Source organism: Rhizobium leguminosarum (genome assembly GCF_004123835.1).
Taxonomy (GTDB): domain Bacteria; phylum Pseudomonadota; class Alphaproteobacteria; order Rhizobiales; family Rhizobiaceae; genus Rhizobium; species Rhizobium leguminosarum_M.
Genome location: NZ_MZMU01000003.1, coordinates 957,509 through 1,067,552, shown reverse-complemented (window position 1 = coordinate 1,067,552; position 110,044 = coordinate 957,509). Strand labels below are relative to the sequence as shown.

At 59.6% G+C, this 110,044-nt stretch carries 117 protein-coding genes and 8 pseudogenes (1 of these 125 only partly in view); 44 read left to right on the top strand and 81 right to left on the bottom strand.

Annotation, left to right across the window (positions count from 1 at the left end):
* From B5P46_RS09055 to B5P46_RS09040, 4 genes are all read right to left on the bottom strand, one after another.
* Positions 1 to 717, bottom strand: partial view of an NAD(P)H-quinone oxidoreductase gene (locus B5P46_RS09055; protein WP_129418374.1) — the 5' portion only. 282 nt of this gene lie to the left of the window's left edge; the window shows 717 of its 999 coding nt (coding positions 1–717); it begins with the start codon at positions 715 to 717; its stop codon lies beyond the left edge, outside the window.
* Positions 718 to 809: 92 nt separating this feature from the next.
* On the bottom strand, positions 810 to 2,687 hold the full coding sequence (locus B5P46_RS09050; RefSeq protein ID WP_129418373.1) for a GGDEF domain-containing protein: 1,878 nt from the start codon (positions 2,685 to 2,687) through the stop codon (positions 810 to 812).
* A 113-nt stretch (positions 2,688 to 2,800) separates the two neighbouring features.
* Entirely contained in the window at positions 2,801 to 3,040 is a 240-nt protein-coding gene (locus B5P46_RS09045) for a ribbon-helix-helix domain-containing protein (RefSeq protein WP_018449468.1), read from the bottom strand.
* A 192-nt stretch (positions 3,041 to 3,232) separates the two neighbouring features.
* Positions 3,233 to 3,787 carry an HdeD family acid-resistance protein gene (locus tag B5P46_RS09040; RefSeq protein WP_129418372.1) on the bottom strand — a complete coding sequence of 185 codons (555 nt, stop codon included), beginning with the start codon at positions 3,785 to 3,787 and terminating at the stop codon, positions 3,233 to 3,235.
* Positions 3,788 to 3,925: 138 nt separating this feature from the next.
* Between B5P46_RS09040 and betI the strand changes: the two genes are divergently transcribed.
* The 3 genes from betI to betA all read left to right on the top strand — a co-directional run bounded on the left by betI (position 3,926) and on the right by betA (position 7,880).
* Entirely contained in the window at positions 3,926 to 4,594 is a 669-nt protein-coding gene (gene betI, locus B5P46_RS09035; protein WP_432431470.1) for a transcriptional regulator BetI, read from the top strand.
* A 1-nt stretch (position 4,595) separates the two neighbouring features.
* Positions 4,596 to 6,059 (top strand): betaine-aldehyde dehydrogenase, encoded by a 1,464-nt coding sequence (gene betB, locus B5P46_RS09030; protein WP_129418371.1) that lies wholly within the window; start codon positions 4,596 to 4,598, stop codon positions 6,057 to 6,059.
* A gap of 171 nt (positions 6,060 to 6,230) precedes the next feature.
* Positions 6,231 to 7,880 carry a choline dehydrogenase gene (betA, locus tag B5P46_RS09025; RefSeq protein WP_129418370.1) on the top strand — a complete coding sequence of 550 codons (1,650 nt, stop codon included), beginning with the start codon at positions 6,231 to 6,233 and terminating at the stop codon, positions 7,878 to 7,880.
* A gap of 214 nt (positions 7,881 to 8,094) precedes the next feature.
* Here betA and B5P46_RS09020 read toward each other — a convergent pair whose 3' ends face one another.
* On the bottom strand, positions 8,095 to 9,192 hold the full coding sequence (locus B5P46_RS09020) for an NADH:flavin oxidoreductase/NADH oxidase (RefSeq protein WP_129418871.1): 1,098 nt from the start codon (positions 9,190 to 9,192) through the stop codon (positions 8,095 to 8,097).
* Between the two features lie 94 nt (positions 9,193 to 9,286).
* A complete protein-coding gene (locus B5P46_RS09015; RefSeq protein WP_129418369.1) occupies positions 9,287 to 10,087 on the bottom strand; it encodes an SDR family NAD(P)-dependent oxidoreductase in 801 nt (266 codons plus the stop codon).
* Positions 10,088 to 10,176: 89 nt separating this feature from the next.
* Between B5P46_RS09015 and B5P46_RS09010 the strand changes: the two genes are divergently transcribed.
* Positions 10,177 to 10,716 (top strand): MarR family winged helix-turn-helix transcriptional regulator, encoded by a 540-nt coding sequence (locus B5P46_RS09010; RefSeq protein WP_129418368.1) that lies wholly within the window; start codon positions 10,177 to 10,179, stop codon positions 10,714 to 10,716.
* Between the two features lie 83 nt (positions 10,717 to 10,799).
* Positions 10,800 to 10,972 (top strand): annotated as a pseudogene (locus tag B5P46_RS34335) (choline dehydrogenase); the annotation flags it as partial.
* On the opposite strand, the gene B5P46_RS09005 reads toward B5P46_RS34335, so the two are convergent.
* From B5P46_RS09005 to B5P46_RS08985, 5 genes are all read right to left on the bottom strand, one after another.
* Positions 10,973 to 11,272: a type II toxin-antitoxin system RelE/ParE family toxin gene (locus B5P46_RS09005; protein ID WP_129418367.1), complete on the bottom strand. Its 300-nt coding sequence runs from the start codon at positions 11,270 to 11,272 to the stop codon at positions 10,973 to 10,975.
* Positions 11,269 to 11,550 carry a YlcI/YnfO family protein gene (locus B5P46_RS09000; RefSeq protein ID WP_129418366.1) on the bottom strand — a complete coding sequence of 94 codons (282 nt, stop codon included), beginning with the start codon at positions 11,548 to 11,550 and terminating at the stop codon, positions 11,269 to 11,271. The genes B5P46_RS09005 and B5P46_RS09000 overlap by 4 nt, the downstream gene beginning before the upstream one ends.
* Before the next feature lie 71 nt (positions 11,551 to 11,621).
* Complete coding sequence (locus B5P46_RS08995) at positions 11,622 to 12,095, bottom strand: DUF6644 family protein (RefSeq protein WP_129418365.1); 474 nt, start codon at positions 12,093 to 12,095, stop codon at positions 11,622 to 11,624.
* 19 nt (positions 12,096 to 12,114) lie between these two features.
* Entirely contained in the window at positions 12,115 to 12,474 is a 360-nt protein-coding gene (locus B5P46_RS08990; RefSeq protein WP_129418870.1) for a DUF6152 family protein, read from the bottom strand.
* 233 nt (positions 12,475 to 12,707) lie between these two features.
* On the bottom strand, positions 12,708 to 13,154 hold the full coding sequence (locus tag B5P46_RS08985) for an RrF2 family transcriptional regulator (RefSeq protein WP_003546399.1): 447 nt from the start codon (positions 13,152 to 13,154) through the stop codon (positions 12,708 to 12,710).
* A 420-nt stretch (positions 13,155 to 13,574) separates the two neighbouring features.
* Between B5P46_RS08985 and B5P46_RS08980 the strand changes: the two genes are divergently transcribed.
* The 6 genes and pseudogenes from B5P46_RS08980 to B5P46_RS08950 all read left to right on the top strand — a co-directional run.
* The gene (locus B5P46_RS08980) at positions 13,575 to 14,333 is read left to right on the top strand and encodes a phosphoadenylyl-sulfate reductase (RefSeq protein ID WP_129418364.1); all 759 of its coding nucleotides are present in this window, start codon (positions 13,575 to 13,577) and stop codon (positions 14,331 to 14,333) included.
* A 114-nt stretch (positions 14,334 to 14,447) separates the two neighbouring features.
* Positions 14,448 to 15,401 (top strand): sulfate adenylyltransferase subunit CysD, encoded by a 954-nt coding sequence (cysD, locus tag B5P46_RS08975; RefSeq protein WP_062942690.1) that lies wholly within the window; start codon positions 14,448 to 14,450, stop codon positions 15,399 to 15,401.
* Between the two features lies 1 nt (position 15,402).
* Positions 15,403 to 16,899, top strand: a complete 1,497-nt coding sequence (gene cysN / locus B5P46_RS08970) for a sulfate adenylyltransferase subunit CysN (protein WP_129418363.1) — start codon at positions 15,403 to 15,405, stop codon at positions 16,897 to 16,899.
* Between the two features lie 295 nt (positions 16,900 to 17,194).
* Positions 17,195 to 17,836: a peroxiredoxin-like family protein gene (locus B5P46_RS08965; RefSeq protein WP_129418362.1), complete on the top strand. Its 642-nt coding sequence runs from the start codon at positions 17,195 to 17,197 to the stop codon at positions 17,834 to 17,836.
* A 185-nt stretch (positions 17,837 to 18,021) separates the two neighbouring features.
* On the top strand, positions 18,022 to 20,316 hold the full coding sequence (locus tag B5P46_RS08955; protein ID WP_129418360.1) for a PBP1A family penicillin-binding protein: 2,295 nt from the start codon (positions 18,022 to 18,024) through the stop codon (positions 20,314 to 20,316).
* Between the two features lie 46 nt (positions 20,317 to 20,362).
* Positions 20,363 to 20,464: pseudogene (locus B5P46_RS08950) on the top strand (quinone oxidoreductase); the annotation flags it as partial.
* Positions 20,465 to 20,478: 14 nt separating this feature from the next.
* On the opposite strand, the gene B5P46_RS08945 reads toward B5P46_RS08950, so the two are convergent.
* From B5P46_RS08945 to B5P46_RS08895, 11 genes and pseudogenes are all read right to left on the bottom strand, one after another.
* Positions 20,479 to 20,925 carry a hypothetical protein gene (locus tag B5P46_RS08945; protein WP_245456126.1) on the bottom strand — a complete coding sequence of 149 codons (447 nt, stop codon included), beginning with the start codon at positions 20,923 to 20,925 and terminating at the stop codon, positions 20,479 to 20,481.
* A 604-nt stretch (positions 20,926 to 21,529) separates the two neighbouring features.
* Positions 21,530 to 22,711, bottom strand: coding sequence for a glycoside hydrolase 5 family protein (locus tag B5P46_RS08940; RefSeq protein WP_129418358.1), 1,182 nt, complete (start codon positions 22,709 to 22,711; stop codon positions 21,530 to 21,532).
* Positions 22,712 to 22,727: 16 nt separating this feature from the next.
* Positions 22,728 to 24,107, bottom strand: coding sequence for a hypothetical protein (locus tag B5P46_RS08935; protein ID WP_129418357.1), 1,380 nt, complete (start codon positions 24,105 to 24,107; stop codon positions 22,728 to 22,730).
* Between the two features lie 2 nt (positions 24,108 to 24,109).
* Positions 24,110 to 25,111: a glycosyltransferase family 2 protein gene (locus B5P46_RS08930; RefSeq protein ID WP_129418356.1), complete on the bottom strand. Its 1,002-nt coding sequence runs from the start codon at positions 25,109 to 25,111 to the stop codon at positions 24,110 to 24,112.
* Positions 25,104 to 25,931 (bottom strand): hypothetical protein, encoded by an 828-nt coding sequence (locus B5P46_RS08925; protein WP_129418355.1) that lies wholly within the window; start codon positions 25,929 to 25,931, stop codon positions 25,104 to 25,106. The genes B5P46_RS08930 and B5P46_RS08925 overlap by 8 nt, the downstream gene beginning before the upstream one ends.
* Positions 25,928 to 26,818, bottom strand: coding sequence for a DUF6492 family protein (locus tag B5P46_RS08920; protein WP_129418354.1), 891 nt, complete (start codon positions 26,816 to 26,818; stop codon positions 25,928 to 25,930). The genes B5P46_RS08925 and B5P46_RS08920 overlap by 4 nt, the downstream gene beginning before the upstream one ends.
* Positions 26,815 to 28,914 (bottom strand): hypothetical protein, encoded by a 2,100-nt coding sequence (locus B5P46_RS08915; RefSeq protein ID WP_129418353.1) that lies wholly within the window; start codon positions 28,912 to 28,914, stop codon positions 26,815 to 26,817. Before B5P46_RS08915 ends, B5P46_RS08920 begins: the two co-directional genes overlap by 4 nt.
* Positions 28,901 to 30,061: a glycosyltransferase family 4 protein gene (locus B5P46_RS08910; RefSeq protein WP_129418352.1), complete on the bottom strand. Its 1,161-nt coding sequence runs from the start codon at positions 30,059 to 30,061 to the stop codon at positions 28,901 to 28,903. Before B5P46_RS08910 ends, B5P46_RS08915 begins: the two co-directional genes overlap by 14 nt.
* A 26-nt stretch (positions 30,062 to 30,087) precedes the next feature.
* Positions 30,088 to 30,861, bottom strand: a complete 774-nt coding sequence (locus B5P46_RS08905) for a glycosyltransferase family 2 protein (protein ID WP_129418351.1) — start codon at positions 30,859 to 30,861, stop codon at positions 30,088 to 30,090.
* 111 nt (positions 30,862 to 30,972) lie between these two features.
* Positions 30,973 to 32,313 carry a polysaccharide biosynthesis/export family protein gene (locus B5P46_RS08900; protein ID WP_245456125.1) on the bottom strand — a complete coding sequence of 447 codons (1,341 nt, stop codon included), beginning with the start codon at positions 32,311 to 32,313 and terminating at the stop codon, positions 30,973 to 30,975.
* Between the two features lie 148 nt (positions 32,314 to 32,461).
* A pseudogene (locus B5P46_RS08895) lies at positions 32,462 to 32,780 on the bottom strand (transposase); the annotation flags it as partial.
* Between the two features lie 201 nt (positions 32,781 to 32,981).
* On the opposite strand from B5P46_RS08895, the gene B5P46_RS08890 reads away from it, so the two are divergent.
* A complete protein-coding gene (locus tag B5P46_RS08890) occupies positions 32,982 to 33,935 on the top strand; it encodes an NmrA/HSCARG family protein (RefSeq protein WP_129418350.1) in 954 nt (317 codons plus the stop codon).
* 1 nt (position 33,936) lies between these two features.
* Here the strand turns inward: B5P46_RS08890 and B5P46_RS08885 are convergent, their stop codons facing one another.
* Positions 33,937 to 34,857 (bottom strand): LysR family transcriptional regulator, encoded by a 921-nt coding sequence (locus B5P46_RS08885; protein ID WP_129418349.1) that lies wholly within the window; start codon positions 34,855 to 34,857, stop codon positions 33,937 to 33,939.
* 92 nt (positions 34,858 to 34,949) lie between these two features.
* A complete protein-coding gene (locus tag B5P46_RS08880; RefSeq protein WP_206735324.1) occupies positions 34,950 to 35,939 on the bottom strand; it encodes a LacI family DNA-binding transcriptional regulator in 990 nt (329 codons plus the stop codon).
* A gap of 598 nt (positions 35,940 to 36,537) precedes the next feature.
* On the opposite strand from B5P46_RS08880, the gene B5P46_RS08875 reads away from it, so the two are divergent.
* Positions 36,538 to 38,043 carry a DegQ family serine endoprotease gene (locus B5P46_RS08875; protein ID WP_129418347.1) on the top strand — a complete coding sequence of 502 codons (1,506 nt, stop codon included), beginning with the start codon at positions 36,538 to 36,540 and terminating at the stop codon, positions 38,041 to 38,043.
* A 140-nt stretch (positions 38,044 to 38,183) separates the two neighbouring features.
* Here B5P46_RS08875 and B5P46_RS08870 read toward each other — a convergent pair whose 3' ends face one another.
* Positions 38,184 to 38,570, bottom strand: coding sequence for a hypothetical protein (locus B5P46_RS08870; protein ID WP_129418346.1), 387 nt, complete (start codon positions 38,568 to 38,570; stop codon positions 38,184 to 38,186).
* A 72-nt stretch (positions 38,571 to 38,642) separates the two neighbouring features.
* Positions 38,643 to 39,047 (bottom strand): hypothetical protein, encoded by a 405-nt coding sequence (locus tag B5P46_RS08865; RefSeq protein WP_129418345.1) that lies wholly within the window; start codon positions 39,045 to 39,047, stop codon positions 38,643 to 38,645.
* 191 nt (positions 39,048 to 39,238) lie between these two features.
* On the opposite strand from B5P46_RS08865, the gene B5P46_RS08860 reads away from it, so the two are divergent.
* The 8 genes from B5P46_RS08860 to B5P46_RS08830 all read left to right on the top strand — a co-directional run bounded on the left by B5P46_RS08860 (position 39,239) and on the right by B5P46_RS08830 (position 42,475).
* The gene (locus B5P46_RS08860) at positions 39,239 to 39,538 is read left to right on the top strand and encodes a hypothetical protein (RefSeq protein ID WP_129418344.1); all 300 of its coding nucleotides are present in this window, start codon (positions 39,239 to 39,241) and stop codon (positions 39,536 to 39,538) included.
* Positions 39,539 to 39,678: 140 nt separating this feature from the next.
* Positions 39,679 to 39,942: a DUF1488 domain-containing protein gene (locus tag B5P46_RS08855; RefSeq protein WP_027664972.1), complete on the top strand. Its 264-nt coding sequence runs from the start codon at positions 39,679 to 39,681 to the stop codon at positions 39,940 to 39,942.
* 70 nt (positions 39,943 to 40,012) lie between these two features.
* Positions 40,013 to 40,375 (top strand): hypothetical protein, encoded by a 363-nt coding sequence (locus tag B5P46_RS08850; protein WP_129418343.1) that lies wholly within the window; start codon positions 40,013 to 40,015, stop codon positions 40,373 to 40,375.
* Positions 40,376 to 40,446: 71 nt separating this feature from the next.
* Positions 40,447 to 40,593 (top strand): hypothetical protein, encoded by a 147-nt coding sequence (locus B5P46_RS34330; protein WP_017959492.1) that lies wholly within the window; start codon positions 40,447 to 40,449, stop codon positions 40,591 to 40,593.
* A gap of 82 nt (positions 40,594 to 40,675) precedes the next feature.
* Positions 40,676 to 41,119, top strand: a complete 444-nt coding sequence (locus tag B5P46_RS08845; RefSeq protein WP_129418342.1) for a pyridoxamine 5'-phosphate oxidase family protein — start codon at positions 40,676 to 40,678, stop codon at positions 41,117 to 41,119.
* A gap of 213 nt (positions 41,120 to 41,332) precedes the next feature.
* The gene (locus B5P46_RS08840; RefSeq protein ID WP_129418341.1) at positions 41,333 to 41,569 is read left to right on the top strand and encodes a hypothetical protein; all 237 of its coding nucleotides are present in this window, start codon (positions 41,333 to 41,335) and stop codon (positions 41,567 to 41,569) included.
* A 120-nt stretch (positions 41,570 to 41,689) separates the two neighbouring features.
* The gene (locus B5P46_RS08835; protein WP_129418340.1) at positions 41,690 to 41,872 is read left to right on the top strand and encodes a DUF3606 domain-containing protein; all 183 of its coding nucleotides are present in this window, start codon (positions 41,690 to 41,692) and stop codon (positions 41,870 to 41,872) included.
* 402 nt (positions 41,873 to 42,274) lie between these two features.
* Positions 42,275 to 42,475: a hypothetical protein gene (locus B5P46_RS08830; RefSeq protein WP_129418339.1), complete on the top strand. Its 201-nt coding sequence runs from the start codon at positions 42,275 to 42,277 to the stop codon at positions 42,473 to 42,475.
* Between the two features lie 418 nt (positions 42,476 to 42,893).
* Here the strand turns inward: B5P46_RS08830 and B5P46_RS34325 are convergent, their stop codons facing one another.
* The 11 genes from B5P46_RS34325 to B5P46_RS08775 all read right to left on the bottom strand — a co-directional run bounded on the left by B5P46_RS34325 (position 42,894) and on the right by B5P46_RS08775 (position 50,728).
* Entirely contained in the window at positions 42,894 to 43,055 is a 162-nt protein-coding gene (locus B5P46_RS34325) for a hypothetical protein (RefSeq protein WP_164986463.1), read from the bottom strand.
* Positions 43,056 to 43,369: 314 nt separating this feature from the next.
* Positions 43,370 to 43,942: an AAA family ATPase gene (locus B5P46_RS08820; RefSeq protein WP_432431469.1), complete on the bottom strand. Its 573-nt coding sequence runs from the start codon at positions 43,940 to 43,942 to the stop codon at positions 43,370 to 43,372.
* 332 nt (positions 43,943 to 44,274) lie between these two features.
* Complete coding sequence (locus tag B5P46_RS08815; protein WP_129418337.1) at positions 44,275 to 45,267, bottom strand: carbon-nitrogen hydrolase family protein; 993 nt, start codon at positions 45,265 to 45,267, stop codon at positions 44,275 to 44,277.
* A gap of 326 nt (positions 45,268 to 45,593) precedes the next feature.
* A complete protein-coding gene (locus B5P46_RS08810) occupies positions 45,594 to 45,779 on the bottom strand; it encodes a hypothetical protein (RefSeq protein ID WP_003546334.1) in 186 nt (61 codons plus the stop codon).
* Between the two features lie 275 nt (positions 45,780 to 46,054).
* Entirely contained in the window at positions 46,055 to 46,483 is a 429-nt protein-coding gene (locus B5P46_RS08805; protein WP_129418336.1) for a DUF1515 domain-containing protein, read from the bottom strand.
* 75 nt (positions 46,484 to 46,558) lie between these two features.
* Complete coding sequence (locus B5P46_RS08800; RefSeq protein ID WP_129418335.1) at positions 46,559 to 48,400, bottom strand: SGNH/GDSL hydrolase family protein; 1,842 nt, start codon at positions 48,398 to 48,400, stop codon at positions 46,559 to 46,561.
* Positions 48,397 to 48,609 (bottom strand): hypothetical protein, encoded by a 213-nt coding sequence (locus tag B5P46_RS08795; protein ID WP_129418334.1) that lies wholly within the window; start codon positions 48,607 to 48,609, stop codon positions 48,397 to 48,399. Before B5P46_RS08795 ends, B5P46_RS08800 begins: the two co-directional genes overlap by 4 nt.
* Before the next feature lie 19 nt (positions 48,610 to 48,628).
* Positions 48,629 to 48,991, bottom strand: coding sequence for a hypothetical protein (locus B5P46_RS08790; RefSeq protein WP_129418333.1), 363 nt, complete (start codon positions 48,989 to 48,991; stop codon positions 48,629 to 48,631).
* A complete protein-coding gene (locus B5P46_RS08785; RefSeq protein WP_129418332.1) occupies positions 48,991 to 49,455 on the bottom strand; it encodes a lysozyme in 465 nt (154 codons plus the stop codon). The genes B5P46_RS08790 and B5P46_RS08785 overlap by 1 nt, the downstream gene beginning before the upstream one ends.
* A complete protein-coding gene (locus tag B5P46_RS08780; RefSeq protein WP_129418331.1) occupies positions 49,430 to 49,684 on the bottom strand; it encodes a hypothetical protein in 255 nt (84 codons plus the stop codon). The genes B5P46_RS08785 and B5P46_RS08780 overlap by 26 nt, the downstream gene beginning before the upstream one ends.
* Before the next feature lie 117 nt (positions 49,685 to 49,801).
* Positions 49,802 to 50,728, bottom strand: coding sequence for a class I SAM-dependent methyltransferase (locus B5P46_RS08775; protein ID WP_129418330.1), 927 nt, complete (start codon positions 50,726 to 50,728; stop codon positions 49,802 to 49,804).
* A 367-nt stretch (positions 50,729 to 51,095) separates the two neighbouring features.
* Here B5P46_RS08775 and B5P46_RS08770 point away from each other — a divergent pair, with 367 nt between their 5' ends.
* On the top strand, positions 51,096 to 52,082 hold the full coding sequence (locus B5P46_RS08770; protein WP_129418329.1) for an acyltransferase family protein: 987 nt from the start codon (positions 51,096 to 51,098) through the stop codon (positions 52,080 to 52,082).
* Between the two features lie 163 nt (positions 52,083 to 52,245).
* Here the strand turns inward: B5P46_RS08770 and B5P46_RS08760 are convergent, their stop codons facing one another.
* The 18 genes from B5P46_RS08760 to B5P46_RS08675 form a co-directional block, all read right to left on the bottom strand.
* The gene (locus tag B5P46_RS08760) at positions 52,246 to 53,601 is read right to left on the bottom strand and encodes a hypothetical protein (RefSeq protein WP_129418328.1); all 1,356 of its coding nucleotides are present in this window, start codon (positions 53,599 to 53,601) and stop codon (positions 52,246 to 52,248) included.
* 271 nt (positions 53,602 to 53,872) lie between these two features.
* Positions 53,873 to 54,631 (bottom strand): hypothetical protein, encoded by a 759-nt coding sequence (locus tag B5P46_RS08755; protein WP_129418327.1) that lies wholly within the window; start codon positions 54,629 to 54,631, stop codon positions 53,873 to 53,875.
* A gap of 233 nt (positions 54,632 to 54,864) precedes the next feature.
* Positions 54,865 to 55,134 (bottom strand): hypothetical protein, encoded by a 270-nt coding sequence (locus B5P46_RS08750; protein WP_129418326.1) that lies wholly within the window; start codon positions 55,132 to 55,134, stop codon positions 54,865 to 54,867.
* Between the two features lie 38 nt (positions 55,135 to 55,172).
* Positions 55,173 to 57,104 (bottom strand): hypothetical protein, encoded by a 1,932-nt coding sequence (locus tag B5P46_RS08745; RefSeq protein WP_129418325.1) that lies wholly within the window; start codon positions 57,102 to 57,104, stop codon positions 55,173 to 55,175.
* A 153-nt stretch (positions 57,105 to 57,257) separates the two neighbouring features.
* On the bottom strand, positions 57,258 to 57,563 hold the full coding sequence (locus B5P46_RS08740; RefSeq protein WP_206735323.1) for a hypothetical protein: 306 nt from the start codon (positions 57,561 to 57,563) through the stop codon (positions 57,258 to 57,260).
* Positions 57,563 to 58,567, bottom strand: a complete 1,005-nt coding sequence (locus tag B5P46_RS08735; RefSeq protein ID WP_129418323.1) for a tail fiber domain-containing protein — start codon at positions 58,565 to 58,567, stop codon at positions 57,563 to 57,565. The genes B5P46_RS08740 and B5P46_RS08735 overlap by 1 nt, the downstream gene beginning before the upstream one ends.
* Positions 58,533 to 58,949 carry a GNAT family N-acetyltransferase gene (locus tag B5P46_RS08730; RefSeq protein WP_129418322.1) on the bottom strand — a complete coding sequence of 139 codons (417 nt, stop codon included), beginning with the start codon at positions 58,947 to 58,949 and terminating at the stop codon, positions 58,533 to 58,535. The genes B5P46_RS08735 and B5P46_RS08730 overlap by 35 nt, the downstream gene beginning before the upstream one ends.
* Entirely contained in the window at positions 58,946 to 60,769 is a 1,824-nt protein-coding gene (locus B5P46_RS08725) for a hypothetical protein (protein WP_129418321.1), read from the bottom strand. The genes B5P46_RS08730 and B5P46_RS08725 overlap by 4 nt, the downstream gene beginning before the upstream one ends.
* Entirely contained in the window at positions 60,766 to 61,473 is a 708-nt protein-coding gene (locus B5P46_RS08720; RefSeq protein WP_129418320.1) for a hypothetical protein, read from the bottom strand. Before B5P46_RS08720 ends, B5P46_RS08725 begins: the two co-directional genes overlap by 4 nt.
* A gap of 213 nt (positions 61,474 to 61,686) precedes the next feature.
* Positions 61,687 to 62,256, bottom strand: a complete 570-nt coding sequence (locus B5P46_RS08715) for a hypothetical protein (protein WP_129418319.1) — start codon at positions 62,254 to 62,256, stop codon at positions 61,687 to 61,689.
* Between the two features lie 68 nt (positions 62,257 to 62,324).
* Positions 62,325 to 63,110, bottom strand: a complete 786-nt coding sequence (locus B5P46_RS08710) for a hypothetical protein (RefSeq protein ID WP_129418318.1) — start codon at positions 63,108 to 63,110, stop codon at positions 62,325 to 62,327.
* Positions 63,111 to 63,132: 22 nt separating this feature from the next.
* Positions 63,133 to 64,107, bottom strand: a complete 975-nt coding sequence (locus B5P46_RS08705) for a phage major capsid protein (protein ID WP_017990701.1) — start codon at positions 64,105 to 64,107, stop codon at positions 63,133 to 63,135.
* 15 nt (positions 64,108 to 64,122) lie between these two features.
* On the bottom strand, positions 64,123 to 65,202 hold the full coding sequence (locus B5P46_RS08700; RefSeq protein WP_129418317.1) for a hypothetical protein: 1,080 nt from the start codon (positions 65,200 to 65,202) through the stop codon (positions 64,123 to 64,125).
* A 32-nt stretch (positions 65,203 to 65,234) separates the two neighbouring features.
* Positions 65,235 to 65,546: a hypothetical protein gene (locus B5P46_RS08695; RefSeq protein WP_129418316.1), complete on the bottom strand. Its 312-nt coding sequence runs from the start codon at positions 65,544 to 65,546 to the stop codon at positions 65,235 to 65,237.
* A gap of 13 nt (positions 65,547 to 65,559) precedes the next feature.
* Positions 65,560 to 67,692, bottom strand: coding sequence for a hypothetical protein (locus B5P46_RS08690; RefSeq protein ID WP_129418315.1), 2,133 nt, complete (start codon positions 67,690 to 67,692; stop codon positions 65,560 to 65,562).
* Positions 67,692 to 69,263: a terminase gene (locus B5P46_RS08685; RefSeq protein WP_129418314.1), complete on the bottom strand. Its 1,572-nt coding sequence runs from the start codon at positions 69,261 to 69,263 to the stop codon at positions 67,692 to 67,694. The genes B5P46_RS08690 and B5P46_RS08685 overlap by 1 nt, the downstream gene beginning before the upstream one ends.
* Complete coding sequence (locus tag B5P46_RS08680) at positions 69,229 to 69,702, bottom strand: terminase small subunit protein (RefSeq protein ID WP_129418313.1); 474 nt, start codon at positions 69,700 to 69,702, stop codon at positions 69,229 to 69,231. The genes B5P46_RS08685 and B5P46_RS08680 overlap by 35 nt, the downstream gene beginning before the upstream one ends.
* A 23-nt stretch (positions 69,703 to 69,725) precedes the next feature.
* Positions 69,726 to 69,962 (bottom strand): spike base protein, RCAP_Rcc01079 family, encoded by a 237-nt coding sequence (locus B5P46_RS08675; protein ID WP_129418312.1) that lies wholly within the window; start codon positions 69,960 to 69,962, stop codon positions 69,726 to 69,728.
* Between the two features lie 96 nt (positions 69,963 to 70,058).
* Here B5P46_RS08675 and B5P46_RS08670 point away from each other — a divergent pair, with 96 nt between their 5' ends.
* The 3 genes from B5P46_RS08670 (at position 70,059) to B5P46_RS08660 (ending at position 72,152) form a co-directional block, all read left to right on the top strand.
* Positions 70,059 to 70,307 (top strand): BrnT family toxin, encoded by a 249-nt coding sequence (locus B5P46_RS08670; RefSeq protein WP_129418311.1) that lies wholly within the window; start codon positions 70,059 to 70,061, stop codon positions 70,305 to 70,307.
* The gene (locus B5P46_RS08665) at positions 70,304 to 70,627 is read left to right on the top strand and encodes a BrnA antitoxin family protein (RefSeq protein WP_129418310.1); all 324 of its coding nucleotides are present in this window, start codon (positions 70,304 to 70,306) and stop codon (positions 70,625 to 70,627) included. Before B5P46_RS08670 ends, B5P46_RS08665 begins: the two co-directional genes overlap by 4 nt.
* A 643-nt stretch (positions 70,628 to 71,270) precedes the next feature.
* Positions 71,271 to 72,152, top strand: a complete 882-nt coding sequence (locus B5P46_RS08660; RefSeq protein ID WP_129418309.1) for a dienelactone hydrolase family protein — start codon at positions 71,271 to 71,273, stop codon at positions 72,150 to 72,152.
* Between the two features lie 90 nt (positions 72,153 to 72,242).
* Here the strand turns inward: B5P46_RS08660 and B5P46_RS08655 are convergent, their stop codons facing one another.
* Both B5P46_RS08655 and B5P46_RS34855 read right to left on the bottom strand, forming a co-directional pair.
* Positions 72,243 to 72,779, bottom strand: a complete 537-nt coding sequence (locus tag B5P46_RS08655) for a hypothetical protein (RefSeq protein ID WP_348639848.1) — start codon at positions 72,777 to 72,779, stop codon at positions 72,243 to 72,245.
* Between the two features lie 184 nt (positions 72,780 to 72,963).
* A complete protein-coding gene (locus B5P46_RS34855; RefSeq protein WP_245456123.1) occupies positions 72,964 to 73,569 on the bottom strand; it encodes a hypothetical protein in 606 nt (201 codons plus the stop codon).
* A gap of 54 nt (positions 73,570 to 73,623) precedes the next feature.
* Here B5P46_RS34855 and B5P46_RS08645 point away from each other — a divergent pair, with 54 nt between their 5' ends.
* Positions 73,624 to 73,929, top strand: a complete 306-nt coding sequence (locus tag B5P46_RS08645; RefSeq protein ID WP_245456122.1) for a type II toxin-antitoxin system HigB family toxin — start codon at positions 73,624 to 73,626, stop codon at positions 73,927 to 73,929.
* A 4-nt stretch (positions 73,930 to 73,933) separates the two neighbouring features.
* A complete protein-coding gene (locus B5P46_RS08640) occupies positions 73,934 to 74,341 on the top strand; it encodes a helix-turn-helix domain-containing protein (RefSeq protein ID WP_129418308.1) in 408 nt (135 codons plus the stop codon).
* Between the two features lie 22 nt (positions 74,342 to 74,363).
* On the opposite strand, the gene B5P46_RS08635 is transcribed toward B5P46_RS08640, so the two are convergent.
* From B5P46_RS08635 to B5P46_RS08625, 3 genes are all read right to left on the bottom strand, one after another.
* The gene (locus B5P46_RS08635; RefSeq protein ID WP_129418307.1) at positions 74,364 to 74,762 is read right to left on the bottom strand and encodes a hypothetical protein; all 399 of its coding nucleotides are present in this window, start codon (positions 74,760 to 74,762) and stop codon (positions 74,364 to 74,366) included.
* Between the two features lie 249 nt (positions 74,763 to 75,011).
* On the bottom strand, positions 75,012 to 75,395 hold the full coding sequence (locus tag B5P46_RS08630) for a nuclear transport factor 2 family protein (RefSeq protein ID WP_129418306.1): 384 nt from the start codon (positions 75,393 to 75,395) through the stop codon (positions 75,012 to 75,014).
* Positions 75,392 to 75,841, bottom strand: a complete 450-nt coding sequence (locus tag B5P46_RS08625) for a VOC family protein (protein ID WP_129418305.1) — start codon at positions 75,839 to 75,841, stop codon at positions 75,392 to 75,394. The genes B5P46_RS08630 and B5P46_RS08625 overlap by 4 nt, the downstream gene beginning before the upstream one ends.
* A 51-nt stretch (positions 75,842 to 75,892) precedes the next feature.
* On the opposite strand from B5P46_RS08625, the gene B5P46_RS08620 reads away from it, so the two are divergent.
* Positions 75,893 to 76,495, top strand: a complete 603-nt coding sequence (locus B5P46_RS08620) for a TetR/AcrR family transcriptional regulator (protein WP_129418304.1) — start codon at positions 75,893 to 75,895, stop codon at positions 76,493 to 76,495.
* A 141-nt stretch (positions 76,496 to 76,636) separates the two neighbouring features.
* On the opposite strand, the gene B5P46_RS08615 is transcribed toward B5P46_RS08620, so the two are convergent.
* From B5P46_RS08615 to B5P46_RS08605, 3 genes are all read right to left on the bottom strand, one after another.
* Positions 76,637 to 76,876: a hypothetical protein gene (locus B5P46_RS08615; RefSeq protein ID WP_129418303.1), complete on the bottom strand. Its 240-nt coding sequence runs from the start codon at positions 76,874 to 76,876 to the stop codon at positions 76,637 to 76,639.
* Positions 76,873 to 77,193: a hypothetical protein gene (locus B5P46_RS08610; protein WP_129418302.1), complete on the bottom strand. Its 321-nt coding sequence runs from the start codon at positions 77,191 to 77,193 to the stop codon at positions 76,873 to 76,875. Before B5P46_RS08610 ends, B5P46_RS08615 begins: the two co-directional genes overlap by 4 nt.
* 75 nt (positions 77,194 to 77,268) lie before the next feature.
* On the bottom strand, positions 77,269 to 77,985 hold the full coding sequence (locus B5P46_RS08605; RefSeq protein ID WP_129418301.1) for an SOS response-associated peptidase: 717 nt from the start codon (positions 77,983 to 77,985) through the stop codon (positions 77,269 to 77,271).
* A 196-nt stretch (positions 77,986 to 78,181) separates the two neighbouring features.
* Between B5P46_RS08605 and B5P46_RS08600 the strand changes: the two genes are divergently transcribed.
* From B5P46_RS08600 to B5P46_RS08580, 5 genes are all read left to right on the top strand, one after another.
* Complete coding sequence (locus B5P46_RS08600; RefSeq protein ID WP_129418300.1) at positions 78,182 to 78,772, top strand: TetR/AcrR family transcriptional regulator; 591 nt, start codon at positions 78,182 to 78,184, stop codon at positions 78,770 to 78,772.
* A gap of 73 nt (positions 78,773 to 78,845) precedes the next feature.
* The gene (locus B5P46_RS08595) at positions 78,846 to 79,463 is read left to right on the top strand and encodes a hypothetical protein (RefSeq protein WP_129418299.1); all 618 of its coding nucleotides are present in this window, start codon (positions 78,846 to 78,848) and stop codon (positions 79,461 to 79,463) included.
* A gap of 237 nt (positions 79,464 to 79,700) precedes the next feature.
* The gene (locus tag B5P46_RS08590) at positions 79,701 to 80,279 is read left to right on the top strand and encodes a DUF308 domain-containing protein (RefSeq protein ID WP_245456121.1); all 579 of its coding nucleotides are present in this window, start codon (positions 79,701 to 79,703) and stop codon (positions 80,277 to 80,279) included.
* A gap of 408 nt (positions 80,280 to 80,687) precedes the next feature.
* Entirely contained in the window at positions 80,688 to 82,610 is a 1,923-nt protein-coding gene (locus B5P46_RS08585) for an adenylate/guanylate cyclase domain-containing protein (protein WP_129418297.1), read from the top strand.
* Between the two features lie 538 nt (positions 82,611 to 83,148).
* Entirely contained in the window at positions 83,149 to 83,346 is a 198-nt protein-coding gene (locus B5P46_RS08580; RefSeq protein ID WP_129418296.1) for a DUF2934 domain-containing protein, read from the top strand.
* 195 nt (positions 83,347 to 83,541) lie between these two features.
* Here B5P46_RS08580 and B5P46_RS08575 read toward each other — a convergent pair whose 3' ends face one another.
* Together B5P46_RS08575 and B5P46_RS08570 are read right to left on the bottom strand one after the other, a co-directional pair.
* On the bottom strand, positions 83,542 to 84,015 hold the full coding sequence (locus B5P46_RS08575; protein ID WP_129418295.1) for an AtaL-like protein: 474 nt from the start codon (positions 84,013 to 84,015) through the stop codon (positions 83,542 to 83,544).
* Between the two features lie 31 nt (positions 84,016 to 84,046).
* Entirely contained in the window at positions 84,047 to 84,916 is an 870-nt protein-coding gene (locus B5P46_RS08570) for an SDR family oxidoreductase (protein ID WP_129418294.1), read from the bottom strand.
* 104 nt (positions 84,917 to 85,020) lie between these two features.
* Here B5P46_RS08570 and B5P46_RS08565 point away from each other — a divergent pair, with 104 nt between their 5' ends.
* Together B5P46_RS08565 and B5P46_RS08560 are read left to right on the top strand one after the other, a co-directional pair.
* Positions 85,021 to 85,911 (top strand): LysR family transcriptional regulator, encoded by an 891-nt coding sequence (locus B5P46_RS08565; RefSeq protein WP_129418293.1) that lies wholly within the window; start codon positions 85,021 to 85,023, stop codon positions 85,909 to 85,911.
* Between the two features lie 251 nt (positions 85,912 to 86,162).
* Complete coding sequence (locus tag B5P46_RS08560) at positions 86,163 to 86,699, top strand: BA14K family protein (RefSeq protein WP_129418292.1); 537 nt, start codon at positions 86,163 to 86,165, stop codon at positions 86,697 to 86,699.
* Between the two features lie 158 nt (positions 86,700 to 86,857).
* Here B5P46_RS08560 and B5P46_RS08555 read toward each other — a convergent pair whose 3' ends face one another.
* Positions 86,858 to 87,604, bottom strand: a complete 747-nt coding sequence (locus B5P46_RS08555; RefSeq protein WP_129418291.1) for a glucose 1-dehydrogenase — start codon at positions 87,602 to 87,604, stop codon at positions 86,858 to 86,860.
* A gap of 106 nt (positions 87,605 to 87,710) precedes the next feature.
* Here B5P46_RS08555 and B5P46_RS08550 point away from each other — a divergent pair, with 106 nt between their 5' ends.
* Complete coding sequence (locus tag B5P46_RS08550; RefSeq protein WP_129418290.1) at positions 87,711 to 88,055, top strand: ArsR/SmtB family transcription factor; 345 nt, start codon at positions 87,711 to 87,713, stop codon at positions 88,053 to 88,055.
* A gap of 196 nt (positions 88,056 to 88,251) precedes the next feature.
* Here B5P46_RS08550 and B5P46_RS08545 read toward each other — a convergent pair whose 3' ends face one another.
* Complete coding sequence (locus B5P46_RS08545; RefSeq protein WP_129418865.1) at positions 88,252 to 90,057, bottom strand: amidohydrolase; 1,806 nt, start codon at positions 90,055 to 90,057, stop codon at positions 88,252 to 88,254.
* A gap of 188 nt (positions 90,058 to 90,245) precedes the next feature.
* On the opposite strand from B5P46_RS08545, the gene B5P46_RS08540 reads away from it, so the two are divergent.
* Positions 90,246 to 91,115, top strand: coding sequence for a LysR family transcriptional regulator (locus B5P46_RS08540; protein WP_129418864.1), 870 nt, complete (start codon positions 90,246 to 90,248; stop codon positions 91,113 to 91,115).
* A 74-nt stretch (positions 91,116 to 91,189) separates the two neighbouring features.
* Here B5P46_RS08540 and B5P46_RS08535 read toward each other — a convergent pair whose 3' ends face one another.
* A complete protein-coding gene (locus B5P46_RS08535) occupies positions 91,190 to 91,420 on the bottom strand; it encodes a hypothetical protein (protein ID WP_129418289.1) in 231 nt (76 codons plus the stop codon).
* 292 nt (positions 91,421 to 91,712) lie between these two features.
* On the opposite strand from B5P46_RS08535, the pseudogene B5P46_RS08530 reads away from it, so the two are divergent.
* Positions 91,713 to 92,583: pseudogene (locus B5P46_RS08530) on the top strand (phosphotransferase enzyme family protein); the annotation flags it as partial.
* A gap of 196 nt (positions 92,584 to 92,779) precedes the next feature.
* Here B5P46_RS08530 and B5P46_RS08525 read toward each other — a convergent pair.
* Together B5P46_RS08525 and B5P46_RS08520 are read right to left on the bottom strand one after the other, a co-directional pair.
* On the bottom strand, positions 92,780 to 94,426 hold the full coding sequence (locus B5P46_RS08525) for an adenylate/guanylate cyclase domain-containing protein (protein ID WP_245456119.1): 1,647 nt from the start codon (positions 94,424 to 94,426) through the stop codon (positions 92,780 to 92,782).
* Between the two features lie 521 nt (positions 94,427 to 94,947).
* The gene (locus B5P46_RS08520) at positions 94,948 to 95,835 is read right to left on the bottom strand and encodes a LysR substrate-binding domain-containing protein (RefSeq protein WP_129418288.1); all 888 of its coding nucleotides are present in this window, start codon (positions 95,833 to 95,835) and stop codon (positions 94,948 to 94,950) included.
* A gap of 117 nt (positions 95,836 to 95,952) precedes the next feature.
* On the opposite strand from B5P46_RS08520, the gene B5P46_RS08515 reads away from it, so the two are divergent.
* The gene (locus tag B5P46_RS08515; RefSeq protein ID WP_129418287.1) at positions 95,953 to 96,657 is read left to right on the top strand and encodes an SDR family oxidoreductase; all 705 of its coding nucleotides are present in this window, start codon (positions 95,953 to 95,955) and stop codon (positions 96,655 to 96,657) included.
* Between the two features lie 90 nt (positions 96,658 to 96,747).
* Positions 96,748 to 97,317 carry a pyridoxamine 5'-phosphate oxidase family protein gene (locus B5P46_RS08510; RefSeq protein WP_129418286.1) on the top strand — a complete coding sequence of 190 codons (570 nt, stop codon included), beginning with the start codon at positions 96,748 to 96,750 and terminating at the stop codon, positions 97,315 to 97,317.
* Between the two features lie 76 nt (positions 97,318 to 97,393).
* On the opposite strand, the gene B5P46_RS08505 is transcribed toward B5P46_RS08510, so the two are convergent.
* Positions 97,394 to 97,651, bottom strand: coding sequence for a GlsB/YeaQ/YmgE family stress response membrane protein (locus tag B5P46_RS08505; RefSeq protein WP_129418285.1), 258 nt, complete (start codon positions 97,649 to 97,651; stop codon positions 97,394 to 97,396).
* Between the two features lie 167 nt (positions 97,652 to 97,818).
* On the bottom strand, positions 97,819 to 98,037 hold the full coding sequence (locus tag B5P46_RS08500; RefSeq protein ID WP_129418863.1) for a hypothetical protein: 219 nt from the start codon (positions 98,035 to 98,037) through the stop codon (positions 97,819 to 97,821).
* Positions 98,038 to 98,686: 649 nt separating this feature from the next.
* On the opposite strand from B5P46_RS08500, the gene B5P46_RS08495 reads away from it, so the two are divergent.
* Entirely contained in the window at positions 98,687 to 99,160 is a 474-nt protein-coding gene (locus tag B5P46_RS08495; RefSeq protein WP_129418284.1) for a hypothetical protein, read from the top strand.
* Between the two features lie 226 nt (positions 99,161 to 99,386).
* On the opposite strand, the pseudogene B5P46_RS08490 reads toward B5P46_RS08495, so the two are convergent.
* Positions 99,387 to 99,649: pseudogene (locus B5P46_RS08490) on the bottom strand (transposase); the annotation flags it as partial.
* Here B5P46_RS08490 and B5P46_RS08485 point away from each other — a divergent pair.
* Positions 99,643 to 100,023, top strand: a complete 381-nt coding sequence (locus B5P46_RS08485) for a pentapeptide repeat-containing protein (RefSeq protein ID WP_129418283.1) — start codon at positions 99,643 to 99,645, stop codon at positions 100,021 to 100,023. The pseudogene B5P46_RS08490 and the gene B5P46_RS08485 overlap by 7 nt on opposite strands.
* A 69-nt stretch (positions 100,024 to 100,092) precedes the next feature.
* Here B5P46_RS08485 and B5P46_RS08480 read toward each other — a convergent pair whose 3' ends face one another.
* Positions 100,093 to 100,443, bottom strand: coding sequence for a YybH family protein (locus tag B5P46_RS08480; protein ID WP_245456118.1), 351 nt, complete (start codon positions 100,441 to 100,443; stop codon positions 100,093 to 100,095).
* A gap of 80 nt (positions 100,444 to 100,523) precedes the next feature.
* On the opposite strand from B5P46_RS08480, the pseudogene B5P46_RS08475 reads away from it, so the two are divergent.
* Positions 100,524 to 100,999 (top strand): annotated as a pseudogene (locus B5P46_RS08475) (transposase); the annotation flags it as partial.
* Between the two features lie 2 nt (positions 101,000 to 101,001).
* Positions 101,002 to 101,118 (top strand): annotated as a pseudogene (locus B5P46_RS34850) (antibiotic biosynthesis monooxygenase); the annotation flags it as partial.
* A gap of 254 nt (positions 101,119 to 101,372) precedes the next feature.
* On the opposite strand, the pseudogene B5P46_RS08465 reads toward B5P46_RS34850, so the two are convergent.
* The 7 genes and pseudogenes from B5P46_RS08465 to B5P46_RS08435 all read right to left on the bottom strand — a co-directional run.
* A pseudogene (locus B5P46_RS08465) lies at positions 101,373 to 101,702 on the bottom strand (TetR/AcrR family transcriptional regulator); the annotation flags it as partial.
* A 131-nt stretch (positions 101,703 to 101,833) separates the two neighbouring features.
* Positions 101,834 to 102,847, bottom strand: a complete 1,014-nt coding sequence (locus B5P46_RS08460) for an alpha/beta hydrolase (protein ID WP_129418281.1) — start codon at positions 102,845 to 102,847, stop codon at positions 101,834 to 101,836.
* A 139-nt stretch (positions 102,848 to 102,986) separates the two neighbouring features.
* On the bottom strand, positions 102,987 to 103,379 hold the full coding sequence (locus B5P46_RS08455) for a hypothetical protein (protein WP_129418280.1): 393 nt from the start codon (positions 103,377 to 103,379) through the stop codon (positions 102,987 to 102,989).
* Positions 103,379 to 104,566, bottom strand: coding sequence for a trypsin-like peptidase domain-containing protein (locus B5P46_RS08450; RefSeq protein WP_129418279.1), 1,188 nt, complete (start codon positions 104,564 to 104,566; stop codon positions 103,379 to 103,381). Before B5P46_RS08450 ends, B5P46_RS08455 begins: the two co-directional genes overlap by 1 nt.
* Positions 104,563 to 106,272: a hypothetical protein gene (locus B5P46_RS08445; protein ID WP_129418278.1), complete on the bottom strand. Its 1,710-nt coding sequence runs from the start codon at positions 106,270 to 106,272 to the stop codon at positions 104,563 to 104,565. The genes B5P46_RS08450 and B5P46_RS08445 overlap by 4 nt, the downstream gene beginning before the upstream one ends.
* A 507-nt stretch (positions 106,273 to 106,779) precedes the next feature.
* Entirely contained in the window at positions 106,780 to 108,615 is a 1,836-nt protein-coding gene (locus B5P46_RS08440) for a cell wall hydrolase (RefSeq protein WP_129418277.1), read from the bottom strand.
* Complete coding sequence (locus B5P46_RS08435; protein ID WP_129418276.1) at positions 108,612 to 109,883, bottom strand: hypothetical protein; 1,272 nt, start codon at positions 109,881 to 109,883, stop codon at positions 108,612 to 108,614. The genes B5P46_RS08440 and B5P46_RS08435 overlap by 4 nt, the downstream gene beginning before the upstream one ends.
* Positions 109,884 to 110,044: the final 161 nt, after the last annotated feature.

Genomic DNA, 110,044 nt, shown 5'->3' with positions numbered 1-110,044 from the left:
CAGGCAGCCGTCCCTGGCCAGCGAGGCGATGTTGCGCTCGAAATAGGAGGCGCCGATCATGTCGAGGATGATATCGACGCCGTCGCCGGTCTCGGCCTTGATGACCTCGGCGAAATCCTCGGCCCTGTAGTTGATCGCGCGTTTGGCGCCGAGCCTCTCGCAGGCCTCGCATTTTTCCTTCGAGCCGGCCGTCGCGTAGACCTCGGCGCCGAAGGCGCGGGCGAGCTGGATCGCCGTCGTGCCGATGCCGCTGGAACCGCCATGGATCAGCACCGTCTCGCCTTCCGTCAGCCCGGCCATCTGGAAGAGATTGGCCCAGACGGTGAAGAAGGTTTCAGGCAAAGCTGCCCCCTTCACCGCATCATAACCTTTGGGAAAGGGCAGGATCTGGCCTGCCGGCAGCAGGCAATATTCGGCATAGGCGCCGCCATTGGCAAGGCCGCAGACCTTGTCGCCGACGGCATGGCCGCTGACGCCGGGGCCGACGGCGACAATTTCGCCTGCAAACTCCAGGCCGAGGATCGGGCTCGCACCCTTGGGCGGGGGATAGCTGCCCTGGCGCTGGGCAATATCGGGCCGGTTGACGCCGATCGCTTCGGCGCGCACCAGAACCTCTCCGTCGCCGGGCACAGGAAGCGAACGCCTGCCGATCGTCATCACCTCCGGCCCGCCGAAGGACGGCAGATCGACGAAACGCATGTCCTGAGGCAATGGCATGACCCGGTTCCTCCCTCATCCGATGCAAACGGAAGATGCACAGGAAATAAATCAGCCCCGCGGGCTTGGGAAGGCTTGATGTGGCAGAGGCGTCAATTCGCCTCGCCCAGCAGGTGGAAGACCAGGCCTTCCTCGCTGTCCTTGGCGGCCGACTTGATGATGGCGATTTCGGCGCTGACGCGGTTGATATCGTCGATAACGAGGCCTTCCGGCAGTTCGATGACGCCGATCGAGCAGCGCATCAGCGGGAACAAAGCTTCCGCACCGGTGCGGTCGTGACCGAGGATGCGGCCGGCGGCGCGGTCCTCGTCGGAATAGAAATCCCGCACATCGTCATGGAAATCGCTCATCAGCCGGTCGAGGATCTCTGTCAGCTCTTCCTTGGTCCAGCCGACGACGCCGATGAAGAAATCGTCGCCGCCGACATGGCCGAGGAAATGGCGCTCGGCGAAGAAATAGCGGCGCATCAGCGCGGCAAACAGCGAGATCGCATGGTCGCCGAGATGGAAGCCATAGGCATCGTTGAAAGGCTTGAAATTGTCGAAGTCGCAATAGCAGAAGTGGCGGAGCTCATCGCCGTCGCGGCCGGACTGACGCATGAAATCGCGGATGGCGCGATTGCCCGGCAGGCCGGTCAGCGGGTTCTGGTCCTGCGCGGTCTTCAGCTGTTTCTCGTTGATGACCTTGATCAGCGAGGCGGCGGAGACGACACCGGCATAGCGCATATTGTCGGTCAGGATCAGGCAGTTGCTGCCTTCCATATTGGCGAAGATCGCCATCAGCTGCTCGGCGTCGCTGTCGAGGCCGACGATCGGCGCCATCTCGACGAAATGCGAAATGCTGCGCTCGTACATCTTGTTCTTTAAGAGATCGCGGCCGAAGGGCTGATAGATATATTCCTTGAGGTGATGTTCGTGGATGATGCCGCGCGGCTCGTCATTGGCATTGAGGACGGGAAAGAAGGCCTGACGCGGATTGCGGCGGAAGAGTTCGAAGACGCTGTCGATGCTGTCGTTCTCGTAGACCGTCGGCAGCATCTCGATCTGCTTGCGGATGAGGATTTCGTCGAGCGACTGGCTGCCCCGCTTGCTCTTGCCGAGCTCCTGCAGATGCGGAAAGGACGGCGCCAGCTCCGATATATGCGTCGTCGGGCGGGAGATGAACCAGCCCTGGACGAGGTCGACGCCATATTCGCGGCAAGCGATGAATTCGGCCTCGGTCTCGATGCCTTCGGCGATGACGCGCGTGCCGAGCACATGGGCAATGTTGACGATGCTCTTCAACAGATGGCGCTTGCGCGGGCTGCGGTCGATCTCGGCGACGAAATGGCGGTCGATCTTGAGATAATCGACGGCATAATCGCAGAGCAGCTTCATCTCGCCGTGACCGACGCCGAAATCGTCGATCGCCAGCTTGAAACCGGCCTTGCGCAGCCTGGAAACGAGGCCGGAAAATTCCGGCACGCTGGTATTGTCGAAACGCTCGGAGAATTCGAAGCAGACGGAAGACGGCGGAATATTCGCCTTCCGCAAATGCTGCAGCAGGCTCTCGACCAGGTGTTCGCCATGCGGGATGAGCCGGACGTCGAGATTGAGGAACAGCGTCGAAGTGGAGAAATTCGACAGCGTCGCGAATTTGGCGAGCGCGCGGCTGGCGACCATCTGTTCGAGCTGTAGCAGCTGGCCAGCCTGGTGAGCCTCGTCGAGGATTTCGACCGGCGTCTCGTAGCCGATGCGCTCCTGGCCGCGCATCAGGGATTCGTAGCCGAAGACCGTGCCGGTGCCGGCCTCGACGATCGGCTGGAAGGCATTCTCGACCACGAGCTTGGCAAGGGTTACGATCTGATCGCTGGCGTAGCGGCGCAGGACATCCGGCGCGACGGTGGCAGCCAAGGACACCCCAGTCTTCACGTGACCGGTCTTCATTGTGGCTGATCTCCACTGTGACTTGTTCTCTTTCGCCAGGAACATGCCGCAGAAGGGTCAATGAACTCTTTCGCCAATGTGAAAGTTTTATGAAACGCGCAAGGGCCTCGCACGCGCTCCGCGTTTATTAAATTTTTCCAATGCAATCAAATGCTTGTTCAGGCGGAGCGACGGCGCTCCGCCTCGTGATCGGCGAACATGTCGGCGACGCATCTGCCGCCGGATGGGGCGCCGTCGTCAAGAATATCGTCCCGGAACTCATTGAGCTTGCGGGTGGTATCCCACAGGCGGAGCGCCTCGCGGACGACCTCACTGCTCGAGGCATAACCGCCATTATCGACGGCGGCGCGGATGCCCGCTGCCTGTTGCGGAGAGATGGAAACGGTGACCATCGGCATGAACTTCCTCCCTTTTCTGATCAGGCAGAACCCTGCCTCTGGGGGACGCATGACCATTTTCAGCATTCTCGGCGATCTCGCCGGTGCCTTGGTGCATTCGCACTCAGACCGTTCGCTTGCGCGGGACCGGCCTGTAACCCCTTAAGTCTAATCCCCTGTCATGTTCTTGTCAAAAAAGAACGGTCAGCAGCATTAGTTTTGACTGCGGATGCCGAGGCCGAAGGCAATCATTGTCGAGCCCTGGACGATGAGATCGGCGGCCAGGAACAGGCCGAGGATCCACAGGCTGTTCACCGGCCAACCGAGCGCGATGACGAAACCCGCAAGAGCGGTGATGACGCCGCTTGCGACGATCCAGCGCCAGCCCTTGACCGGCTTCATGCGCATGCCGACCCAGGTGCGGAAGACGCCGGCGACGACGAGCGCCAGCGACAGAAACAGTGTCAGCGCCGCCGAGGTCAGGATCGGGTTGATGAAGGCGCAGATGCCGGCAAGCACATAGAGCAGGCCGCTCAATATCCAGAACAGCACGTGATCCCAGCCGCGCACCTGGAAGGCATGGACGAGATAGATCACGCCGCCGAACAGCATCAGCATGCCGACATAATAGACCGAGACGACGGTGGCGAGCATCAGATTGCCGAGCGCGATCAGACCGCAGACGAGCAGCAGCACGCCGAGGCCGGCAAACCAGATCCATTTCGACTGCAGCGAAGATGTCGGCGTTCCCTCAAAGACATCGGCCATGACGCACCTCCTGACAGATTCGAATATGTTGCAGCAATTCGGCAGGGAAAGATCTGCGTCCGAGCAAATCGGCAAAGATTTTTATTGATTGATCAGTCAATCAAAAATAACCTGCCGCTGATTTCAAGGAGTGGTTTGTTGCCGAAGGTCGGAATGGAGCCGGTGCGCCGCAAGGCGCTTGTCGATGCGGCGCTGCGGGTGATCGGCGATCACGGCTCGCTTGCCGTCACCATGTCCGACATCGCCCGGCAGGCCGGCGTGTCGCCAGCCCTGGCGCATCATTATTTCGGCAGCAAGGAACAATTGCTGATCGAGACGATCCGCTCGCTTCTCCGACAACTGCGCAGCGATACGGTGGCGGCACTCAATGCCGCCAGGACGCCGCGCGCCCGGCTTTCGGCCGTCATCCGCGTCAGCTTCCACGCCGACCAGTTCGCACCGGAGACGATTGCTGCCTGGCTTGCCTTTTACGCCGAAGCGCAGCGCTCGGAAGAGACCCGCCGCTTCCTGGTGATCTATGCCAGGCGGCTGCGCTCCAATCTGTTGGCCGACCTCAAGGCGCTGCTACCCACTGAGGCCGCAGAACGCATCGCCGAGGGCGCTGCGGCGATGATTGACGGGCTCTATATCAGGCAAAGTCTGAAATCGGCGCCGATCGGCATCGAAGCCTCGATCGCGCTGACCGAGGATTATCTGACGACGCAATTGGGCAAGGCCGAGATTTCAGCCCCCTCATCCGGCCCTGCGGGCCACCTTCTCCCCGAGGGGGAAGGGACGACCATATCGAACCACTCAAGGGACAAATGACATGAAAGCCCAGCCGAAAGCCTCGCACTTCATCGACGGCGAATATGTCGAGGATACCGACGGCACCGTCATCGAGAGCCTCTATCCGGCGACCGGCGAGGTAATCGCCCGGCTGCATGCCGCAACGCCTGCGATCGTCGAAAAGGCGATTGCGGCGGCCAAACGCGCCCAGCCGGAATGGGCGGCGATGAGCCCGATGGCGCGCGGGCGCATCCTGAGACGGGCAGCCGACATCATGCGCGAGAGAAACCGGGCGCTTTCCGAACTTGAAACGCTCGATACCGGCAAGCCGATCCAGGAGACTGTTGTCGCCGACCCGACCTCGGGTGCGGATGCCTTCGAGTTCTTCGGCGGCATTGCGCCGGCCGGGCTCAACGGCTCGCAGATCCCGCTCGGCCAGGATTTTGCCTATACCAAGCGGGTGCCGCTCGGCGTCTGCGTCGGCATCGGCGCCTGGAACTATCCGCAGCAGATCGCCTGCTGGAAAGCTGCGCCGGCGCTTGTCTGCGGCAATGCCATGGTGTTCAAACCGTCCGAGAATACGCCGCTCGGCGCGCTGAAGATCGCCGAGATCCTGCATGAGGCGGGACTGCCGAAGGGGCTCTTCAATGTGATCCAGGGCGACCGCGACACCGGGCCGCTGCTCGTCAACCATCCCGATGTCGCCAAGGTGTCGCTGACCGGCTCGGTGCCGACCGGGCGCAGGGTGGCGGCGGCTGCGGCCGGCAACCTCAAGCACGTGACGATGGAACTCGGCGGCAAGTCGCCGCTCATCGTCTTCGACGATGCCGATCTCGATTCGGCGGTCGGCGGTGCGATGCTCGGCAATTTCTATTCGACCGGCCAGGTCTGCTCGAACGGCACGCGCGTCTTCGTGCAGAAGACGATCAAGGACGAGTTCCTGAAGCGGCTGAAGGTCCGCACCGAGGCGATGCTAATCGGCGATCCGATGGACGAGGCAACGCAGGTGGGGCCGATGGTCTCCTGGGCGCAGCGCGAGAAGGTGATCTCCTACATCGAGAAGGGCAAGGCCGAGGGCGCAACACTGATTGCCGGCGGCGGCATTCCGAACAACGTCTCCGGCGAAGGCTATTACGTGCAGCCGACGGTGTTTGCCGATGTCACCGACGACATGACCATCGCCCGCGAGGAGATCTTTGGCCCTGTGATGTGCGTGCTCGATTTCGACGCCGAGGACGAGGTGATCGCGCGGGCCAATGCCAGCGAGTTCGGCCTTTCCGGCGGTGTCTTCACCGCCGACCTCACCCGCGCCCACCGCGTCGTCGACCGGCTGGAGGCGGGCACGCTGTGGATCAACACCTATAATCTCTGCCCAGTGGAAATCCCCTTCGGCGGCTCGAAACAATCCGGCTTCGGCCGCGAGAATTCGCTGGCCGCGCTGGAGCATTATTCCGAACTGAAGACGGTCTACGTGGGCATGGGGCCGGTGGTGGCGCCTTATTGAGGGCAGCGCAAGCGGCCCCCTCATCCGCCCTCCGGGCACCTTCTCCCCAAGGGTAGAAGGGGAGTCGAGAGGCCGCTGCGAGTCTCTTCTCCCCTTGGGGAGAAGGTGGCGGCAGCCGGATGAGGGGGCGACGCGGCGCGACGGCTGAAGCAAAACGCGAGAGAAAAAACCATGCAAGCAGATTTCGTCATCATCGGCTCGGGCTCCGCCGGCTCCGCCCTCGCCTATCGCTTGTCGGAAGATGGCAAGAACAGCGTCATCGTCATCGAGGCGGGCGGCAGCGATTTTGGGCCGTTCATCCAGATGCCGGCAGCGCTTGCCTGGCCGATGAGCATGAAGCGATATAACTGGGGTTATCTGTCCGAGCCGGAGGCGAACCTCAATAACCGGCGCATCACCGCGCCGCGCGGCAAGGTGATCGGCGGCTCCTCCTCGATCAACGGCATGGTCTATGTGCGCGGTCATGCCGAGGATTTCAACCGCTGGGAGGAGCTCGGCGCCAGCGGCTGGGCCTATGCGGACGTGCTTCCCTATTTCAAGCGGATGGAACATTCGCATGGCGGCGAAGAAGGCTGGCGCGGCACGGACGGACCGCTGCATGTCCAGCGCGGCGGCTTCACCAATCCGCTCTTCCAAGCCTTCGTCGAGGCCGGCAAACAGGCAGGCTTCGAGACGACGGAGGATTATAACGGCAGCAAGCAGGAAGGCTTCGGCCTGATGGAGCAGACCATCTTTTCCGGCCGCCGCTGGTCTGCCGCCAATGCCTATCTGAAACCGGCGCTGAAGCGGGATAATGTCAGCATCGTCTACGGCTTTGCGCAGAAGATCGTGATTGAGGACGGACGGGCGACCGGCGTCGAGATCGAGCGCAACGGCAGAACAGAGGTGGTGAAGGCGAATCGCGAGGTGATTGTCTCGGCCTCCTCGTTCAATTCGCCGAAGCTCTTGATGCTGTCGGGCATCGGTCCCGGCCAACATCTGCAGGACATGGGCATTGCGGTGAAAGCCGACCGGCCGGGCGTCGGCGCCAACCTGCAGGACCATATGGAATTCTACTTCCAGCAGGTCAGCACCAAGCCGGTGTCGCTCTATTCCTGGCTGCCATGGTTCTGGCAGGGGGTGGCGGGCGCCCAATGGCTGCTCTCGCGCGGCGGGCTCGGCGCCTCCAACCAATTCGAGGCCTGCGCCTTCCTGCGCTCGGCACCCGGGCTGAAGCAGCCCGATATCCAGTATCATTTCCTGCCGGTGGCAATCAGTTATGACGGCAAGGCGGCGGCGAAGAGCCACGGCTTCCAGGTTCACGTCGGCTACAACCTGTCGAAATCGCGCGGCAGCGTCAGCTTACGCTCCGCCGATCCCAAGGCCGACCCGGTGCTGCGATTCAACTATATGAGTCATGCCGAGGATTGGGAGAAATTCCGCCACTGCGTGCGCCTCACCCGCGAAATCTTCGGGCAGACGGCTTTCAACGACTATCGCGGGCCGGAGATCCAGCCGGGCGAAGGCGTGCAAAGCGACGACGAGATCGACGCCTTCCTGCGCGAACATCTGGAAAGCGCCTATCATCCTTGCGGCACCTGCCGGATGGGCGCCAAGGACGATCCGATGGCGGTGGTCGATCCGCAAACGCGGGTGATCGGCGTCGATGGCTTGCGCGTCGCCGACAGCTCGATCTTCCCGCACGTCACCTATGGCAACCTGAACGGACCATCGATCATGACCGGCGAGAAGGCGGCCGACCATATTCTCGGCAAACAGCCGCTGGCACGCTCGAACCAGGAGCCATGGGTCAATCCGCGCGCGGCCGTCAGCGATCGATAAGAAGCGAGCCGTCCGACGTTACCTTGTCCGCCCATGACGGACGCGGTGAAAGCCAGCGACCGAGGCGTTCGCCAACAAGATCGCCGTCACGGCCCAAACATCTGACATGAGGCGCGATGTCTGCGATATCGCAACCATGAATCAGCGGGCCGTGGTTCGTTTTTTCAACTCGAAGAGACAAGGGCCCTCAACGCTATTCGAGAGCCCCGATCACTCAGGCAGTGCGGTAGGATGCGAGCCAATGTGCGTAAGGGGCAGGCAATGTCCAGGACGGACGCTCGACACCGAGCTTGCGCGCGGCTTCGTAGGGCCAATGCGGATTGGCGAGCATCGCTTTGCCGATCATAACCAAGTCAACCTGTCCGCTTCGGATGAGTTCATCCGCTTGCTCCGGCTGAGTGATGTTCCAACTTGCGGCACCGGGGAGGCCAGTGGCCTTGCGGACTTGATCGGCGTAAGGCGCGATGAACCCTGGACCCCAGGGAATATTGGCGGCGGGGGTCGAGAAGCCGAGGCTGACGTCGATGAAGTCGAGGCCGGCCACTTTGAATTTTCCGACGAGTTCGATCGCGTCCTGCAGGGTTTCCTCGTCACGACCGTCAAACTCCATGACGCCGAAGCGAGCAGTCAGAGGACGATCCTCGGGCCAGACTTCACGAACGGCCGCCAGCGTCTCCAAGAGGAAGCGTCCGCGGTTATCGGCGCTGCCGCCATATTCGTCGTCGCGCTGGTTTGAATGCGACGAAAAGAAGCTTTGCCCGAGATAGCCATGCGCAAAATGCAGCACGAGCCAGCGGAATCCGATGTCGCGCGCGCGGATCGCCGCAGCGACAAAATCGCCACGGACGCGATCGATGTCGGCCTTCGTCATGGCGCGCGGCACCTTCTTTAGGCCGCCGCCGAACGCGACGGCGGACGGTGCGATGATTTCCCAGCCGCGCGAGTCGCTATCGGCGATATGATCGTCGCCTTCCCAAGGACGGTTTGCGCTGGCCTTCCGGCCGGCGTGGCCGATCTGGATCCCTGCGACCGCGCCCGCCTTTTCGATGCTGGCGACGATCGGCCCAAAGGCCTCGGCCTGGACATCATTCCAAAGACCGGTACAGCCCGGCGTGATACGCCCCTCCGGAGAGACAGCCGTGGCTTCGACGTTGACGAGGCCAGCGCCACCGCGCGCCAAGCTTGTGAGATGGGCGGCGTGCCAGTCGTTCGGAACGCCATCAATCGCGGAATATTGGCACATGGGAGATACCGCGATGCGGTTTCGGAGGATGACGCCCTTCAGCGTGAATTGGTCGAACAAGCTGGGCAATGGAATCTCCTTAAAATGGATATCAATCAACCGCACGGATCTGCCGACGCCGTTGGCGTACGGGTTAATCCGTGCGCTCGATCCTTCGGGGTGTCTAGACGGCGCGGTAACGGGGCGCAGGTTCACCGGTCTGCGTCGCGGCGAACAGTGTGGATCGGGCTTGGTCGAACTTGTCCCACAGACTGGCGTCGGCAACGGATGGCAGCGTGATATCTTCGCCCTTGTCGAAACCGGCCAGGGCGGCGTCGACCAGGTTTTCGGACGTCATGACGGTCGCCTGGTTGAGCGACGCCAGCGGTACGCCCGACAAATCCCAGAGTTCCGTCGCCGTGGCCGCCGGCATGACGAGTTGCAGGCGGACATTGGTCTCGGCCAGCTCCTGCTGCAGGCCCCGGCTGAAGTTCATCACATAGCCCTTGGTGCCGCTGTAGATCGCGCTGATCGGCAGGGCATGAAAGGACAGGACCGAAGCGACGTTGATGATCGCGCCGTGGTTGCGGCTGAGGAATGCAGGCAGAACAGCGTGTGTCAGCCGCGTGAGCGCAGTGACGTTGAGTGCGATCATCGCGGCCGCGTCTTCCTCAGCGGTCTTGGCGACCGGAGCCAAGGTCGAGTTGCCGGCGTTGTTGACGAGGAGCGTGATCGCTGAATTGTCCTTCAGCACCTTTTCGACGCGGGTGAGGTCGGCGTCTTTCGTCAGGTCGGCTTCCACGACCTCGACTTTCGTGCCGTGGGCAGCGCCGAGCTTGTCCGAGAGCGCCTTCAGACGATCGGCCCGCCGGGCGACGAGGATGAGGTCATACCCCTTTTCAGCGAGGCGCGCCGCATAGATGGCGCCGATGCCAGCGGAGGCGCCGGTGACGAGGGCGACGGGCTTGAGCGATGATGCAGACATGTCAAAATCCTATTTGGTTGAGTGCTCAAGTTTATGTACGGTCGCGATGTCGTCTTGTCAATGGATGAGCCCTCAACTATTTTACTGGGATGGGCAAAAAACTTTCGATTGGTGATCCAGGGGAGGAGTTGCGCGCGGGCAGGCTGAGCCCGCCGGAACTCCTAGCCGAACTCGTGTGCACAAACACCGCCCTCCGGCGCGCATCACGGCGGTTGGGGCAGATTTATGATGACGCGGTGGCGCCGACCGGCCTGAAGGCCACCCAGGTCGGACTTCTGACCCAGATCGCAGCGTTGCACGAGGGCAGCCATGGATGGCCAACCTTGCTATTGCTCGCCGAGCGCCTTGCCGTCAGCATTTCCGCTTTGACCCACGCCCTTCGCCCGCTCGTCCGGGACGGACTGGTCGAGCTCATGCCTGACGAACATGATGGCCGGACGAAGCACGCAATGCTGACGACGTCCGGCGAGCAACGCCTGCACCAGGCATTGGCCCTGTGGGCTGATGCCAATCAGCGCGTTGAGGTGGTACTGGGTCCTTCCGCGGCTGCGCTTCGCGCGCTGGCCGATGACGTCGCCTCTCCGGAGTTCCTGGAAGCTTATGAAGCTCGTCGCATGCTGAGAGGCTGACTGTGGGATGGGCGCGGCAGAGGATTCGGGCGATGAATTCGAACAAGCATGTTGAAGCCGCCGTGCCGCGCGAGCCTTCGGGTGGGGCGCGCGTCGCCGACAGCTCGATCTTCCCGCACGTCACCTACGGCAACCTGAACGGACCCTCGATCATGACGGGAGAGAAGGCGGCCGACTATATCCTCCGCAAACAACCGCTGGCGCGCTCGAACCAGAGCCGTGGATCAACCCGCGCTGGGCGGTCAGCGAAGGATAGTCAGTGGTAATCTTCTTCGCGCTGGTGACGGACGGCGAGGACGATGATGCTCGTTTCGTTCATCACTTTGAAAAGAATGACATATCCGGCAGAACCGAATGGTACGACGAGCTCGCGAAGCAAAGGATCATCCGCAGAGGCGCGTCTGGCCATAAGCGGGAAATCCTGAAGTATCATCAGAGCTTTTTGGATGGCGTTGATGGCACGTTCGGCCAAATCCGGATCACGTTCGATCAGAAAATCGGCGAGCCGGTCCAGATCTTCATAGAAGGTCTGGGTGTACTTTAGCTCGAAGGTCATTTCTGCCGTGCGGCTTTGCGGGCCTTCGCCTTTTCAAGCTTTTCGCGCATCAACTCCTGAATGTCGTCCGTTGTGTAAAACACACCGGTGCGCTGCGCTTCCGCCAAGCCAGCCAGACCCCGCGCGATGAACTCCGCTTGGGTCTTTCTATAATCGATCTGGCGGCGAAGAGAGTCCTCCATCAGCGACGACAGGCTCTCGCCTTCTTTCAAAACGCTTTCGGCGGCAGCACGCAATTCAGGATCCACGCGAAGGGACGGGAGCGATGCCGTTTTCATGACTTCCTCATGCGTTGCAATTGCAATGCAATATGATGGATCATCGTGTTATATTCAACTCCCCTCCACTATCAGAGAAATCCGATCCAGCGCCCCGCCATAAGCGCGGCGATCCATGTCACCGCCGACAGAGCCGCAGAAACTCTTATCGCAGGGCGCAGAATGCCGACCGTGGTTGCGGTTCGCCAACCCTGCCCGGTATGCACCGCCAGCACGTTGAGCAATCCAAAGGCGATCAGCCCGAGCTTTGCAAGAAAGGCGGGATTGCCGGCATATTCGACCGCCCGGACGCTGAAGAGGTAGAAGCCGGTGACAATAGCCGCGGCAAGGCCGACGCCTGCGGCGCGGGAGAGAAACGGCGCGACGACTTCAACTGGCACCTTGCGGAAGAAGCCGGCAAGCCTCAGATCAAGCGGCAGGATGGCGCCAACCAAAAGGCCGATCGCCAGGATATGGGCGGCGTTGACGAACATGTAGAGTGTTCCGGAGCGCCGGAGCGCGACCGCAGGTGTCGTTGCCGACAGCCATTCGAGAATGTCGATCACAGCTCAGTTCGCCCAGAGGTCAGTTCGTCTTGATGCGGTCTGGATAGATGTCGTAGCGCTTTTCGCCGATGGTAAGGCGCACCGCCTTCAGCCGCTTCTCTTTTGGATCCTGCGAACGGTTTCCAAGGACCACCACTTGGTCGCCAGGCTTGGCTACACCTTCGACGAAGCCGGAGCGTTCCGTCTGGCGCGGATTACCGAGTTCGACGAGCCAGACGCCGTCATCGGCGGTGGCGACATCGAGCGTCGGATGCGGTCCGCCCATGGCGATCTTCTCGATGGTGCCGCGCAGTTCGATCTGGTCCGCCTCGGCCCACGACCAGCCGTGATGGGCGGCCGCGCCTGTCGCGAGGGACGCCGAGAGTATGGCCGCAGCCACTAGAGCATTTCCGTTTTTCTTCGAACCACGGAAATGCTCTATCTCTTTGTTTTCCCGCAATCCCGGACGCAAGGCCGCTATGCACTTTTGCTGGAATTGCTCTAGCCGCTGTGCTGAAATCATAGACATGATGTCCTCCCTACCCAATTGGACAGGCAGGTGGAGCATGCCGGCTGGAAGAAAAGGGATTTCACCAAATCTTGAAGGAGGCGGGCGGCAACTGAAGCCTGACCTTACGCCAGCAGCCGGGTGACTTCGGCGCTGTGCTTTGGCGCGATGGCATCGGCGATGGTAGTGGAGAACAGCACCTTGCGGGTGGCGTCGGCGACCTTGGCGAAGACGTGGCGGATCTGGCAGTTCTGTTCGCCGTCGCAATCGTCGCACCGGCGGTAGGCGGTGATCGACAGGCACGGAAGCGGCGCGATCGGGCCGTCGATGATGCGTAGGATCTCGCCGAAGGTAATGGTGTGGGCGGGCTTCAGCAGGAGATAACCGCCCTGCTTGCCGCGACGGCTGGCGACGACGCCGTGATGTTTCAGGTCGAGCAGGATCTGTTCGAGGAACTTTTTCGGGATCTTCTGCTGCGCCGCGATATCGGAAATCATCACCGGTTCGTCGGCATCGGCATCAGCCAAGACCGTGAGCGCCCGCAGCGCATATTTCGCCTTTTGCGTAATCATTTTTGACCATCGACACACACAGGCAGTGCGAATCCCCGCACTGCTACGGAAGTACTTTTGCCTCTATGGCACAACCAGCATGAACGGAATTTGAACGCGCCGAAGAAAGCCTTGAGAGACAAGCGTTTTGGCCTTGTTTTTCGCCCTCGGCCAAGCTCTCTTAATCTATGCCAAAACCGCGCCTTCTGCACCATTTTCGGCATCACTTCAGATTTCGGATTGACAGGCTGCGTGTAACTCTACTATTTCTATAGACATTCGAGCTGCCGATGTGGATTTTCATCCGCAGGCGGCTGCTTTTCTGCATCGCGGCAGCTTCGGAGAGATATTTGCTCCTCCGGCCGCAGCTTTCGAAATCCCTTTTTCTGTCCGATCCATGCGTGAACTGCGATACTCCGGTCAACAAAGGACAGGATTCTCATGACTGCTATCAATGCGATTGCGGAAGACGGGCCGATTGCGGAAGCGCAGGCGCTGAACGACAGACTGGCAGGCCTCGACCTTGCCGGACGCCTGTCGCTGGTCTCCGGCCTTGGCGGCCGCGCGGTGTTCACGACGTCCCTCGGCATCGAGGACCAGGTGATCACCGCCGAGATCGGTACGCACCGTCTGCCGATCGATATCGCCACGTTGCAGACCGGCCGGCTGTTTGCCGAGACGCTGTCGCTGATCGAAGAGACCGAAAGCCAGTACGACATCCATATCCATCGCTTCGAGCCCGAGAAGGCCGATATCGACGCCTATGCAGCGCAATACGGCCTCAACGGTTTCTATGAGAGCGTCGAAGCCCGGCATGCCTGTTGCGGCGTGCGCAAGCTGAAGCCGCTTGCGCGTGCCCTCGAAGGTGCTGCGATCTGGATCACCGGCCTGCGTCGCGGCCAATCGGCCAACCGCGCCGAAACGCCTTTTGCCGAATACGACGCCGAACGGCACCTGCTGAAGGTCAATCCGCTCGCCGACTGGGACCTGGAGGCGATCAAGACCTTCGTTTCCGCAAACGGCGTGCCGGTCAATCCGCTGCATCAGCGCGGCTATCCCTCGATCGGCTGCGAGCCCTGCACGCGGGCGATCAAGCCCGGCGAGCCGGAACGCGCCGGCCGCTGGTGGTGGGAGCAGGACGAAACGCGCGAATGCGGCCTGCATGTCGCCGAAGAGGCCGCAGCGATCGCCGCACAGTAAATCACCCCACGGCTTTCCCAATCAGGGCGCGGCGACCGCCGCAGCCTTGGGAAAACCAACATCAAGGAATTGCTTTGCGGGCACCCGCAAACGATCGACAGTCTGGAGTAAAACATGCCCGATAGCCGTCCGGATACGGAACTCAGCAATCCGCAGAGCGCCAAGGCGCCGCTCGACCCGCATCTGAAAGCGCTGGAAAACGAGTCCATCCACATCTTCCGCGAGGTTGCGGCCGAATTCGAGCGTCCGGTCATGCTCTATTCGATTGGCAAGGACTCCTCGGTGCTGCTGCATCTGGCGCGCAAGGCCTTCTATCCCGGCCGCGTGCCCTTCCCGCTCTTGCATGTGAACACCGGCTGGAAATTTTCCGAGATGATCGCCTTCCGCGACGAGACCGCGAAGAAGTACGATCTGGATCTGATCGAACACATCAATCCGCGCGGCAAGGCCGAAAACATCACGCCGTTCACGCATGGATCGGCTGCCTTCACCGACATCATGAAGACCGAGGGGCTGCGCCAGGCGCTCGATGCCGGCCAGTTCGATGCGGCTTTCGGCGGCGCGCGGCGCGATGAGGAAGCAAGCCGCGCCAAGGAGCGGATCTATTCCTTCCGAACGCCCGATCATCGCTGGGATCCACGCAACCAGCGGCCGGAACTCTGGAACGTCTATAACGGCATGATCCGCAAGGGCGAGAGCGTGCGCGCCTTCCCGCTGTCGAACTGGACCGAAGTCGATATCTGGCGCTATATCCAGGCCGAAGACATTCCGCTGGTGCCGCTCTATTACGCCAAGAAGCGGCCGTTCGTGGAGCGCGACGGCATGATGATCCTGGCCGAAGATCCGCGCCTGGAACTGCTGCCCGGTGAAGTCCGCCAGGAAGGCATGATCCGCTTCCGCACCCTCGGCGACTTCCCGCTGACCGGCGCCATCCGCTCACAGGCCACCACCCTCGAAGAGGTGATTGCCGAACTCGAAATTGCAACGGTGTCCGAACGCCAGGGCCGCGCCATCGATCGCGACCAGTCCGGCTCCATGGAAAAGAAGAAGCGTGAAGGATATTTCTGAGATGACCGCAGCCCAAACCGCCGTCTCGGCCGCAACCGTCGTCAGCCTGCCCGCCGCCGAGCCGCTCAAGGCCCTGCGCGATACCAGGCCGCTGCGGCTCATCACCTGCGGCAGCGTCGATGACGGCAAGTCGACCTTGATCGGCCGCCTGCTCTGGGACACCAAGGCGGTCAAGGAAGACCAGGCCGCCACCTTGCAGCGCGATTCCACCGGTAAGCAGAACGACCTCGGCCTGCCCGACTTCGCATTGCTGCTCGACGGCCTGCAGGCCGAGCGCGAACAGGGCATCACCATCGATGTCGCCTATCGCTATTTCTCGACCGACAAGCGCTCCTTCATCGTCGCCGACACGCCCGGCCACGAGCAATATACCCGCAACATGGCGACCGGCGCCTCGACCGCCGATCTCGCCATCCTGCTGGTCGATGCGCGCCTCGGCATTCTCGAGCAGACGCGCCGTCACGCGACGATCGCCTCGCTGCTCGGGATCAAGCAGTTCGTGCTTGCCGTCAACAAGATCGACCTGACGGGCTACGACCGCGCCGGCTTCGACAAGATCAGCCATGACTTCCGCGAATTTGCCCTGTCGCTCGGCGTCAAGCAGATTACAGCCATTCCGATGTCGGCGCTGAAGGGCGAAAACGTCGTCTATTCCGGCCAGGCCGCCATGCCCTGGTACAGCGGCCCGTCGCTGGTGGAGACACTGGAGCTTGCCACAGTGCGCTCGTCGCAGACGGTCGGCTTCCGCCTGTCGGTGCAGCGCGTCTCGCGTCCCGGCGAAAGTTTCCGCGGCTATCAGGGCACGGTTGCCGGCGGCTCGGTCAAGCCGGGTGACAGCGTCATGATCCTGCCGTCGGGTATGGTCGCCAACGTCTCCAAGATCGTCACCTTCGATCTCGTCCGCAATGCGGCCGTTGCCGGTGATGCGATCACCCTGGTGCTCGACCGCCAGGTGGATGTGGCGCGCGGCGACATGATCGTCTCGATCGACGCCCAGCCGCAGGTCGGCCTTGCCTTCGACGCGCAGATCGTCGCTCTGCAGCCGGAGGGCATCGAGCCCGGCAAACGCTACTGGCTGAAGAGCGGCAGCCGCCGCCAGCGTGTCCAGGTGCAGCCGCTCAGCCAGTTGGAGCTGAAGACCGGCACCTGGAACGCCGCGCAGCGGCTCTACATGAACGCCATCGGCAAAGTCCGGCTCGTCTTCGACGAAGCCGCGATCTTCGACCCCTATGAGCAGAACCGGCTTTCCGGCTCCTTCATCCTGATCGATCCGGAGACCAACAACACGGTCGCCGGCGGTATGGTGACCGGCAAGCGCACCGAACTCGGCGGCCTGCACAATGGCGAAGCCCGCGTCATCCTCTCGCTTCCGGCCGATCTGGCCGAACAGATCATGGCGAGCGAACTCTTCGCCAGCCGCAGCCACGAAGCCGAAGTACGGCGCATGACGGCAGCCGAAGCGGCCGACCTCTGGTCGAGCGCTGCAAGCGATATCTGACAAGGGATAAGGGGCCAGCAAGACTGGCCCCTCACCGCAGCCGAATCTGCGGGCTGGCGGATTCCCTGTCGGCCTCTACGGCCACTAAAAAAATCAGTGTTTGCAGAAAACGGACTTTTTCAATTCACGATTCACTGTTTACCGCTTGCCCGTGGGCCAATGTGGGGCCATTCTTAAGATAGGATCCTGGCGATGCGGTAAGGCGAGAGGTCAGGCCTTGCAACGTTCAATCTAGACCTCGAAGCACTTAACGTGGCGCCTTTTCTCGACTGATCCCCGAGCGAGGAGGTTGTCCATGTCCACGCCCTATGTCGACCATCCGCTGCAACCGGGCGACCGGGTCCCGAACGTTGTGTTTGATGCGATCTCGCACGAGGGGAAGATCGCACTTGATGATTTTCGTGGCCGCAGCCCATTGTTGATCGGTTTGTTTCGAGGCCTGCATTGTCCGTTCTGCCGGCGCCATGTCGCGGCCATGGCATATCTCAACCCGATGCTGCGTGAGAAAGGCGTCCAATCCCTGGCGGTGGTAAACACCCCGGTCGAACGCGCACGACTCTATTTCCGTTACCATCCGATACCCGATCTTCTTGCTGCTTCCGACCCGGTACGGGCTTCGCACCAAGCCTTCGGCCTACGCGAGGTCGGGATCGACACGGCCATGGCGATACTGATCGATCTTCCGGGCGAGTTGCCCGAGCCTATGGGCGTGATGGCAATGGACGAATTTCTCAACAACAAGGAAGGATATCAGGTTACGGAAGCCGATCAGCAGATGATGACTGCCGACCACGGGCAGCTTGTCGGTCAGTTCCTCATCGACCGTGACGGCATCGTACGCTGGAGCTTCACTGAAGTTCTGGAGGCTGGGCTCCAGACATTCCAGGCACCGAATTCCCAGGAATTGATGTCGGCAGCTTCCCAAGTCGTTCATTGACAACGAAAGACTCGCTCGACGCCCAGCCCAAAGTCGGCCTCGCCTTCGACGCGCAGACCGTTGCCTTGCAGCCCGAGGGCATGGAGCCCGGAAACTGCTCGGAACCGTTGCGGCCTTTTGCGGTGGAACACTCCGCATCACCCGGCTATAAAGGTCGTTGTGCGTTGGCTTTTTCGCGGTAATCGATGCCCAATTCTCCCGAATCCTCAGGTGAAAGCGTTAGCAACTCGAGTTCGGGTGGCGATCAGACACCAAATTCGCCAGCGCAAGCGGCCGCCTCGGATTCGCCGGGAATCACCCGAGTCGACGACCCGCAGCCGCCCCACGAATCCTTCGGCCAAACCAAGCGGGCCGCCAGGACTCTATTGCGTGCGCTGCGCCAAGATTTGCAGGCGAGTTCTGCTTTGGCAAAGATCAAAACGGCCGCCTTGTTTTGGAGGACGAAGCTGAGGTCGACGCGGCCTGGAGTCGCGTCAGCTACCCACAAGTGGATGACGAGTGCTTTAGTCAAAGCGGGGCGCGGTATTCGCGGTCAGCGTTCAAGGCCGCGTGAAAGGCGACGAAGCGCTCCGTTCATTGCGGGCTGGCTGAAATTCGCTATCGGGTTGGCCTTGCTTGTCTGCCTCATCGCAGGAAGCGTGCTGGTGTGGGCACTGAAAGACGTGCCCTGGAGCGAAATCCGGGATGGAACGTTAAAGCCGGTCGTCGTGCTGGAAACTGCCGACGGCGCGCCATTGGTAAGACAGGGACCTTATCAAGGGCCATATGCTCGATACGACCAGTTTCCGCCCCATCTGATCGATGCCGTCCTTTCGATCGAGGATCGCCGGTTCATGGATCATTTCGGCGTCGACCCCAGGGGCATCGGGAGGGCGCTTCTGCGAAACTTGGAAGCCGGCTCGGTGGTGGAGGGTGGCAGCACGATCACTCAGCAACTCATCAAGCTGCAATACCTCGACAGCGACCGAACCATAAAACGAAAGATGCAGGAAGTCGTCATCGCCTTCTGGCTGGAATGGAAGCTCGGCAAGGCGGAAATCCTGACGCGCTATCTCAATAGCGTCTATCTTGGCGCGGGCGCCACCGGCATGCCTGCCGCCGCGCGCATCTATTTCAACAAGGACATCGGCGCCCTGAACCTGCCGGAGTCGGCGATGCTGGCGGGGTTGCTGCGGGCGCCGAGCCAATGGAATCCGATCGACAATTTCGAAGGCGCCCGGCAGCGCACCTTGGTCGTTCTCGACGCGATGGCAACCAATGGAAAAATCACAGAGCCACAGGCGGCCGAGGCCAAGACGGGCTTTGCCAGGCTGCACCCAACGACGCCCACGCCGCGCTCCGGAAGCTGGTTTGCCGACTGGATTTCACAGCAAGCAAGCGAAATCGCCGGCTCCTCGCCGGGTTCGACGACGGTGCGCACCACGCTGGTGCCGCGGTTGCAGCAGATCGCCGAGAGGGTCGTGAAAAGAGCTCTGGACAGTGAGGGAAAGACAGTCGAAGCATCGCAGGCGGCCTTGGTTGCGATGACGCCCGACGGCGCGGTCGTAGCGATGGTTGGAGGGCGCGACTACAAGGCAAGCCAGTTCAACCGCGCCGTCACTGCGATGCGCCAGCCGGGTTCCACCTTCAAGCTATTCGTCTATTACGCGGCATTGAAGGCTGGGCTCACCTTGTCTGACCGGGTTCTGGACGCGCCAATTGACATCGATGGCTGGTCGCCAGAAAATTCCGGTGGCAATTATCGCGGCTGGGTAACCCTTGCCGAGGCGTTCGCGCGTTCGCTCAATGCCGCCTCAGTGGCGCTTGCCGAAGAGGTAGGGCTGGACAATGTGATTGCCGCAGCGCGTGAACTCGGCATCGATGCGCCACTGGCCAACACGCCGTCTTTGGCGCTTGGCACATCAGAAGTAAATCTGCTTAACCTCACCAGCGCCTATGCGTCCGTCCAACTCGGCAGGGCACCCGTCAGGCCCTGGGGCATCATCGACTTCCAGGCGGCAGGGCAGCCCAAGACGTTTCGAGTTGGCTCACAAGCAAAGCCGAATGTCGATCTTTCGCCCTACCAGTCCGACCTCCTCGGCCTGCTGCAGTTGGTGGTCGAGCGCGGCACTGGACGTGGGGCAGATCCCGGCACGTTTGCGGCCGGTAAAACCGGCACGAGCCAGAACAATCGTGATGCCTGGTTCGTCGGCTTCACGGAAGCGCTCGTCGTCGGTGTCTGGGTCGGCAATGATGATGACGCGCCGATGAAGGGGGTGACGGGCGGCGACCTGCCAGCGCATATCTGGCGAGACTTCATGCGCGAGACGGCGGCCGAACCGACGCTGAACGGAGTGCGATCGACGGAAGCAGTGGTCGATGGCCAAGGCGCACCGCAATCCTGTAATATCACCGCCTGTTCGCGCAGTTACCGCTCATTTCGGCCGTCCGATTGTACTTATCAGCCCTATTCCGGCGGCCGACGGCTTTGTGAAAAGTGATGTGATTCGACAGAGATCGAGCACCGGTCATCCTTGCCTCACGCCCGTTTCGCAGATCGGCGCCGGATATCGTTTGGCCGATGTTGCGAAGGCGCACGAAGAGATGGAATCCGGACGTTCGGCGGGCAGTCTCCTGCTGATACCTTGATTGGTCAAAGTCCGTTATTTCGGCTTACGCAGATGGAGAGATCCAGTCGGAATAGGGACCACACTGGCAAGTCGTTGGCCTACCACCGTACCGATTGTGGCAACCCCGGACGTGTTCCTGGATGCGGGCTCGATTTGCCGGAGAAACAGTCCGCTATTATCCGCGAGAGATCCGATGGTAATCATCGGCTCGTCGTCGACGAAAAGTATCAATCCAATGCCGGATCCAACCTTATCCTCCACCCTGCATGGCAGGGCTCGCAGTACGGTCTCCGCGTTTGTCGAAAACAGGGATTTCACAAGCCCGCCAAGTGCTTCGACCTTATTGACGAACGGCCGCACGACAAGCGTGACCGGTTCTTCTTCAGATAGCGTGAGTTCGACGGAAAACTGAGCCGGCGCAGAACCGGTTGGCAGGCAAGCACTATAAAGCTGAAAAATCGCGGCGCGGGCGAAATTCAAGCGTGTATCATGGGACTCGGCTTCGACGATTGATTGGAGAAAGCGTGAAGAGTTCACTGCCGGAATCCCTCTTTCGAATCGGGATAGCCCGATGATGAGTCAATATACGATACCGCTTCTGGGAGCGAGCCGTCCGCATTATTCATATTGCCAACTGCCGACCTTCGAAAATCTCCAGTTTGTCCCCAATATCCTGGATATATCGCGAATATTTGGCGAAGCTAGAGACCCAGTTTAGATCGCAAGAAAATATGGAAGCATTTAGGTCAATACTCTGGCGTGTTGAGATCGCTATCACTTGTTCGTTCGCGCAACCATCCCGGTTCGCGGGCGCGCTTCCGATCGTCGTGTCACGCGTGTTTTCGTCTTGAAATCGGTTTCCGCCTTCGAGCGATATGCCACATATTGTTGGCAGCCATCAAATCGAATGGCAACACCCGGCCCGATCCATCGCTCAAGACGACTAAAGCGCGTCGCGATCTTTCAGATTCGCTCCTCGCGCTTTAGGTCGTTGTTTTTATGCATGCCGTTGTCGCAAAACCGCTGCACACTTTTGCGCGACATGCTTTAATGCTGGACGGCGGAATGGCTCCGGTGGCCCTGATTATTGAAGCTTGAGGGCGGCGTCGCGCAGAGCCTGCCAAGCAGGGCTCCCATCGTTGTGAATGTCGAATTTGTCGTAATCGTCCTCAGGATAGAGGCCCGAGTCCTGCGTGCTGGTGAGCCGCCAGACCACCCAGCCTCCGCAATCCGAGGTGGCGATCGTGTTCAGCCAAGTTCCATAGGCGTTTGCCTGATCGGCATCGGACCGCGGAATTCCAAACTCCTCCAGGATTACCGGTTTTCCGATATTTCGGCCGATCGCGCAGTATTCGCGAATGCGGGCATCGAAATCGGAATGGCTCATTTTGGCGTAAGATGGGTAGCCATGCCACGTGCCGAAATCGACGCTCGGAATGCTCATATCCGCCAGCTTCTGATCCATGTTCCCATGGCCCGTCGTTACGAGCTGTTTCGGTGCCAGGGATTTGACATAGGCTGACATTTCCGACACCCACTCATGAAGGAGCGGTTTGGGATGGATGTCAGGTTCGTTGGCCAGATCCCAGGCAAATATGGTCGGGTCATCGGAATAGCGCACACCAGTAATCGTGTTGACGCGCGACAGAACATGCCCGACCCATGCCTTGTAATCGCGTCGGGTTCGCGGATCAGCGGCAAAAAATGTGTATTTGTCCGAACTCCCGTACCAGGCGTTCATCTGCTGGGCACCGCCCGTGTAGGCCCAGAAATCGACGAATGCGAGGATCAGCTTAAGCTTGCGCTTCGCCGCTTCCGCGATGAGGTAATCGACCTTTTGCAGGCCGTCAGGTCCGTCGTTGGGAACCATCTTGTTGGTTATCGGATCCCAGCTCATCATATAGATGCCCTTGGTTCCCAGATTGCTGGAATCGGCCGTGCTTTTTGAATTCCAGATCGTCGGCACCCGGCCGTCCAGCGACCCTATAACCGGTTGCAGGAAGGTGCGCACCACATTGGCACCCATTGCCGTGGCATCGTCCAACACGCGGGTGACTTCGCCTGACGAGCCAAATGTCAGATAATGGTTGTTTACGCCGGCCACGCGAAATGGCTTGCCGTCCAGCAGGAAGCCCCCCTCTTTCGTCGTGACGAAAGGTTGCTGTGCAGATGACTGCGCGTCCGCAGATCCGACTTGAGCAGACCAAAAAAGCGCCAGCGCCACAGCGCCGATAGCGAAATTCCGGAAATGGTGAATACGTCTCATGCGAGGAAACTCCCTTTCAAGCCCGTGACGCAATTCCGATTTGGTCTGTCTCGTCGAGGGAATTGCCGTATGTCGAGACACCGGCAGCCGCTGATGGCGCGATGGTGGACTGCGTCGCAGTGTGCCGTGTGGCCCAATACAATGCCGGGCACAGAAGCAGGCCCTCCAGCGAAACAGCAATGACCCAGAAGTTGGCTGTGCCGGCGATCCCGAATTGCGCACCACCGACGGCAGCCGCGATCTCCAGCAGCGCACCGCCGGTCAGAACGAGCGTAGCAAAACCCAGGCGCCGTCGGACACGTTGAACCGCCAGATAATGATACTTCAACGCCATTCCAAAAGCGGCAACGCCAAGAAACTGGAGGCCATTTCCTGCAATCGCGGCATAGGCCGGATTGAATATCCAGAGCATGAAGCGCGACAGGAAGAGGAACGCCAAGGCGGTCGCCGCGCAGACCAGCATCGACAAGCCGAGCGACAGGCGCAGGCGCGAAGGAAATAGCTCCGGCTCCCGCAAAGCGATGGCAAACAACACCGAGGCGAGTGACGCAGGGACTAGAAGCGCGACGTTCAGCACCGTCCAGGCGGCATAGAAGGCGGCGTTGATCTCAGCGGACAGCATCACCGTGACGACGAAGGGCAGCAGCAGCGCCGGCGCCTGAACAGCCATGCTGAGCGTATGATGGCCGAAAACCTGTCCGAGCACCGGGCGGAAGGCGCGGATCTCCGGCCGGTGGAAAACGCGCCTGCCGGCATAAACAAGAAGCCCGGCCACGACGACCAGCGAGACAAGCTGCCCGGTAAACCAGGTGGCGAAGATCGCCAGTCCGCTGGTCGCCCGGCCAAGTGTCAGGCCGAGAGCGATCAGTAGAAGAAGCTTGCTGGCGGCGAAGACGACATTCCGGGCCAGTTGAAGGCCGCTGCGCAGCAGGCCAACCAGGGCTTGGTCGAGCACGAGGGTCACGGCCGTCAGAGCGCAACCAGCGACGAAGAACAGATCGGTCGCGGAGGAACCGACGATCGAGCCAAGCTGCGTCGATGTATAGGTTGCGATAACAAGATAGATCAGCCCCACGACGATGGAGGCGCTGAACGAGGCCAGGAGGGCGCCCGTCAGAAATGGGCCTGCTCTTTTCTGACGGCCTATCTCGCCCATCAGGAAGGGCCCGAGACCGACTTCACCGAGATTCGCGAGGAGATTCATCAACGATATGGCGGCGGCGGCGAGCCCGACAGCTTCGGCCGAGAAGGAGCGCGCCGCGAACCACCAGTAGACGAAGCCGAGAATGGCCGTCATCAACGTTCCAAGCCCCAGCATGCCTGCATTGAGGAGCAAAACCGCCTGATTCATCAGGAGGCTGCGGACCTTGGTCATGACGGCGCTGAGGGTCATCATGCCTATTCCATCGGTTCGAGAGCGCGAGCAGGAACGGAGGTGAACGGTCGCGTAAGGGCAGCGCGGGTCCGGCCGAGAGCGAAGCCGGCCGCAGTGGCCGTCAGGCCGGCGCCCAGCGCGACGGCGCGAAGAAGGCCGCTCGGCTGGCCAAGCAACATATCAGCCAATCCCCGCATAACCCCTTGGGGCAACGTCCTCGTCATATAGGTCTTTTCCGACGCCAGCGCCTCGCCGGTGCCTGCCATCAACGATAGGCTGGCCTTTGAAAGCCCTTCGGCCCAGCATCGATGAAGGAAATATTTCCACGTCGCGCGATCGGCGGGTATGGCGTGATCGCTGCCGCTCGATGGCTCGAAGACGAAACGGCCATGCGGCAAGGCCTTAGTTGCACGGATGCAGAGTTCGGTTTCCTCGCATCCGAGCGGCAAAGCCTTGGCCGTTCGGCCCAAGCCGGAATCGAAGCCGCCCGTATGATCGAAGACGTAGCGGCGGATGCACATGGACGCGCCGATGAGGTTGCGCACCGGCCCCGGATGAAGGCCGCGATAGGTGCAGCCGACGGTCCACAGGAATTCGTCGGGAAACCAGGACGGACGGTCTGTTTCCCACAACGGGCGGATAGCGGAGACGGCGCCCAGAACCGAGGGATCCTCGAGTTGCCGCACCAAGGTCGCCAGCAAGTCTTGATCCGACACGGCGTCGTCGTCGAGAAACAGGATGACCTCGCCGCGGCTGACAGAAATCCCGGTGTTGCGGGCACCGGAGAGGCCGGGCGGATAAATATTCTCGACGATCCGGACGGGGGTTTCGAAGCGCTTGGCGCGCAGACGCAGCGCGAGTGCCGGATTGTGATCGACGATGACGACGATCTCGTCCGCGGCCGGGACCTGGCGCGCCGCCGCCTCGATTGCTTTGTTGAGAATGTCCCAGCGCTTGTCCGAATAGCAGCAGATGACGATTGCCGTCGTGAGCTTGCCGGGCCCGGGGTGCTGGACATTATCCATTTTTCGTCTCCGGAGCGAACTGAAGGGTTATTCCGGTCGGTGCCGGGGACTGGAGCGTGTCGATGGTCATCCAGACCTTGCGGTAGATCGTTCCCCTGTCGCCGTCCCTGTAGAGCCAGGCTTCCAGCCGTGCGGCGGGGCGCGTTTTTGTCGGTACGGAGAATTCGAAGGTTTGGCTGGAGGAAGGCGCCAGTTCGAAGGTTGGCATCTTTCCAATCAGCGTGCCCCCCAGAACAAGGTCAAGACTGTAAAGCGTCTTGGCGTCTTCCGAATTGCGCACGCCGACTGTTACCACATTGTTCGTCCAGTTCCCTTTGGGCACCATCCAAAGCTCGGTGAATTGAAACGGCTTGCGTTCAAGCGCGACCGGGCGCGCCACGAGGACGGAACTCGTCGCCAAGATCATGGAAGCGGCGAAGGTCCCAAAACGGCGGCCGGGCCAAGCCCAAGGAATGGCTGGAACCGGCCTTGCGAGCTGCAGAACGACATTCAGCCACCGAACGGCGATAGTCGTCAGGCCCAGCGCGTATACCCAGCCTCGCGCATCGAGATGCCCGACGACATGCAGCAGAAGCCCACAAAAAATGCAGGCCGCGAAGCTCAGGAACACCGAGAGCGTCCCCCTCGTGACCATATCGCCCTCTATGCGCAGGGTGTCCACCAGCATGCGGCCCGGAAAATACAGTATCAGCGGCGCGCAGAGCACTAGGCGGACCGCCTGCTCCCAGGTCGAAAAGGTTTCGGGCAGCCACGTTACAGCCAACGCAGCGGCAAGAACCCACAGCGGAATGTTTCCCAGAAAGACACGGCGGGCCATCATCGGGGACGAGCTCCTGCATCCGCCCATGCCGTCGCGCCGATGATCTGAGCGGCGCCCGGGTTCACCTTCATGAGCTTCTGGCGGATCACGTTCGGGTCGAAGGATTTCTGGACGAGATGAACGATCTTGCTGTCCAGCCGGCTCAGAGTGAGGCCGAGACGGCTATGGATCTGCGTCAGATAGGCCCCCCCGCGCGCATCGCGCATCGTCGGCGACTGGTGCATCACATCGAGCAGAAAGACGGAATAGAGCGTCCATTCCCCGAACCGTGTCTGGTCTTTTGACGCGCTCAGCCCCTTAAGCAGCTCGACGTAGGGGTTTGAGCCGTATTTCGACGCGATGTAGTCATTCAGCGCGATGAGCCATTCGCGCTTGAAGCAGAAGAAATCGTTGATGAAATCGACGTAGCGAAAAGACCGGGCCGGCTCGACGCCGAGGATCTTTGCAACATTGCGCAACCGTTGCTTCTCGAAACGGTAGTGCAGATCGGGAAGCCTGTGGCTGGAATAATATAGAACCGGTTCGCGCCGGTCGATCAGATCGGTCGTCGCGATGGGCCGCAGCAGCAGTGTATCCGCACCGAGATTACAGAAATGCTCGGTCCGGCAAAATTCGAAGGCGCGCAGCTTGATGATCTGCTGCCGAAACCAGCCGGGAAGTTCCAGTTCACTGGCCGAAAGCCAGTCGTTGTCGCCGGTGACGGCTGCTCCAGGCACGAGATCCTTCGCGTCGAGGAAGGCTCTTAAAGCGGCCGGGTTGTCGGTAACCATGGTCAGGTTTCCCTTGTCGGGGAAATGCTGCTGGTAGGAGCGAAGGGACGCTTCGAGTAAATATTCGATGTCCCGCGAATGGACGCACATGAAAGCGTCGATACGGCTATCGATCATTGTAAATCTCCGTCTGTTCGTCCCAAGGTTTGCACCGGCTCTCCGGTCCGCTTACCAGGGACGGCGGGCTGCCGTGCTTTCGCGAGCCGCCCGACGTCGAAAATGACCATGAAGCCGTTGTCGAAGGTGCGGTCGACATCGGGCTCGGAATTGAACTTGAGCAGCGACGACGACTGGAGGGGGACCGTGTAGTTTCGGTCCTGCGCGCCGCCGTCGAAATAGACGCCGACGCCGGGCAGGCCGGTGGTCATGCGCAGGTCGACCATGACGAAGCCGACGCCCGAGTCGATCAGCAGCTTGCGTTCCATCGGGCCGAGATCGGCTGCGGTGATGGCCATGCCTGTATCCTGCCCACTCTCAAGAGTGGTCGAGACCTGTTGCCGGCCATAAGTAGACAGGAGCAGGCGATTGATCCGGTCGGTTGCGAAATGCTGGTCTCTCCCCAGCCATTCCCTGGTCCACCTTGCGGCGCTGATCCCCATCGGTTCTATCGACGAGGAGTCGGCCGACACTTCATAGCCGGCCGGAACCAGGATACGTGGTCCCTCGGAGCTGATGACGCCAGCAATCAGCACTGTCGTTGCGGCGGCGGCAAGCGCCGTTGCGCGCAGCCAGCCACGCGACGTGCCGTGCCAGAACGCCGCGACGGCCACCGCCACGACAATTGCGACGCCGAGGAAGGATAGCGAGCCGACGCGGTTGCCGATCTCCCACCCACTGCGCGTCAGGCGGAAGATGATACTGACGGGATAGGCCAGCGTCACCAAAACGAGGACGACGAGAAGGCTTGATCGCCATAGGCGCCATCTGGTCGGCGGCCAGAGGATGCTCGCATTCCGGAGCTGCCCATTGAAAACGAGCGAGCGGAGAAAGCCGGTGAGAAGGCCCAGGCAGATCAGCGCGACGCCCGCCATCGTCAGGTAACGTTGCCAAGCAGGCGCCAAGGCTCCCGTGTCCGACACGAAAAGCTTACGCGTCGAGGTCGAACTCGATACGAGTTGCGCTACCTCGTGTATGCCGCCTGCCAGTACGGGAAGGATGTAGCTGCCGGTGGGGTTCCCGACGATCTTCGACCAAGCGACCGGAGCAATCACGGCGATCGAGGCCAGCAGGATCGCCTGCCGCCTCTGCATAGCGGACGCGCCCTGCCTCAGGCATTCCATCACCGCCGCGCCGCACAAAAGGGCCGTGCAAAAATAGGAGGTGAGATGATGAGTAACCGCGAGCGCCACGATCAGGATCATGGTGGCGACGACCGTCAGCCAGCCTGCCGTGTCGCCCCGCTCCATGCGTCGGCTTTCCGAAGCCAAGAGCACCGCCGCAAGCATGGGGATCGCCAGGCTTTCATAGGAATAGTGGACGTCGAACAGCAAAAACGCGGACGAGCCCATGTAGATCAGGCAGGCGATGGAGGCGATCCGTGCCGAATCCGTGATCTTCTCAAAGAGCAGGAATAGCGCGAGCATGAGCATCATCCGCGCCGCCGCCAACACGATGAGGGCTGCCGCGAAGACGGACAGTCCGGACAGGTTGACCAAGGCGGACGTTATGAGCTCTAGGCCGGGATAGAGGGGGCTGACCGGCAAAAGGGGATTGGGTAGGAACAGTCGCCCCGCCTCGAGAATATCGTTCACCGTCGCCCAGTGCAGGAATTCGTCATGGTCTATGAAGGCGACGGGTGCGCGGATGACGCGTACCACGAAGAGGGCTGAGGTCACGATCACTATGAGCGCCAAGCGCTCCAGGCGGCTGGCTCCCGGGTGGATTATTCGCGCCGCCGCGGGGAGAAAGATCGCGGCGATGGCGCAATAGAACGCGGGAACCGCCCAGCCCTCTCCCAGCCGACTGGCATTTGCAGCAAGAGCGGCCACAACAAGGGCGCAGCTGCAGAGGAAGGCAAAGACCGGCGACATCCCCAGCGACGAAGGATCGGCAACGCCCCCGACCGCGCTGTCCTGCCTGCGCAGGCCCAGAAATGCGGCGATCCACAGATCGACGCGTGGAATGGAAACCCTTCCTGCATAGCCATGACGATAAGCTCCGTCCTGGTAGGCCTTCTGCCGGCCCGGAGAAGCCCGCCCCTTAACAACGGTCATCGTGCTTCAAATCTCCAAGCAGTGCTGGACCGGTTCGCAGTTCAGGCTGCGGATGCGAAAGTACGCGTCTGTACACCATCAGCAGCCGGTCCGTGCAATCGTCCCAGTCCGGCAACCTCGTCTCAATTGAGATCGGCCCCGCCTCCATGGCGGCGAGCATTTCACGCGCGGTGAAGTCCGGCGAAGCGTTGAGCGGAATGGAACGCACGAGGCCCTCCTCAGCCAGCTCTCGAAAGCCGGATGTGTCGGTGGTCAGTACGGGAGCCTTGACCGAAAGCGCCTCCATAACCGCCACGGGATGAGCTTCATAATCGCTGAGGAGCACGACAAGAGCGGCCGAAGACAAAAGATCGGCCATTGCGGACCGGTCGGTCGGCGGAATTGCCCCGATCTCGACACGGTTGCCGAGCCCGAGCTCGGCCACCTGCTGACGCAGCTTCGCCTCATAAGGCCCCTCCCCTAGGATCCGAAGGCGCATATCAGGGAATTTTGTTGCCAGCACATTAAATGCAGCAAGCGCGCGATGATGACCTTTATAACGCTCCAGCCTGCCGAGCGAGACAATCAGCGGCCTGTCGTGAGGTGAAGCCGGTCGCCGCCCGGACTTTTCCGGCAGGCGCGCGCCATTGGGGATAACGATGAACCGGTCTCTCGCGATTGCCATATTCCGGCTGAATAGATCCGCTTCGAATCCCGACACGCCAATGAGTTGCGCTGCCCTGGCAGCCAGAGGCGCAAGCATTCTATGTTGGAAGCGCCGGATCGAGGACCGAAATCGCGACGAATGGCCACCGCTGTGAAAGGTGACCACGAAAGGAAGCCCCTTCCGCGATGCGGCGGCCATTCCCAGCGGTGCCAGAAAGGTGTGGTAGCCTTGAACATGCATCAGGTCCCAATCCCCTTCGGCGACCGCCCTGAAGACGCCGGGGGCGAAGCACCAATCCCGCCCACGGGGAAACGTCTTCAGCCTGACAATCTGCACGCCGTCTCGGGTTTCCGCTACCGGAAGAAGGCCGTCGGGATTGCCCGTCAATACCGTCACCGTATGCCCCTTGCGCACGAGCCGGATTGCGACCTCGCTTACATGGGTTTCCGTTCCTCCGGCAAAAGGCAGGTATCTCGCGCTGAGCATCAAAATGCGCATCATGCGGCCTCGCCAATTAAATCCAGACCTCAGGAAATGCCCTGCTCGAGGACTTGGACGCCCGTCGGCGTACTGACGCGTTCTCGGAAGATCGTCTTCAGCACGCGCCAGCCGTCCGGGAGGGCACGCAGATTGCTGACGCCGTAGATACGCTCCGATTCAAAGCTCGCGACTTCCATGATTTTGAGCTTGTTCTTCAGGGCCCGCAAATTGATCAGCGTCTCAATTTCGAAGCCGTCGCAATCGGCACGCAGCAAGGGAACATGCCGTCTCCAAAAGCCCATGTAGCCGTAGCACAGATCGCTAAAGGAGCTGCCATAGAGCATCCGGACCAGGAGGGTCAGGCCCAGATTGCCGAAACGGCGGATGACCGTCATATCGCTGGTGCCGCCACCCTGCATAAAGCGCGAACCCTTGACGAAATCCGCACCGGCAACAAGAGCTGCGACGAACAAGATGATTTCGTAGGGATCCATCGACCCGTCAGCATCAAGCATCACGATCATATCACCAGATGCGGCTTCGAAGCCCGTCCGCAATGCGATGCCTTTGCCCTTCTTAGGCTGAAGTACGATCTTGACATCATCGCGCATGCTTCGCGCTATATCCGGCGTTCCGTCTGTCGATCGCCCATCGACGATGATGATTTCATGCACCCATGTCGGTATGCGGGGCAAAAGCAGCTTGATGTTTTCCGCTTCGTTCAAGGTTGGAATGACGAGTGAGGTCCTTGGCAAATTGAACATCGGACCTTGGACCGGCATCGAGGCATGCGAGGATTCTAAAGCTTCGATTGCAGACATAAGCTCTCCTTGGCGTTTTGGACCGCGTGACAAATCGCAAATCGACGATGCCCCTGAGCTGTTTGGCCGAGAGGAGGATTAAACTCTCCTGGAAGAGTATGTGGCTAAGTCTCAATGTACTTTGATCAGATCACCAGGCTGTAAGACCGTTTCTTCGGTCGCAGGTTCGACGATGACACCATTGGGTCCAGGCCGAACGATTTCAAATTCAACACCGGCGCTATCATTCGACGATACCATCGACTGGAAAATTTCAAGATCGCTCTCGGTCGTCTTCAACGCCGTGGATAGGCCTCTTTCGGCATCCGCTGCCGACTTTTCGATCTCGATCTTGCGTTCGATACGATCGCGCTCAACGTCCTGTTTTGCTGCCGCCAGCCGTTGCTTTGCGCTCTCGACATCGATGACGGCTTGCTGCTTTCGATCTTCCGACTCGGTCAGTTCGCTTTGTGCCCGGGTCAACTCAATGCTGGTGACAAGTTTGTTTTTGGCCAACTTCTCGATACTTGCCAGCCGATCCTGACGGACCCGAATGGTGGCATCATAATTGCCGACGCGTGCCTGACGCAGATCGAGATCGGCCTGAGCATTGGCGACAGATTTTGCGTAAGCACTGCTCTGCGCATCCTTGCTCGTCGTTACCAATTGGCGCTGCCATGTCTCATCATCCAGCAACCGTTGGGCATCGGGATCGGGACCAAGAACAGGTGTGCCAATGCTGGCAATTTGCACGGAATCGCGCTTAGCCTTGAGCACCTCGGTTCGCGACGCAAGCCGCTTCAGATCGGCCAACTCAGCCTTCAACCGCTCGATCTGGCGGGTAATTTCCACACTCTGCCATGGCTCAATACTCTTCGCCGCCATGCCACCCGCTTGCGCAACGGCATGCAGAACAGTCATGCCATCAACATATCGAAACGAGCCAGGATTACGAACCGGGCCGGTAATATAAACAGGCTGGTGCTCAATCTTGACGATAGTCACGAACCCCTTTCTGCCGACCAAACTTTCGTATGAAGGAAGAATTATCGCCTCCACATCCGCCGGAGGAAGCCCTCGAACCGGGAAGCGTCCCAAAAGCGGAAGCGAAATCGTCCCGTCCGCTTCAACGACGTATTCGCCAGTGAGCTCGGGCCGCTGGTAAAAGTTCCAGGGAACCGTGCCCCGTGAGCCCGTCCAGCGATCTTCGACGGAGGCCAAGCTTTCGTAAAATGCGAGATTCAATTTATCGCCTGAGCGAAGAACGTCACGCAACGATTGAGGCTGCCGGGCCGAAATCTCACCAGATGTCACAACCGAGACAGATTCCGTGGGCGTAGGCAACTCTTCCGCTGCTGACGTTACTGGAGCAATTGCCGCAAATACAACGCACAGTATTTTTTGATTTAGGCGAGAACCACTTCTCAACCTATATTTAGGCATAGTTGGGGATATTATCTGCGAAAGCTTCATGCTTTGAATTTCCGCTTTGAAAACGCGCTGAACGCCCCTCAGATCTCTTTAAGGTTAACATAATATTAAGCATGTTCAATAGTACTTAAGAATATTAATACATTCGGCAAGATTCCTAAGAGTCTGAATCGGAAAGAATTCAATAAACTTAATATCTTGCCAAGTGCCGGGTGAGGATACGGATGTGGGCGATGACGATCCAGGCTTCGGTCGTCGCGATTGATTTTTCCTAATCCCTGGCCAATCGCCGACATTCGCCAAGCCATGGGCGCTCCACGACCCAGCGACGGGGCAGCACTTCGAAACCCTTGGCCTATCGGTTCGCTTGACGATCTGCAGGGTGAACTTTGCGCCTTTTGCAATGCACCCCTCAGCTTTGGTCCACCATAGCCGCCATCGGCGAAGATATGTCTGAGCCAAGGCCAGCGTTTGAGAATGGTTTCAAGGACGACACTTGCGCAGTCGCGGATGGCTTTTGGCGCTTCCGGTCATCCCGCCGCGGGTTTCGTCTGATCCGGGATGGCGAACCGATTTGTATCCGCGCTTGGCCGCCATTTATCCATAAAACGGCATTATGTTATGTATTTCAGCTATCTACAGCCATAGACCCTTGTTGAGATAGGGTGCCGCCATTCACTTGGCGCCAATGACAGGGAAGGTAAAGCTCTATGTCTGCACATGAAAAGCCACTTATCGCGATTGCCGGTGCAACGAGCAAACAGGGGCGCAGCGTCGCCGCGGCACTCCTTCAGAGCCAACGTTTCCGGGTGCGTGCTTTAACCCGGAAAAAGGATTCACCTGAAGCTTTAGGTCTGGAGAAACGCGGCGCTGAAATCGTAACCGTTCCTCTCGAACTTGGCCTTCAGAAAGACCTCGTTGCTGCATTCAAGGGCGCCGATGGCGCATTTCTGATGACGCCGCCGATCGCCCCGCCAGAGACAATCGAGGCTCCCCTCGGCCGACAACTGGCGGATGCCGCCGTTGAGGCCGGCGTCGGGCATATTGTTTTCAGCACGCTTGAGAATGTCGGCGAGATCACCAGGGGCACGAAATATGCGCCGCATTTTACCGACAAAGCCCGCGTTGCAGACTATATTCGCAGCCTGCCGATCTCGCATTCCTTCGTCATGCTGGCATTCTTCTACACGAATCTTCTCGAATATTATGTGCCGCGCATGGAGGGCGATACGCTTCTCCTGCCGGTTTATCTTCCTGAAGATTTCCGAGCGCCTTTTGTCGATCCGCTGACGGCGACCGGGCCGGTGGTCCTCGAAATTTTCTCAAACCCCGAGCGTTATAACGGGAAAACGCTACCGATCCTTGGCGACATCATTTCTCCGCGCGAGATGATCGAAACCTTCCAGCGCGTGACCGGGCGCAAGGCCTCGTATCGAAACGCTTTCACCCGGGATGGCCTGCTGCACTATTTTCCAGAATTTGCCGCCAACGAACTTCTCGTTCGAGAGCTTCTGGGGATGGTCGAATATGCTGTCGAATATGGCTATTTCGGCAAGGAGCACGACCTCGAATGGAGCCGTCGTCTGAACCCCGACACGCTCAACTGGGAGCAGTATCTACGGAAGACGGGCTGGCGTGGCGATAAGCTGTCCTTTGGACTCTAAATCATGACGACCGGATTCCCGGCAATTTGGAAACCTCGGCGACAAGAAAGTCGACGAGAAGCCGAACGCGGGCAATGGCTGCACGCTCTGGAACGATTAGCAAGCTCACCGGAACCGGTAACGGACGATAGTCGCCAAGCACGACCTCGAGCCGGCCGTCATCCAGAAGATCGTGAACCAACCAGAGGTGTGCGGGACCAATGCCGCGTCCGGCGGCAAAGGCTTCGCGCGCTGCGAGCCCGTGGTCGACGCGCAACTTGCCAGTGACGGGGATCATCAGGCTTGCGCCATCGGGAGAGGAAAGAACGAGTTGGTCGCTGCCGGCCACATTGGACATCACGACGGCTTCGTAGCGTGACAGATCGGCTGGGCGCTCCGGCCGTCCGTGGGCGGACAAATAGGCCGGGGCGCCCACCAGCAGCCGATGGCTTTCTCCGAGCGCATGGAGTTTCATCGCGCTGTCGGCGAGAGGCCCAAGACGCAGTGCCACGTCGACGCCTTCGCGAACCAAGTCGATACGCTCGTCCGTCAGGTTGAGGTCGACCCGGATGTCCGGATGCTTATCCTGAAAGTCGAAGATGAGGCGCGTGATGTGCATCACGCCGAGCGCTGCCGTACAGGAAAGCCGAACAGCCCCAGCGGGGGCCTGACGGGCATCTCTCGCTTCTTCGGCAGCCTGTTCGACCAGGCGCAATATCTGCAGGCAGTTCGTATAATAGCGGCTCCCTTCGTCGGTCAGGGTCACGCGACGCGTGGTTCGGCTGAGAAGCGGTACGCCGACAGCCTCTTCAAGCTCATTGAGGTGCCGCGTTACGGTGGATTGACCGACACCCAGCTCTCTTGCGACCATCGACAGGTTGCCGCGTTCGGCGACGCGAACAAAGGTGCGCATTCTATCGAGAGACAGTCCGGCGTTATCCATTTTTCAGCACAGCGCTCGTCATTCAACCAATATAAGGAATAATCTGGACTGCGCCTAGTTCAGTGAGATTTCATTCGGCATATCGTCTCGGATTACCGCGTCGAGCCGCGTGGGATGATGGAGAAGCCGCAATCGACCTTGTCTTCGCCGGGCGGCTCGTCGCGGATGGCGCGCAGCAGCATGTCGGCGACGCGGTAGCCGATATCGTAGCGTGCAATCTGCACCGTCGTCAGCGTCGGCTGGGTGAAGGCCGAAAATTCCAGATCGTTGAAGCCGCAGATGCCGACATCCTCCGGCACGCGGATGCCGCGCACGGCGCATTCGATGAGCACGCCGAGCGCCAGATCGTCGCTTTGGGCAAAGACGGCATCAATATCCGGCACGCGCTGCAACAGGCGGGCAAACAATTCCCTGCCGAGGCCGGTGCTGCTTCCTTCATCTCCGCCAATGGCGAGATCGGGATCGAAACGGCCCGCTTCCCGCAGCGCGGCCTCATAGCCTTCCTTCCGGCGACGCGAGCGAATATCCGTGCCGCGGCCGATGAAGCCGATCCTCTCATAACCCCTCGACAGCAGGAAGCGGGTGGGTTCGGCGCCTGCCGCATGATGATCGAGGCCGACGACCAGCGTTGCCGGCTCCTGGCTGAGATCGGTGATATGGGCGATCGGACAGGTGGCATTCTCGATCAGCGGCAGAAGATCACGATAGGATTCGGCGCCGGCGATGATGACGCCGGCCGGCTTCTGCGTCAGCACGGATTTGAGCTCGCCGGCCTCGCCGTCGGCATGGTGGAGCGTATTGGAATATTGCACGCGGAATTCGGTGGCGCGCAAGCAATCCTCGATGCCGATCATCAGGCCGGCGAAGCCGTGATGGTGCAAAGCGGGCGTGATGACGCCGATGATGCCGTTATGGCGGCCGGCCAGCGCCCGGGCGGCAAGATTAGGGGTGTACCCCATCTCGTCTACCGTGCGCAGGATGGTCTGGCGCAGATCCTCCGAGACGATTTCAGGATTGCGAAGCGCGCGCGAAATGGTGATGGGGCTGACCCCCACCTTCTTCGCCACATCGCTCAACTTCACATGCGCGCCGCGCCTGCCCTTCCGCCCCCGCTCCACTGCCGTCCCCACCGCCCCGTTATATCTAGCCCGCGAGACTCGTTTGCCCTCGAATCGCGGCCTTTACTTTCTGAAGAAGAAATAATTTAGAGTCTACTAACATTTTATATTCGCAACAGGATCCCGGAATATAACTTCCAGAAAGAGCAACAAGTTCGTCTGTCGGCGAATTACGGAGGCATGCGGCGAACGGATCACCGCCTCCGGGAATAAGTCCACTTATTTTCGAATGAAAACATCGCGGAGGACACGAGCGCGGCAAAATCGGGCCGGATTTTTTGAGAAGCTCAAACGCTGGGGGAGCGAAGATTAAACTCCAGTCATATCTTACAGATCGGCAATATAAACATGATCAAACTTTAATTTGTAAATCCGCTTGGTGGGATCATATGAATCCCGAGCGCCAATTCTTCTCTTCCCCGGTCGCCGCCCCTCGACGACTGCGCATTCCCCAGAGGAATTGGCGCCAAACGCCATCCGACGCCAGGTCCCAGGACATGGAACCACGACGCCATCCAAGCCAACGCTCTCGCAAGGGATCATCACCCAAGGGACCACCACCATGCCACACATCCTCCGCAACCATCGCACTGCAGCCCTTGTCGGGGCCGCCATCATCGCGGGCGCAGCCTGCCTGCCCTTCGCAATCAACGCCTCCAATGCCGTTGCCGCGCCGTCGGATACCGGCAGCGTTCTCGCCCCCAGCGGCTCCTTCGCGTCCATCGTCGATGCCGACAAGCCTGCCGTCGTCACCATCACCACGACAATGAAGGCGACCGATGTCAGCGCCGGAGAGCAGGAGTCGCCGATGGACGAGCAGTTCCGCCAGTTCTTCGAAGATCAGGGTATCCCGCTGCCGCGTCAGGCACCGAAAAACCGGCCTTCGCAGCAGGCAATGGCGCTCGGCTCCGGCTTCATCATCAGCCCCGACGGGGTGATCGTCACCAACAACCATGTCGTCGACAATGCCGTCGACATCAAGGTGACGCTGGATGATGGCACGGAACTGCCGGCCAAGCTGATCGGCACCGATCCGAAATCCGATGTCGCCGTCTTGAAAATCCAGGCGCCGAAGCCACTGCAAACCATTGCCTGGGGCGATTCCGACAGGCTGAAACTCGGCGACCAGATTCTGGCGATCGGCAACCCCTTCGGCATCGGCACCACGGTGACATCAGGCATCGTCTCGGCGCGCGGCCGCGACCTGCACAGCGGGCCCTATGACGATTTCATCCAGATCGACGCGCCGATCAACCATGGCAATTCTGGCGGCCCGCTGGTCGACCGCAGCGGCAATGTCGTCGGCATCAACACCGCCATCTATTCGCCGAATGGCGGCAGCGTCGGCGTCGGTTTCGCCATTCCCTCCGACGAGGCGAAGGCGATCGTCGCCAAGCTGCAGAAGGACGGCTCGATCGATCACGGCTATCTCGGCGTGCAGATCCAGCCGGTCACCAAGGATGTCGCCGATGCCGTCGGCCTTGATAAGACCGGCGGTGCGCTGGTTGCCGCCGTCACCGCCGATACGCCGGCAGCGCATGCCGGCCTGAAGCCCGGCGATATCGTCACCTCCGTCGGCGGCGAGAGCGTCAAAACGCCGAAGGACCTGTCGCGCCTGGTCGCCGATCTTGCGCCGGGCGCCAAGGAAGCGCTCAGCGTCTGGCGCGACGGCAAGACGATCGAGCTCAACGTCACGGTCGGCACCAATGAGGAAGGGCAGAAGCAGGCGGCGGCCGAAAGCCCCGACGCCCAAGGCCAGAGCAGCGGTCAGCCGAGCCTCGGTATCGGCCTTGCGGATCTGACGCCCGATGTGCGCCAGCAGCTCAACCTGCCGCGCTCGATCAGCGGCGCAGTGGTCGCCAAGGTCAACCCTGATAAATCGGCAGCTGCCGCCGGCATCCAGTCCGGCGATGTCATCGTCTCGGTGAACGACAGACCTGTTCATAACGCCCGCGACGTCAAGACCGCGATTGCCGATGCCGGCAAGGCCGGCCGCAAGTCGGTGCTGCTGCTTGTCGAACGCGACGGCAACAAAACTTTCGTCGCCGTGCCGTTTGGGGCGGCGTGACGGTCGCCCGAGCTTTGCCGCAAACAGGAAAAGCCTGCCTGAGGCGGGCTTTTCGACAGACCTGAGCGGAAGGCCTTGGAGCCAAGCACCGCTCAGTCGGCAAGAAATCTATAGGGCGCCGTCCGCTCCTCTATTCCTGCTCAGGGAGATTTCAGTTTGGTTGTCTTTGCGGTTGTCTTTGCGCGCATGCGGGATTTGCCCTTTTGGCGGTTTGCCTCTTGCCGCTTTATCGCGTCGGACTGGCTGCGTTGCGCGGCCTCCAATTGTTGCCGCGTCGGAAGATCATGGTCGTAGGTGGAAGCGCTGAATGCCGTCGCGTTGTCGAACGGACCTTTGTGTGGACGCGCCAGACCATCGGCTTGCTTATCAGCGCTATCGATCCCCTGCTCCGCCGATGGTGACCGAGCTTGACGAGCCTGCGTTATCAGATCGTCGGCGGTCGAGCTTGACGTCGCGCTTTTCCGCACGGGGGCGATGTTCTCGCGTTTCCTGCGCCGGTACTTTTGATCGGCGTCAATCCCGGACATGTCTTCTTCCTTGTTCGTCATATCATCGCGACAATCGATCGGAAGTTGCCGGCGACGTCGCAGCAGGCCCGTTCACGGGATCTCGGACAGTCGTTCGGGCAGCCTGGTTTTGGGAAAGCGGTAAGCCGGCGGCCGCAGCGATGCGTCCGCACGCCCAGACGCCGTATACCGCGCGATCCGATAGGCTTTCACCGGGGCGCCGCCGTCATCCTGCCATCTGGCAAAGGAGCCGTCTTCCAATGTCTGCGGAAGCGGGCCTGAACTCAACTGTGTCGCCAGATACATTTTCAGAGCCGATTTCAACGCGGCCTCGTCGACGATCCCCATCTGGAAACAATGAATGAGGAAACTTGTGGCGCTGATCTCGCTGTCATCGGTCGCATAGGTTTCGCCGCCGCGAAAGCCGGCCTTTCGGAGAATACGGTCCAGCATTCTCAAATTGTGGATATCGAAAAACTGATCTGATGTGGAAGACATAGTGTCCTCCTTCGTTGGGGCTAGGGTTCACTGGCGCTAGGGTTTACTGGCGCGCCCCAAGCAGCGGTGCCCGTATCGTGCCCGCCGATAGTTCAGCTTGCGCTCTTTGCCACCTGACCGCAACCTCATTCGGCGGCCGCCATTGATAATGGCGGGGCGGAACCCATTTTAGAGAGAGGAGGATACGCATCATGCAGTTCAACGATGAAGCGACCCTCACAAAGCCGTCGGCATTGCCGGTGGAAAGGCGTGCGCTGGTCGATCAGCTGCGAGAGGCGATCGCACGCCTGACGCACGGGCTGGCGGCCGCCGGATTGGTGGAATTCGTGCCGCCACTGCTGGAGATCAACAAACTTCTCGGCGATATGACGGACGAAATATCCCGTGCGGATTCGCTCTATTCCGATGAGGTTATCACGGGTACGATGCGCTTGATCAAGACATCGGAAGCCTTGCTTGAAAACCGGGTTATCGTGCAGACCATCCACTAAAGTCTGCCGACGCTTTGACATTCAGGCAGGCTGGTCGCTGGACATCCGGCGTCAAGCTATTCGCTCCCTCGTGCATCCATCATCATCACCGGTGCCCGAGTTCCGCAGATCGGCCGAGCCCACTTCCAAGGATAACCGCAATGGCACTTATTTTTCCCAATAGAAGCCGCAGCTTCGACGAAGCGCGAAAAGGTGTCCGCTTCACCGGCTATGACGGCATGTTCGAAGTCAGGTTTCTGGTCGAAGAGGCAGCCCTCGGCAGCGCGATCACCCAAAACTCTTCCGAGGCCGCCTATCTCAATGCCTTCGATGCGGCGCGTTCCTCCATTCAGGAGGCCGCATCGAGAGCCTATCAGCATCGACGCGGAAACAACTTCACGCTGACGGCCGCAGATTTTCGCTGATCGCTTGAAGGCGCATGGCGCCAGCGCGCTGAAATGGCCATCGTCCCGCACCGCCGGAGGAGCAAAGCATATGGTTTGCACGCGATATCGCCCGAAAGACCTGAAGCTGGCACGCCGCCATATCGTGATGGCCGCGCATCGCGTTGCCGATCAGGAAATGGTGATCAGGAAACTATTGCGCAAAGGCAGACCCTCCGGATCGGCCTATGCGCTGCTCAGCAGGCTCTACGACGATCAACGGCGGAAGCTCGATCGGCTGAAACTGATCGAAGCAATGGTTGAGGTAGAAGTGCAATCCTGTGTGGACGTGCCCAGCAATCCTGGCACCTCCGCGCCGCCCTTTGCGATCGTGCACAACAGCGGGATCTCTCTGCCGGACCGGCAATCCGCCACGCCTTGTAGCGCAGATGTTTGGCGCCCATATTTGGTGTAGTGGCAGCTTGTGAACGGGCGCTGCTTCCCGGGATAATCAGAGTTATCCGGCCCCAACCAAAGGAGGGCATCATGTCTTCCACGGTAAACATCCATTCGTGGAAACGCCTCGCTCAGCATATCGGCAGGTTTCGGTATATCGACTTCCTGGTGAAATCGACACCAGCAATCTGTCTGGCCTTCATCGTCTATATCATTCTCAACGATGTCTTCTGGTAGGCACTGCAAGACTGTTGCGGCGGTCAAGACGCTTTGCTGCCGATCAAACGAAGGCTGAACGCTGACGGAATTGGATAACGCGATGCAACTGCGAGAAATGGGTGAACAAGATTGCCTCGCCTTTCTGGCAGGCCACACCCGTGGCCATCTGGCATGCCTCGGCGAAAAATATCCCTATATAGTTCCCATTCAGTATGCCTATGAAAAAGATCGGCTTTTCATATTTTCCATGCCGGGCCTGAAGATTGATCTATTGCGGGCCCATTCACCCGCCTGTGTTCAGGTTGAAGAATTCGGCGAAAACCGAACGTGGAAGAGCGTGCTTGTTCAGGGCACCTATGATGAACTGACCGATACGCCGGCCCGGCATGACGAACGCATCCACGCCTGGTCTCTCCTGCAGAAGCAACCGTTCTGGTGGGAACCGGGATCGTTTGCCTTAAGCGCGGAAAGCGAAGACAGCCCTGCCCCCTCCATATTCTTCGGTATTTCGATTGAGATGGTATCGGGAAGGCAAGTGGTTTAACATGCGGGCGTTCAGACTGGCCGCGCCTTGATCCTTGATTCGCAAGGCGGCGCTGCTGCATGATATATGGAACTCCAGACAGACACCCCCAGCTAAACGCTGTCCGATACCAGCCTTTCCCATAGGGGCGCGGATTGCTTGATGCATCTTACCAACGTGGCTAGCTGAACCGGCACCGCGTTCAATGCCACGCGACCACTCATAGGGAAAACGATGACAGACGCACCTGGAAATGAAGCCCTTTTCAACATCACCGGACATTACGTGCAGGAATTGAAGGCCGTTCTTCAAAGCGAGAGCATTGTCGAAGGCACCGACTACGAAAACAGCGCCTTTAACGAAAAACGACGGGCGGAAGGACTGCACCTGCTGCGCTTCCACAAGACCGGCACGGCAGCGCAGGCGACCCAGATCTGGGAAAAACATATGACGGCCCGAGCGCATCGATAAGACGGCACGAAGCCAATTCTTCGATTGATGCCGACGTGAGAGCGCCGGTTCTCCGATCCTCGGATCCGGAGACGATGGCGTTGGCACGTCAGCGCAACATTTCCATGGAAGGAAAAAATCATGACCAATGACACAACGAAAAAGATCCAGCCCGCCAAAGCGGCCGTCACTGAGGCGCCCTACGACGTCATCTACTTCGCCAAGAAACATCGCATTTCCAACGAGGATGCCAGGGACATCATCGAGAAGCACGGCGCCAATCGCAAAGAGGCGGACAAGGCCGGCCGGCGCATCAGCGCCTGAAGCATAAATGGCCTGGCAGATGTCGTCGTCCCAAACCGCTGCAACTTTTGGATGACATGTATTACAGCGCCGCGCGTCTTTCAGACGCGCAAAGGACGCTGTAACAGTTCAATCGACGCATCGTGCTTCCGAAAATCGATTCCGATTTTCGGGCCGATGCGCTAGCGACTGCCGGCTTTATATCTGCCGGCGATGCCACGATGCAACATCAGCGGACGAATTAACCCTACTGGCTTACCTTAATATCAGCATGCACTTGAATACCCCCGCCCCTATGCCATCGTAGCTTCACGACAACATTTCTGGTTCCTGAAGCAGCTCGCCGGAACCGTGGCCCGCCTTTCCCCGGAGAGGCCGGCTTGCCTTCATCGGGCCCGAGCTCAATCGAATGGAGGGTGCGCCATGAACAACGTCTTGGAATTTCGTCCAAAATGCCCGCATGTCGAAAGCCTGTCCGACTGCCGGGAAGCGCTTGAACCGGCCGTGATGAAAATCGTCAGCGACGCCATCGGCAGGGGATACACGGCCGCGGAAGCCGCCATGGTGATTGCCGATATCGCCGACGACTACATCCTGATGCTGTCGCGGCAACCACGGCATTGACACGCTTTCTGAGCGCGCAGCTGTGCCTTCTTGAGCCATCACGCATGACGGACGAAAAACATGGCTTCGCCCGTGCCAATAGCCGGGAGCAAAGTCTTTCCGTGAACTGCTTGGAGTGGACCGCGCAGCAACTGCAGGGGTAGCAGTGGTACAGGAGACGAGACCTGCCGCGCGATCCGCCGGCAAAACCCCTGATATTGCCGGAAGTTCCCGGCAGAGAAACGACGCCACGATCCCGGAAATTCCGCCGAGAGATCATTGACAACTTGCCCGGGCACGTTGCGACCGTCACACCGATAAGCTCCCGCCGGGCGAAAACCGACAGGCACATTACAACGCCAATGAAAAACCCCGCCGGAGCGGGGCTTTCAGCGGTTCGAAGCCGAGCGAGCCGAACGGTCGGCCCACATCTTAAACCCTATCGATATTTAAAAATCCAAGCTAAAGGCGTTTTTCCCGCGCCTTCGCGACGCTGCTTCGTCTCGCTCAATCTTTGAATCAACGCCGTAATGCGGCGTGAAACACTCATATGCACCGCCTTTCGCGACCTCTTCACGAAATAGAGCGGTTCAGCTTTCATGGACTGATCCGCTCTCCAGCCCCTAACTGAAATGTGGAATACTTTCTGTCGCAAATATCTGTCGCGAAACTCTGACTTTTGCGAGTGAGTTATGCGACAGAAATTTACAGAAGGGTGTAGTGCTGGCGGTTTTGTCGCGGAAGTTAGGATTTTTGCGACATTTGAACGGCCGGTTCCGACCCCATTGAGGATTTCGCAGCATGAGCGCGATTGCCAGAAGGCTGCCATGATTGAGCTTTCGTCTGCGCGAAATCGAAGACCTGGTCCGAACCGCCTACTGCGCAAACCCGGACTACCCCTGTCGCTATGGCGTATCATATGAGGGCGGTGATGGCCGGGTGGTTTGACCGATCGTAAAGCGCCATCTCCTCGGCGGTTGGCGACTCGAACAGCTTCGACCACCTCAGCAGGTCTGCTCGCGCGATGTGGAAAGTGCCGGTTGGAAGCTCGGCATTTCGCCGAGAGAGGCGGTTCCAAAGCTCCTCAAATGGAACGTCGAGGAAGCAGAGGACGACGCGGGCACCCGCTGCGCGAGCTTCGTTCCGGCAGGTGTCGCGTTCTGCCCGTGACCACACTCCCCAATCCACGACTACGTTACACTGAAGCCTTAGGGCACGCAGAGCGATCTGCCATTGTAGGCTCTCGACCCTACCTCGGCACGGACCAGTTTCGGCTTCCGGCGTAGAGATGCCGGGATAAAGCTTGTGCATCCAGTCGTCTCCGGTGAGACGGAGGGCAGATGCTTCGTGTTCGATGATCTTGGCGAGCGAGGTCTTCCCTGAACCAGGAAGGCCGCAAGTGAGGTAGAGCGTGGGCATTGAAAATCTCTGATTTGGCTTGGCAAGTGGAGTTGGCCCCGCGTGGGTGCGGGACTGCGCTTCGCTCAATGCCGCTAGGCGCGGCCAATCAGAGGTGTGTTGCCATGCTTTATCTTGTAGGATCGCTTGTCTGGGAGGTCAAGACGGAGGGATCCCGGCTCCGTCACATGGGCGAGCGCTCAGGTGAACTCGTTTAGCCCACTGGCTGCTTTGTGGCGCTTCCGACAAAAAGTTGCTCGTCTGCTTTCCACCCCATCTGTGCCGCTACCCGTATGTTGCAAAAATCCCGACTTTTGCCGCGTTCGGAAGTCAAGATCTCCGCGACAAGGCAGGAAATTCGTCCTTGCCGTGCACCGGGAGGTCAGCGGGTAAACCCACCCCCGCTGACCAACGCCTATTCGTCAGAATAGGTTGCGACCGTCACTCCTCGGATCACCATCTATCTGGTGAGGCGTGTAAAGGTCGGCACGAGCGTTTCGCCGCCAAGGTCTTGCAGGAGACTCTGGATCGTTTCTGATGGTCGTAACAGCGATCGCAGCTTCCCCACTTGTGGGGCATCGTACCGCCCATTGCCCGTCAGGCGCAGCTATTCCGGAAGGGACCGTGACGCTCTGCGGCGCATGGGCCGAAAAACTGATCCAGTAGGAATTACTAGCAGCGTGTCCTAATGCCTCCGCAGCGAAAGCCAGTGAAGGCGTTGAAGGCGTCTCGCCTGTGGTGGAGAACAGTACGCAATCGACATCATGTCGTTCATATTCTGTGAAAATTTCCGGATAATGCAGTTCCATGCCCATCGAGCAGCCGAAACGGAGACCATCCACCTCAAAGGTCACCGGATTTTTTCCCGGCGAGTACATAAAAGAGATTTTCGTATTCGATAGCAGACGCTCGTCGTAGCGTGTCACCAGCTCTCCACGATCGGATATCACGTAGAGACTGTTATGCGGTCGATGTGGCGAAGTGAGCTGATGGACGGAGCCGAATATCGTCCATAGCTTAAGTTCGCTCGCAAATTTTCTGGTTGCCTCCAGTTCCTCCCGCAAAACACTCCATTCGCAGCGAGTCCAATCGGACGGGCCAATTTCCCGAGGTCCATTCTCAGACATGATGCGCTTGTTAGGCGAACAGGTCGCTCCCTCGGGGAAGTGTATGAGGCGAGCGCCTGTCTCATGGGCCTCCTCCATAAGACGGCGCATTTCCGCTCCGCTGGCACGGAGCGCCGAATTATCACGAGGATCGTTGAACAGCGATGTTTGGGCGACAGCGATCCGTATTGAACGGATCACGGGCTCGTCCGGTCGTTGGCGGATATGTTGAAGAGCTGCGGTGTAAGATTCGCCGGTTTTGGCTGCGCGAGCACGTACAAGGCGTTTGAGATTTCCGTTTTGCGTCATTGTCAGGCCTTTCACGCCTCGGACGCAGTTCCCCAGCAACCCGCCCGAAACGATCGGACCAAGACAGCGGCCTGAGACGAAAGTCCCTTTGCCTCCGTTCAAGACCATGCTGGGGAAGGTCTGGGAGGTTAGGCGCAGGCCACGCCGAAATAAAATTGTCGAGCAGGTGCTGATTCGTCAAGCTGTTGCGATAATCCCGATTAAAGCGACGGTTTTGCGACTGAATTTTACGACGTCGCAAAACCAACGTTCAGTTAGGGGCCGGGGACGCTCTAAACCTTTGTGTTTATGCAATTCCCTGGGAAACCGCTTCGCACGTCTCCCGACTAACGCCACCTTGGCTGGCGCGGCGGAGCATTGGCCTGGATTTCATGCAGCGGCGCCCGAGAGCCTAGAAGTTTCTTCAGCTTTTTCTCCTCCGCCGGGCCGATGCCGAATTTGCGGCAATGTTCCGCAACATCGTGCTCTCGCGGGCCGGGGATGCGAACTTGGCGATTGCTCATGCTCTTCATGACTGTTTCCTCCTGAGAGGAAAACCGACAGGCGGCCGATTTGTTCGTCAGCGATATCTAAAATTTAGGGGGTGTTTGCTTCGGTTTGGGGCAAGTGAGAAACCGCCGGTCTGCCGGTGCTTGTAAAGAGAATAATGAGGGCTCTGCCTTCCTCAACGTAACCCTCGATCCACTGATCGAAAAGCCACCGAGGCGGTGTACTGCGGTCAAGGACCAATCGGTCATGTCTGCATGAAGAGCGCCTGTCTTCCTCTCCAGGGATTACAATCGACCGATCAATTGATCTTCAACCAATGCCGCAACGCCGCCACCGCGCCATCGCTCGCATAGGCAATCATCCCGCCGATCGTCAGTCCCGCAAAGGCAATCAACCCCGATATCCCATAACCGATCGTCTTCATCCGCTTCCACTCCTCAAGCGCCGGCCCGACCGCCTCCTGGTTCTTCTCGACAGTCTCCTTGAGGCTCTTGATCTCCTCGCGGATCTGCGCATCCGCGCCGCCGCTGATCGCCATCCTGGTGTCGAGGTGGGCGATTTGCCTGGCCTGCTCGTCGAGCCGCTTGTGGATCACGGCGCGGCTGTCGTGGGCGTTGGCCTTTTCGTCGCTGACCTCGTTGCGCAGAAGCGCGACGTTTTCCTCGATGCCTGTCAACCTGCCCTCGACGCGCCCGAGAGCGCGCAGGATATCGTCATTGGATGTCATCTCTGCCCAGACCCGCTTTGTTTGTTTGACGCATCTCGTTACCCCGGAACCGCTGCACACTTCCGGGCAACATACCTATGGATTGAATTTCAGCTTTTCGGATTGGGGAATGTCGCCCACGACACGGTCGATCACGGCGCCGTAGGGATGAACGCCATCCGGCGTGACGCTCGGGCGGACGATGGAGCCGACCGGCAGCACGGTGGAGCGCGGGATCGAGATGGTGATCGTGTTGCCGGAGATGCTGCCGATCGACGTGGTCGACAGGCGGGCAAGGCCATCCGGCCCGGCATAGGTGCTGATCTCCTGCTCCGGCCCGAAGATGCTGGCATCCGCAACCTCGATCGTCGTGTAGGTCGCAACACCGTCCGTGCCCGACTGCACCGTCACCGTGGTGCTCGGCAGCTCCAGCATGCCGGGCCAGACGGCATCCCTTTCACCGGAGACCCAGGCTGCATAGGTGTCGATCGCGTCGTCGCAGCAGGCCGAGGTCTTCGCCAGGATATCGGCGCGCAGCCGCCATTTGCCCGAGGCATCCGTGCCGTCCGCCGGCCAGGTGTTGCTGGCCGAGAAGCTTTGGTAGGCGGCCCTGAGATAGAGGTCGTTGGCGGTGATTGTGCCGGTCGCGGGCGATGTCGCCGATCCGGCAAAATTATAGGTGAAGCTGTTTGGCCCGGTGACCGTGATCACCACATTGCCGTTATACTCCGTCTGCGCCGCGCCCGAGATCGACACCGTCTGGCCGGTCGCGAGCCCGTTGATGCCGGACGCGATCGTTGCCGTCACGACGGTGCCGACCGATGTCAGGGTGACCGCGCGGGTGGACACGGTGCGGCCGAGCGGCGGCAAGGCGACGATCTTGACGCCGGGGTAGCGCGTCCGAAGCCTGGTGATCAAGCTTCTGTAATTGGTGTTGAAGAACTGCGTGTAGGTGGCGGCCGTGTCGTTCTGCCCCATCTGGTTGGCGATGACGGTGAACGGCTTCTTGTTGTTGTTGAAGGCGGTGATCTCGTCGAGAATGGCCCAGCGCCGGGTCGCGATCGCAGCACCGCTGCCGGTGAGTTCGCGCACGGAACCGGCTCCCGGCATGCCGATCATCAGATGCGGAATGCGGCCGACGCTGCCGTCCCTATCGAGCCAGCGGCGAAACCAGCCGAGATTGCCGCGCGCATCGGCAGCCGCGGAAAACTGCTGGCGCGCTTCACCGATGCTGTCCACAAGGCCGAGAATGATCGCGCGACCATCCCAATCGCCCTTGGCGATCATGAAGTCAGGCCCGTAATATTGCGGCTGCGTGACGGTCGCGTAATTCGTGTCGAGTGCGGCCGTACTGTCGGCAAGCGGGGTGTCCTTGAAGGCGAGCAGCGTGGCGAGATCGCCCGCACCCCAGACGCGCTCGCCGCGATGCTTCTGGATGCGGTAGACCGGCCAGATCTTCTCGCCGACGGCGGTATGATAGAACAGCCAGATTTCGATTTCGCTTTCCGGCGCGACATCGGGAATGGTCAGCTCATCCGTCCAGGCGCCGTTCGTCTGGTCAGCGACGGTCACCGTGTTCAGGCCGGCGAAGGTGCATTGGTAGAAGACGCCGGCCGCCCTGATGAACATCGCATCGGCGACCACGGAATTGCCCGGCGTGCCGATCGTGCCGGTGACGACCGATTCTTGCGGCGAGTTGCCGCCTTCCGTCGAAGCGAAGCCCGAGAGGTGAAAGCGGAAGGTCCTGGTCTTGTACTGCGGCGTGTTGACGACGATCTTGGTGCAGACATAATTCGCGCCGGATGCGGCGGTGACGAGACTGCCTGATGGCATGCGGTTGCGGGTCGCGAAGAACATGTAGCGATCGGGGTCTCCGCCGGCCCCGCCCCCACCGCTCAGCATCGGGTTGGTCAGGGCAAGCGAAATAGCGTTCATCATCGGCGTGTTCCATATCTGTTGGTGAGGTCGTCGTAGAACTGAATGGTGCGCCCTTGGCGGGCATTGGCGCGGTCGAGCGCCTGGCGCTCGCGGGCGAGGATGGCGATGACGGGCTCGCCTTCCACAACAGGCGCATGCGCTTCCTGCCGGCGGAGATCGTCCGGCAGCGGCGGCAGAGCGATACCGGCCGCCGCCTGCCCCTTCGTCACCGCCGCCCTGTTCAATCGCTCAGTGGCGGAGCAGCCACTGACGATCAGCAGCAGTGACAGCGCAAGCGCGGTTCTTTTCCGAAAGCTGAAGCTCATAGGATTGGATCTCGGTTTCGAGTGTGTCTCTGGCGGCCTGTTCGGCGGCCGAGGCTGCGGCGAGGCGCTTGCGGTGCTCTTCGCCGGCCGCCCCCGCCGCATTGCGCTGGCGCTCCATCTCGGTGGCTCTCGCCTCGGCTGCGCTCTTCTCGGCAACAAGGACATAGCCGGCGCGCGCCTGCCTTGCCGCCGAGGGATAGCCGATCGAGACGGCATAGAGGTGATAGAGCATCAGGCCACCGGCAATGCCGGCGCCCATCTTGAGCGTGTCGAGGAGCCCGAACATCAGATGCCCTCGAGGCAGAACTGGCGTTCTTTCTGCCGGCGCCGGGTGAGGCCCGGAAAGACGATGCCGGCGGCACGGTTCCACTTCAAAAGCGCCTCGCAGCCCTCGGCCGTCCTGCCTTGGTTGATGAGCCTGACCGCGCTCGAGCCGCAGGCCGCCTTGACGCCGACATTATAGGCAAATGAGGTCAGCGCCACGAAGCGGGCATCCGGCAGGGCCACGCGCACACAGCTTTCGACGCCCCCGGCATAGGTCAGCAGTTCCAGCGCCAAGAGCGCCCTGCACTGCTCCACCGTCTTGCGGTCTCCCGGCTTGACGCCATTGGTGCTGCCATAGCAGATCGTCCACGGCTTCCCTTGCGTGGCCGGATCGGGATAGGCATTCTGGCGCAGCCCCTCGAACGATCCGACGAGCGCCACGGCCATGGCCGCGGCGGCACTACCCTTCTGCAGGCGGTTTGCCATTCAGGTCTCCTGAGATTTTCTGCTGGACGAAGATGCGGGCGACAATCGCCGCAACGGCGAGAAGCCCTGTCGCTACCGACATGGCGAGCTGGATGTAGATGTTGCGGGACACCCAGGTGGCGGCGACGAAGGTGTAGATGGGCTCAATGATGATGATGAGCAGCGCCAGCGCCATCAACCGCACCGACCAGGCACGCTTCAGCACCTCGCGCCAGTTATGGACGAGCATGGGGTGGGCTCCGGATTATGGATTAGGCAAATAAAAAGGCGGCTCCGAAGAACCGCCTTGAAGATCCGTGATTGTGCCTGTCCGACCCTTACTAAGCCGCAGGACATTCACCATAGCTTACTTGCTGAGGACGTAGCAGTGGAACGCGTTGGTCGGATTATCATGGATTTCAGTCGCCGCGAATGGCACTGCGAACCGCTTCAGCGATTCCACCCATTCTGACTTCACATCAGCTAGCCTGTCGACCGGAATTGCCTCCACCGCTTTTAAGAATGCCGGGAACATCGGCCTGAACCCAATATCCCAAGCCTGAATAATGTGTTTCGACAAATGGTTCGAGTGACGACGGACCTTCAGTCCGGCAGCCCCGAAGATTTCCCGCCATTGTTCGTCGCTCGCTGCCTGTTTGATGTTGTCGCTCAAACGGCCTCGGTCAAGCTCGTCGAGCCAGCTCCACGCGGGATCTTTGGTTTGCACGAATAGGCGATTGAAAAAGCTGTAGTCCGGAAGAGTCGCGTTCGGCAGCATCAGGCACAATTGCCCGCCGGGCCGCAGTATTCGGCAAAGCTCTGCCATCGCAATTGCAGGATCATTCAGCCAATAAACAATGTTGGAGAAGATCGTATCGAAACTATCATCCTCAAACGACAGAGGCTCGTTTCCGTCGCCGACAACGGTCTCGGCATAAAGACCCAATCCAGCCGCTTTCTTCAGCAAATTTGGCTTGTGGTCGAAGCCAACAGAAATCTGATAATCGGGCCTCTTTGCCACTAGTGGCGCGTAACTATCGTCATAGGCATCGAACACGTCGACCTTCTCGTAAAAACGATCAAGGTTGGCCGTCTTTTGAAACGCATCAAAGAGGGGATCAAACTCGCCGCCAGCCCTGATGAATGAGAACAGGCCGTCGCCGCAGCCGAAATCGAGTGAGCGACCGATAAACTCAAAGTCTCGCATCGCCTCGATATCCAAGTACCGCCAGAGAGCAGTTTCAGGCCGAAGCCAAAAAACATTTAGTAGTTGATTGAAATTTTCAGACGCCATTGGGACTCTCGAATTTGTATGGATCGGAGACGAAAATGCCACCACTTCAGCCAAAGTCGCGGGACGATTTAATTTCGTCAGCTCTCGAATCCCTCTATTCCATTGAAGGCTTCTCCGACAGCGAAAAGATCGAGGGCATTCGACCTTGCCCTCGTCAACTTGCCAGAGTCCTAAAGGCAGGAGCGCGCGGCCGATCGGACGAAGCCCCTCGATCAGCCTCGCACCAGATGGCGCAGGATGTCCCTCGCGCCAGTTATTTGACGTGAACGGGAGTGGTCTCCGGATTGTTGATGGGCAATATAGGTACCGTGAGGTACACTAATGGTTGTCTATTGCTAAAGTTTTCGCTTAGCGGTTACTTGGCGAAATGCGATCACTTCCGAGTTCAAACAGGATCGAAGGCCTGGATACCGTCAGAGCAGTTGCCGCGCTGTCTGTAGTATTCGCGCATTTGCTTGGGCCGTCGATGCCTGGGATCTCGCGATACATCTTCACCGGCCACCCTGCCGTGATCGCCTTCTTTGTGGTTTCCGGCTTCTGCATCCACTACCCGTATCGGTTACGTGGCCTCCAAGTCGCGCCATTCCTCACCGGTCGGTTTATCCGGATCGTGCCGCCCGCGACCGCCGCCTTCATCCTGGCCCAAGCCATGGGCATGAGGGCCTACAATCCGATCGACGGCTACATTCTCTGGTCCGTCGTCTGCGAAGCCGTCTACTATTGCCTGTACCCGCTGATCTTACCGATATCGCGCCGGATCGGATGGCCGGTTCTTATCGCCATTTCGGTCATTGCCTCCTATGGCGTAGCAATTGGCCTCGGCTCGGACCAATATGGGAACGCTATGAAATACGGGCCGCAGCTCAATTGGGTCGTCGGGCTACCTGCCTGGCTGCTTGGCTGTTATCTCGCCGAAAATCTCGACCGTCTGAAACTTCGTGGCAGTGTTTGGGGCTGGCGTGTCGCGACTGCCGCAAGTGCTTCCGCACTTTATTGGGCGACGACGAACACGGGCGCTGGCTTCTATCTGACGATGGTGCCGTTTTCAGTGCTGGCGGGATGCTGGATACTGGCAGAGATCAGGACAGCGACAGATCGAGGCCCGATAAGGTCTCTGGAAAAGATCGGCGCCGCTTGCTTCTCGATTTACCTCGTCCACGCCATAGCGGCGGCGGCTGTTGAGTTGATCGTGACGGCGCCGATCATCGTCTGCGCTCTTTCCCTTGCTCTGGTCTATCCCTTCTATCGATGGATCGAGAAGCCGTGCCATGCCGCCGCGCGCCGTGCCAAGGTAAAGATGGAGCAGTTAGAGGTCCGACGCCGCTTGGAAGAAAACGTCGATTTCGGCGGCTGAAAAACCCATGGCCGCGAACCCTGCTGCCATCATCGGGCTGTCCTTGACTAAGGTTCCGCTATAGTCGAGGCATCCTGCATTTCCTGTCCTGCTGGGCCACCCGTGACTTCAGGACGTCAAGCAGACCAGCGCGGCGAAGCATTAGCCGGAATTTCAAAAGGCATTATGCAGCCCTCCCACACGGGAAATAGAAACCATCGGTCCACATCCAGATAGTGCCGGCTGCGCCCGCGACTTGGCGGATCTGCTTGTTCGTGTTTGTCCATATATCCGCTGAGCCGATGGCATAGTTGCTGGCAACCTGGACAGCGCCGACGTTGCCGCCGTCATTACCGATGCTTGCAGCCAGTATCCCCTGCGATGGGTCTGAAAAAAGCGCGGAGGCCGTCGTGGCGGCAGAGGTATATTGGAATCTCAATTTTGCCTTAACCCGCGCTCCATTCGGCACCGTCAGCGCAATGAGTGCAGAACTCGGAGAGATAGCGCCACTGATCACGTCCTTAACCGGCGTCAGGAAGGTATATTCGTCACGCGGATACAGCACAAACGGCCGAATGTTCGAACTTCCATCGGTCAGTACGACGCCGATGCATTTCACGATTGTATAGCCGGCGAGCAGCGTCGTGGTAATGCCGCCGATGGTTGCCGAGGTGGAAAGAACAACGTCGAAAGACAGGTCTGCGTCCTTGCGCAAGGCATATGCAAAATATGTCGCATTTGCTGCGACGGCGCCGGCGTCGAGGCCGCCCGCGCCGGTTCCGCCCGCAAATGTCCCGGTCACCCTCTTGGTGAATGACGCTGCGCTGGAAACGAAACTCGACCCTGACCTGGCAGAGCCGGCGGTGAAATCGATATGGGTGTTCGGGTTGCCGCCGTTATTGGAAAGGATGAGTCCGACGACGAAATCGCCGACCGCCGAACTGTCAGCCTTACTCTGTATCCTGGCGAAGAGCTTGTTGGTGAAGAAAGCGGCGCCGGAACATATGATGTTGACGCTATAGCCGTCCTTGAGGACGAGCGTGGTCGCGCCGTCGATCGTCTCCACCCCGTTGGGATCAATTGTCACGTCCCCGCCATCGGCAATAACGCAATAGTGCCAGTTTGCGCCGAGCGTCGACGCTGCGGTCAGGGTGAGTGTCGCGGCAGCGGTAAAGCGATGAACCGCATTGTCGTCGGACGCAAGCGCCGTATAATCGCCTGACTTCGCCGCGTAAACCGAAGCCTTATCGAACGAGACGTCGACGCCGTTTTGCGTGAAGCCAAGCAGGCCGCCGCCCTTCAGATAGAGGCCGGTCTGCGGGGTCGAGGCGAAGCCGACACCCGGCGCGGACACTGTTCCGCCTGCGGCTTTTAGGGGGGCGACCATCGGTGCCGAGCCGTCGCGCGGCAGCGAGTTGGTGATTTCGTTACCGAGGTCGGTCGTCAGCGCATTCCATGGCACGGGGTCGATGACCTGGCCGACAGAGGGTGTCGTACCGGCAGGCTTTGAATAGACGCCGGTTGAGGGGTTCCTGGGCATTGATCGTCTCCAAAGAAAAAGGCCCCGCGCATGCGAGGCCATTGGTGGTGTCTTACGAAGGCGGTGCATAGGCGACTGTATTCGCACCGAATGAGCACGGCAGAGATCGACAGCCTCGATCGGCCACCTCAAGATCGCGGATATGGCAACGCACCCGTCTCTTCAAAGGCGGGCACTCGAATCTGTTCGCTGTTGAGATCGTGCGGCGGGGGAAACGGTGGCTTCGAAAGAGTGCACCCGTTTTCCGCGTTCTTTTCTGACCTAAATCGGGCTATCGCCTCTTAAATAAAAGGTCGGCTCCGTAGGCATCCGTTTTGCTGCCGGTGAGGCCGCTATTGCGACCTTCGAACCTGCCGATAAGATCGAAGCCCATTCGACCAGCTATTGCTGTCAACGACGCCTCTGAAATGGTTTGATGCGGGTAGCGAATATTGACGTCGTCGAACCCTTCAGGAATCGGTCCAGCGCCGTTGTCGAAGAGCCTGGATGACTGAACGCTGAATGCCTTCCGATTGGAGAAACAATTCCGCGCCAGATAAGCGTACCGTCCCGTCCTGCCGAGAGCATCACTCCATAGCCATTCAGGATCGGCCAGATATTGAAGCGTTCCGCTGCTATAGAAGACATCGTATCCATCGGGCAGTTGATCAGAATGCGATATCGATGGGCGCAGCGCCCTCGATGCATCCGACATTGCCTTGGTCTCGACCACGGTGAACGACCACGAAGGGAACCGCCGTTGCAGGACAGCGCACATCTCCCCGGCTGAACCGCCGAAATCAACGAACCGGCCAGAGGGCATGTCGAAGGTCTGGAGCAGTTCTTCTGGCGGCTTTGCGTAGGAATCCTCGTCGCCGACGATTTGCCGCGAGCGCGCCACCCTGAAAGCCGTGAGATCCCGCGACCCGTACTCGGCGCTGGCCGCTGCCGCGTGGGCCCAAGATCTATATCGCCTTTCCCGCGTATGCCACTGATAGGCGGCGACAATTGCAGACTTCGGTAATACCGCTTTGAGGAGCTTCTTGATCATAAGAGGCATCTACAACTTTGCCCTTCAGTTTGGAAGAGGCAACCGGTAGTCGAGGATAAGAGACCGTCGACGACACAGACATGCTTTCCGGCTACGAGCAGGTTGATGTCGTCTTGATAATCATCCGAGGCGATTTTAGCGTAATCGCCCTGCGATCGGCATCTCGTCGCCATCATGCGCGTCTGGTTGGCAGTTCTAGGTGTCCCATTCGTCCTGTCCGTTACTGGGATTAACTACCGGATGCGCTTGAACCGCAGAACAACGCCGTACATGACTTGACCGCCCTCAATGACACTCGAATTCCGATCGGCAGCCGTGAAGCGACGCACAGCGTCGTCGTCGGACGCAAGCACTGTTGAGCCATCGCGCGGCAGCGAGTTGGTGATTTCGTTACCGATGTCGGTGGTCAGCGCGTTCCACGGCACCGGGTCGATGACCTGGCCGACAGAGGGTGTCGTTCCGGCGGGCTTGGAATAGACGCCGGTGGATGGGTTTCTGGGCATTAATTTTCTCCGGAAGAAGCGACTGCTGGCGTGTTACGCTACCGATTTGGTTGTTGCTGCCATTGAGCGGCTTGCTGCGAAAGAAGGGCTTGAGCAAGCGCAGCGACTTGCGGGCTAGTTAGACGCGTGGGCTGGATCAGTTGGTTCTGGAGGTAAGCGCGAACCGGGGAAGATAAAAGAATTCTTCCGGCCACATAGGGGGCAGCGCCGCCGGCTATGGCGCCCAGCATTGCTCCATGACTGCCAGCCAACTTATGGCCAGCGCCGGCGCTAACAAGAGCCGGAATGACTTTTTGGATAAAACTGCGCACCGGTGAGCCACCGGAACTGGAAAGCGGTTTGAGGACCTCTTTCCCTGCCTTTACCAGTTCGGTGAAATCCCCATCCTCTTGGGCGGATGCGCGAGGGCTCTGCGGTCTCATGGCGCTCTGCAGGTGCGATGGAGAGATGATGCCTTTCGGAGCATCCTCGCCCGCAGCGGCGACGGCCTTTTCCAGATCCAGAAAATTGCGGTACTGACGCTTTGCCTCCTGCCAGGCGTTCAGGCTATTCGGGTCTTGCGTCGCGATCGATCGTTCCATGGCATCATCCATGGCGTTGCGGATAGCGGACAATGCTTCCGAAATTTCACGACTGTGCCAGTTTTTTGCTTGCTCTTCTTCAAGTCGAGAGCGGGTCGCCTTGTAGGTTTCACCTCGCTGGCCCCCGTTCACCAGGCGTGCAATATCGATTATTGAATCCTCGACAACCGGCGCGCGCGCGCCTTCCCCCACACGACTATTGTAGTTGCGCCTGGCAGTCGCGATGTCGTTTGCGAATTGCGGATCAGGGATCAGGCTGTTATTGGCGGCTAGCGCATCCAAGTCATCGCCGATGCGTGTCAATGCCTGATGCATCACCTCAGGCGTGGCGCGGTCTGCGCTGATGCCTGCACGAGAAACTGCCGCGTGCGTGTGTTGGTCGCCTTGCATTTCGCTGAATTTCTTCGCTGCTGCTCCACCAAGGTCGCTTTCGGCGTTGCGTAAGATGGTGCTGCCAGACGCCTGCCCCCCCGTCAGCTCAATCCCCTCGTTTCTCAGCGTCTGATTCATCAGCTGCCGTTCGGCGGAAACCGGCAGCGGCGTAATTAAACGTTCTCCAGCTGGAACAATACCGGAGCCGAGAAGCGCGCCGACGAGGCGAGCGTATGGCTCCAGTTTCGTGCCTTTGGTGAACTGCCCCGCAGTTTCGCTGGCAACCCCAGGGATCACGGCGAATTTGCCGATGTTCGTCAGCAAGTTGCTGGATCCACCAGTGAGCACGCCGGGAACGAACTCGCCAACCGTTTTCGCGTATTGTCCGGGCAGCGTCTTTGGCGCATAAAGGTTCTCGTCCATGAGACCACGAACCGAATCTTGTGCCCTCGCAAGAGGCCCACGCTCATCAAACGTCGGATGCAGAAAAGCTTGCCTCTCTTCGTCCGTCTTCTGAGGCAAACCTTTGGCGGACCTGTACCAACTTTCGAGCGTGTCGATGAGATAGCGCGAGGCGCCCATCTGCATGTCGTCGGTCATGCGGCCGACGGTGACGGGAAGGCCAGCTAATTCAACTGACCCACGAACGAGGCCGGAAGCGCCGGAAGCGGCGACATCCCCAGCGATAGAAGGCTCTTGAGGCGTCTGCGGCTCGCCAGTGATCAGTTTCTCGAGCGGGTTATGCTCGCGCTTCTGTCCTGTCTGCGCGCCGGTCGACTTCAGTATATCCAGTGCGGTCGACGGCTGCTGACCTATCTCCGAATCCTGATCCAACGCGGGCGCCGCTGCACCTGTCCCAGCCCCCACCTCGTCCGGATAGGGACCGGTAAGGATAGTACCACCGCCGATAGCGCGTATGGCGTCGATAATCGACAGATCGCCGGACTGCCGCGCATTGGGGGCAGCCCCAAGGCGGCGCATTTTCTTCAATGCCGGGGCTTCTTTAAAGTTTGACATCAAAGGCTCCTGTGGATTTGGGGATCGATGTAAAGTACTGTCGCTTGTTGACGTCTACTTCAACTGCGGACAGTCAGGTTGAGCGGAAGCGACTCAGGAGGCGCCGGTCTCAGGGCGCTCACTCAATTCTGGACAGCCAAGTCCAGGCGCTATTCATGGAACATTGCGCTTGCCGCTAAACAGCGACGACAGGAAACCGGGAGACTTCGCAGGCGGGGTGGACGGCGAGCCCGCCGGCGTGCCCGTTGGCTCGGCAGTCGCCGCCCGCTGCTCCTCATTCTGCTGCCTGATCTCCAGCCCACCCATCAGCGCCTGCGCCAGCCGCGCCGCGCCCTGCCACGGCGATTGCACCGGGCTCGCATCCATGCCCTGCTGCAGCATGGCGTAGGCCAGCCGCTTGCGCTGGTCGTCGATGTCGCTGTGCGTCTTGCCGGTATCGCCGCCGAAAATATATGCCATCAGCTCACCGCCCTTTCATAATCGACGCGGTCGAAGCCGTCGGCATGTTCCAACACGGCGTCCGGATGGATCTCGCGCACATCGTCGGACATCAGGCCGATCTGCATCGGGCCGCCCTCCTTGTAGCGGAAGGCATAGACCGGCAGGCCGTTATCCAGCGTGCCGACGCGTTTGATGTTTTCCTTGAGCCGACGGTCGGATTTCGCCCAGCCGCCGAGCAGCGAGCCGCCAAGACCGAAGAGGCCGCCCATCGTCGCATTTGATTGCGCGACCTGCCGGTCATAAAGGCCCATTTTCTGATTGAAGTTCTCATTGATCAGCCCGGCCTGATCGACGGTCGGCAGTTGCGTGGTCGGCGTGTTGACATAGCTCGGCTGATGGACCTGCGAGCCCGACATCAGCGCCGAAATCTCGTTCAGCGGCTGGTTTCGCTCGGTCAGGATCGAGTTCTGGGCATTCGAATACATGTCGCCGAGATACTGGTCGGAGGCGGCCTGCTTGCGCGTCGAAAAATCGCGCATGGCGTTGTCGTAGGCGGCCGAGCCCATCGAGATGCCCTTGTCGGCAAGGCTCTGATCGAGGCTCGCCTGGTCGCGGTCCCACTGGTTGTTGAAGCCGGACTGCCAGTGATCGTTGACATATTTGTCGACATTGCCGGCGCTGAGATCGACGTTGGTGCCGAGAACGCCGGAGATCTTGCCGGTCTGGTCGTTGGCGAGCTTGGCAAGGCCGAGCTGCGTCTGCTGCGTCTGGTCGTAGATCGCCTGGTTCTCGGGCGAATAGGTCTGATAGGCGGAATAGGTCGGCAGCCGATAGGTCTTGCCGTTCTGGTCGGTCATCGTCTGGTAGCCGCTGACCTTGTATTCCAGAGAGCCATCCGGCGTGTATTGGTTGGTGTGGCTGAGGCCCGCATTGGCGATGGCGGTGTCGACGTTGGTGGCCGTCTGCGCCGCTGCGGTCTGTGTCGGATCAGGCGCCTTCGGGGCCTTCGGCGTGGAGACCATAGGGAAAATCCTCTTTCATGATTGCGTAAAGCAGCGCGTCGCAGTCGCCGAAATAGGCTTGCTGGCGGCCTTCCAGGCGGGCGCCCAGTCGTGCCAGAACCTTCTGGGATTCGGCATTGTCGGCGCGGGTCCTTGCGGTTGCGCGGCGGCAGCCGAGCTGATGCACGACATAGCGGAAGACCGATCGCATCAGCGTCAGCGTCAGCCGGTCGGCGGCAAGCGAAACCTCGACGTCATGCTCGGTCCAGACGTTGAAGACGAAGCCGGCGATGATCCGGCCGCGGTCGATCTGGGCAAGCGTGGTGTAAGGCGGATGGAAGCTCGCGCCGATCCTGGCCCCGACCCAGGTCGCGATCTCCTCGCGCGGTTCGGAGACGATCAAATCGGCGCGCCCTTTTCGTAAAGCACCGAACCGCCGACCACGGCCGCTTCCGAGACGGAGCCGGACGAGCCCGAGATCAGCGCGCGGATTGTCGGCGCCAAGGCCGAACCGGCGCCGCCGGCGGAGGCGAATTTGCGGACAAGCGAAATGCCCGGGAATTTCGAGACACCCCAGACCGCCGTTCCCCACTTCGCCGCCGTATTGTTCTCGATCGACGACAGAAGCGCGTTGGGAATCTTGGTCTGGTAGTCGACCGAGATCCCGGCATACATCAGCGTCGACACCCCGATCTGCGCCGTCACCCCGATCAGCTTCGAGAGCTTGGTCGAGAGCCCATCGCCATAGCGGCTCCAGGCGCCGACCATCAGCGCATCGATCGCCACGCCATTGTCGTTGGCGCCGACCTCGGCCTCATAAACCGTGCCGTCGCCCGCGCCGAAGAACAGCCGGTCCTGCCATGTCGCCCAGCAGGAGGCGGGCATGCCGACGAAGCGGCACCAGGCCCCGGTTTCGGTGTTCATCACATATTGATAGGGGCCGAAGGAGGACGGCAGGTTGACGATCGCCATCTGCCGCGCCGGAAAACTCGAAAGCTGCCACTCCTCAGAGGTCGTACCGGTCGCCGCAACGGTCTCGCGCCAGGTCGGGCCGATCTTGGCGGTAATCGCCCCGAGGCTGGTGGCACCGCGATCGAGCTGCACGGCCTTGGTGATCGGCACGATGCCATCCGTCGTCATGATCGCCAGATCGGCGCCGACGGAGAGCAGGCATCGATCGGTGCCGAGCGGCCGGCCGAGCTTGAAGGTGCCGATCAGGCCCCAATTGGAAGCACTCGAGGGATCGGAGCCCTGGAAAACGATCACCTCGCCTTCCGAGGAGATCAGCACCAGGCACTGCTGCAGGCCCGTCGAAACGGGGATGGTCCAGACGTTGATCGCAATCAGCGTGCCGCCATATTTCATATTGCCGCCGACCGGCAGCACCGTCGCCGTGCCGCTGACGGCATCGGTGGCGAGATACCAGACATTGGTCGAATTCTTCTCGATGAACCACAGGCGCGAGCGATAGGCGGTGACGGCAATCAGCAGCGAGGCATCAGGAATCCCCGTGATCATCGTCGAGGGAACGTAAGGTGTCGCGACCGCGCCCGTCTCAAGCTGCGCATTGGTGACCGTTCCCGAGACGGTGACGACAAGCGTGCCGGCCGCCGGCGTGAAGGTCAGCGACACCCGGTTGGCGACGCCCGTGCCGTTCAGCGTGCCGGTGAAAGCGCCGGAAAGGGTGACGGAGCCGGTGCCGAAGAAGCTCAGCGTATAGGGCACGTTCCGGACGGCGACGTTCTGGGTGGCGAGCGTTGCCGTGCCGACCAGAAAATTATTCGTCCAGGCGGTGCCGTTGAAGAGCAGCGGCGTGTCGAGGCCGTTGACGAGGCGCAGAAACTCCTGGCCGGCGGGGTTGGTATATTGCTGCACCGACCAATGGGCGCTTGCCATGCCGGAGACGACGGGCGCACCGACGACGCCGCCCGCCGTGACGTCGAAGATCTTGTCTCCGGCGGCGGCAAACAGCCTGTTGCCGACGCCGGAATAGGGAATGACCGTCTGCACGTCGGCGCCAAGGCCGGTGGCGAAGGCCAGGAAGCCGTAGCGGGCGCGCACTCGGTTGGCCTCGGGAAAGAAGTTGTCGAGCTGAAACGCCGCATCGGCAGGCATATCCGCCATCTCGACATCGGTTCGCCAGCCGCCGATCGGCGCGATCCAGTCTTTGCCTGGCGAAACGCGGCCGGTGCGCCCGTTTTGAGGGACAGGTCTGCGGGTCATGGGTTGGACACCGTGATGGTGCCGGGCCAATAGTTCTCGGGCGTCTGACCCCTCGCCGGCAGGGAGAGGTCGACGGGGCTTGCCGCCCGATCGGCGCCGATCGCGGCTTCCTTGGATCGCTCGAAACTGGCGATCTCCTCGCCATAGTCGAGGCCCTTGGCCCGCTTCCAGCGCCAGATCAGCGAAAGTTCGAGAAGATCTTCGGGAAAACGGGCGGTATCGGTGTCGCCAGCCCAATTGGCGGCATAGGTCGCCTCGCCATTCAGCGCCACCCAGAAGCCGGAAATATAGTCGTAAGCCATCGTCTCGCCGGCAGCGTTCGGATGGATGTCGAGCTTGCCGCCGGCCATGCGCCAGATCTGCGGCACCGGGTTGGAATTGATGATCCTGTTGCGCTGCCAGGTCTGCGGCTCCACCGGGCCGTTGAGCTGCCAGAGACGCGAGGCATTCCAGATCTTCGAATTGGCGGCGAAGCGGTCCCAGTCGGCGGGCGGCTCGGCCGGCTCCGGGTTGGCGCCCGTCGTTGTGAATTGCCGCTGCACCATCAGCGCCGACCAGTCATGCTCGCGCATCAGATCGCGGCCGGCGCGGGTGGAGAGGATGCGCAGCTGCATGATCTGCGGATCCGCCGAAGACATGACGGCCGTCGGCGGATCGAGGTCGATTTCCGCGCAGACATTCTGAATGATGGTCAAGAGCGACATGCGCGGATCTCCGATTCAGAGCAGTTGCTGTGGGCGTGGCGAGGTAGGCGAATTTACTTGAGGGTTGTGCCGCGTGGCCCCCTCATCCGCCCTACGGGCACCTTCTCCCCGAGGGGAGAAGAGGGAGTCGAGACGTCGCCGCGAGCCTCTTCTCCCCAGCGGGGAGAAGGTGCCGGCAGGCGGATGAGGGGGGCGGCTTGTTTTAAGGCTTCGTCAGGCCGCTTGCCGGCTGCGGCCCTTGCCGCCCTGGCGTTCGCTTTCCAGCGCCTCGAAGCGCGAGGCCATCTCCTTCATCTGCTCCTGCAGCCGCGTCACCTCGTCCTTCAGCCGCTCGTTTTCGGCGGCAAAGGCCGAGGCGGCACTCGAGTTTTCAGCGGTGGCCAGATAGGCGCGGGCGGCGGCGACGAGCTCGTTCGCCCCCATGCCGATCTTCTGCTTGACGGTATCGGAAAGTGCTGCGAGCTGCTCGACGGTATAGATGTTGACCGCCTCCAGCTCCTTGATCTGGCTGGGCTTCAGATAGGGCCATTGCGCCAGCGGCGTGCCGGTCAGCTGCTCGCGGGCGGCAGCGCCTTCCCTGAAACGCTTATAGGCATCGGAAAAGCGCTGTTTGTCGTTCTCCGTCACCTCGCGATAGACTTCGGTGTGTTTGTCGCCCGAGATGAAGATGCGGACGAATTCCTTGTCGGCAAAGATCGGCCGGCCTTCCTTCTCCGTCAGAAAGGTCTGCTCGACCGGTTCGAGGCTGAAGGAGGCATAAATTCCGGTGTTGCTGTCGGGCATGGTGCGTGTCTCGCTGTTGATGGCGGGGGAATGAGGAACGGGCGCCGCAGCGCCCGTTGGTTGACGGTTTAGTTCACCTTCGACAGGAACGGACGCATCAGCGTTGCCTCGAGCACGCCCGTTGCGGTGATGGTAATGCCCGTGCCGTTGGCGGTGGCGTTGGCCGAGAGCGTGATGCTCTGGACGACGCCGCTCGGGCTGTAGGTGATGCCCGAGATGATGGTTCCGCCTGATATACCGGTGCCGGAGACGGCCGCGCCGATGAACGGGCCGGAACCGGCATTCAGCCCGGAAAGGCTTGTCAGCAGGTTGGAGCCGTTGACCGTGGTGGCCGTGAACGTCTGGTTGGCCGCCGCGAAGTTGACGTTGGCGATGGCCTTGGTGGTTGCCGTGGCCGATGCCGGGGCGCTCGCCTGGCCTGCCGTGGTGGTGGTTTCGGCAACGACGAGGGCCGCCGTTGCGGTTGCGACCAATGCCGGCGCCTGGCCATTGCGCTGCAGCCAGACGTAATAGGTACCAGGTGCAAGTGTGATGGCACCGACCGGACCGCCGGCCAGTGTCGGGGGCTGGGCAGCACCAGAGAAGACGCCGCAGCGCTGGCCGACGACGGCAGCCGCCGTGGTCAGCAGCGAAGCGACATAATCCCTGGTCCACTGGAACCACTGGCCGGGCTGAAGGGTCGTCTGCGAGGCCAGCACCAGCTGGCAGTAGACCCATTCGGATTCGCGGTCCCCGCCGGCGACAGCGCCGAGGGAGAAGTTCGGGCCTGGAACACCGGAGCCGGCAACGATCGGGCCTTCGACGACGAACGGGTTCGCGCCAAGACGATCGGTCTGAGAAATTGCGATGGTCATTGGAGTTGATCCTTTCGTTCGATCAGGCGAACAGCACGCCCTGCAGGAAGGCGTTGTTCATGGTGAGGTTGCCGGCAAAGCCCATGAGCTGGACGAAGGCATCCTGGTTGGTGTTCATGCGCTCGTCGCCGATTGGAGCCATGTCGCGGTCGCGGTGCGGGCGATAGAACAGGTACTTGGTGTTCAGGAAGAACATCTGGTTGAGCGGCGCGCCGCCGCCGAAGCCGCCGTCGAAGATCACGTCGGCACCCATGTATTGCAGCGACTGGAAGCCGGCCATGCCCTTGTCCGCGGAGGTGATGCGCTGGATTGCCTGCAGCGATTCCCAATAGAGGCGGAAGAAGTTGTTGTCGGCGACGACCAGATCCGGCGCGTCGGAGCCGCGAACGCAGGACATGTAGAGCCGGTTCATGTAGCTCTGGATGTTGGCATTCGAGGCGGCGGCACCACCATCGGCCGAGGCCGAGAATTTCTGGTTGCGCCAGAAACCCCAGGTGGCGCGCGAGATGCCGCCGACGGTGCCCGATGTCGGAGAGGTCGAGATCAGCAGCTGCAACCCGCCGATCTGACGCCCGCCATCGGCCGTGCCATCGGAATAGCAGTCGAGCGCGATGTTGTTCTTCAGCGTCGTTTCGGCGTTCTCGATGCGCTGCTCGAGCAGATCGAGGATCGCATCCTCGCCGGAGTTCTGCAGCTGTTCGAGGCCGGACATCGAGACGGCAACCGCGGCCTGCTTGAGGTCGTATTCGGCAGCGGTGATGACGTCGGAGGGCTGGACATTGAGGATATCGTAGCCGGAATAGCGCTTGAAGGTGCTGTTTTCCTGATACTGCAGTTCCTGGACGATGGTGCGGCCGCCGGAGATGGGCTTCTTGCGGCCGCGGCTGTTCAGACGGGTGAGAAGACCGTTGTTCTTCGTCACGTCGTCGGCGACCGTGCCGCTGCGATTGCGCAGCGTCGTGGTCACGATTTCAGAAAGGTTGGGCGAGATGGGCATTGATCATTCCTTTGATCAGACTTGACCGCGCGAAAAACGCATGGCGTCGCGCAGCGAGTCTCGGATTGAGGTGGGCTGGCCTCTTGCCGCATCGCGGGTCGGGCCCGGCGCGGAAGATCCAGAGATGGATCGCGAGGCGCGGCGGGCTTGATCTGCCGCTGCTGCCCTCTGGGCTTGCTGTTGGTGGACGGGCGCCTGTGCAGTCTGGCTGATCAACTGCCGGCGAATGTCCGGGCGCATCCAGCATGCGGCGTCGTAGGCGTCCTGAAGCGACGATGCCCGCCCTGCGTTGATAAGGGCGATCATGTCATCAAGCACGTCATCGGCGTGCGCGTTTGCCGGGTCGGAAAGGAAGGCATCGACTTGAGTTTCGGTGTCCCTTTTCCGCAAAACATGTTCGACCGTCGCCTCGACATTGACGTGTCGCGGCTGCGGTCCTCCTTGCTGTGGTCCGGCCTGCTGCGCGTTGCGCTGCAGGACCTGTTCCATCTGGCCATTGACCAGGGCGTGAAGATTGACCCCGGCCATCCTGGCGACGTGAACGACGGTGTTGACGGGATCGTGGATGAGCGCCTTTTCCCAGTCGATCGCCCGGCGCATGACGTCGGCATGGGTCATGCCGGCCTGGCGGATGAGCGGCGTGAATTCCTCGAGCCCCTTGTAATCCTGCAGGACGCGGAAGCCGTTATCGACCTCCTGCTCCCGCTTGGTGATGGCCGCTTGCACTTCCCCGGGAAGGGTCGCGAATTGCGCCTTGGCTTCTGCCGACCAGCCGGGCGGAACCCGGCTGCCGATGGTTGCGGGCTGCTCACGGGGCTGCATCTGGGCCTGTGCTTGGGGCGTCTGCTGAGCGGCATTTGCCGCAGGCACCTGCCCTGCCCTTGTCGCGGCGGCTTGCTCCTGCCCCTTGGCCAGGAAGCGGCCGTTTTCCCCGTCGCGCGGCTGGCCGGCGATATCGCCCGGTCCATTGCCTTCGACGGTGTCGATCGCCGCCTTCAGGCTGTCGCGGATGCTGACCGGCCTGTCATTCAGGGGCTTGTCGTCGAACGCGCCAAAATCTTCGCTGCCGTTGCCGGCCTCGTTTAGGTCTTCCATAGGGTATTCCTTTTTCGGGGATTGATGCCCGTTCAGGCGTTGTATTCGGCGTGAACTCGCCGCAGTTCTTTGCGGATCTCGTTGCGATCCGTTTTCGGCGTCTCGATCGGCTGCGGCTTTTCGTTGCCGATCTCGACCACGCCGGCCGCCCGGTAGGCGGAGCGCAGCTTGGCTTTCGAGGTGTAATGCCTGCCGTCATGCATCGACTGGATATCGATGCTGTCGCTGACGAAATGCGGCGCCGGCAGATCGGACTGCGCCGGGTTTTGCGCCGGCATGCAGTTGTGCGGCCATTTGTCGAGCCCGTGCCAGCCGCCGCAGACGCGGCAATAGCGTTCTCTCATGCTTCAACCCCAATCATTGATAGGCAGGCTGTTGCGCCTGGAACTGCTGCAAGGCCTGCGCCGCCGCCTCACTGCGCGCCTGTTCCACCACGGCGCGATGCTCAATCTCGGCTTGCGCGACGCCAAGCTCGGCTTTCCGCTGTTCGGCACCGGCCTTCACTTCAGCCGTTTTCAGCTTGATCATTGGCTCGGCCGGCGGCTCCGGCGGCTGTTTTGGCGCGGTCGCCGCCTCGGAGAGCTGGGCGCCGACCTGCTCCAGCGTGCTTTCGAGCTGGCGGCCGGCCCTGAAGCCGCGGGCGGCAAAGAGCAGCGTCTCAACCATGACAGGCACCAGCATCGGGTTCTGCTGCGCCATGGCGCCGGCCTGCTGCAGGAAACCGCCGATCATCTGCACGAATTCCATGCGGCGCTGCTTTTCGGCGTCCTCGTCAGGCTCGATCGTCGAATCCGTTTCGATGTCGATCTGGAAGCCGCGAATGCTGTCATTGCGCAACAGCTGCACAACCTCGTCGATCGTCGGCTGCTGCATCATCTGCTCAAGCTGCTGCGGCATCTGCGGCGGCGGGGGTGCGGGCTGCCCCATCTGCTCGGCGCGCGTCGCGGCCTGTTGCGCCGCCATCTGCATCTGCTGCATCTGCATTTGGACCTGCTGCTTCTCGGCCATGGTCGGCAGCTTGATGCCGCTGACCAGCATCAGCGTTTCCGGCTGGAACTGATCGCAGATGATTTCGCCGGCAAGGCGGATGATATCGCGGGCGAAGCGGGCAAGCTCGGACTGGCGGTCGCGGATGCGGATCGAGCCCCACTGGCTCTTGATCCGCTGCGCCGTCGCCGTCTCCGACGCCTGGGTATCGCCTCGGACGATGTCGGAGATGCCGGTGATCTGGTAGACGTCCTCGATCAGCTGCTTGCGGGCCTGGATGCAGGCGATGATGACCTTCTGCACCTCGTCGATCGGCAGTGTAACAATGGCCTTCGAGCCGCCCTTGTCGGTAAAGGCCGCCCATTCCGGGATCGGCACCATCACCGTGTCGTTTTCCGGCCGCATCGCCTTCTCGATCGCCGGCGAAATCGCGCCATCGCCGGAAGGGTAGAACACTTTCAGGCGCAACTGATCGGTCAGCTTGTTGACGCGTTTCGTCAGGAGATCGATCTCGTCGCATTGCTGCTGATAATAGACATAGTCGGGAACCGGGATCAGCGAGCTCGTCGACATCGTGCCGTAGGCCGGGCGCGGGCACGGCCAGAAATGCGTCAGATCGAGCGGCGGCTCCGACACTTCGAGCGCCACCGGCGCGCCGTCGGCAATCCAGACGGTATAGTTTTCGCTCTTGCACCAGATCTCCCAGACATGGGTCTTGCCTTCGTTCTCGGCGCGCTCCGTCTGATTGCTGCCCTTGTTGCTGCCCGCAGCTTGAGCTGAAAGCGATGTCACGGCGTCGGGGCCGAACCGTTTCTCCAGCTCCTCGTCGGTCATCGGAACGCGCCGCGCCACCCATGTCACATCCTTCCAGCGCCGCGCCGGCGAATGCAGGAAATCGGACCAGTGGACATAATCGATGCAGACACGCTCGTCGCTGATCGCCTCGGGCGGCTCGCCGCCATCCTCGCCCATGCCGCCGGGCAAGCCGCCCGGGAAGCCGCTGGGGAGACCCTCAGGGAAGCCCCCATTCGCCGGCGGGGCAGAAGGCTGGACGCCCATGTCGAGCGGCTCGAAATCGGCCTCGTAGCGCAGCCACACCGTGCCGCGGGCGCAGAGCAGAAAATCGTCGCGCACCGCCCGCATGATGGAATCGATATCGGCTTCATCGCCCATATAGGATAGGTTGCGTTCAACGAGCTCGGAGGCCATGCGCGCCACCGGCTGGGCGTCCTTGAAACGGCGCTCGACGACGGGCTGCGGCACGCGGGCATAGACGGCCGGCTGCAGCACCGAGGTGTTCGCCCAAAGCATCGGAAACCTTCGCTTGGCCGCATTCGTCTGGTCCGACTGCTGGTCGAGATAGATCTTCTCGATCTTGACGCAGCGGTCATGCCAGGATTTGAAATAGCGCTGGGCGCGCTCGAGCTCCTGCTGCCAACGGGCGCCGACCTTTGCCAGATCCCATTGCTGCCCGCCCTCCAAAGCCGTTGTTTCGTCTTCCATCAAACACGCTCGCTATATGCAGGGGTGGAATCGGCAAATTCGTTGAATGTCATCGTCTGGAAGGTCGGCAGCGCCTTGACTTCCGGCTTCAGAGTTTCGGGCGCCAAGCCGGTGAAGATGATCGCCAGACCCCCGAAAGCGTCGGCTCCATGCGAGGCCCAGTTGTGCAGGGGCTCGTCGCGGAAGACGCTCAAATCCTCGTCCCAGTCCTTGCGGTAGTTCCTGAGGCACTTGATGCCCTGGATGCAGCCGGCCTGATCGAACTCGATCTTCGCCAGAATGCGCCTGGTGCCGTTGATGCGGTCATGGACATAGGCGCGCTCGATCTTGCGGACGGTGCCGAGGCCGCGGGCCTTGACCTCTCTCAGCATGACCTCGATGCGGGTCATGCCGCCGCGCGTCCATTCCCTGACCTTGATGTCGTGCGGCATGTTGTGGACGCCGTAGACATAGCCATGCTCGGCACCCCGCCGCTCCAGCTCGTCGAGCATGCCGTCCATGCCGGTGCCGGTATGCTCGAAATAACCGATCATCCTGACCCGGCCGGGCAGCACCTGAAACAGCCAGACGCTGTTGGTATCATCCATGCCGATATCGGAGATGGTGTGGACGGGATAGCCTTCGACATGCGGGAAGACCCCGATGCGCTCTTCGGCATCGGCGACCGCCATCTGATCGGCGTAATAGGCGCCCTCGACGCTCGCCTCGAAAGCTTCTGCCGGCGTCGAGGGGTATTCGCGCTTCATGTCGCCGAGCTGGGTTTCGGCCTTCTTGACGTACCAGGCCTTCTGCCGGTCCGTCAGCGTTATGCCCTGGTCGGCCAGGTTGCGGAAGTACTTTGCGAAAGCATCGGTGATGATGACGCCTTCAGGCGCGATTGCATATTGCGGCTCCTTCCACCAGGGGAAGAAATGGAACTTGAAGTCCAGTTCGGTGAGCTTTGCCGCCTGGCGCTGCTTGACCTGGCCATCTTCGCAGAGCGTGTAGAAATGCCCTTCCTGGCCTTCCGCCGTGCTTTCGACGAAGACCAGCTGGCCAGCCTGCACCGTATTCAAAGCACCGGTGCGGACTTCCCTCGCCTTGTCGGGATATTTCGCGCAGAGCTTCCCATATTCGGAAATATGCAGATATTGCAGCGTTCCCGAGCGCAGCGAAGTGCCGACGCGGATGCTCGAATTATTGCCAAGCAGCAGTTCGGTCTGGTTGGCTCTGACGATCGGCACGGCGTTGCGGATACCATCAGGCAGATTGTCATAGGGATATTTGATCTTATCCCGGAAGATCGTCTGCACGTCGCCCAGCGTATGAGCGATTGTGCCGGCGCGGATATCCCGGTTGAAGACGCAGGCATCGAGCATGAAGATCTGGATGAAGGTCGTGAGACCGAGCTGGCGGGCTTTGAGCAGCACATTGAGGTAATGCATCTCTTCGAAAAAGGTCATCTGCGTCCAGTTCATCTCGAACCTGACGCGTTTGCCCGATTTATCGGTGATCCAATAGAGGTTGTTCAGCCGCCACCGCCAGTCGGAAAACTGATCAATTGCCGTTTGGAAGTCCGCGCGTTTTGCCATTGATATCTTCCAGCAACTGCGAAACCTCGCCGGTGACGACGCCATGATCGGGCTCGACCTTGGAACCGTATTTCTTCGGCTTCAGCTTCTCGGCGACCCATTGGCGGGTGGCGATGCGCAGCTGCGACCGCCTTATGGCCTCGCCATTCTCCTGCCGGCCGGTGGTCTCGCCGCTCGCATTCTTCTTTTCGATCCAGTCGTCTGCACGGTCATCGGCAATCTCGACCATCTCGTCGACAAAGCCATCCGCCTGGATCTCGCGCGCCAGGGCGTATTTGGCCCGAAAACCGGCCTTCTCCTCATCGGCGAGCCAGGACAGCACGCTCGACATCGCCGGCATCTCTTCATCCCGGCAGATCGACCGAAGACTTTCCCTGTCGGCGATGCGCTCGCAAATCCTGTCGGCAATCGCCTGGGTGAACTTCGTCGGTCTGCCCATAATGGCCCGCCTTTTGGAGGGTTCTAAAACAGCGCGATGATGTTGGAGGCCGTGGTCCCGGTCAGCGCCACGATGGCGGCGTGAACCGGCAGGATGGTCCCGGCCGGCACGTTTCTGAAGATGACCGGATCCATATCCCGCCGCGGCGCAATGGCAACATCGCCCGCCGTGCCGATATAAAGAGCGCGCGCCCCGACAATGGCGGTATCGTTCGGCGTCACCGCCGCAGCGCGCGAGGCCGGAGCAATCGAAGGGTCCATTGCAGTTCTCCTTGTGAGAGGCGAGGCTTCCAGCGGAGTTTATTTTTGTATGTACATTTATTTGCATGACTCCGCGAATTAATGTACATACAAATTATGAAAATCAGCTGGGACGAAGCGAAGAGGATTGCCAATCTTCAGAAGCATGGCTTCGACTTTGAAGACGTGTATTTCTTCGACTGGAAGAATGCTGTCATCACCACCAGCCATGGCGACCGCTTCAAGGCGATCGGCTATTATGAAGACGGAACCGCCGTCGTCGTCTGTGCGCTGCTCGGCAGCGAGGCCGTTTCGATTATCAGCTTTCGTCCAGCCAGCAACAAGGAAAGGAAGGTGCTTCCATGACCGCCAAATATCCCGTCAAGAAGGAATTTCAGTCCGGCAATGGCTACTCGAAAGAGGATTGGGATGCCGTCGATAGTCCCGAACTCACCGACGAGGAGCTTGCATCGGCCCGGCCGGCGGCAGAGGTCCTGCCGAAGGCATTTTTCGACCATGTCGACGAAGTGCGCAGAGGCAGAGGCCGGCCGGCGCTCGAACAGACGAAGCAGACCATCACCATCCGGCTCGATCCTGATGTGATCGAACATTACAGGTCAGGCGGAAGAGGATGGCAGAGCAGGATCAACGATGATCTGAGGAAGCTGTCCGGACTTCAGAAATGACCGGTCCTCAAGCCTTGGCGAGTAGCGCATACGATCGAAGGGCGGGGCCGGCTTGATCGCCACCACCTGTGGATTCAAATTTCGCAGCTTGGATTTACGGTAGTCATAAATGATCTGCCGGGGGGTGATCAAGGACTAATTGTGGGTCTCCCGCCAGTTCGAAACCGAGCCTGCTCGATCAAGTGGGCGCCAGATTACTCTACCCCGCACCGACGACGGATTTGGCAAAACGCGCTCCCCAACCTCCGTCATCCTCGGCCTTGAGCCGAGGTTCTATGCCCGCTGCTAGGGAGACCAACGTAGATCCTCGGCTCAAGGCCGAGGATGACGGAGCAAGGGGTATGCTCTGCGGCAACTCGCGATGGTGGCTCAGTGACGCTGAAGGATGTTATTGGCTCGATCAGCGTGGTCTTGGTCAGCCTCGCGATCCGGTTCGGCATGTCACCGTTGATCGGCGGGCGCCGCCGACGTGGTTGTCGACATCACCTCTGAATTCAAATTTCGCAGCCTGGATTTACGGTAGTCATAACGGATGAGCCGGGGGGTGATCAAGCGCTTCTGACCGCGGGTGATACGCCGGCTTGAATCGGCAATCGGCGGCAGAAAGCCTCACCGCTTTGCGAGCCTTCAGGTCCGGCGTACAATGAACAGGCTGTTGATCAAACGGTGGAGAAGTTCAGTGAAAACCACGAGACTTTTTCTTTGCCTCGTCGCTTTTCTCAGCGTCACCTTCGCTGAAAACCCGGCTGATGCCGACGAACTGGTTCACTTCGAAAGCGCGCCCGTCAAGCTGAGCCCATTTCGGATAAGCAAGGCGAGAGAACAGGGAGAAATTCTTTCTCAACCGCAAGGCACACCCCTGCTGGGATATCTGTCCCGCCCCCAGGGTGATGGCCCCTTCCCGGCGGTCGTCGTCCTGCATGGATGCGAGGGTCTGCGTTTGAGCGTCAAAGACCTTTGGCCGAAACGGTTGGTCGCATGGGGTTACGTCGTGCTCGTCGTCGATAGCTTCACCACCCGCAACCTCAAGGACACGTGTCAAAGCCATCTTCCCGATCGCGTCTTCGACGCCTATGGCGCTTTGAATTTTTTATCGAAACAAAGCTTTGTCAATGCCAGGCGCGTCGCCTTGATGGGCTTTTCGACGGGCGGCACGGCGACGCTGGAGGGAACAAAAATCGAAGGCAACGAACAGCTGATGGACCACAAATTCCAAGCGGCGGTTGCCTACTATCCCCTCTGTGCGGCAACTCAGGGCGATGCGACGGTGCCGATCCTGATTTTGACTGGCGATCGAGACAATTGGAGCCCGGCTGACCGATGCCGGAAGAGGCTTGCTAATCTGAGTGACGACAGCCCGCCCATCGAGCTCAACATCTACAAGGGTACCTACCACGATTTCGATGCCCCGGAGTTTAAGGTGGGAAGGAGGGTGTTTGGTCACATCGAAAAATACAATCCGGATGCCGCGGGAAAGTCCATCCGCAGCGTTCGCACATTCCTTCGAGAGTACCTCTCGAACTGAAATCCGAAGGTTGTTCGCTTGAGCGCCGACCGGCTATCTCAGTCACATTCCATCGGATCAAAATACCAGAACACATCAGCGGTGGAGTGCCTAGCGTAGCTCACCAAGCACGATGTAGTCTCTTGCTCGCAGTCCGATCTTCATGAAGCCTGCAGATTCACCACTTGCGCAATCGTGTGGGGCAAAACCCTTCGGCAACATCCGATTGACCGAGGAAGAAACTTCATGCTTTGCCAAGACATCAAGCTTTTGAGACCGTTTGAACGGCGCAATCTCGATTGTCTCCTTCCCAACGAGCACGAATGCAAAATGGCCCTCATCCGCAACGTAGTTGTTCGTGGCGAGATACATATTCACTCTGACGGCCAACGCATCTTTGGAAGGCAATCGGTCTTGGTAGGGCTGGAGCAGGCAAACCACCCGGGCATCAAAGGATGATAGATCGGAAAACTTCGCGATCTTGCCAATTGGGATGCTTTTGAAAGCATCGTCATCCAAGGAAGCAGCATTGGCCAACGGCCCGCAAGCAATCCATGCCACCGAAACCAATAAACCAATAAACCTCACGAGGATCATTCGCGTCCGTACCTCCTGCGTCGAAACTCGATACAACCCTGTGTTGCTCACACTGTCAACAAGGCCCGGCGCCCAATTGGCCGAGCGCTTTTTATCCGGCAGCCAGGTCAGATCCGATGCGAGCGCGCTCCGGGTGAACGCGTCGACCGCTGGAGCGTCGGCGGTGTGTTTTCCCGAGCGCAGTTTGCTACGGTTTTTCTTCGTCACCTCGCGCCTTCCACGTCCGCGGCTTTTTCTACGGTTTTTTGAGAACTGACGTCTCGACCCAAGTATTCAACAGGTCCTTACCAACGACGACCACCGTCATCCACGTATTCTCACCCTCGATCAAATAGGCCGTGCCGCTTTCCTTGCGGTCCTTCGTGACTGAACCCAACGACGCTGCCGCGAGCCCGGCTTCGAAGGCTTCGAGCTCAGCGCTCGAACAACGCAGATCATCGGAACGATCCGCCGCCAGGACGCCGAAATAGTCGAGTGAACAGGTGGCAGAAAAGAGGTTTCGGTATTCCCGATAAAACATGGCGAACCGCAGTCCGCTCGGCATCGTGTATTGCTCGCTGCCGGTTCGACGCTCAGAGGTCGGATTGACGGGAGAAGAAGGCGCTTCAACGGTCCAATCGCCTCGATCGACGCCGTTTTGCAGGGCAGCCAGGCTTCGGCCATTCAACACGCAAAGCTTCAACGTATCATTGAGAGTGCACGCAACCGCCCCCTCCCCACTCAACAGGATCGCAATCACCAAAGCTGCAAAGAAACGCACTCGACCATCCCCCAAATCATCACCATCAAACCCACCGGCACCGTAGTTCGGATGCCGGAGAAAACAAGGCGGCGACGCCATAGCAACTTGCTATAATCAGATGGTTGCGCTAGATTGCGGCCATAGCAAAATGCGATGCGCGATTCCGGATCTATGCACGTCATTACACAGAAAAAGATCTGGGAGGCGAAAGACCGATGGCCACAGGCGGCCAATGCCCTGGATACCTGGTATCGGCTCATGAAGTCCTCGGAGCCGACTGACTTCGCTGACATGAAGTCACTCTTTCCGGCAACCGACAAGGTCGGACGGCACCATGTATTCGACATTGGCGGCAACAAGCTGCGATTGATCGCGGTGGTCCATTACACATTCAAGAAGGTCTATATCCAGAAGATTATGGACCATGCGGAATACGACAAAGGAACATGGAAGGCTTAGCCCGATGAGCGCACTTGTAAAACTGGTCAGCGAGCACTGGACGCATATAGCCCCTCTTCTTGCCATGCCGACCAATGAAGCTGAATATGATCGTCTCGTGGAGCAACTTGACGAGATCCTGGCTGAAGTCGGCGACGACGAGGGTCATCCTTTGGCGTTGCTTGCATCGCGTATGGGAGACCTTGTCGAGGCCTATGACGAGCAAAACCGCCCAATGCCTCCGGTGACCGGAGCTGATGCACTGCGTTACATCATGGAAGAGCGGAATCTTGGCCAGTCCGAGGTGCCGGAAGTCGGCGCTCAGTCCGTCGTGTCCGAGATTCTCAGAGGAAAGAGACAAATCAACGTCCGACAAGCTCGTGCGCTGAGTGAGCGATTCTTGTTTCCAGCGACAGTATTTCTATCGCTTTGAAGATGGACATGCATGGCGGCGCTCAAGGGAAGATGCCCGCCATTTTGAGTTTGCCGCAGAATACCGACATCGCTTTCGCGACGCCCTCGCTGCAGGGAAACTTGAATGGTCGCGTGGCTTCCTCGGTCAGAACCGGCTCGCCTGTTGCGGCGTCACGGCCGGTGACATGCTTCGTCAGCAGGATGCCGCAGGCCTCGCCGGCGGCCTCGTCGATCGCCATCTGGACATCGCCAAGATAGGTATCGCTGGGGATGTCGATGATGAACGCCGTGAAAAATCTCACGCCTCGGCTCCCCGCCACGGCCTTGACCAGGCTTGCATGCGCCTCGGAGACCTCAATCTCCTTCTCCGGCGGCCACATCACATCACTTGCGGGCCACTCATCATCTTCCACGGCTTCGCCAATCGGCTGCTCGCGCATATCCGCTCTCCACATCTTCGGTTTTCAGATGGCGGCCGCCGCGCCGATGTTCTTATTATGTTCTGATAGCGGAGGGAGTCAAGACAGATGTTTGGTACGAGCTGCCTTCCAGTGCAACCGCCAGAGAATGGGCATGCTCAAGAGATCTGCACCATCCCCGGCCCTGCCTTAAACCCTCAATGCTTGAGCACGACCTTGCCCGGGGCTCCGGCTGCGACCCCGCATTCTGCGCCGCACCGCGGTGTCACGCTAGGCACCGCTCCTGGCAGGGGTGAGGTGGGTCAGTACGCAGCGCCACCTGTTGCCCTCCCGGTGATAGACGTCGGTGATCCATTCGTCGGCTGATATCGGTTCGCCACGGAACATGCCGGTGTTCTGCCCGCGACCGGTAACCGTGGCGACATTGCCGAGCAGATGGACGTGATGCGTCGTCTTGGTCATCGTGTCATGGCTCAGGACACCGGATCCGATCGCCGAAAGAATAGCCTGTGCAGGGATTGGGCCACGCTCAGGCGTCACCAGCACCCAGTCCTGCGTGATGCAGGCGGCGATCTGGGTGGGATCGTTGGAAACCATCGCCGCGTTGAAGGCGCGCTCAGCCGCCTCGAGCGCTTCAAGGGCTGCGGCACTCACGCCGACATGTCCTCGTTCCAGCGGCGTTGCATCTCCTCGGGCGTGACCTGCTCGATGGTTTGCGACAGCATCCAGCGATGACCGAAGGGATCAAGCACCTGCGCCACCCGCTCGCCAAAACTCTGGTCGGTCGCCGGGCGCAACATCGTCGCCCCGGCCGACAGCGCCTGCGCCAATGCTTCGTCAGTCGACACCGTGTCCATGTGGAAGGTCACCGGCGAGCCTCCGATGGTATCGGGAGACAGGGCGCCGAAGTCCGGATATTCGTCCGCCAGCATCATCTGCGTCTCTCCGAAACGCAGCTCGGCATGGCCGATCCGCCCATCCGAAGGATCGGTCATGCGGAAGACTTCCGTGGCGCCGAAAGCCTCCTTGTAGAAATCGATGGCGCGTGCCGCATCCTTGACGATGAAGTAGGCGCTCACTTTTCGGGCAAAACTCGGCATGGATGATCCTCCTTGACTGGGTCCTTTATTAACGTTACGTATCGTAAAGATATGAGTCAAGAGAATAACGCAACACCGAAGAAACGGGGGCGGCCGCCAAGCGCTGCCGCGCAGCGGCGTGCCTTGGAGGCCGCCCATGAAATCCTGATGGCCGAAGGTTTTGGCCGCATGACAATCGAAGCCGTGGCAGCGCGATCCGGTGTCGGCAAGCCGACGATCTACCGCTCCTGGGCCAACGCGCAGGAACTGGCGATGGCCGCTCTTCTGGTCAACCGGCTACCGGAAGCGGAGGTCGGAGGGGCCACGGCGCAGGCGGCTCTCGGCGCGCAGATGAGCGGACTGGTGACTGCCTTTGCGAGCACGCGCGGGCGGCAGATCACTATGGCACTTGCGGCCGCCGACCCGGAAAGCGAATTCACCAAGGCCTTCCGCAATCGGGTGATCCTGTCGAGCCGCAACGCGGGTCGTGTCATCCTGGAGGAGGCTCTGGCTCGGGGAGAGATCGTTCCGCCGCTTGATATGGAGGCGCTGCTCGACATGATCTACGGACCGGTCTTCTTCCGGCTGCTGGTCGGCCATCGCCCGGTCTCGACGGAGTTCGGCGATGCGATCGTCAGGACCGCGTTGCGGGCCGTTGCACCGTCGGGGGCGTGAGACCCTCTCGTGTCGCGATGGCGAAGCCGACATGCCAGGGCAGACGATTGGCGGCGTGGAAATCCCTCACCGTCTCGACCGACGGCTGACGGCGGAACATCTGCTTTCCGCTTCAACGATATCGAGATGATCAGCCAGCTCCTATTGGATGATTTTCCCACCCTCGGCCGCCTCCAGCTTTCGCCTCAGCGCCTGTTCCTGTTCGTATGATTTATGCGGGAAATGCTCAAAGCACCACCAGCGCGTTGGCACGGCCGGGGATGGGCTGTGGCCCCAGCCTCCCCATTCCTTGCAGCGTGTGCCGTCAGCATCGTGGTGTTCGCAATAATGCTCGACGATCACATTGGCGCCTGGTGCGCTCGAATGGCCTTCGATGCTCATGGCTGCACCGTCCTGCGTTTCCCGCTCTTGATGCTCTCATAGATCATTTCCAGCCGTCTTGAGGCGACATAGGCACTGTCCTCGTATCCGGCTGACGGCCAATCCAGTCGACTGCTGCCGTCTGTCTCCACGATCCAGAACCATCGATTATCGATCCCTCCGCCTGCCTGTGACCGGAATATCCTTCCGATCTGGGTATCGCCGTCAAAAGCGACGTAGTCATCACCGGGTTTCTCCTTCCAGGCGTGCCGCCATTTGTATTTGATTTCCCGGTGGCTGACATGTTCCCACGATTTCCATGTGATTTGTTCTGGCATGCGTCGTCCTGTCCTCTCGCGAGGTATACTTTTGACCGCATGGTTGATGGATGGCTCCCGCCCGAGCCGGTGAATTCAGATCAGCGTCGGTTCCGGATCGGGGTCGATCGGATCGATAATGTCAGCCGTGTCATTCTTGGGCGAACCCACGTTGCGGCCGATCGGCCACATGGTCATCAGTTCCGCCGGGAACGGCTTCATCAGGTCGTTCGGATCGGGTTCCGGCGATAGCCAGCGTTCATAATCCTCACGATGCAGGACCACCGGCATGCGGTCATGGATCTGCGCCATCATCTCATTCGGCTCGCAGGTGACAATTGCGAAGCTGCGAGTCTCTATGTCATTGTCGCGCCGCGTCTCCCAGATGCCGGCGAGCGCAAAGGGCGAGCCGTCAGCCATGGCGATCGCATAGGGCTGCTTGTTCTTGCCCGTGCCGAATATATCCTTCCACTCGAAGAAGCCGTTGATCGGCACCAGGCAACGGCGAGACCTGTAGGCCGAGCGGAACAGGCCGTTGGTGGCAATGCCCTCGCAGCGCGCATTGATCGGCGGCGGCCGCCCTCCCGGCTTCATCCATGCAGGCATCAGACCCCAGCGCGCCGAGGCGAACACCGGCCCCATGATATCAGGCTCGCGGATCATGTCGCGAATGATGATTGGATAATCCAGCGTCGGCGCGCCGTTGTAGAGTGGAAATCGGTTCCCGAGCGCATCGATCGCGCCTCGCTCTGCGAAGGCGAAATTGCGCACCAGTTCCTCAAGCGAGGTCTTGATATAGACGCGGCCGCACATCCAGAACTCCATCCCGTATATTAGGCGTTCTGATTATGTTCTGGGTGTTCGAGGCGAGTCAAGGCCGGTCGCTACAACCATGCCATCATCACTTTCGCCAGAGGCAAGGTGAAGCCTGTCACCGTCTCGACGACCGCTGACGGCAGAAATCTGCTTTCCGCTTGACAGCCTTCCTACTGGAAGGTAGACCACAGCCATGAGCAATCTGTTGACGACATCCGACGAAATCCTGGCCTCCGCCCAAGCGCTGATCATGACCGGGGGCTATAACGGCTTCAGCTATGCCGATATTGCTGCCGTCGTCGGGATCCGCAAGGCCAGCATCCATCACCACTTTCCCAGCAAGACCGACCTGGTGCGCACGCTGGTCGTGCGATATCGCGAAGATGCCGAGGCGGGTATCGCGGGTCTGGAGCAACAGGTGCGGGATCCCCTCGCGCTCCTCAAAACCTATGCGGGCCACTGGGCCCAGTGCATCGAAGACGCCAGCCGGCCCTTTTGCGTGTGCGCCCTGCTGGCAAGCGAACTGCCGGCGCTGCCGCCGGAGGTCGCGGGCGAGGTCAAGGCCTTCTTCCGCTTCGCGTCGGCATGGCTGACCTCGGTGATGGAAAGAGGCGCTGAGGACGGGAGTTTGACATTGTCGAGCGAACCGCGCGTCGAGGCTGAAGCCTTCATGGCCTCCGTCCACGGCGCCATGCTTTCGGCCCGTGCGTACGGCACCCCGGAGGTCTTCGCCACCATCCTGGCGCCGACATTGCAGCGGCTGTCTCCGACCGTCGCTCGATAAGGTTCCGGGCGGAATGAACGCCCCGGAGCGATAAACACGATCAGCGAAACTACCAACTAGTAGGAAGAATCACGTGTTCAGAAATATCCTCCCCGCCCTGGTGCTGGGGCTCAGCACGCTTTCGGCGGCTGCATCTGTCCATGCCGAAGACCAGAAGGCCGAGCAGTTCCATATCCGCGGCAGCATCGTCACCTTTAGCGGCTCCGCTCTCAAGGTGAAGACCCGCGAAGGAGAGACCGTCGATGTGACCCTCGCCGACGGCTGGAAACTGGCGAGCGTCGCAAATGCCGCGGTCACCGACATCAAACCGGGCGACTTCGTCGGTATCGCATCGCTGCCCAGCGAAGGCGGCGGCGACGGCGCGCTTGAAGTGCTGATCTTCCCGCCGGCGATGAAGGGTGCCGGTGAAGGCAGCTATGGCTGGGACCTCAAGCCCAACAGCAGCATGACCAATGCGACCGTGGCCGACGCCGTCAAGGGTGTCGACGGCCGCACCGTCACCGTCTCCTATCACGGCAAGGAGAAGAAGATCTCCATTCCGGACGGCACGCCGGTCGTGACCATCGCTCCAGCCACCAAGGACGATCTCGTTCCCGGCGCCGTCGTCTTCATCCCCGCCGAGAAGGCTGCCTCGGGTCCCCTCGCCCATCAGGTGCTTGTCGGGAAAAATGGCGTGGTCCCGCCCATGTGACCACGTCGTCGCCGGTCGGCCCGGCCGCCCCCGGTTCGACCGGCGATTTACCAGGGAATGCCGCCCGACCTGCAGGCGATGGACCCGAACGACGGAGAACGTCGCCTCGACAGCAGCCCGGCGGCGCCGGGGCAGTTCCGGCAAGCCCGGGAAATCCAATCGCGATGACGGACGCCACCGCTCATGACGGTAAGCCGCCCCTATCAGACCAACACCATCACATTCAGGAAAGAGATCATGATGACCAACGATCAAACCACCGTCGCGCCTGGCGACGGGGAAGAGTGGCTGACGCGCTATTACTTCACCCGCGCAGCCTTTTCTGCAATCTGGGTCGCAGCCGCCTTGACGGCGGGCCACCAGTCACTTACCGCCGCGGCGGGCTTGCTGATCGTCTACCCGGCCTGGGATGCCGCCGCCAACCTGGTCGACGCAACGCGGAACGGCGGGCTGGCAAACAACCGCAGCCAGGCGATCAACGTCACCGTCAGCGCGGTGACGACAGCGGCGGTGATCGTCGCGCTGACGATGAGCATGAACTGGGTTCTCGGCGTCTTCGGCCTCTGGGCCATTTTTGCTGGCCTGCTGCAGCTTGGAGCCGCTGTCCGGCGCTGGAAGACCCATGGCGGCCAGTGGGCGATGATCCTCAGCGGCGGCCAATCCGCCGTGGCAGGCGCCTTCTTCATTGCCCAGGCGCAAATGCCGGAAGCGCCGTCCATCGCCAACATCGCCGGCTATGCCGGCCTCGGCGCCTTCTATTTCCTGGTCTCGGCCGTATGGCGGAGCGTCACGCAGATGCGGCGGAAGCGGGCCTGAGGCGGCCGGAGCGGGAGATCTTCGAGGCCGCGGCGGGTGGCGTCGGAATGGCTCGCCAGGACCGCTGAGCTGGAGAGAGGTTGCAGCCTGGTTCAACAGGAAGCGCAGCTGCACGGCACACCGACCAGCCCTCATCCTGAGGTGCGCAGGCCAGAGGCCGGAGCCTCGAAGGACGAGGGCGGGTGGAAAGTGCTTCGCCCAGCGATCGGAGCGATCACCCGGCGAACAGAGAAGTTCCGGAGGCTCGATGCGGTCTCCAAAAGCGAGTTCCATACCGATACGGTCGGCGACCTTGCAGCGGCGTCGTGACCGCACTCACCGCCTTGTGTAAGTTTTCGAAAAGCGGTTAGCTGCATCGTTGGCTATGCTTGGTGTGCTGAGACGTGTCCGCATTTCGAGGGAAATCTCGTGCACTGGTCGAAACCCCTACGACTGCATCTCGGCGTCCTGGTCGTCGCATCGCTGCTTTGCACGTCGACGCCGATCATCTGGCTGGCGTTCAGGCAAGGAAGCGATGCTGCGGTCAGTGCGGGCGTGCAGCAGATGCGCGAGATGAGCCTGCGGCTGATCGAGGGGTACCGCAATACGCTGCAGGGCGGCACCGAGGCGGTGGCGCTCGCTTCTACCCTGCCGCTGCTCGCCTCCCCGCCGCCCCAGGATATCACGGCGAAACATCAATTCTTTCTGGAGGTTCTGCGAAACGTCCCCAACGCAACGAGCGTCTACACCGGCTATCCTGACGGCTCGTATCTGCAGGTCATCAACACGCAAAGGCAGGATGTCCGCCGGATCCTCGCAGCACCCGATGGCACGGCTTTCGCGATCCGCACAATCGCACGCAGCCAGGGCCTGGATGTCATATCGACAATTCGCTTCCTCGACCGCCAGGCAAGGCCGATCGCCGAGCGTGACGTCGACTATGCATCATTCGATCCGCGGCAACGCCCCTGGTACCAATCCGTCATCCAGCACGGCGAGGAAGTATCCGTCGGACCCTATGTCGCGGGGACGCTGCAGCTTCCAACGCTGACGATCGCAGCACCGATGAGAGACGACGATCAGGTTGTCGTCGGCATCAACATCCACCTGATGACTGTCAGCCGCCTGCTGGATGCTGAGGAGATTTCGCCGCGGGCGCGCGCCTACATCATCGATGATGCCGATGATCTGATCGCCCATTCCGACCCGGCAATCATGAACAGGCTTCTCGGCATATGGTCGAAAAATGCCGATGGCGCCGTTGCCGTCGACACGACGGCAGACAGTTACGACACGAGCCTCGAAACGGTAGCGAGGCTCAGGCGCGATCCCACCTTTGCAAACGGCGGCGTGGTGCGGATCGATCTCGATGGCGAACGCCAGATCCTGCAGATCGCCCCCGTCGGCGTGTCCGGTCTGTTCAAGGGAAGCGTCGCCGCAATCGTCGTGCCGCTGGAAGATCTGGTGGCTGAGGCCAATCGGCTGCTCATGCACAATCTCCTGATTGCCAGCGCCTTCGTGATCGCGGGCCTTGCTGCATCGGTGATGCTGTCGCGCATGGTTAGCCGCTCCCTCTATCGCCTCGCCGACGAGGCGCGCAGGATCGGCGATCTCGACGTCAGCGAAAAAGGTATCTCCCATTCCTTCATATCGGAGATCAACACGCTGGCGAGCGCGCTGGCGGCAAGCCGCCACGCCATCAGCCAGTTTGCCCTTTATGTTCCGCGGGAAGTCGTCAGGCGGATCATCGATCCCAAGGGAAGAACCGCCGTCAAGGCGCAGCGGCAGGATGTGACCGTGCTCTTCACCGACATCAGAGACTTCACCACCATATCCGAGCGACATTCGCCCGAGGACGTGGTCGATACGCTGTCGGCCTATTTCGAACTCTTAAACACCATCGCCGAACGCAATGGCGGGACTGTCGTGCAATATCTCGGCGATTCCATTTTCGTCATGTGGAACGCCCCTGTTCCGGATGCCAGACATGCCGAAAACGGCTGCCGATGCGCCCTTGCCATGAAAGCGGCAGTCGACGACTTGAATGAAGCCAATCGCCGGAATGGCCGTCCCGCGCTCATCACGCGATTTGGATTGCACACCGGCCCGGCGGTCGTCGGCAGCTTCGGCGCGATTTCGCGACAGCAGTACACCGCCATGGGCGATACGATCAATGTCGCCTCACGGCTGGAAGGACTGAACAAGGAATTCAACACCTCGATCCTGGTGAGCGCCGCCATCCACGACGCGGTCACCGACCGCTTCGATCTTCGCCCGCTTGGCCTGGTGCAGGTCAAGGGACGCGCCGAGAAGGTCGATCTATGGGAGCTTGTCGGGGATATCGGCGATTAGAACAAGATGATCGAGGGTGGAGCATCAGAACTGATCGCGTGGTTGCCGCGCTCCGGCATTGGTTGAAGAGCAGCCTGACCTTTTGACCACTTGCCTGGCAGTCCACCCAACCGAAAAGACCCCGCAATTGCAGGGCAAATTTCAGGAATGGACATAAAAGAGGGGGTCGCTGTGTCAGCGTTCTTCATGTCGGGCAAGTAAACTTGCTCGCGACGATAAAGTTCCGAAAATTTATCCAAAGTATTTTCCCGTATTGGTTTGACTTTCACTTACTTGAAGCGCGCTGTGTCATGAGTATTACGGCCGTAGAGACGCTGCAAAACACGGGCCTGACAATGAGGAAGACGAGATGTTGCCTACGTATGCCCGTCGCTTTCAGCCGGACAAAATCATTCACGCCGTCTGCGACCATCCTCTCAAGTCCTTCGCGATCAAGACAGCGGTATTGGTCGGAATGGCAGTGTCGATAGCAATCGTCATTCATATGTTTATCGGCGCCTAAGTCGCCCCTCGCCATCAATCCTGGAGACACACGACAATGCAATTCACCGATGAAGAGCAGCTACGCCGTCGCGCCTACGCCATTTGGGAACGTGAAGGTTGCCCCGACGGGAAGGATACCGAGATTTGGGATATGGCCGTGAAGGAGATGAACGGTCAACAACCACCGCAATCTCGCGATGTGCCCTCTCCCGCACAACCAGACGAACCTGGTTCGCACACTCACAAAGCATAGCGGTGGAGCCGCCGTCCGCTGGTGGCAACGCTTCCTGGTGATGCTTCGTGACCAGTTGCAGCAGTCGTTTCACCGCTTCGGGCGCCGACAAGCGGCTCGGCCCATGGCCAGCCCCGTCCTTCGAGGCCCCGGCGGGGCACCCTCAGGATGAGGCTGGAGAAAGGTCGCGCCCTGTTGCTTGTGTTCTGGCGGCGATCAGAGCTTTCCCTCTGCCAGCAATTCGCGGGTCCGCTTCAGTGTCGACAGCAGCGCGGCCTTGTAGCCGGTTTCGCCATCGAATTGCGCCTGCTCGGCCTGCTCTTCCGGGCCGTTTGACTTTTTGCCGCGCAGCCCGATGTAGCAGTAGAAGCGCAGCTGCAGCTGACCTTCTTCATCCTCGAAGAGCTCGTTGATAATAGCTCCCTCGCGTGGTCCCGTCGCCTGAAAGAAGGTGACCTTGCTTTGCTGTTCGAGGGTGATGATCTCGCGCAGATTCTGCCCGGCAATCGTCGCCTCGCGCACGAAATGGGTCGGGCTTTCCTCCACGACATCGCAGCGGGTGCAGAGACCGGCGGGAAGAAAGAGCCGGGCGTCGCGTGCCTTGCGTTCGAGACCTTGCCAGGCCTCAGCGCGCGTCAATGGGGTTTCGCCTTCCGGGTTCACCGGAACTGTGGCGGTCGAATAGATCATGGTGATCGTCCTTTGAGATCGCTGTGCTGCCTCAGGCTGAGGCAACGGTTTCCGAGGCGAAGGCGGAATAGGAGCGCAGCGGGCGTCCGAGCAGCTTTGTCAGGCGCTCGACGTCGCCGGCCTCAGGCAGCATCCCGTCGGTCAGGAAGCGCTCGCCCATCAGCCGCATGTCGTAGGCCATCCAGGCGGGCATGAACTGCTTGAGATTCTGCTCGAAGCCCTCGGTATTGTCGCCGCCATAGTGGATCGGGCGGGCGAGCACGTCTGACCAGATGGCGGCGATATCCGTTCCGGTCAGTGTCTCCGGGCCGACGAGGTTGATCCTCTCGAGCGCCAGCGGCTCCGCGGACTGTTCGCGGCGCAGCAGCTCAAGGGCGGCGATCTCGGCGATATCACGGACGTCGATCATGGCGAGACCTTTGGCGCCGATCGGCATCGGATAGGCGCCGTAGCCGGTGATGACGTCTTTGACCATCAGATCGTTCTGAATGAAGTAGGCCGGACGCAGGATCGTCGCCTTGAAACCCATCTGCTCGATCATCCGCTCGACGCCGAACTTGCCGGCGAAATGCGGCACGTTCACGTAGACGTCGGCGTGGATCACCGAGAGATAGACGATCCGCTCGATGCCGGCCGATCGGGCGACGTTCAGCGCGATCAAAGCCTGGGTGAATTCGTCCGGCACCACGGCGTTGAGGAGGAACAGGGTCGACACGCCTGACATGGCGTTGCGCAGGGAGTCGACATCGAGAAAGTCGCCTTGGGCGACGCTGACGCCAGCCGGGAATTCGGCTTTCGACGGGTCGCGGACAAGAGCCCGGACATCGGCGCCGCGCTTGACGAGGTGTTCGACGACTTGGCGGCCAACATTGCCTGTGGCGCCGGTGACGAGAATGGTCATGGTTTTTCTCCGTGTTGAGTTGCTTGACACCTCGAATATGTGTGGTTCACTGGTAGTCCGATAGACGGTGATTTTAGACACGCCGTCTCGCTGGTGGAACACTCATGGACCTTCTTGCGCTTGCCGATTTCAATCTCGTTGCCCGCCATGGTGGCTTCGGCAAAGCCGCAAGGGCGACAGGCCGGCCGAAGGCAACCCTGTCGCGGCGTGTCGCCGAGCTGGAGGGCGGTCTCGCTCTGCGGCTGTTTGAACGGGGTGCGCGTAACCTCAAGCTTACCGAGGAAGGACGGGCGCTGTTCGAGCGGACGGCAGCGCTGCTTGCCGAACTGGACGAGACGGCTGCGGCGATTGCGTCCGGCGGTCAGAAACCCAAGGGGAGATTGCGGATCAGCGCACCTTTGCATTTTTCCCAGACCGCCATGGGAAGGATCGCTGCGGGCTTTGCCCTCCAATATCCGGAGGTGAGGCTTGAGGTGACGAGTGAGGACCGGTCTGTCGATATGATCGAGGAAGGCTACGATCTGGTTATCCGGGTCAATCCCGATCCCGACGAAAGCCTGGTCGGACGGCCGTTTCTGCGCGACCGGCTGGTGGTGGTTGCAAGCCCCGACCTTCCCCGGCCGACCGGTGGACTTGCCGCTCCCGGCGTTGCGCGCGGGGCCGGCGAAGCCCAAACATGGCAGGTGAAGACAGCCGGCGGCCGGTCGACGATCAGGATCGAGCCGGTCCTCACCTTGTCAACGCTCATCACGATCCGCGATGCGGTGCGCGCCGGCGTCGGCGCAGGCCGTCTTCCCATTTCGCTGGTCAGCCACGACCTGGCGGACGGCACCCTGGTCAACTGGGGAGATATCGACGGCCCCGAGGTCACTCTCTGGACGCTCTACCCCTCAAGGCGACTGCTCAGCGCGCGCGTCTCGGCGTTCCTCGATTTTCTGAAACAGGCCTTCCCCAACGGCACGCCGGAGGAACTGGCCGCCTATATTGCTAGGTGATGACCGCGCTTTGCCGGCGTCACTGACGAGCTCCACGTCGCATGTTTCATGGAGCGCGCACCGGCTCATATGAGATGACGGAGGATGGGCGCGTGCTTTCGCCGCGACCCCGCCGTCGACGAAAAGCCTTCCTGCGAAATTCCTCGAATCCTAGCCGATTTTAGGGTAAAATTAACCAGTGCATCGAGAGGGCTGAAACGTCCTTGCGTGGCGCATGCGTCGCGCAGTGCTTACGAAGGAAAGATGAGCCAATGAAAAGGTTAGCAATCGTTATCCTGTCGCTGGTGACGGCGCTGACGAGCGTCCCGCCGGCCATGGCGTTTCCCACCATTGCCGTGCCGAAGATCGAAGCCCCGGAGGCGCAGCCGGTCCAGTACAGAAATTATCGCGGTGGATACCGAGGCGGCTATCGAGGCTATCGCGGGCGTGGATACCGCCATCGTGGCGACGATTGGGCCTGGGCACTCGGCGGGCTCGCCACCGGCGCCATCATCGGCGGAATGCTGGCGCAGCCGAGATATTATGGCCCAAGCTACTACGGTCGGGGCTACTACGGTCAGGGCTACTACGACCGGGGCTACTACGGATCGCCCTATTACGGTCCGCCGCGCTACTACGGCTCGACCATTTACCGTCCGCGCTACTACGCGCCGCGTTACCGCCAGGTCTATAGTGGCGGCAACGGACATACGAGCTGGTGCTACTCGCGCTACCGGTCTTACAGGGCTTACGACAACACGTTCCAGCCCTATTACGGTCCGCGACGGGCGTGCATCTCGCCCTACTAGAACATGTCGCGCAAAACTGTGCAGCGGTTTTGCGACAACGACATGCGTAAAAAAGAGCTAAAGCGCGACAAGCGATCTGAAAGATCGTGACGCGCTTTAGCAGTTTAATTCAGGACAGGATTCAGGTTTGAGGCCGACCCGGCCTCAAATTATCTGCCCTAGCGAAAACCGCCGCTGGCGGCCAATCGTTCGCCGCTCAGCCAGCGGGCATCGTCGGAAGCGAGGAAGACGGCGACACCGGCGATATCGTCCGGCTGGCCGATGCGGCCGAGCGGCGTCTGGGCGACGATGGTCTGTTCGAAATCCGAGCCGATGACGCCGGCCGAGTGCGTGCCCTCGGTTTCGACCATCCCCGGCAGGATGGCGTTGACGCGGATCTTGCGCGGGCCGAGTTCCTTGGCAAGCACGCTGTTGATGCCCTCGACGGCTCCCTTCGTCCCGGTATAGACGGCGGAATCTGGCGGCGCCAGACTGGTGACCACCGAGGAGATGTTGATGATGCTGCCGCCCTCGCCGAGATGCTTGACCGCTGCCTGGCTGGTCAAAAGAACACCGAGAACATTCACGTCGAACATGCGACGATACTGTTCCTCGGTCACCTCACCGATCGACGCGAATTCATAGACGCCGGAATTGTTGACCAGCACGTCGAGCTTGCCGAACTCCTTGACCGCAGCATCGACCAGCCCCTGTGCCTCACCGGCCTTCGAAACATCGCCCTGCACCGCGATGGCTTTGCCACCAGCCGCGCTGATCGCCTCAACCACGGCGTCGGCTCCCGCCTTGCTCGAAGCGTAGTTGACCACCACTTGCGCACCTTCCGCTGCGAACGCCTTGGCAATCGCAGCGCCAATGCCTTTGGAGGCGCCCGTCACCACAGCGACCTTTCCTGTAAGCTTAGCCATTTCTCGTTCCTTCAGATCTGGATAGCCGCCGGAGTGGCGGACTTGTTCCATAGTTCAGAAATTCGGAACTATTGATCTCGATGTCAAGGGACGCTATATAAAATTCATGAGACCGCTCTTTCACCCAGCGCTGGAGGACATCAAGCCCGAGGCGATCCTCTATGCGCTGTCCGATCCGGAGCGCGTTGCCATTTATGCGAAGCTTGCCGGCGCCAGCGGTGGCGGGACGTGCTCTGCGCTTGCCGATCTCGGCGACCGCGTCATCCCAAAGTCGTCGCTGTCCAACCATTTCAAGGTGCTGCGCGAATCTGGGCTGATCCGGAGCGAGCGCCAGGGCGTGGAGATGCGCAATCAAACGCGCTGCACCGAGCTGGACGAGCGCTTCCCGGGCCTGATCAGGGCCATCCTGACGGCTTACGGCCAGCTTCCTGGGCAGCCGAAGACGGACTGATCGCCCTTAGAGGAATTCCAGGAAAAGTGCGAAGCGGTTTTCCGTCCGGAATTGCGTGAAAACAAAGAGATAGAGCACAGCGCCCAATGGCCGCTGCCGGCGGAGGTTCGCCTAGGGTCAGGACTCGTTAATCACAGCCGGAAGATGACGGAAGCTGGCTCTTTGGCGTGAAAGCGGGGGAACTTTTCCGCTGGGTTCATTTTTCCCCATGATAGCTGCCGAAGGATTTTACGGGTGACCAAGCCGGAAGGATCTCGGGCAGTTTTGGCGATAGAGCGCGATAGTCCTGCGCACCAAACACGACCTTTCCGTCCATGATAGTGAGCACAGAAGAGATGGATTTGATCTGATCTTCCGACACGGTGAAGTAATCCCTGTCGAGCACAACAAAGTCCGCCAGGTATCCGGGAGCGATTACGCCCATTTCGGATTCTGTATTCATGAACCACGCTGCACCATTGGTAAACAGTTTCAGCGCCTCGGCGCGGGATAGGCGATTGTCCTTAGCAAGAATTTCGGATCCGGACACAGACTTGCCAGATACCATCCAGCTTATACCGACCCAAGGGTTGAACGTGGCTGCCCGGAAGGCGTCGGTGGTCATGGCCAGCGGCATGCCGCTAGCCACGAGCCTGCGCAGACGCGGGGTCTCCAGAGCCTTCTCGCGACCATGGGTTTTGATGAAACCATCGCCGTGCAGCGCCATTTTGGCGTCCAGGGCAATTCCGCCACCCAGCTTTTTCACCCGATCGATGTTCTCCGGACTAATGGTCTCAGCGTGCTCGAGACTCCATTTCAGGCCATCGAGCGGGATCGTTTCGTCCACCTTCTCCAAAGCGTCGAGAAAGGGGGAGATGTTCTCGTTGTAGCTGACGTGCATGCGAAACGGGATACGCCTCTGGACCAGCTTCATCACATCCTGCTCGACGAAGCGTCGCATCTTCTCGGGCTCGATGATGACCGCCGGACGGTCGAAGTTCTCATGATCGTGCACTTCCCCGCTCAGAACCTCCCCGGCCCCTCGATATTCATGGCCATGTGCCAGGGTGGGATGCAGGTTTTGTCCTGGACTTATCGGCGCGGTTTTCGTGATCGCCTCGAGTTCCAGATCCACCATGTTTACCGGCCCGCCGTCGCCGAGTTGCAAGTCCACAAAGGGCATGCGCACATTGAGGCGGTTGTCTCGTGCAAGCACGTCTACCCTCGCCTGGGCCTCCGGGTATGGCCACCTGCCGCCGTTATCGATGATCGAGGTCACTCCGAACCGGTTCAGACCGTGAATGCTGTAGGCTATCGAACTCACTTGTTCGTCTAACGTGGGCTGCGGCACCATGGTCTCGAGGGCGAGGAACAACCAAGTATAGCCGTGAACCACACCGGTCGGATTGCCGCGGCTGTCCTTTTCGAATTCGGTGTCCGGCAACTTTGGGAACCGATCGGTGCCCACGCCAAGTGCCTCCATCGCCTGCTTGTTCAAGAAGGCGCGGTTGTAGGCATATTGCACGATCATGGGGCGATCGGGCACGGCCTCGTGCAGTTCGCCCAGCGTGGGAAAGCGGTTCTCCTCAAACTGGTAGGGGGACCAGCCTCCAATTACCTTGACCCATTGGCCCTCCGGCGTGCGTGCGGCCTGCTCGCTGAGCATGCTCAACGCGCGACGCAACGTCGGCACGCCATCCCATCTTACATTGTAGTTGTAAGCCATGTCGTTGAGGACGTGCGTATGAGCATCGATGATGCCGGGGATGAGCCGGCGGCTGCGCGCATCAATCACCCTGGTCTCCGAATTTTTCAGACCGAGAATATCCACATCAGAGCCGACGGAATAAATGCGGCCTTCCTTGATCGCCAAAGCTGAAGCTTCGGGCTGCGCACGGTTGCCGGTGAAGATCTTTGCGTTGAAAATGATCAGATCAGCACCGGGCTGCTCCTGCGTCGTTTGTGCCTGAACCGCAGAGAAAGAAAGACTTGTCACAAACGCGATGAATATTTTTCTGAACATTTTACCCTCGTTCGACTGATTTTTTTGAATTGCGGTCATGCACAAGCCGGCGCCCTATATTGGCGGTTCCTGAGGCAGGTCGCGAGGATGCCCCACGGGAGAGTCAGCCGCAGCGAAGTTGTCATTCTCCTCTTTGCCTTGGTAGTCCTCAGTCGTGTGAAGCCGTGTTGCAAAATAAGGAACGCTTTGTGGAACTTGAGGATCTCAGAATATTTGTGGAAGTTGCCGATGCGGGCGGAGTATCGTCTGCAGCGCTTCGACTGGGCATCTCCAAGTCGATGGTCAGCCGGCGGATCACCAGGCTTGAGGCGGAACTCGGCGCACAGCTATTTGCAAGGACGACCCGCGGTATAGCGCTCACGGAAGCAGGTTTTACATTCAGAGATTTCGCAGCACGGGTTTCTGCTGACTTGGATGTGGTGCGCGAAACGATCCTGCCCGCCGGTGAGCTTCGAGGCCGCATGCGCGTAGCCGCGCCCCTGTCATTTGGTCCGACCTATTTTGCTCCCGTCCTCTCCCAGATGGCTAGCCGACACCCGCAACTGCAAATCCTTTCTTCCTATACTGATCGCTTCGTAGATCTCGTGGGAGAGGGTTTTGATTGCGCAATTCGGCTGGGGCATCTGCCGGACTCGAACCTCGTCGCAAGACGTATCGGACCGATCTTTGGCAAGCTGGTTGCGAGTCCTGCCTACATCGAGGCTCACGGTGCCCCGGAAACACCGGACGAGATTGTGAATCACCAAGTCGTTATGCGGGACGCCGAGAAGTGGCAATTCATGAATGGCGACGAGATTGTCACGGTGCGTCCCCAGGGACGCTTCATAGCTGATAACGCAATGTCCCTCATAGCGGCCGCTCTGGATGGGCTCGGGGTCGCCTATCTGCCAGAACCGCTTGTCGCGGACCATATTTGTTCGGGTGCACTGGTGCCAATCATGACGCGTCATCCGATTCCGCCAGCCGGCATCTTCGTCGTAAGGCCGCCCGGCCAGTATCCCTCTCGAAAAGTGCGAACCCTCACGGAGATGCTTATCGAACGATTTGGAACTCGTTAGTCACAGCCAGAAGATGACGGAAGCTTATGCAGCAGAGTAACGCGTGTAACGGCATTAAGAGACCGGCGCGGACATCAATGACGTAGAGGCCAAAGCTGAAACAGGAACTGGATCGCCAAGCCCGCGATTACGATTGCGCCGACCAGCAGGGCGATGTTCTGACCCAGCTTTACTTGTCTTTCGCGCACTTCGACAGCCGAGATCGGGATTTCAGGATTGGATCGCAATCTTGTCCGTTTTGCATTCAGCCAGAAAGTGTCGAAAACGGCGGCGGCTATGACAACCGCCAACACCACTTCAAACATCGTGGAGCTGAGACTCCCACGAAGTTAGAGGTACAGGCTGACGATCGCCAAACCTAAGCCGCTTAGAGCTAAAGTTCGAAGTAGATCACGACCCTTAATTTCATTGAGCATGAGCAAACCTCATCGAGCCAACGTGCCGATGAGAGTGGGAAACCACATAGCAATTTGCAATCAAAAATTGATATGAACACTTGTCTATGCGTCACGACGGTAAACATCTGCTTATATCGAGGCTCGAATCTTCACTTAGATCAAATGAATCATTCAAGGTGGGTGTGACGCACCGGTTACTGTGTATCTTGCCCTCGGGAGCAACGGCGAGCGTTATGTGTTCCGCCTTTCCCATCGCCGCGCCCGTGGTCCGGCCGACGTCAAGACCGAAACGGCGTTCCTGGCGCATCTCTCGCAATCGGGCGTCCCGGTCGCAGCACCCGTCCCGACCCGCGAGGGAAGCTTGCCGCAAGCCGGATGCGGCGGATGCCGGCGATGCCCGGGCCAACGGCAAGACCCTTGCTTTGCTGCACGACGTCGCCGAGACATTCCAGCCGGACGGAGCGCTCTATCGGCTCGACCTCGACTTGCTGCATCGGCCGCTTGCCCGCATCTGCGATAGCGGCGTCGTGGAAGACGCCGACGTCCGTAGCGATCTTGAAGACATCGCTGCGCGGACCGCAAAGGCGATTGAAGCCTTCGCCAATCTGAGCTGGACTTATTGCCATGGTGACTGCCACGGCTTCAATGCACGGATCAGCGACGCCGGCGAAGCCGTATTTTTCGACTTCGATGACGGAGGTCCGGGATATCTCGCTTACGACTTGTCGGTGTTTTTATGGTCGCAAACATCCTTCGGCCAAAGGTCGACCGACATGTGGGACGCCTTCGTCGATGGCTATCAAACCGTCCGGCCGATCACGCCCGACGACTTCGAAGCCGCCCATCGCTTTGTGATCGTCCGCCACATCTGGCTGATGGGCGAATATGCCAGCCGGGCCCAGGAATGGGGAAGCGAGACTGTCGGCTGGATTGCCCGGGAAGCAAATTTCCTCAGGCGGTGGGAGACCGAGCGATGTCGCCAAAGCGGAAGAGCTCACGAAGCTAAAGAAGCCGTTGCGCCTGCCGGAGTGTGCTTCGCCGTAATCGCGTTGACGAGCAGCCACAGATGACAAACGCTTCGAAGGGTCCGAGACGCGACCTTCGTTTCACTGACCGCGAAAGCCCAGATGCGGCGCTCCGCTTCGTTGAATCCGGGAATATTGACAAATCCCTCGACGGTCAAATTGGGAAACCGCCTGAGTGCGTCCGTTACCGAGACCTTCGCCTCTTCAGTTCGGCCAAGAGCCGCAAGCGCGCCAGAACGCATCACCCAGTGTGTTTCCTTCCATAGTTTTCCGGCGTCAAGCGGTCCAGCATCCGCAGGGCATCCTCATACCGGCCCGCCATGAAATAGGCATGAGTGAAAATCCTGGCACTCCACATCGGGAAATCGGGGTTGAGACTGACCGCCTTGTCGACCAGTTCCGCGGTGCGCTCTGGCTCGCCGAAGGTCGAGGCCCCATCGATATAGAAAGTCAGAACTTCGAACTGGCCGGGAGCGAGGCGCAGCGCGGTATCGAACTCTGCCTTGGCGCGTTCGAATTCGCCTCTATCGCCTAAAGTCATGGCATAAACAGCATGCGCTTCGGCATCGCTCGGGTCGAGCTGGACGGCGCGCTCGGCAGCCTCGGCAGACAGAGCCCGGTTCTTGTCGGCTTCAACCCCAAAACCGATCAAGACACCATGGGAATGGCTAAGTTCGACCCAGGCGCGGGCAAGGCCGGGGTCCAGTTCGACCGCGCGGGTGAGCAGCCTGACGGCCTCTTCGACATCCGCCTGATTGACTTGCTCGAGTTTTTCGGTGCCGAGCAGATAAAGTTCGTAGGCGTTGAGATTCTCGGGTGGCTTTCGGTGGGCGGTGATGCGGCCTGCCTCCTGGACCAAACCTGCGCCGCCGCCGAGGCGGTTCGAAATCTGCTCGGAAATTTCAATCTGGATTGCGAACAAATTCTCGTCCGGCCGGTCCCAGCGCTGCGTCCAAAGATGTTTGCCCGTTTTGGCGTCGATGAGCTGCGCCGTAATTCTAACGCGGTCAGACTGACGCTGGATGGAACCCTCGACCACAAATCCCGCACCGAGCGCCTTACCCACTTCACTCGGCACGGCTGGTTTGTCCCGGTATTGTTCAGTCGAGTTACGGGCGATCACATGGAATTCAGGAAACCCCGCCAGATCGGTGATGATGTCCTCAGTGAGGCCATCGGCGAGGCGTCCGGTCGCCTCGTCGCCGCCATAGTTGTCGAACGGCAGCACCGCTACCGACGGCTTGCCGCTTACTGTCGCGGTCGGCCAGAATTGCCAGACCGTCCCGGCCAAGACCAGAATAAGGACTGGTACGACTGCTGCTGCCCAAACCCAGCGCGGAGGCGATGACCGCCCTGGTTGGCGTGGGGCTTGTCCCTCAAGGATGACGCGGAAGGCCTGTATCGGTTCGGCGATATTCTTCACCTTCTGCTCGCCCATCGGCTCGAAACCCAAAGCCAGCTTCTTCTCAACCTCCCTGGCGACCTTTCCCGAGACACAGATGCCGCCAGGGTCTGCCAACTGCTGAAGCCTGGCCGCGACGTTGACGCCCTCGCCATACCGGTCCTCGCCCTCAACGATCACCTCGCCGAGATTGATCCCGATCCTGACCCTGATCCGCTGGTCCTCGGGAACGGCGGCATTCCGTTCCGCCAGCCCGCGCTGCAGCGAGACGGCGCATTCCACCGCGTCCACCACGCTGCCAAATTCGGCGAGCATCCCGTCGCCCATCAGCTTGAAAATCTGGCCGTGATGGCGAGCAATCTCCGGCTCAAACAGTTCCTTGCGTCCCGCACGAAGGCGCTCGAATGTACCAGCCTCGTCGCGCTCCATCAGCGCGGAATAGCCCACGACATCAGCAGCGAGGATGGCGGAAAGCTTGCGGTCCATTGGTTCGGCCTCACCCGCCCTATTATAGGACTGGTCGCACTTAAATGAAACGACCGACCTCAACAGCGCTTCAGGGGAACCCGCGTTTCATCCAACACTTCCACTGAACGCCGCAGGCAGTCCCTCGGTGTGGAATGCCCATGTGAGCCCGATTGTTCGTGTGCCTACCGCAGCAATGTGAGGACCGGCGTCGAACGCAGCCCCACTGTCCGGTGTGGGCGGCGAAGCGGCGCATGACCTAGCTTTAGACTAAGTCCATTTTCGCAAGTTTCGCGATATTCGAACTTGCCTCCCGTTATGTCATTGCGGGCCTTTATAATTTATAAGACGCCGTCCGATTTGGGCCAAACCCTGACCTTGGCGGCAAGAACTCTAATGTCCGTTTTTTGTGTCGGGCGTCCTCGCAGCGGACGGTCGGCTATCGGCCCCAAATCGGTCATTCCTTCACGCGGGCCAACGACTGCTTCTGGGCGCAAACCTGCCGCAGCTGGTTCATTCCTTGAGCGATGGCTGTCCGACCATCAGCTCTGTACCTTTGACCGCAGCCAGTCCTGAAGCTTGTCCACCGCTTGAGACTTCCGATATCGCGGCTTCACCAGATAGAAGTGCGACCGCGCCCTGAGGGCGCCGTCGAAGACTTGCCTCAGCCTGCCCGCCTCGATGTCGGTCGAGACGAAAGCGCGGGTTGCCACAGCGATGCCCTGTCCGGCGATTGCAGCTTCGATCGCGTGCGATGTCTGTGAGAAGCTAATGCCCCGAAACAGCGTGGGATCACCGCCGCCGAGGAAGCGGTCGATATATTCGGGCCAGGAATTATGGGCATCGTGAAGGAGCGTGTAGTGCGAGAGTTCTGCCGCGTTCTCAGGTTCGGCTCCCTCGGCGACGAGGCTCGGATTGCAGATGGCAATGATCTCCTGCTCGAACAGCAGTTCGGCGGCAAGGCCGGGACCGAAGGGAGGGCTGCCATAGCGAACGGCGAGATCGACGCCGTCGACCTGGAAGCTGGAAATGCGGTCTGTCGCCAGGATGTGGAGATCGAGATCGGGATGCCTCGAGGTGAAGTCCGGAAGACGCGGGATCAGCCATCTCGAGGCGAAGGTCGGTGTCGTGCTGACCACCAGTTTGACCGGCTGAGGCTTCAGGTTCGCCGTCGCGTTGGCGAGCAGTTCGAAGGCGCGCCTGACGTCGGCGACATAGCTTCGCCCCTCGCCCGTCAGCGCCAATGACTTCGGCAGGCGCTCGAACAATGTCACCCCGAGTTCCGCCTCAAGCCCTCGCACGTGCTGGGCGACGGCTCCCTGGGTGACGCCGAGCTCTTCGGCCGCGAGCCGGAAGTTCAGATGACGCGCCGCCACGTCGAAGGCCTTGAGGCCGTTGAGGGATGGAAGATTGCCGATGAGCATGGACATTCGATAGTTTTTCTACTGGGACATTTCACGAAAACTGGTTCGCTCTCGCTTGAGGCCCATGGTATTCGAAGGATCAAAGCCCGGCAATGGGTGCAAAATCTGGTAGGGATAGCGACGATGGCAGTAGAAAAGGTAGCGATCATCACGGCTGGCGGCAGTGGCATGGGTGCGGAAGCCGCGAGGCGGCTGGCGGCCGATGGCTTCAGGATCGCCATCCTGTCCTCGTCAGGCAAGGGCGAAGCGCTTGCCACCGAACTGGGCGGCATCGGCGTCACCGGCTCGAACCAGTCCAACGACGACCTCCAGCGCCTGGTCGACGCATGCATGGAAAAGTGGGGTCGGATCGACGCGCTCGTCAACAGCGCAGGTCACGGTCCCCGTGCGCCGATCACTGAGATCACCGACGAACAGTGGCATACCGGCCTCGACGTCTATCTGATGAACGTCATCCGTTCGGTTCGGCTGGTCACGCCGGTCATGCAGGCGCAGAAGTCGGGCGCGATCGTCAATATCTCCACGGCCTGGGTGTCCGAACCGTCGGCGATGTTCCCGACCTCGGCCGTCTTCCGCGCCGGGCTCGCCGCCTACACCAAGATTTACGCCGATACCTATGCGGCCGACGGCATCCGCATCAACAACGTGCTGCCAGGCTGGATCGACAGCCTGCCGGCGACGGAGGAGCGCCGCGACAGCGTGCCGATGAAGCGCTACGGCACCAGCGCCGAAGTGGCCGCGACGATTTCCTTCCTCGTTTCCGAAGGGGCGGGCTATATCACCGGCCAGAGCCTCAAGATCGACGGCGGCCTTACCCGGTCCGTCTGACAGGATCGCTTCAACGCCAGGGAGAACAGCGATGTGCTGCGACTACGTCAAGGCCGGCGAGATAAAGAAGGCTGAGGCGGAGGCGAGACAGTGAACCTCGCCGAGGTCGATGCATCGGCCTGGGCCGAGTTGGAGGGTGCTGCCGCCGATCCGCAGTCGGCCTTCCGCTACCTGAACCTGTGTTCGGTCGACGCCTACGGCCGGCCGCAAGCCCGCATGGTGGTGTTGCGGCGCGTGGATGCGGCGCGGCGCGTCCTGGAAATCCATACGGATGTCAGAAGCCCGAAATGGCAGGAAATATCGGCCAACCCTTCGGTCACCCTCCTCGGCTTTGGCCCACTGCCGAAAGTGCAGCTTCGCCTTCAGGGATCGGCCGAACTCAATGGACCGACAAGCGAGTGCGCGGCCGAGGCCTGGAGCCTGTTGCCGCGAACAACGCGCAGCACCTACATGGGCGGGCCGCCGGGCGACGACATCGGCGAGCGGCCGGCAAGCGAGGGTAGGCTCGCGGACGCCGATGGACAGGCTTTCTTCGGGGTGGTGATATTCCGAGCCGAGACGCTGGACTGGTTCCAGCTGCGCCACGCCGACAACCGACGCGCAGTCTTTGCCTACGACAATCTGGGCGCGCTGACCTCCTCGCGCTGGGTCAATCCCTGAGCGCCGGACGACCACGCGTGAGCGCAACCCGAAAACGTGAAGAAGGCGGCCGGTTGCGCAGCCGCCTCCTGTTTCATCAGGCCGTACGTCTGACCATTCTCGCAATAGCTATCAGGATGCAGGCACCGATGAAGCCCGCGATCAGATAACCCAGCCAGCCGCCAAGGGCGACGCCGAAGAGAGAGAGGATAAAGTTGGCGACGATGGCGCCGACAATACCGAGAATGATGTTCATCAGCACGCCCATGTTGCTCTTCATGAGCAATTCGGCGAGCCAGCCGGCAATGCCGCCGATGATGATTGCGGCGATCCAGCCAATACCTGCATTTTCCATAGCAATTCCCCGTTGTGAATTATTGAGCGGCCGGCGCCGGCTATCACGTCTCGCAGGTCGAGCTAAACCGATTGCCAAGCGACAAGACTATAACCTTCCGCGGCGCCAGTTGGTTCCATAAGCCCCCGCCTCCAAGAGTTGGCGTGCCCCTCCCGATCTGCTTCGGGTCACTTGTCGGCCGCGGGCCAATCGTTTGCAGGCTCCTCTATCACAGCGTCGTCGTCGTCCGCGGGGTCGGGATCGCGCTCAAGGGCTGCGCGCAGAATGCCGATCTCCTTGATGATCGCATCGAAGACGTCCTGCTGCCTGGCCCCGGCCACAACGCAGTCGTCGACGAGATGCTCCAGCTTCGCGCGAAGCCCGACCTTCCAATTGTTTTTGCTCATGACCTTCTCCTCCTCTGCTCGATCCACACGGAGCATGGTCGCTCGCGTATTCGGGCGACGGCTTCCACGCTCAGGAGAAGTGCCGGTTGCCGGTTCGATCATCGCGAGATCCTGTTCAGCGGGATGAGGTCGCGGCGAACGGGTAAAGGTGCTCGCCTGGCGTTTCGTTGCCCGCACCGAGAAATCGGAAAAACCGGTGCGTTCACCATCTCCGTCACGTCCGATTGGCACGCCGCGACCTCGGCGGATTAACCGGCAGCCGCAGGAATGGTTCCGCCCGGCCGAGAGCCAATGGCCAGGAAAGGCTCTAAAATCTTAGGGTCAGTGAAAGTGTCTCGCCTTCACCTCCAGAGCCGATATGCAAGTCCGGCATTTTTCCCGCTGTGTAGGTCGAGCTTTGGCGACCGAGTTTTGCGGCACGTCCCAAGTCTGCAGTAGACCAACAGGAGGCAAGACCCAAGTCTATGAAGCACCAGAAGACGCCGTAAGATAGATACTCTTCATACTAGCCACTTCCACACCGTAAACGCCGCTTACTCCGCCTTATCGAGCATGCTCGGCTCCGATGGCCTTTGCAAACGACATTGGCGCTTGGCACTGCCGCATTTCGAACCCACAAATGTCTGAGATTACGTTAAAGGTGACATTCATGAACAGTCTCATCCGGGAGGAATTTCCGCTCCGTGACACTCAAAGCCTACGTTACGATCTGCTTGATATGATTTCCGACGCCGATCTGGAGTTTAGATTGCCCGGCAACAATCCGAGCCTGGGAAGGCTTTGCTGCGAGATCGGTGAGGTGGAGCACGCCTATATCGATTCCTTCGAGACGATGCGGATCGACTGGTCATGGCGACACCCAGACCCCATAATGGCCAGCAGTGTGGATCGCCTACGCAGCTGGTATCTCAATATGGATAGTCAATTTGAAACGGTTATTGCCCGTTATACGGACGATGAGCTGAATGCCAAAACTATCGACCGTGGTGAATGGTCGCCGTCGGCTTATGTTCAGTTTCAGATATATCGCGAGGCTCTGCTGATCTTTTTCGCACGCTCCTCGGTCTATATCCGTGCGCTAGCCAAGCCGTATAATGCGAAGTGGAAGAAGATGATTGGCTAGCGCAGTCAAACCTCAAGACGACGTGCCGAGATCGACGCTGCAATGACGGCTGCGGGCCAAGAGCCGCGAATTCAGGTCTCCGAAGCGCCAGAACCGGTCGTCGCGGATTTCAGTGCAGTTGCAAATCAACCCTATTCCGTCCGCTTCAGACAGACGCGCGCGAGAATCCATTTCTTAGAAGGTCGGAAACTCCGACAATGTTGCAAGCGGGGCGGAAGCTTTCGATACGCCGTCGGTTCAAGCGGAAGACGAACTCCTGAAGATAGATGTCGAGGTGTCGTCGGCGGACGCCATGATAACGCCCATCATCCAGCGCTTCATCAGCGAGAACATGCGGTGTATACGCTTGAACCAGAGATGCGCGGGCAGCTTTCTGACGACCTTGGAGGCGTGCTTGCGGTCGGGGATTCCCTGATGATAGGCTTGGTTGCCGTCGGTGGAGATCGTCGTGCAGGCACAATCATTGACCGGAGGGTACAACAATGAGCGATCACCAAGAACACAACCAATTTGATGGCCCTCAGATGCAGGGAGCGCATTACGAGCGCGCCGATATGTCAGGCGCTAATTTCGATGGCGTAAACCTCGCAGACGCACGGTTTTACGCTGTTTTGACCAAGGCAAGATTCACTGACACCAATTTAAGCGAAGCGGTTTTTGACGATATCACCCTTGCAGACGCGCGCTTTAATAACGTCAATCTGTCTGGAGCCGCCATCACGAATGCAAATCTATCGCGACTAACCATAAGCGGCGTCACGTTGGCAGATTCGGACATCAAAGATGCCGATTTGACTGGGATGCGGATCAACGGCGTTCTCGTAACCGATCTATTCATGGCCTATGAACAGGCGAAAGCCTGAAAGCCATTTACTCCCGAGATAATGCATGACGTCGCAAATATCCTACAGAGCGTGTCAAAAGTAGCTTGATTATTTTGGAAAGCGGCTGAGGTGCTCGTGGACGATCTTCCACTGCGTTCCTTCCTTTCGCAATATGGTGGTGCCGCGACCGTCGCCTTCGTAGGTTTTCCCATCGATGTCGGCCTTCCATCGGAAGCGATATATGCAGCTTGCGACGGTATCGCTCACCGCAATCCAGTCGACATCCTCCAGCCAGTACACCTCGTTATGAAGCTTGCGCCAGGTCTCTTCAAACGCAGCCTTGATTGCGTCGATTCCGCGATAGGTGCCGTCGGTAAACCAGAAGACCGCCTCTGCTGATATAAGCGGGGCGACCTCATCGAAGCGCCGCAGATTAACTCTGGCTTCGTAAAGTTTCATGTGGTCCCGGGGATGCATACCGCTCTCCTTTCGTGTTGGCTGTGGATTCCGAAGTTTGTGACTGCATGGTATATTTTGCCATGGCACATTTATCCGGAACAGACCGCTCGCAAATGCTGCTTCTGCCTGAAGTGGTGGACGACTACGTCGGCCCGGACAACCCGGTCCGCTTCATCGAGGCCTTCATCGATGGGCTGGACTTGCAGGTTTCCGGATTTACACGCGTGGAACCAAAGGGAACGGGTCGTCCCGGTTATGATCCGGCCGATCTGCTGAAGCTCTACCTGTATGGATATTTGAACCGGGTGCGGTCGAGCCGTCGGCTTGAAGCCGAGACGTATCGCAATATTGAAGTGATCTGGCTGCTGCGGCACCTGAAGCCGGATCACAAGACTGTCGCCAACTTTCGCCGGGTAAACCATGCCGCTTTCCGGCAGGTGTTCCGGGAATTCGTCATCCTGTGCCGCCAGCTCGATCGTTCGGCCGGGAACTGCTGGCGGTGGACGGCACGCGCATCAAGGCGGTGAACAACAAGGAACGTAACTTCACGCGGGCGGCTTCTCCGATCCGGTCTTCGTCGAGAAGTTCCGGAGGCTCGATGCGGTCTCTAAAAGCGAGTTCCATACCTACACGGTCGGCGATCTTGTTCTGCCGAGACGTGCAGCGGCGGTGTGACCGCTATCATCGACGATCAGTTCCACGACCGAGCGCCGTAGCGTCATTCCGAGTTGAAAACTCCTTTATGGGGGCGCCGCCGATGGAGGCCAGAGTGGATCCTCGGGTCAAGCCCGAGGACGACGGAGGGCGGGTGAGCTTTGGAGCAAATGCAGTAACGGCGGATGGGATATGGGTGAATTTCGCTTCCGTCCCTTTATGGAGTCATTCGAAGTCAAAAACCTCACCATAAGGCTTGCCATCCAGTTCCCGGATCACAAAGGCTCCACCAGCAGACCTGCCGCCAGGGCATGGAACGCCTCGACCGCCTTCGGCAGCACACTCTGCGGGTTTTCGCTGGCGGCGATCCAGAGAGCGGCATTGAGGGCCGCGCCGCTCAGCAATCGGGCGGCCGCCTCTGCATCAAGCGGCTTGAGGATGCCTTGGGCGATCAGGCGCTCCACCGTGCTCTTGGTCACCTGCAGGCAATTGTTCTGGCTCGGCCACTGCGAGGGATCACCCAGCACCGCAGGTCCGTCTAGCAGAACGATGCGTTGCACTTCCGGATTGAGCGCCATCTCGATATAGGCCGCCCCCTCGGCGAGCTGCAACTGGTTCGGGAGGATAAACATGGCCTCATAGAGCGCCGGGCGACTGAGTACGAAGGCAATATAGGCAGCCTCTTATGTCGTGCTTGGGCGGCCCAGCGATGGTAGCGCGATGGCGAAGCCATCGGTCAATCTGCTCGGAGAAATCGTATGGTCTGGATCAGCGAGAGCCAGCTAAACGGGAAGTACGACAAGGTGTAGTGTCCGCACGGCAATATTAACCACTCTGGATTGGTTTCGGCCGCGCGTAACTCATCGACGAAACGGCTCGCCGTGTCGTAGGGAACAACCTCATCGATCTTGCCCGAGATCATCAAAAGTCTGCTGTGATTTTCGCGAAAACGCCCCACGAAGTTGGAGGGGCTGAGAATTGCCCAGATCTGCCTCAGTCGAGCCAGGTCTATATGTCCATCGATCGATGCGCGGATATGTCTCGTTGCCCTTCCTCGCCAGATCGTCTCGGCGAAATCGCCCGCTGTCAGCAGCAGACAGCCTCTCGATACGCGGGAGTCGAATGCCGTGGTCAGGGATGCAATGCAGGAGCCCAGGCTCACGCCGACGACATGGATCTGCTTCGCGCCATTGCCGCTTATCCAGGAAATCAACGATCTGATGTCGCAGACCGATTGACGGACGGAGCGTATGGCAACGCCGAGGTCGGCATTCAGGAAATCATTGGCAATCCTGGGTGCGTCGGATGCTCCGCGGCTTCCATGATGCGGAAGCGTGACGACATATGCCGTAAAGCCGGCAAACGACAGAACCGTTCCGATCGCAGCGTAGGCTCCGGGGGCGGAATTCCAGTGCGGGACGACTATTACGGCTCGCTCTCGAGAATGTCCCCGCGAATACACATCGACATGCACGCTGTCGTTTGCGGACCCATCCGCAAAGACGCTCTTGTATTTCAGGCATGTCCCTTCGACGCGAAAGCTGGTCTCATCGCAAGTCTCAGAGTAGAATTCGTCCGCTCGATCCACCGCATGCTGCACTGCTGCCGACATGCTTTCGATGCTGTCGAATTCATAGTCGCCAACTCCGGTAAATGCGCCCAGACGGAACCGCCCGCAATCTTTTTGGTCTTCATCAACCTGGGCAAGCTCCTCCTCCTTTTTGCGTAAATATCTGTCCAAAAGAAACACGATCCCGCTCCAATCGCCGTCTAACGTCCGAACGACCTACTGCTCTGAATTGTAAGCTCATGGGCATTCGGACCTTTTCGAGCGATGAAGCGGTTGCCGATCAACCGGCGCTCGTACCGAAGGCTCGTTCATCGTTTACTTAAGGTTCGACCAAACCGACGATCAGCGTGTATGCGATCAAAAGGAGCGATCCGTAGAGTGGGGTGAAGCCGTCAAATGGCGGACTGTTCAAGGCAATCGTCCACACGATAAAGGCAGCCGTCGCAATAGCGATCTGGCGCTTTGCGGGTGGAACGCCTGCCAGCGAAGTCTGTTTCCATGTCCATAACGGAGTCAGGATCACGCCTACCGCGAAGGCAATCCACATCACCATCTGCACGTTGACGCCGGCCGCCCCTTTGACCAGCCCGACCACCGTTACCCAGGCGGCAATGATATCTGCAGGAATATATTTGACGACCTTGTCGAAGTAAGTATCAACCGGTCCGTTGCCAGGCCCCATCAATTGCGTCGTTACAACACGTCTGCCCATTATTGTCCCCCATCGAGATATTGTTTTACCTGTTCGTCTTCGTAGAGAGCCGAGATAAGGATCCCTTCTCCTGCCACGCCCCACAGCGTCGAACGCGCTGCGTGATGGATGGCAATCACGGCAAAGTCGTCGTTGAAGCAGGGGGATCCGCTGGAGCCGCCGGTCGTGCGGCTGGCATATTGAAGCTTTCCCTGCGGCACCATGATCGTGGAAACGCCGCGCGGGCTGAACTGAAGCCGCATGGCCTGGCCGCCCGAATGGTGAATGACGCTGATACTCGAATCCTGCGCGGGAACTGCTTTTTGCAGCGCCACCGGCTTCAGGCCCAAGCATTTTGAAGTATCGGTCCTCAGCACGACGAAATCGTGCTTTTCGACAGGGCTTCTCGATAATACCGGCGACGCAGCATCCAGCTCTGCCAGCTGCCCTTCATCCTCTTGTGCTGCTTCGTTGGTCAAGGCACCGAAGCGCAGCTTGACGTTCGGTGCCGTAGCATCGATCTCGGCATCCGTTTTTCCGAGAACGTGATAGTTGGTGACCACGAGATCCGGTGAGATAAGGAAGCCGGTTCCTCCGGGTGCACCGTTGATCTCGATGCGGCAGACGCCGGAAGCGGCCGTAATCGCGCGTGTAAGAAATCCAATATCCCAGTCAAGCGGATCGGGACGAAAGAGTTTCTGGAGTTCCAGCTCGTCATTGCTGCCGCTCCAGGAGAAATCCGGGCCGACCGCTATGCCCTTCGCGGCAGAATCCCCTCCAATGACAGGCACCTGGAATCTGGCTATAAAACGCTGGCGCTGCTCCGGGTCAACGATGAGCTTGTACTTCACGATGAGAGCAGCGGTGAATCGCGCGTCATCCACGCCGAAGCTAGAGATCGTTGGAATCATGATGCTCCCGAGCGTCGTGTATTTTGGATTTTCCGGGTTCACCCCCTTTCCCTGAGCCCAGACGAACAATGTTCTCGCGTCGACTTTGGCGTCGCCCACGAACGGGTTGGCCATTTCCGCTCGAAAATCGTCGTTCAGCTCGGCGGCATCAACCAGCGATCTGAAAAAGGGAATCCCCCTTTGCGGAAGGGCGGCCTTTATGGCCTTCGTCTTCCAGAAATCGATCAGCTCTTCTTTGTCGCTGTGCTTCCATTCCATGTTTTTGATCAGATCCCTGATTGATAAATCCATATTCATGGGTATGGCCTCGGTAACAAACCGCAGGTCTGCTGATTCAGCTCGTTAAGCCAAAATTGATTGGCGATTAGACTGCACCTTTGGAGCTTTTCAACGACAATACATTGAAAATCCAGCCCAAGTTGCTCCTTTAATTCTATCAATATACTTCCCAATATCGTTGAGTTCTTTTTATCAATATCCAGCTGCGGAATATTTTGTCCTTGATCAATTGTTGCATCTACCAATGCTGCGGCCGGATCTGGGCTGTTCTTCAGTTTCGTTTTTATATTGTTTTTGTATTCAGCGGGTATATCCGCCATGTCGACAACATTGGCGTAGAATCTGTCTGGCAATAATGGATTTGGAATTATAGAGGCCTGATGCTGCAGCAGAAGAATGATATCTTCCCGGTCGTTCTCGCTTATATCCAGCGGCTTGAAATGCGGGGAATCTTCGGGCTCCGCTTCCGGCAGCGCGCGATTCCACTGGTTGGGGTTGCCGCGCACCAGGGTCACCGCGGCATATAAAACGGAGAGGACGAAGAGAGAGCCCGCATCCGGAAACACGATCGCACCAATCATGAGGATGATCGGTATTGTCAGGTGAGGATAGTGGGGAATGACAGCCTCGAGAAAGCTCTCTTTTTTCAAATCGGAAATAAATTCCGCATCATACCTGATCCGCATTGTCCGGCGCCACGCGGGGTCGCCTATCTTCTGCAGGTAGTAGCGCTTCGACCGCGAATATGTCCTGGCAAGTTCCATGATGCAAATCGCCAGCATGATAAGCGTATACGTGGCCTCCAGCAGGCTTGTGAAAGAAGAAGCTGTTATTTGAGGTCCCGATAGTGACGTGCATTGAGCGTAAAGCCAGCAACGAACATCGGAAAACCAATAACGAAAAATGGTAGTCTGGTCTGAGCTGAGATACGACGCCTGAAGCCGCATGAAATAGCCGGCACACAGGCCTAAAAAGGCAAGCGTGTATGCGTAGGTAAAAAATTCCGCGAGGAAATTCGTCAGCTCTGTCCCGCGAATGACCAGGCGCAATTTATCCGTATCATCGGCCAGGCGCGACATGAACGATGCAAAGTAAGTGCAATAAGCCAGGATGGCCAGATAAACGAACAGTGCGAGAGCCATGTAAAAATAGGCTATGCCGGTAAAGATAACTGTTGCTTCGGGGGTCGCCTGAGTTCTGCCTTGATAGGGCACTGTCGACCAGTCCCAAACCTCACCGCCAAGAAAGTCGGGGACACCGTGCCTCGCTCTCATAAACGGCTCGAAACAGGCGTAGAACCACTGCAGCCCCGAGGATATTGTCACACCGAGGAAAAGCACCAATACAAGAATTGACAGCCTTCTAAGCTGAATGTCCCAAGCGCCGGTAACTGTATCGGGACCGACAGCTACGCCTCCCGGACCGGTAATGACGCGCAATTCGGGATAGGCGACGGAATTATTGAAAAATGCCTTTATGGAAGAAATGATTGTAGAGAAGAAGGCCAAGTATAAGGGAAACAGGACCATATATACGATGGTCCAGTTTGGTGCAGAAAGAAATCCTACTTCCTTATTAGGAATATCGGGATTGTAGACGTAAATTCCAATCTTTATGAAAAAGCTGAATAGGCATAGAAGAAAGCCTATGGTTAGGGCTGTACCGACCGCTCCGACAAGAGTTAATTTATCGATCGCCCTTTCCAGGTGTTGAGCCAAATTCATTTATGGCCCCCCAAAAAAGCCGGATTTACCATTTGGCAAGCACATTAGAGGCGCATTTCTTCAGTTAGTCAAGTAAAAGTTGTTATAGCTATATTGTCGTCGAGGTAATGACTTACGCGAAAACGTTACATCCGTGACTGGCTCTCAGCTGCCGGCGGTCGTCAAGAGCCAGCCGCTGGAGAGGGATGGGAGCGGAAATATCGTGCGGCCAGCGGATGCTGAACCCGGCATGAAGGTCCTTTGCTACAGCAAAGCGGCCTAATTCATTGATCCTGAATAAGCGATGCAGGAAAGCGTAAACTTTAGTATTTTTCTCCGTCATTCTGCACCATCAGCGCTCTTCTCAACCAGAGAGCGGAGGTTCATCATGTCATTGGTCATCGGTGGTCCATCAGGTTGTGCTTGAACAACCCGACCCTACCGGAAAACGCCGATGACCACCGCCATCGAGCTACACCTTCACGCCACCCTCCATGCTGACTATTCGACTGGCATGGCGGACCGCGGCTACGAAATTCCGCTATAGAACAAGTGATGCCCGATCTTCCTCTCCATCACCGCATGAGGTGAGTCGATCACCCAGCTGGGCTTGCTGATATAATCGGCGTGGTAGTGCAAGACGCCATCGGTGAAGTGATGGATCGTTCCACTCAGGGCGCGGCCGGCTACGTCGAAACAGACGTCGAAAGCCCTATTCCCGTTACCGGGAGACAGGGACAATATCTTCGTCCGATTCGGATCGTTGGCGTTCCAACAGGAGAATTGATACGGTTGCAGACAGACGGACGAAACTGACTTAGGATATCGTCCGGAGGCTGCCCTATTCACAACGACTTCGGCAACGGCCTCTTTGCCTTCCACGGGTTCACCTGCAGCTTCGCCGAAAATCGTCCGGGCCAGAATGAGCCGGTCGTCGCCGGTTGGAGGAACGATCGGGACGAGCAACCTGATCGATGCGATGCGGCTGATATCCAACGAGTCGGTACGGACCGTGTCTTTCTGGTTGCCGCCTACACACTTTATCTTGTCGGACGTCTCCAGGCGATTGATAGCGAAGCATACATGCCCCGTTGTTCCTGTGTCCTTGCTGGCATGCAAGATCACAACTGCGCCAGCCAATGTCTTCTGGATTCCCTGCTCGTAAAGCGAGCCTTTGCGTAGTTCCGCCGTTCCCCAACTCTTCCAGTTCGCTGCCGTCGCCGCGCCTTCCACCGACGGTGCTTCGTTTTGCGACATGCACCAAGCGGCAAACGCGCCGCACCACGGCTCAACGGATTCCGGATGATAAGACGTCGCATTGAAGTACTCTTCGATCCGCTGTTTGCCCGGCGGCGTATCCTCTGTGAGCTGACGGTCCTTCCACAGAAGTTCCTCAGTCTGGGCCGTTGCAAGCCACGGCCGATCGTCGCTCGCGGTCGGCAGCGCGACGAATTCCGGATAATGAGTTTTCAGTAGTCCGTAGGCTGACTTGAAGGCGTCCGCAAGGATGTTGGCGGTTTTCTCGACGAACTCGTCGACCGTTGTGACAACATCATTCGAACCTTGATTCAGAAACCTGCGGCGTCTCTTGATCAAAGCACCGAGAGCGGCGGCGTCCGGGTAGAACTTAGCCAACGCATCTTCGAGAGGCTGGTGCAACTCATCGCTCGCGTGGATCTTGTCGATAGCAAAGGCAGCTTTCGCTCCGACTAAACGAGATTGAAACAATAAAAGGAAGCTAGGTATGTACTCCTGTTGGGGCTCTTCGATAGCCGCGGTGCTGGCTTCCTGTTGGAGAAGTTTCCAATCTCGTTGGGTCAGGTAAGCGGCACACTGCACCTGCGCCAAGGCCTGAAAGCGTTGGAATGGCGAGAAGTCCGCATCGGGGTTCGCCTGCAGGAATTCCGCCCATTCTTCTTCCGATATCTGAAAGGGGCCGATCGCTGATGTTCCGGGTAGCCGGTTTTCGAACTTCGTAAATTCGGATTCGATTTCCGCAAGGGCAATCAAATAGTCGGCGAGTATCGCGACTGCGCCATGTGATCCGCCAGCGTTGCCCTCGATTTCGGCACGTCCGCACCGACGCACTAAATCGGCGATTGCCACCGGAGGCACCGACATCTCGACAGGGGCACCTATAAATTTCGTCTGTAGCCAGCCGAGCGAACCCACCGCCGTAGGTGTCGGACGGTATTCTGCTTCCCTCCATCCGGAGGGGGGTGTTGAATCCGATTCAATGGTTTCTTCGATGTATACAAGGTCGCCTGCGGCGAGTACGTCGATCGGATCGGCATCCACTTTGGCTTCCGACAAGGTGCAGGGCGAGTCGGCGTCCGGTACTACTATGACAAATGCCTGTTTCATTGTGCCCCCTGAGCCGAGCTGCTCGCGGTTCGTGCTGCCTGATTAATCCGTCTTTCGAGATCGCGGGACATAAGACCATCACGTGTCGCGTCTCCCGTTTTCAGATGATACGCCACACGTGCCAGTTTGATTTTTTCCCTGAGAGCTTTCGAGGTGAGGCTAGTAGCGTCTTGGTCCAAGAGCGGTGCGGGCTGCACTGTGTTCAAGCTCTTCACCAGCAGCTTCAGTCTGTCTGGCTTGTCACGATAGCTAACCGCCTCGAAGAAGTTGCCGATGCCCTTGGCCAAGTCTCCAGGTTGGCAACCGTAGGTGACGATGTCGGAATATTCCGCTTCGGTAATCGGCCCGGTCCGATCGCGCCCTTGCGTTTGCCGATAATTTTCGACTCCCGCCAGCGTGGTTTGTCCGGGCTTTCCGTCGTCTGGAACGCAGACACCCGCCTGCACAGCCTTGACGTCCGTCGAAGTGAAGCCGGCGTCGTCCGGAAACAAGCCCTTGCATTCAGGGCATTTTACCGTTTGGCGGATGACCCGCTGGTTTCCCGGACTGTAAGGGGAGAGAGGTTTTTTACCGGCCGAAATATTGAGAGCGTCGACCTCTTGGCCAACAGTCTCTTCCAGCGACGGAGAGCGCGTACCGGAGGCTGCCGAAAGTGCGTAGGTATTGGCGTCCAAGACGATCGTTTGAGGTGTGCAGATGCGCAAGTAGCCGCGCAATGCGAAAACCATCTCAGGCGTCCGCTGATAATTCAATCCGGAGAACTGGCGACGGTACTCCAGGCGGCGCTGGTAGACGATCTGCTTGATTGTAGTGCTCTCGAGCCCGGTAAGGAGCGAGTTATTGTAATTATCATAGAGGGAGATCGCGAGCCCAAGAGCTGCGGCGACGTAACCGATGGCGTCCATTCCCGCATTGGCAATCGTGAGCACCGTGGCGGAAGTGAAGGCAAGCGATGCGATCCCAGATTTGACGCGTAATGCTTCGGTTCGCTTAAAATCGATCCAAGCAAGATATCGATCGCACCTTTGATCAATGTCATTAAATCCCGTCTGAACAATTTCTCCGTAGTCTGAACACGTTTCGGACGAGCTACTTCCAACCAAACGCGCTTGCGAGCACAACTGACTGAAGTAAGACGATAGATTATTTGTATCAAAAGGCGTCCGCCTCGAATACAAGTCTTGTCCAACGCCCATATCGTTGCTGCCGGAGGCGCATCCGGTAACAAGCACCATAATAGACAATAAAAATGGGGCCACCCTCAACACGATAACAACCCCTCTACCGCGCAGACCGAAGGAGAACTTGCATTCATCCTATGCGCGTGTCAATAATAAAAAAAACTATTGCTTGTCTGGCTTATAGAATATTGGCTTCATGGCGCTCGATCGCGGTAAACAGCTTGCCGGATTTTGATGGTGAACGATAT

Bases quoted from the DNA above. Each gene is read 5' to 3' on its own strand.
- B5P46_RS09005 (WP_129418367.1), bottom strand. From the start codon at position 11,272: ATGACCTTCGAGCTAAAGTACACCCAGACCTTCTATGAAGATCTGGAC.
- B5P46_RS08725 (WP_129418321.1), bottom strand. From the start codon at position 60,769: ATGACCCGCAGACCTGTCCCTCAAAACGGGCGCACCGGCCGCGTTTCG.
- B5P46_RS08940 (WP_129418358.1), bottom strand. From the start codon at position 22,711: ATGAGACGTATTCACCATTTCCGGAATTTCGCTATCGGCGCTGTGGCG.
- B5P46_RS09015 (WP_129418369.1), bottom strand. From the start codon at position 10,087: ATGTCTGCATCATCGCTCAAGCCCGTCGCCCTCGTCACCGGCGCCTCC.
- B5P46_RS08675 (WP_129418312.1), bottom strand. From the start codon at position 69,962: ATGGACCCTTCGATTGCTCCGGCCTCGCGCGCTGCGGCGGTGACGCCG.
- B5P46_RS08660 (WP_129418309.1), top strand. From the start codon at position 71,271: ATGAACAGGCTGTTGATCAAACGGTGGAGAAGTTCAGTGAAAACCACG.
- B5P46_RS08570 (WP_129418294.1), bottom strand. From the start codon at position 84,916: ATGACCATTCTCGTCACCGGCGCCACAGGCAATGTTGGCCGCCAAGTC.
- B5P46_RS34855 (WP_245456123.1), bottom strand. From the start codon at position 73,569: ATGGCGTCGCCGCCTTGTTTTCTCCGGCATCCGAACTACGGTGCCGGT.
- B5P46_RS09000 (WP_129418366.1), bottom strand. From the start codon at position 11,550: ATGAAAACGGCATCGCTCCCGTCCCTTCGCGTGGATCCTGAATTGCGT.
- B5P46_RS08535 (WP_129418289.1), bottom strand. From the start codon at position 91,420: ATGTTTGAAGTGGTGTTGGCGGTTGTCATAGCCGCCGCCGTTTTCGAC.
- B5P46_RS08870 (WP_129418346.1), bottom strand. From the start codon at position 38,570: ATGTCCGGGATTGACGCCGATCAAAAGTACCGGCGCAGGAAACGCGAG.
- B5P46_RS08985 (WP_003546399.1), bottom strand. From the start codon at position 13,154: ATGATTACGCAAAAGGCGAAATATGCGCTGCGGGCGCTCACGGTCTTG.
- B5P46_RS09045 (WP_018449468.1), bottom strand. From the start codon at position 3,040: ATGCCGATGGTCACCGTTTCCATCTCTCCGCAACAGGCAGCGGGCATC.
- B5P46_RS08515 (WP_129418287.1), top strand. From the start codon at position 95,953: ATGGCAGTAGAAAAGGTAGCGATCATCACGGCTGGCGGCAGTGGCATG.
- B5P46_RS08565 (WP_129418293.1), top strand. From the start codon at position 85,021: ATGGACCTTCTTGCGCTTGCCGATTTCAATCTCGTTGCCCGCCATGGT.
- B5P46_RS08735 (WP_129418323.1), bottom strand. From the start codon at position 58,567: ATGGTCTCCACGCCGAAGGCCCCGAAGGCGCCTGATCCGACACAGACC.
- B5P46_RS34330 (WP_017959492.1), top strand. From the start codon at position 40,447: ATGTCTTCCACGGTAAACATCCATTCGTGGAAACGCCTCGCTCAGCAT.
- B5P46_RS08890 (WP_129418350.1), top strand. From the start codon at position 32,982: ATGTCTGCACATGAAAAGCCACTTATCGCGATTGCCGGTGCAACGAGC.
- B5P46_RS08715 (WP_129418319.1), bottom strand. From the start codon at position 62,256: ATGCCCGACAGCAACACCGGAATTTATGCCTCCTTCAGCCTCGAACCG.
- B5P46_RS08545 (WP_129418865.1), bottom strand. From the start codon at position 90,057: ATGTTCAGAAAAATATTCATCGCGTTTGTGACAAGTCTTTCTTTCTCT.
- B5P46_RS08580 (WP_129418296.1), top strand. From the start codon at position 83,149: ATGCAATTCACCGATGAAGAGCAGCTACGCCGTCGCGCCTACGCCATT.
- B5P46_RS08800 (WP_129418335.1), bottom strand. From the start codon at position 48,400: ATGATGAACGCTATTTCGCTTGCCCTGACCAACCCGATGCTGAGCGGT.
- B5P46_RS08920 (WP_129418354.1), bottom strand. From the start codon at position 26,818: ATGATCGATAGCCGTATCGACGCTTTCATGTGCGTCCATTCGCGGGAC.
- B5P46_RS08620 (WP_129418304.1), top strand. From the start codon at position 75,893: ATGAGTCAAGAGAATAACGCAACACCGAAGAAACGGGGGCGGCCGCCA.
- B5P46_RS08900 (WP_245456125.1), bottom strand. From the start codon at position 32,313: ATGAAGCTTTCGCAGATAATATCCCCAACTATGCCTAAATATAGGTTG.
- B5P46_RS08840 (WP_129418341.1), top strand. From the start codon at position 41,333: ATGACAGACGCACCTGGAAATGAAGCCCTTTTCAACATCACCGGACAT.
- B5P46_RS08445 (WP_129418278.1), bottom strand. From the start codon at position 106,272: ATGAATTTGGCTCAACACCTGGAAAGGGCGATCGATAAATTAACTCTT.
- B5P46_RS08785 (WP_129418332.1), bottom strand. From the start codon at position 49,455: ATGGCAAACCGCCTGCAGAAGGGTAGTGCCGCCGCGGCCATGGCCGTG.
- B5P46_RS08450 (WP_129418279.1), bottom strand. From the start codon at position 104,566: ATGAATATGGATTTATCAATCAGGGATCTGATCAAAAACATGGAATGG.
- B5P46_RS08680 (WP_129418313.1), bottom strand. From the start codon at position 69,702: ATGGGCAGACCGACGAAGTTCACCCAGGCGATTGCCGACAGGATTTGC.
- B5P46_RS08935 (WP_129418357.1), bottom strand. From the start codon at position 24,107: ATGATGACCCTCAGCGCCGTCATGACCAAGGTCCGCAGCCTCCTGATG.
- B5P46_RS08480 (WP_245456118.1), bottom strand. From the start codon at position 100,443: ATGAAACTTTACGAAGCCAGAGTTAATCTGCGGCGCTTCGATGAGGTC.
- B5P46_RS08690 (WP_129418315.1), bottom strand. From the start codon at position 67,692: ATGGAAGACGAAACAACGGCTTTGGAGGGCGGGCAGCAATGGGATCTG.
- B5P46_RS08695 (WP_129418316.1), bottom strand. From the start codon at position 65,546: ATGAGAGAACGCTATTGCCGCGTCTGCGGCGGCTGGCACGGGCTCGAC.
- B5P46_RS08525 (WP_245456119.1), bottom strand. From the start codon at position 94,426: ATGGACCGCAAGCTTTCCGCCATCCTCGCTGCTGATGTCGTGGGCTAT.
- B5P46_RS08555 (WP_129418291.1), bottom strand. From the start codon at position 87,604: ATGGCTAAGCTTACAGGAAAGGTCGCTGTGGTGACGGGCGCCTCCAAA.
- B5P46_RS08830 (WP_129418339.1), top strand. From the start codon at position 42,275: ATGAACAACGTCTTGGAATTTCGTCCAAAATGCCCGCATGTCGAAAGC.
- B5P46_RS08860 (WP_129418344.1), top strand. From the start codon at position 39,239: ATGCAGTTCAACGATGAAGCGACCCTCACAAAGCCGTCGGCATTGCCG.
- B5P46_RS08505 (WP_129418285.1), bottom strand. From the start codon at position 97,651: ATGGAAAATGCAGGTATTGGCTGGATCGCCGCAATCATCATCGGCGGC.
- B5P46_RS08865 (WP_129418345.1), bottom strand. From the start codon at position 39,047: ATGTCTTCCACATCAGATCAGTTTTTCGATATCCACAATTTGAGAATG.
- B5P46_RS08980 (WP_129418364.1), top strand. From the start codon at position 13,575: ATGACTGCTATCAATGCGATTGCGGAAGACGGGCCGATTGCGGAAGCG.
- B5P46_RS08640 (WP_129418308.1), top strand. From the start codon at position 73,934: ATGAGCGCACTTGTAAAACTGGTCAGCGAGCACTGGACGCATATAGCC.
- B5P46_RS08845 (WP_129418342.1), top strand. From the start codon at position 40,676: ATGCAACTGCGAGAAATGGGTGAACAAGATTGCCTCGCCTTTCTGGCA.
- B5P46_RS08925 (WP_129418355.1), bottom strand. From the start codon at position 25,931: ATGATGGCCCGCCGTGTCTTTCTGGGAAACATTCCGCTGTGGGTTCTT.
- B5P46_RS08755 (WP_129418327.1), bottom strand. From the start codon at position 54,631: ATGATCAAGAAGCTCCTCAAAGCGGTATTACCGAAGTCTGCAATTGTC.
- B5P46_RS08685 (WP_129418314.1), bottom strand. From the start codon at position 69,263: ATGGCAAAACGCGCGGACTTCCAAACGGCAATTGATCAGTTTTCCGAC.
- betA (WP_129418370.1), top strand. From the start codon at position 6,231: ATGCAAGCAGATTTCGTCATCATCGGCTCGGGCTCCGCCGGCTCCGCC.
- B5P46_RS08710 (WP_129418318.1), bottom strand. From the start codon at position 63,110: ATGACCATCGCAATTTCTCAGACCGATCGTCTTGGCGCGAACCCGTTC.
- B5P46_RS08805 (WP_129418336.1), bottom strand. From the start codon at position 46,483: ATGACATCCAATGACGATATCCTGCGCGCTCTCGGGCGCGTCGAGGGC.
- B5P46_RS08850 (WP_129418343.1), top strand. From the start codon at position 40,013: ATGGTTTGCACGCGATATCGCCCGAAAGACCTGAAGCTGGCACGCCGC.
- B5P46_RS08665 (WP_129418310.1), top strand. From the start codon at position 70,304: ATGACCGCCAAATATCCCGTCAAGAAGGAATTTCAGTCCGGCAATGGC.
- B5P46_RS08750 (WP_129418326.1), bottom strand. From the start codon at position 55,134: ATGCCCAGAAACCCATCCACCGGCGTCTATTCCAAGCCCGCCGGAACG.
- B5P46_RS08745 (WP_129418325.1), bottom strand. From the start codon at position 57,104: ATGTCAAACTTTAAAGAAGCCCCGGCATTGAAGAAAATGCGCCGCCTT.
- B5P46_RS09040 (WP_129418372.1), bottom strand. From the start codon at position 3,787: ATGGCCGATGTCTTTGAGGGAACGCCGACATCTTCGCTGCAGTCGAAA.
- B5P46_RS08550 (WP_129418290.1), top strand. From the start codon at position 87,711: ATGAGACCGCTCTTTCACCCAGCGCTGGAGGACATCAAGCCCGAGGCG.
- B5P46_RS08495 (WP_129418284.1), top strand. From the start codon at position 98,687: ATGAACAGTCTCATCCGGGAGGAATTTCCGCTCCGTGACACTCAAAGC.
- B5P46_RS08645 (WP_245456122.1), top strand. From the start codon at position 73,624: ATGCGCGATTCCGGATCTATGCACGTCATTACACAGAAAAAGATCTGG.
- B5P46_RS08760 (WP_129418328.1), bottom strand. From the start codon at position 53,601: ATGCCCAGGAACCCCTCAACCGGCGTCTATTCAAAGCCTGCCGGTACG.
- B5P46_RS08905 (WP_129418351.1), bottom strand. From the start codon at position 30,861: ATGTCTGCAATCGAAGCTTTAGAATCCTCGCATGCCTCGATGCCGGTC.
- B5P46_RS08590 (WP_245456121.1), top strand. From the start codon at position 79,701: ATGATGACCAACGATCAAACCACCGTCGCGCCTGGCGACGGGGAAGAG.
- B5P46_RS08790 (WP_129418333.1), bottom strand. From the start codon at position 48,991: ATGTTCGGGCTCCTCGACACGCTCAAGATGGGCGCCGGCATTGCCGGT.
- B5P46_RS08610 (WP_129418302.1), bottom strand. From the start codon at position 77,193: ATGCCAGAACAAATCACATGGAAATCGTGGGAACATGTCAGCCACCGG.
- B5P46_RS08955 (WP_129418360.1), top strand. From the start codon at position 18,022: ATGCCCAATTCTCCCGAATCCTCAGGTGAAAGCGTTAGCAACTCGAGT.
- B5P46_RS08965 (WP_129418362.1), top strand. From the start codon at position 17,195: ATGTCCACGCCCTATGTCGACCATCCGCTGCAACCGGGCGACCGGGTC.
- B5P46_RS08835 (WP_129418340.1), top strand. From the start codon at position 41,690: ATGACCAATGACACAACGAAAAAGATCCAGCCCGCCAAAGCGGCCGTC.
- B5P46_RS08910 (WP_129418352.1), bottom strand. From the start codon at position 30,061: ATGATGCGCATTTTGATGCTCAGCGCGAGATACCTGCCTTTTGCCGGA.
- B5P46_RS08455 (WP_129418280.1), bottom strand. From the start codon at position 103,379: ATGGGCAGACGTGTTGTAACGACGCAATTGATGGGGCCTGGCAACGGA.
- B5P46_RS08810 (WP_003546334.1), bottom strand. From the start codon at position 45,779: ATGAAGAGCATGAGCAATCGCCAAGTTCGCATCCCCGGCCCGCGAGAG.
- B5P46_RS08605 (WP_129418301.1), bottom strand. From the start codon at position 77,985: ATGTGCGGCCGCGTCTATATCAAGACCTCGCTTGAGGAACTGGTGCGC.
- B5P46_RS09010 (WP_129418368.1), top strand. From the start codon at position 10,177: ATGGGCAAAAAACTTTCGATTGGTGATCCAGGGGAGGAGTTGCGCGCG.
- B5P46_RS08915 (WP_129418353.1), bottom strand. From the start codon at position 28,914: ATGACCGTTGTTAAGGGGCGGGCTTCTCCGGGCCGGCAGAAGGCCTAC.
- B5P46_RS08775 (WP_129418330.1), bottom strand. From the start codon at position 50,728: ATGGCGTCTGAAAATTTCAATCAACTACTAAATGTTTTTTGGCTTCGG.
- B5P46_RS08705 (WP_017990701.1), bottom strand. From the start codon at position 64,107: ATGCCCATCTCGCCCAACCTTTCTGAAATCGTGACCACGACGCTGCGC.
- B5P46_RS08700 (WP_129418317.1), bottom strand. From the start codon at position 65,202: ATGGAAGACCTAAACGAGGCCGGCAACGGCAGCGAAGATTTTGGCGCG.
- B5P46_RS08670 (WP_129418311.1), top strand. From the start codon at position 70,059: ATGAAAATCAGCTGGGACGAAGCGAAGAGGATTGCCAATCTTCAGAAG.
- B5P46_RS08520 (WP_129418288.1), bottom strand. From the start codon at position 95,835: ATGTCCATGCTCATCGGCAATCTTCCATCCCTCAACGGCCTCAAGGCC.
- B5P46_RS08625 (WP_129418305.1), bottom strand. From the start codon at position 75,841: ATGCCGAGTTTTGCCCGAAAAGTGAGCGCCTACTTCATCGTCAAGGAT.
- B5P46_RS08500 (WP_129418863.1), bottom strand. From the start codon at position 98,037: ATGAGCAAAAACAATTGGAAGGTCGGGCTTCGCGCGAAGCTGGAGCAT.
- cysD (WP_062942690.1), top strand. From the start codon at position 14,448: ATGCCCGATAGCCGTCCGGATACGGAACTCAGCAATCCGCAGAGCGCC.
- B5P46_RS08440 (WP_129418277.1), bottom strand. From the start codon at position 108,615: ATGAAACAGGCATTTGTCATAGTAGTACCGGACGCCGACTCGCCCTGC.
- cysN (WP_129418363.1), top strand. From the start codon at position 15,403: ATGACCGCAGCCCAAACCGCCGTCTCGGCCGCAACCGTCGTCAGCCTG.
- B5P46_RS08770 (WP_129418329.1), top strand. From the start codon at position 51,096: ATGCGATCACTTCCGAGTTCAAACAGGATCGAAGGCCTGGATACCGTC.
- B5P46_RS08855 (WP_027664972.1), top strand. From the start codon at position 39,679: ATGGCACTTATTTTTCCCAATAGAAGCCGCAGCTTCGACGAAGCGCGA.
- betB (WP_129418371.1), top strand. From the start codon at position 4,596: ATGAAAGCCCAGCCGAAAGCCTCGCACTTCATCGACGGCGAATATGTC.
- B5P46_RS08780 (WP_129418331.1), bottom strand. From the start codon at position 49,684: ATGCTCGTCCATAACTGGCGCGAGGTGCTGAAGCGTGCCTGGTCGGTG.
- B5P46_RS08740 (WP_206735323.1), bottom strand. From the start codon at position 57,563: ATGGCATATATTTTCGGCGGCGATACCGGCAAGACGCACAGCGACATC.
- B5P46_RS08600 (WP_129418300.1), top strand. From the start codon at position 78,182: ATGAGCAATCTGTTGACGACATCCGACGAAATCCTGGCCTCCGCCCAA.
- B5P46_RS08930 (WP_129418356.1), bottom strand. From the start codon at position 25,111: ATGGATAATGTCCAGCACCCCGGGCCCGGCAAGCTCACGACGGCAATC.
- B5P46_RS08615 (WP_129418303.1), bottom strand. From the start codon at position 76,876: ATGAGCATCGAAGGCCATTCGAGCGCACCAGGCGCCAATGTGATCGTC.
- B5P46_RS08875 (WP_129418347.1), top strand. From the start codon at position 36,538: ATGCCACACATCCTCCGCAACCATCGCACTGCAGCCCTTGTCGGGGCC.
- B5P46_RS09050 (WP_129418373.1), bottom strand. From the start codon at position 2,687: ATGTTCCTGGCGAAAGAGAACAAGTCACAGTGGAGATCAGCCACAATG.
- B5P46_RS08635 (WP_129418307.1), bottom strand. From the start codon at position 74,762: ATGCGCGAGCAGCCGATTGGCGAAGCCGTGGAAGATGATGAGTGGCCC.
- B5P46_RS08815 (WP_129418337.1), bottom strand. From the start codon at position 45,267: ATGACGCAAAACGGAAATCTCAAACGCCTTGTACGTGCTCGCGCAGCC.
- B5P46_RS08560 (WP_129418292.1), top strand. From the start codon at position 86,163: ATGAAAAGGTTAGCAATCGTTATCCTGTCGCTGGTGACGGCGCTGACG.
- B5P46_RS34325 (WP_164986463.1), bottom strand. From the start codon at position 43,055: ATGAAAGCTGAACCGCTCTATTTCGTGAAGAGGTCGCGAAAGGCGGTG.
- B5P46_RS08720 (WP_129418320.1), bottom strand. From the start codon at position 61,473: ATGTCGCTCTTGACCATCATTCAGAATGTCTGCGCGGAAATCGACCTC.
- B5P46_RS08885 (WP_129418349.1), bottom strand. From the start codon at position 34,857: ATGGATAACGCCGGACTGTCTCTCGATAGAATGCGCACCTTTGTTCGC.
- B5P46_RS08575 (WP_129418295.1), bottom strand. From the start codon at position 84,015: ATGATCTATTCGACCGCCACAGTTCCGGTGAACCCGGAAGGCGAAACC.
- B5P46_RS08485 (WP_129418283.1), top strand. From the start codon at position 99,643: ATGAGCGATCACCAAGAACACAACCAATTTGATGGCCCTCAGATGCAG.